Source organism: Streptomyces sp. NPDC003016 (assembly GCF_053591455.1).
On record NZ_JBSFTV010000007.1, the window covers coordinates 56,436 to 168,674 of the forward strand.

At 71.7% G+C, this 112,239-nt stretch carries 108 protein-coding genes (2 of these 108 running past the window's edge); 63 read left to right on the forward strand and 45 right to left on the reverse strand.

The annotated features are described in order from the left end of the window. Positions 1 to 216, forward strand: the 3' end of a protein-coding gene (locus tag ACWDZ4_RS07920) for a fibronectin type III domain-containing protein (RefSeq protein WP_451507546.1). It extends 768 nt beyond the left edge of the window; 216 of the gene's 984 nt are visible here — the last part of the coding sequence; the start codon falls outside the window, past its left edge; its stop codon occupies positions 214 to 216. 97 nt (positions 217 to 313) lie between these two features. Here the strand turns inward: ACWDZ4_RS07920 and aceB are convergent, their stop codons facing one another. Further along, positions 314 to 1,933, reverse strand: coding sequence for a malate synthase A (gene aceB, locus ACWDZ4_RS07925; protein ID WP_451507547.1), 1,620 nt, complete (start codon positions 1,931 to 1,933; stop codon positions 314 to 316). Between the two features lie 216 nt (positions 1,934 to 2,149). Beyond that, the gene (locus ACWDZ4_RS07930) at positions 2,150 to 2,761 is read right to left on the reverse strand and encodes a nucleotidyltransferase family protein (RefSeq protein ID WP_451507548.1); all 612 of its coding nucleotides are present in this window, start codon (positions 2,759 to 2,761) and stop codon (positions 2,150 to 2,152) included. A 474-nt stretch (positions 2,762 to 3,235) separates the two neighbouring features. Here ACWDZ4_RS07930 and ACWDZ4_RS07935 point away from each other — a divergent pair, with 474 nt between their 5' ends. After that, entirely contained in the window at positions 3,236 to 3,529 is a 294-nt protein-coding gene (locus tag ACWDZ4_RS07935) for a DUF5955 family protein (protein WP_451507549.1), read from the forward strand. 157 nt (positions 3,530 to 3,686) lie between these two features. Here ACWDZ4_RS07935 and ACWDZ4_RS07940 read toward each other — a convergent pair whose 3' ends face one another. Continuing rightward, positions 3,687 to 4,349: a response regulator gene (locus ACWDZ4_RS07940; protein ID WP_451507550.1), complete on the reverse strand. Its 663-nt coding sequence runs from the start codon at positions 4,347 to 4,349 to the stop codon at positions 3,687 to 3,689. Continuing rightward, positions 4,346 to 5,542 carry a sensor histidine kinase gene (locus ACWDZ4_RS07945; protein ID WP_451507551.1) on the reverse strand — a complete coding sequence of 399 codons (1,197 nt, stop codon included), beginning with the start codon at positions 5,540 to 5,542 and terminating at the stop codon, positions 4,346 to 4,348. The genes ACWDZ4_RS07940 and ACWDZ4_RS07945 overlap by 4 nt, the downstream gene beginning before the upstream one ends. A gap of 110 nt (positions 5,543 to 5,652) precedes the next feature. On the opposite strand from ACWDZ4_RS07945, the gene ACWDZ4_RS07950 reads away from it, so the two are divergent. Beyond that, positions 5,653 to 6,735, forward strand: a complete 1,083-nt coding sequence (locus tag ACWDZ4_RS07950) for an ABC transporter permease (RefSeq protein WP_451507552.1) — start codon at positions 5,653 to 5,655, stop codon at positions 6,733 to 6,735. Then, a complete protein-coding gene (locus ACWDZ4_RS07955) occupies positions 6,732 to 7,412 on the forward strand; it encodes an ABC transporter ATP-binding protein (RefSeq protein ID WP_451507553.1) in 681 nt (226 codons plus the stop codon). The genes ACWDZ4_RS07950 and ACWDZ4_RS07955 overlap by 4 nt, the downstream gene beginning before the upstream one ends. A 60-nt stretch (positions 7,413 to 7,472) precedes the next feature. On the opposite strand, the gene ACWDZ4_RS07960 is transcribed toward ACWDZ4_RS07955, so the two are convergent. Continuing rightward, complete coding sequence (locus tag ACWDZ4_RS07960) at positions 7,473 to 8,273, reverse strand: IclR family transcriptional regulator (RefSeq protein ID WP_093798333.1); 801 nt, start codon at positions 8,271 to 8,273, stop codon at positions 7,473 to 7,475. Positions 8,274 to 8,797: 524 nt separating this feature from the next. Here ACWDZ4_RS07960 and allB point away from each other — a divergent pair. Both allB and alc read left to right on the forward strand, forming a co-directional pair. Next, on the forward strand, positions 8,798 to 10,135 hold the full coding sequence (gene allB / locus ACWDZ4_RS07965) for an allantoinase AllB (RefSeq protein ID WP_451507554.1): 1,338 nt from the start codon (positions 8,798 to 8,800) through the stop codon (positions 10,133 to 10,135). Then, a complete protein-coding gene (gene alc, locus ACWDZ4_RS07970; RefSeq protein WP_451507694.1) occupies positions 10,135 to 11,250 on the forward strand; it encodes an allantoicase in 1,116 nt (371 codons plus the stop codon). Before allB ends, alc begins: the two co-directional genes overlap by 1 nt. 89 nt (positions 11,251 to 11,339) lie before the next feature. Here the strand turns inward: alc and ACWDZ4_RS07975 are convergent, their stop codons facing one another. Continuing rightward, a complete protein-coding gene (locus ACWDZ4_RS07975; RefSeq protein WP_451507555.1) occupies positions 11,340 to 12,080 on the reverse strand; it encodes an SDR family NAD(P)-dependent oxidoreductase in 741 nt (246 codons plus the stop codon). A gap of 184 nt (positions 12,081 to 12,264) precedes the next feature. Between ACWDZ4_RS07975 and ACWDZ4_RS07980 the strand changes: the two genes are divergently transcribed. The 4 genes from ACWDZ4_RS07980 to ACWDZ4_RS07995 all read left to right on the forward strand — a co-directional run bounded on the left by ACWDZ4_RS07980 (position 12,265) and on the right by ACWDZ4_RS07995 (position 15,964). Further along, complete coding sequence (locus ACWDZ4_RS07980; protein ID WP_451507556.1) at positions 12,265 to 12,882, forward strand: dihydrofolate reductase family protein; 618 nt, start codon at positions 12,265 to 12,267, stop codon at positions 12,880 to 12,882. Between the two features lie 80 nt (positions 12,883 to 12,962). Continuing rightward, positions 12,963 to 13,916, forward strand: a complete 954-nt coding sequence (locus tag ACWDZ4_RS07985) for a DMT family transporter (RefSeq protein WP_451507557.1) — start codon at positions 12,963 to 12,965, stop codon at positions 13,914 to 13,916. Positions 13,917 to 14,315: 399 nt separating this feature from the next. Continuing rightward, positions 14,316 to 15,533, forward strand: coding sequence for a cytochrome P450 family protein (locus ACWDZ4_RS07990; protein ID WP_451507558.1), 1,218 nt, complete (start codon positions 14,316 to 14,318; stop codon positions 15,531 to 15,533). After that, complete coding sequence (locus ACWDZ4_RS07995; protein WP_451507559.1) at positions 15,527 to 15,964, forward strand: PaaI family thioesterase; 438 nt, start codon at positions 15,527 to 15,529, stop codon at positions 15,962 to 15,964. The genes ACWDZ4_RS07990 and ACWDZ4_RS07995 overlap by 7 nt, the downstream gene beginning before the upstream one ends. 95 nt (positions 15,965 to 16,059) lie before the next feature. Here ACWDZ4_RS07995 and ACWDZ4_RS08000 read toward each other — a convergent pair whose 3' ends face one another. Next, a complete protein-coding gene (locus ACWDZ4_RS08000; protein ID WP_451507560.1) occupies positions 16,060 to 16,893 on the reverse strand; it encodes an alpha/beta fold hydrolase in 834 nt (277 codons plus the stop codon). After that, positions 16,890 to 17,894, reverse strand: coding sequence for a Gfo/Idh/MocA family protein (locus tag ACWDZ4_RS08005; protein ID WP_451507561.1), 1,005 nt, complete (start codon positions 17,892 to 17,894; stop codon positions 16,890 to 16,892). The genes ACWDZ4_RS08000 and ACWDZ4_RS08005 overlap by 4 nt, the downstream gene beginning before the upstream one ends. Positions 17,895 to 18,002: 108 nt before the next feature. On the opposite strand from ACWDZ4_RS08005, the gene ACWDZ4_RS08010 reads away from it, so the two are divergent. The 7 genes from ACWDZ4_RS08010 to ACWDZ4_RS08040 all read left to right on the forward strand — a co-directional run bounded on the left by ACWDZ4_RS08010 (position 18,003) and on the right by ACWDZ4_RS08040 (position 24,754). Beyond that, positions 18,003 to 18,767: a GntR family transcriptional regulator gene (locus tag ACWDZ4_RS08010; protein ID WP_451507562.1), complete on the forward strand. Its 765-nt coding sequence runs from the start codon at positions 18,003 to 18,005 to the stop codon at positions 18,765 to 18,767. A 147-nt stretch (positions 18,768 to 18,914) separates the two neighbouring features. Beyond that, positions 18,915 to 19,910: a sugar ABC transporter substrate-binding protein gene (locus tag ACWDZ4_RS08015; protein WP_451507563.1), complete on the forward strand. Its 996-nt coding sequence runs from the start codon at positions 18,915 to 18,917 to the stop codon at positions 19,908 to 19,910. Between the two features lie 95 nt (positions 19,911 to 20,005). Next, positions 20,006 to 21,019, forward strand: coding sequence for a sugar ABC transporter substrate-binding protein (locus ACWDZ4_RS08020; RefSeq protein WP_451507564.1), 1,014 nt, complete (start codon positions 20,006 to 20,008; stop codon positions 21,017 to 21,019). Next, positions 21,016 to 22,083, forward strand: coding sequence for an ABC transporter permease (locus ACWDZ4_RS08025; RefSeq protein ID WP_451507565.1), 1,068 nt, complete (start codon positions 21,016 to 21,018; stop codon positions 22,081 to 22,083). Before ACWDZ4_RS08020 ends, ACWDZ4_RS08025 begins: the two co-directional genes overlap by 4 nt. Continuing rightward, a complete protein-coding gene (locus ACWDZ4_RS08030) occupies positions 22,050 to 22,874 on the forward strand; it encodes an ATP-binding cassette domain-containing protein (RefSeq protein ID WP_451507566.1) in 825 nt (274 codons plus the stop codon). The genes ACWDZ4_RS08025 and ACWDZ4_RS08030 overlap by 34 nt, the downstream gene beginning before the upstream one ends. Before the next feature lie 150 nt (positions 22,875 to 23,024). Further along, on the forward strand, positions 23,025 to 24,173 hold the full coding sequence (locus tag ACWDZ4_RS08035) for an ROK family glucokinase (protein WP_344491219.1): 1,149 nt from the start codon (positions 23,025 to 23,027) through the stop codon (positions 24,171 to 24,173). Next, positions 24,173 to 24,754, forward strand: coding sequence for a hypothetical protein (locus ACWDZ4_RS08040; RefSeq protein WP_451507567.1), 582 nt, complete (start codon positions 24,173 to 24,175; stop codon positions 24,752 to 24,754). Before ACWDZ4_RS08035 ends, ACWDZ4_RS08040 begins: the two co-directional genes overlap by 1 nt. A 543-nt stretch (positions 24,755 to 25,297) precedes the next feature. Here the strand turns inward: ACWDZ4_RS08040 and ACWDZ4_RS08045 are convergent. Then, on the reverse strand, positions 25,298 to 26,566 hold the full coding sequence (locus tag ACWDZ4_RS08045; RefSeq protein ID WP_451507695.1) for a cation:proton antiporter: 1,269 nt from the start codon (positions 26,564 to 26,566) through the stop codon (positions 25,298 to 25,300). Between the two features lie 770 nt (positions 26,567 to 27,336). Here ACWDZ4_RS08045 and ACWDZ4_RS08050 point away from each other — a divergent pair. Both ACWDZ4_RS08050 and ACWDZ4_RS08055 read left to right on the forward strand, forming a co-directional pair. Next, entirely contained in the window at positions 27,337 to 27,768 is a 432-nt protein-coding gene (locus tag ACWDZ4_RS08050; RefSeq protein WP_451507568.1) for an NfeD family protein, read from the forward strand. A gap of 3 nt (positions 27,769 to 27,771) precedes the next feature. Next, a complete protein-coding gene (locus ACWDZ4_RS08055; RefSeq protein WP_451507569.1) occupies positions 27,772 to 28,809 on the forward strand; it encodes an SPFH domain-containing protein in 1,038 nt (345 codons plus the stop codon). Here the strand turns inward: ACWDZ4_RS08055 and ACWDZ4_RS08060 are convergent. From ACWDZ4_RS08060 to ACWDZ4_RS08070, 3 genes are all read right to left on the reverse strand, one after another. Then, positions 28,772 to 29,590, reverse strand: coding sequence for a hypothetical protein (locus ACWDZ4_RS08060; protein WP_451507570.1), 819 nt, complete (start codon positions 29,588 to 29,590; stop codon positions 28,772 to 28,774). The two genes, ACWDZ4_RS08055 and ACWDZ4_RS08060, sit on opposite strands and share 38 nt — an antisense overlap. A 756-nt stretch (positions 29,591 to 30,346) precedes the next feature. Next, positions 30,347 to 31,687 carry an endonuclease domain-containing protein gene (locus tag ACWDZ4_RS08065; RefSeq protein WP_451507571.1) on the reverse strand — a complete coding sequence of 447 codons (1,341 nt, stop codon included), beginning with the start codon at positions 31,685 to 31,687 and terminating at the stop codon, positions 30,347 to 30,349. 94 nt (positions 31,688 to 31,781) lie between these two features. Beyond that, positions 31,782 to 32,866 (reverse strand): IS630 family transposase gene (locus ACWDZ4_RS08070; RefSeq protein ID WP_451507572.1). Its coding sequence is split into 2 segments (ribosomal slippage): positions 31,782 to 32,420 and positions 32,423 to 32,866, totalling 1,083 coding nucleotides; the frame shifts between segments, so codons are not numbered across the junction. Between the two features lie 287 nt (positions 32,867 to 33,153). Between ACWDZ4_RS08070 and ACWDZ4_RS08075 the strand changes: the two genes are divergently transcribed. From ACWDZ4_RS08075 to ACWDZ4_RS08095, 5 genes are all read left to right on the forward strand, one after another. Further along, positions 33,154 to 33,384, forward strand: a complete 231-nt coding sequence (locus ACWDZ4_RS08075) for a hypothetical protein (protein ID WP_451507573.1) — start codon at positions 33,154 to 33,156, stop codon at positions 33,382 to 33,384. Between the two features lie 528 nt (positions 33,385 to 33,912). Next, positions 33,913 to 36,132 (forward strand): sensor histidine kinase, encoded by a 2,220-nt coding sequence (locus ACWDZ4_RS08080; RefSeq protein WP_451507574.1) that lies wholly within the window; start codon positions 33,913 to 33,915, stop codon positions 36,130 to 36,132. Further along, a complete protein-coding gene (locus ACWDZ4_RS08085) occupies positions 36,129 to 36,533 on the forward strand; it encodes a roadblock/LC7 domain-containing protein (RefSeq protein WP_451507575.1) in 405 nt (134 codons plus the stop codon). The genes ACWDZ4_RS08080 and ACWDZ4_RS08085 overlap by 4 nt, the downstream gene beginning before the upstream one ends. Before the next feature lie 53 nt (positions 36,534 to 36,586). Then, positions 36,587 to 36,904: a DUF742 domain-containing protein gene (locus ACWDZ4_RS08090; RefSeq protein ID WP_451507576.1), complete on the forward strand. Its 318-nt coding sequence runs from the start codon at positions 36,587 to 36,589 to the stop codon at positions 36,902 to 36,904. After that, positions 36,891 to 37,481, forward strand: a complete 591-nt coding sequence (locus ACWDZ4_RS08095; RefSeq protein ID WP_208881454.1) for a GTP-binding protein — start codon at positions 36,891 to 36,893, stop codon at positions 37,479 to 37,481. Before ACWDZ4_RS08090 ends, ACWDZ4_RS08095 begins: the two co-directional genes overlap by 14 nt. Before the next feature lie 83 nt (positions 37,482 to 37,564). Here the strand turns inward: ACWDZ4_RS08095 and ACWDZ4_RS08100 are convergent, their stop codons facing one another. Continuing rightward, a complete protein-coding gene (locus ACWDZ4_RS08100; protein ID WP_451507577.1) occupies positions 37,565 to 38,182 on the reverse strand; it encodes an NUDIX hydrolase in 618 nt (205 codons plus the stop codon). 211 nt (positions 38,183 to 38,393) lie between these two features. Between ACWDZ4_RS08100 and pcaDC the strand changes: the two genes are divergently transcribed. The 8 genes from pcaDC to ACWDZ4_RS08140 all read left to right on the forward strand — a co-directional run bounded on the left by pcaDC (position 38,394) and on the right by ACWDZ4_RS08140 (position 44,992). After that, positions 38,394 to 39,692: a bifunctional 3-oxoadipate enol-lactonase/4-carboxymuconolactone decarboxylase PcaDC gene (pcaDC, locus tag ACWDZ4_RS08105; RefSeq protein ID WP_451507578.1), complete on the forward strand. Its 1,299-nt coding sequence runs from the start codon at positions 38,394 to 38,396 to the stop codon at positions 39,690 to 39,692. A 44-nt stretch (positions 39,693 to 39,736) separates the two neighbouring features. After that, positions 39,737 to 40,369 carry an MBL fold metallo-hydrolase gene (locus ACWDZ4_RS08110; protein ID WP_451507579.1) on the forward strand — a complete coding sequence of 211 codons (633 nt, stop codon included), beginning with the start codon at positions 39,737 to 39,739 and terminating at the stop codon, positions 40,367 to 40,369. Between the two features lie 30 nt (positions 40,370 to 40,399). After that, the gene (locus tag ACWDZ4_RS08115; RefSeq protein WP_451507580.1) at positions 40,400 to 41,179 is read left to right on the forward strand and encodes an exodeoxyribonuclease III; all 780 of its coding nucleotides are present in this window, start codon (positions 40,400 to 40,402) and stop codon (positions 41,177 to 41,179) included. A gap of 61 nt (positions 41,180 to 41,240) precedes the next feature. Then, on the forward strand, positions 41,241 to 41,687 hold the full coding sequence (locus tag ACWDZ4_RS08120) for a DUF6278 family protein (protein ID WP_451507581.1): 447 nt from the start codon (positions 41,241 to 41,243) through the stop codon (positions 41,685 to 41,687). 117 nt (positions 41,688 to 41,804) lie between these two features. Continuing rightward, positions 41,805 to 42,548: an amino acid ABC transporter ATP-binding protein gene (locus ACWDZ4_RS08125; protein ID WP_451507696.1), complete on the forward strand. Its 744-nt coding sequence runs from the start codon at positions 41,805 to 41,807 to the stop codon at positions 42,546 to 42,548. 19 nt (positions 42,549 to 42,567) lie between these two features. Beyond that, positions 42,568 to 43,476, forward strand: coding sequence for a glutamate ABC transporter substrate-binding protein (locus tag ACWDZ4_RS08130; protein ID WP_451507582.1), 909 nt, complete (start codon positions 42,568 to 42,570; stop codon positions 43,474 to 43,476). A gap of 14 nt (positions 43,477 to 43,490) precedes the next feature. After that, positions 43,491 to 44,135 (forward strand): amino acid ABC transporter permease, encoded by a 645-nt coding sequence (locus ACWDZ4_RS08135; protein ID WP_344491182.1) that lies wholly within the window; start codon positions 43,491 to 43,493, stop codon positions 44,133 to 44,135. Then, positions 44,132 to 44,992, forward strand: a complete 861-nt coding sequence (locus tag ACWDZ4_RS08140; RefSeq protein ID WP_451507583.1) for an amino acid ABC transporter permease — start codon at positions 44,132 to 44,134, stop codon at positions 44,990 to 44,992. The genes ACWDZ4_RS08135 and ACWDZ4_RS08140 overlap by 4 nt, the downstream gene beginning before the upstream one ends. Positions 44,993 to 45,029: 37 nt before the next feature. On the opposite strand, the gene ACWDZ4_RS08145 is transcribed toward ACWDZ4_RS08140, so the two are convergent. The 3 genes from ACWDZ4_RS08145 to ACWDZ4_RS08155 all read right to left on the reverse strand — a co-directional run bounded on the left by ACWDZ4_RS08145 (position 45,030) and on the right by ACWDZ4_RS08155 (position 48,587). Further along, entirely contained in the window at positions 45,030 to 46,640 is a 1,611-nt protein-coding gene (locus tag ACWDZ4_RS08145) for a CocE/NonD family hydrolase (protein WP_451507584.1), read from the reverse strand. A 205-nt stretch (positions 46,641 to 46,845) separates the two neighbouring features. Further along, on the reverse strand, positions 46,846 to 48,033 hold the full coding sequence (locus ACWDZ4_RS08150) for an Ig-like domain-containing protein (RefSeq protein ID WP_451507585.1): 1,188 nt from the start codon (positions 48,031 to 48,033) through the stop codon (positions 46,846 to 46,848). A 392-nt stretch (positions 48,034 to 48,425) separates the two neighbouring features. Further along, complete coding sequence (locus ACWDZ4_RS08155; RefSeq protein WP_451507586.1) at positions 48,426 to 48,587, reverse strand: hypothetical protein; 162 nt, start codon at positions 48,585 to 48,587, stop codon at positions 48,426 to 48,428. 19 nt (positions 48,588 to 48,606) lie between these two features. On the opposite strand from ACWDZ4_RS08155, the gene ggt reads away from it, so the two are divergent. The 6 genes from ggt (at position 48,607) to hydA (ending at position 56,282) form a co-directional block, all read left to right on the forward strand. Next, positions 48,607 to 50,433, forward strand: coding sequence for a gamma-glutamyltransferase (gene ggt / locus ACWDZ4_RS08160; RefSeq protein WP_451507587.1), 1,827 nt, complete (start codon positions 48,607 to 48,609; stop codon positions 50,431 to 50,433). A 115-nt stretch (positions 50,434 to 50,548) separates the two neighbouring features. Beyond that, positions 50,549 to 50,947 carry a PPOX class F420-dependent oxidoreductase gene (locus ACWDZ4_RS08165; protein ID WP_451507588.1) on the forward strand — a complete coding sequence of 133 codons (399 nt, stop codon included), beginning with the start codon at positions 50,549 to 50,551 and terminating at the stop codon, positions 50,945 to 50,947. A 127-nt stretch (positions 50,948 to 51,074) separates the two neighbouring features. Next, a complete protein-coding gene (locus tag ACWDZ4_RS08170) occupies positions 51,075 to 52,487 on the forward strand; it encodes a hypothetical protein (RefSeq protein ID WP_451507589.1) in 1,413 nt (470 codons plus the stop codon). Positions 52,488 to 52,672: 185 nt separating this feature from the next. Then, positions 52,673 to 53,515 (forward strand): nitrilase-related carbon-nitrogen hydrolase, encoded by an 843-nt coding sequence (locus ACWDZ4_RS08175; protein ID WP_451507590.1) that lies wholly within the window; start codon positions 52,673 to 52,675, stop codon positions 53,513 to 53,515. Further along, a complete protein-coding gene (locus ACWDZ4_RS08180) occupies positions 53,512 to 54,807 on the forward strand; it encodes an aspartate aminotransferase family protein (protein ID WP_451507591.1) in 1,296 nt (431 codons plus the stop codon). Before ACWDZ4_RS08175 ends, ACWDZ4_RS08180 begins: the two co-directional genes overlap by 4 nt. 83 nt (positions 54,808 to 54,890) lie before the next feature. Beyond that, a complete protein-coding gene (gene hydA / locus ACWDZ4_RS08185; protein ID WP_451507592.1) occupies positions 54,891 to 56,282 on the forward strand; it encodes a dihydropyrimidinase in 1,392 nt (463 codons plus the stop codon). Between the two features lie 93 nt (positions 56,283 to 56,375). Here the strand turns inward: hydA and ACWDZ4_RS08190 are convergent, their stop codons facing one another. After that, the gene (locus ACWDZ4_RS08190; protein ID WP_451507593.1) at positions 56,376 to 57,557 is read right to left on the reverse strand and encodes a PP2C family protein-serine/threonine phosphatase; all 1,182 of its coding nucleotides are present in this window, start codon (positions 57,555 to 57,557) and stop codon (positions 56,376 to 56,378) included. Positions 57,558 to 58,362: 805 nt separating this feature from the next. Between ACWDZ4_RS08190 and ACWDZ4_RS08195 the strand changes: the two genes are divergently transcribed. The 7 genes from ACWDZ4_RS08195 (at position 58,363) to ACWDZ4_RS08225 (ending at position 64,314) form a co-directional block, all read left to right on the forward strand. Beyond that, on the forward strand, positions 58,363 to 59,244 hold the full coding sequence (locus ACWDZ4_RS08195; protein WP_451507594.1) for an STAS domain-containing protein: 882 nt from the start codon (positions 58,363 to 58,365) through the stop codon (positions 59,242 to 59,244). Next, positions 59,241 to 59,648: an STAS domain-containing protein gene (locus ACWDZ4_RS08200; RefSeq protein ID WP_451507595.1), complete on the forward strand. Its 408-nt coding sequence runs from the start codon at positions 59,241 to 59,243 to the stop codon at positions 59,646 to 59,648. Before ACWDZ4_RS08195 ends, ACWDZ4_RS08200 begins: the two co-directional genes overlap by 4 nt. After that, positions 59,632 to 60,102 (forward strand): ATP-binding protein, encoded by a 471-nt coding sequence (locus tag ACWDZ4_RS08205; protein ID WP_451507596.1) that lies wholly within the window; start codon positions 59,632 to 59,634, stop codon positions 60,100 to 60,102. Before ACWDZ4_RS08200 ends, ACWDZ4_RS08205 begins: the two co-directional genes overlap by 17 nt. Continuing rightward, on the forward strand, positions 60,099 to 61,112 hold the full coding sequence (locus ACWDZ4_RS08210) for a SpoIIE family protein phosphatase (RefSeq protein ID WP_451507597.1): 1,014 nt from the start codon (positions 60,099 to 60,101) through the stop codon (positions 61,110 to 61,112). The genes ACWDZ4_RS08205 and ACWDZ4_RS08210 overlap by 4 nt, the downstream gene beginning before the upstream one ends. Next, positions 61,109 to 62,395, forward strand: a complete 1,287-nt coding sequence (locus ACWDZ4_RS08215) for a PP2C family protein-serine/threonine phosphatase (protein ID WP_451507598.1) — start codon at positions 61,109 to 61,111, stop codon at positions 62,393 to 62,395. The genes ACWDZ4_RS08210 and ACWDZ4_RS08215 overlap by 4 nt, the downstream gene beginning before the upstream one ends. Positions 62,396 to 62,524: 129 nt before the next feature. Then, positions 62,525 to 63,028 (forward strand): MarR family winged helix-turn-helix transcriptional regulator, encoded by a 504-nt coding sequence (locus ACWDZ4_RS08220; protein ID WP_451507599.1) that lies wholly within the window; start codon positions 62,525 to 62,527, stop codon positions 63,026 to 63,028. A gap of 92 nt (positions 63,029 to 63,120) precedes the next feature. Continuing rightward, on the forward strand, positions 63,121 to 64,314 hold the full coding sequence (locus tag ACWDZ4_RS08225) for a PP2C family protein-serine/threonine phosphatase (RefSeq protein ID WP_451507600.1): 1,194 nt from the start codon (positions 63,121 to 63,123) through the stop codon (positions 64,312 to 64,314). 42 nt (positions 64,315 to 64,356) lie between these two features. On the opposite strand, the gene ACWDZ4_RS08230 is transcribed toward ACWDZ4_RS08225, so the two are convergent. The 3 genes from ACWDZ4_RS08230 to ACWDZ4_RS08240 form a co-directional block, all read right to left on the reverse strand. Next, positions 64,357 to 64,815, reverse strand: a complete 459-nt coding sequence (locus ACWDZ4_RS08230) for a MarR family winged helix-turn-helix transcriptional regulator (RefSeq protein WP_451507601.1) — start codon at positions 64,813 to 64,815, stop codon at positions 64,357 to 64,359. Positions 64,816 to 65,231: 416 nt separating this feature from the next. Then, positions 65,232 to 65,642, reverse strand: coding sequence for a DUF4190 domain-containing protein (locus ACWDZ4_RS08235; RefSeq protein WP_451507602.1), 411 nt, complete (start codon positions 65,640 to 65,642; stop codon positions 65,232 to 65,234). A gap of 128 nt (positions 65,643 to 65,770) precedes the next feature. Further along, positions 65,771 to 66,199, reverse strand: coding sequence for an ATP-binding protein (locus tag ACWDZ4_RS08240; RefSeq protein ID WP_451507603.1), 429 nt, complete (start codon positions 66,197 to 66,199; stop codon positions 65,771 to 65,773). Between the two features lie 1,087 nt (positions 66,200 to 67,286). Here ACWDZ4_RS08240 and ACWDZ4_RS08245 point away from each other — a divergent pair. Then, on the forward strand, positions 67,287 to 68,288 hold the full coding sequence (locus ACWDZ4_RS08245) for a TIGR03842 family LLM class F420-dependent oxidoreductase (RefSeq protein WP_451507604.1): 1,002 nt from the start codon (positions 67,287 to 67,289) through the stop codon (positions 68,286 to 68,288). Positions 68,289 to 68,366: 78 nt separating this feature from the next. Here ACWDZ4_RS08245 and ACWDZ4_RS08250 read toward each other — a convergent pair whose 3' ends face one another. The 3 genes from ACWDZ4_RS08250 to ACWDZ4_RS08260 all read right to left on the reverse strand — a co-directional run bounded on the left by ACWDZ4_RS08250 (position 68,367) and on the right by ACWDZ4_RS08260 (position 70,763). Beyond that, entirely contained in the window at positions 68,367 to 68,870 is a 504-nt protein-coding gene (locus ACWDZ4_RS08250) for an FBP domain-containing protein (RefSeq protein WP_451507605.1), read from the reverse strand. 100 nt (positions 68,871 to 68,970) lie between these two features. Then, the gene (locus ACWDZ4_RS08255) at positions 68,971 to 69,792 is read right to left on the reverse strand and encodes a class I SAM-dependent methyltransferase (RefSeq protein WP_451507606.1); all 822 of its coding nucleotides are present in this window, start codon (positions 69,790 to 69,792) and stop codon (positions 68,971 to 68,973) included. Next, positions 69,789 to 70,763 (reverse strand): carboxymuconolactone decarboxylase family protein, encoded by a 975-nt coding sequence (locus ACWDZ4_RS08260; protein ID WP_451507607.1) that lies wholly within the window; start codon positions 70,761 to 70,763, stop codon positions 69,789 to 69,791. Before ACWDZ4_RS08260 ends, ACWDZ4_RS08255 begins: the two co-directional genes overlap by 4 nt. Positions 70,764 to 70,930: 167 nt before the next feature. On the opposite strand from ACWDZ4_RS08260, the gene ACWDZ4_RS08265 reads away from it, so the two are divergent. Further along, positions 70,931 to 72,076, forward strand: coding sequence for a sensor histidine kinase (locus tag ACWDZ4_RS08265; protein ID WP_451507608.1), 1,146 nt, complete (start codon positions 70,931 to 70,933; stop codon positions 72,074 to 72,076). Then, entirely contained in the window at positions 72,073 to 72,768 is a 696-nt protein-coding gene (locus ACWDZ4_RS08270; RefSeq protein ID WP_451507609.1) for a response regulator, read from the forward strand. The genes ACWDZ4_RS08265 and ACWDZ4_RS08270 overlap by 4 nt, the downstream gene beginning before the upstream one ends. Before the next feature lie 74 nt (positions 72,769 to 72,842). Here ACWDZ4_RS08270 and ACWDZ4_RS08275 read toward each other — a convergent pair whose 3' ends face one another. The 11 genes from ACWDZ4_RS08275 to ACWDZ4_RS08325 all read right to left on the reverse strand — a co-directional run bounded on the left by ACWDZ4_RS08275 (position 72,843) and on the right by ACWDZ4_RS08325 (position 83,630). After that, the gene (locus tag ACWDZ4_RS08275; RefSeq protein ID WP_451507610.1) at positions 72,843 to 74,534 is read right to left on the reverse strand and encodes a lysyl oxidase family protein; all 1,692 of its coding nucleotides are present in this window, start codon (positions 74,532 to 74,534) and stop codon (positions 72,843 to 72,845) included. A 241-nt stretch (positions 74,535 to 74,775) separates the two neighbouring features. Further along, the gene (locus ACWDZ4_RS08280; RefSeq protein ID WP_451507611.1) at positions 74,776 to 75,426 is read right to left on the reverse strand and encodes a CoA transferase subunit B; all 651 of its coding nucleotides are present in this window, start codon (positions 75,424 to 75,426) and stop codon (positions 74,776 to 74,778) included. Next, positions 75,426 to 76,208: a CoA transferase subunit A gene (locus ACWDZ4_RS08285; RefSeq protein WP_451507612.1), complete on the reverse strand. Its 783-nt coding sequence runs from the start codon at positions 76,206 to 76,208 to the stop codon at positions 75,426 to 75,428. Before ACWDZ4_RS08285 ends, ACWDZ4_RS08280 begins: the two co-directional genes overlap by 1 nt. A 111-nt stretch (positions 76,209 to 76,319) precedes the next feature. Then, a complete protein-coding gene (locus ACWDZ4_RS08290; protein WP_451507613.1) occupies positions 76,320 to 77,102 on the reverse strand; it encodes an SDR family NAD(P)-dependent oxidoreductase in 783 nt (260 codons plus the stop codon). Further along, positions 77,099 to 78,070, reverse strand: a complete 972-nt coding sequence (locus tag ACWDZ4_RS08295) for a fumarylacetoacetate hydrolase family protein (protein ID WP_451507614.1) — start codon at positions 78,068 to 78,070, stop codon at positions 77,099 to 77,101. Before ACWDZ4_RS08295 ends, ACWDZ4_RS08290 begins: the two co-directional genes overlap by 4 nt. A gap of 36 nt (positions 78,071 to 78,106) precedes the next feature. Further along, positions 78,107 to 78,310 carry a hypothetical protein gene (locus ACWDZ4_RS08300; protein ID WP_451507615.1) on the reverse strand — a complete coding sequence of 68 codons (204 nt, stop codon included), beginning with the start codon at positions 78,308 to 78,310 and terminating at the stop codon, positions 78,107 to 78,109. Positions 78,311 to 78,526: 216 nt separating this feature from the next. Continuing rightward, entirely contained in the window at positions 78,527 to 79,465 is a 939-nt protein-coding gene (locus ACWDZ4_RS08305) for a VOC family protein (protein ID WP_451507616.1), read from the reverse strand. 13 nt (positions 79,466 to 79,478) lie between these two features. After that, positions 79,479 to 80,492, reverse strand: coding sequence for an amidohydrolase family protein (locus ACWDZ4_RS08310; protein WP_451507617.1), 1,014 nt, complete (start codon positions 80,490 to 80,492; stop codon positions 79,479 to 79,481). Next, positions 80,489 to 81,619, reverse strand: coding sequence for an FAD-dependent oxidoreductase (locus ACWDZ4_RS08315; RefSeq protein WP_451507618.1), 1,131 nt, complete (start codon positions 81,617 to 81,619; stop codon positions 80,489 to 80,491). The genes ACWDZ4_RS08310 and ACWDZ4_RS08315 overlap by 4 nt, the downstream gene beginning before the upstream one ends. Positions 81,620 to 81,642: 23 nt before the next feature. After that, on the reverse strand, positions 81,643 to 82,635 hold the full coding sequence (locus ACWDZ4_RS08320; protein WP_451507619.1) for a cyclase family protein: 993 nt from the start codon (positions 82,633 to 82,635) through the stop codon (positions 81,643 to 81,645). Beyond that, a complete protein-coding gene (locus ACWDZ4_RS08325) occupies positions 82,632 to 83,630 on the reverse strand; it encodes a fumarylacetoacetate hydrolase family protein (protein WP_451507620.1) in 999 nt (332 codons plus the stop codon). The genes ACWDZ4_RS08320 and ACWDZ4_RS08325 overlap by 4 nt, the downstream gene beginning before the upstream one ends. Before the next feature lie 129 nt (positions 83,631 to 83,759). Here ACWDZ4_RS08325 and ACWDZ4_RS08330 point away from each other — a divergent pair, with 129 nt between their 5' ends. Further along, entirely contained in the window at positions 83,760 to 84,677 is a 918-nt protein-coding gene (locus tag ACWDZ4_RS08330; RefSeq protein ID WP_451507621.1) for a LysR family transcriptional regulator, read from the forward strand. A 202-nt stretch (positions 84,678 to 84,879) separates the two neighbouring features. On the opposite strand, the gene ACWDZ4_RS08335 is transcribed toward ACWDZ4_RS08330, so the two are convergent. Both ACWDZ4_RS08335 and ACWDZ4_RS08340 read right to left on the reverse strand, forming a co-directional pair. Then, positions 84,880 to 85,347, reverse strand: coding sequence for a hypothetical protein (locus ACWDZ4_RS08335; RefSeq protein ID WP_451507622.1), 468 nt, complete (start codon positions 85,345 to 85,347; stop codon positions 84,880 to 84,882). A 27-nt stretch (positions 85,348 to 85,374) separates the two neighbouring features. After that, positions 85,375 to 86,784 carry a tetratricopeptide repeat protein gene (locus ACWDZ4_RS08340; RefSeq protein WP_451507623.1) on the reverse strand — a complete coding sequence of 470 codons (1,410 nt, stop codon included), beginning with the start codon at positions 86,782 to 86,784 and terminating at the stop codon, positions 85,375 to 85,377. Positions 86,785 to 87,038: 254 nt separating this feature from the next. Here ACWDZ4_RS08340 and ACWDZ4_RS08345 point away from each other — a divergent pair, with 254 nt between their 5' ends. From ACWDZ4_RS08345 to ACWDZ4_RS08375, 7 genes are all read left to right on the forward strand, one after another. Beyond that, positions 87,039 to 88,568 carry an MFS transporter gene (locus ACWDZ4_RS08345; RefSeq protein ID WP_451507624.1) on the forward strand — a complete coding sequence of 510 codons (1,530 nt, stop codon included), beginning with the start codon at positions 87,039 to 87,041 and terminating at the stop codon, positions 88,566 to 88,568. Positions 88,569 to 88,741: 173 nt separating this feature from the next. Then, positions 88,742 to 90,562: a gamma-glutamyltransferase family protein gene (locus tag ACWDZ4_RS08350; RefSeq protein WP_451507625.1), complete on the forward strand. Its 1,821-nt coding sequence runs from the start codon at positions 88,742 to 88,744 to the stop codon at positions 90,560 to 90,562. A gap of 63 nt (positions 90,563 to 90,625) precedes the next feature. Next, entirely contained in the window at positions 90,626 to 91,441 is an 816-nt protein-coding gene (locus ACWDZ4_RS08355; RefSeq protein WP_451507697.1) for an inositol monophosphatase family protein, read from the forward strand. A 159-nt stretch (positions 91,442 to 91,600) separates the two neighbouring features. Continuing rightward, complete coding sequence (locus tag ACWDZ4_RS08360; protein WP_451507626.1) at positions 91,601 to 93,028, forward strand: phytoene desaturase family protein; 1,428 nt, start codon at positions 91,601 to 91,603, stop codon at positions 93,026 to 93,028. Continuing rightward, positions 93,025 to 93,579 (forward strand): O-acetyl-ADP-ribose deacetylase, encoded by a 555-nt coding sequence (locus ACWDZ4_RS08365; RefSeq protein WP_451507627.1) that lies wholly within the window; start codon positions 93,025 to 93,027, stop codon positions 93,577 to 93,579. The genes ACWDZ4_RS08360 and ACWDZ4_RS08365 overlap by 4 nt, the downstream gene beginning before the upstream one ends. Positions 93,580 to 93,628: 49 nt before the next feature. Next, positions 93,629 to 95,092, forward strand: coding sequence for an AlkA N-terminal domain-containing protein (locus tag ACWDZ4_RS08370; protein WP_451507628.1), 1,464 nt, complete (start codon positions 93,629 to 93,631; stop codon positions 95,090 to 95,092). Positions 95,093 to 95,103: 11 nt separating this feature from the next. After that, positions 95,104 to 95,601 (forward strand): methylated-DNA--[protein]-cysteine S-methyltransferase, encoded by a 498-nt coding sequence (locus ACWDZ4_RS08375; RefSeq protein ID WP_451507629.1) that lies wholly within the window; start codon positions 95,104 to 95,106, stop codon positions 95,599 to 95,601. Between the two features lie 54 nt (positions 95,602 to 95,655). Here ACWDZ4_RS08375 and ACWDZ4_RS08380 read toward each other — a convergent pair whose 3' ends face one another. Then, positions 95,656 to 96,846 (reverse strand): hypothetical protein, encoded by a 1,191-nt coding sequence (locus ACWDZ4_RS08380; RefSeq protein ID WP_451507630.1) that lies wholly within the window; start codon positions 96,844 to 96,846, stop codon positions 95,656 to 95,658. Between the two features lie 173 nt (positions 96,847 to 97,019). Then, complete coding sequence (locus tag ACWDZ4_RS08385; RefSeq protein ID WP_451507631.1) at positions 97,020 to 98,081, reverse strand: ADP-ribosylglycohydrolase family protein; 1,062 nt, start codon at positions 98,079 to 98,081, stop codon at positions 97,020 to 97,022. 334 nt (positions 98,082 to 98,415) lie between these two features. Here ACWDZ4_RS08385 and ACWDZ4_RS08390 point away from each other — a divergent pair, with 334 nt between their 5' ends. Next, positions 98,416 to 99,549 (forward strand): glycerate kinase, encoded by a 1,134-nt coding sequence (locus ACWDZ4_RS08390; RefSeq protein ID WP_451507632.1) that lies wholly within the window; start codon positions 98,416 to 98,418, stop codon positions 99,547 to 99,549. 346 nt (positions 99,550 to 99,895) lie between these two features. Here ACWDZ4_RS08390 and ACWDZ4_RS08395 read toward each other — a convergent pair whose 3' ends face one another. Both ACWDZ4_RS08395 and ACWDZ4_RS08400 read right to left on the reverse strand, forming a co-directional pair. Next, positions 99,896 to 100,798, reverse strand: coding sequence for a serine hydrolase (locus ACWDZ4_RS08395; RefSeq protein ID WP_451507633.1), 903 nt, complete (start codon positions 100,796 to 100,798; stop codon positions 99,896 to 99,898). Beyond that, positions 100,795 to 101,697: a LysR family transcriptional regulator gene (locus ACWDZ4_RS08400; protein WP_451507634.1), complete on the reverse strand. Its 903-nt coding sequence runs from the start codon at positions 101,695 to 101,697 to the stop codon at positions 100,795 to 100,797. Before ACWDZ4_RS08400 ends, ACWDZ4_RS08395 begins: the two co-directional genes overlap by 4 nt. A 170-nt stretch (positions 101,698 to 101,867) precedes the next feature. Here ACWDZ4_RS08400 and bla point away from each other — a divergent pair, with 170 nt between their 5' ends. Further along, positions 101,868 to 102,824, forward strand: a complete 957-nt coding sequence (gene bla / locus ACWDZ4_RS08405) for a class A beta-lactamase (RefSeq protein WP_451507635.1) — start codon at positions 101,868 to 101,870, stop codon at positions 102,822 to 102,824. Positions 102,825 to 102,910: 86 nt separating this feature from the next. Here the strand turns inward: bla and ACWDZ4_RS08410 are convergent, their stop codons facing one another. Next, on the reverse strand, positions 102,911 to 104,110 hold the full coding sequence (locus ACWDZ4_RS08410; protein ID WP_451507636.1) for a PucR family transcriptional regulator: 1,200 nt from the start codon (positions 104,108 to 104,110) through the stop codon (positions 102,911 to 102,913). Between the two features lie 182 nt (positions 104,111 to 104,292). Between ACWDZ4_RS08410 and ACWDZ4_RS08415 the strand changes: the two genes are divergently transcribed. From ACWDZ4_RS08415 to ACWDZ4_RS08435, 5 genes are read left to right on the forward strand one after another with little or no spacing between them, the layout of a single operon-like run. Continuing rightward, on the forward strand, positions 104,293 to 105,102 hold the full coding sequence (locus tag ACWDZ4_RS08415; RefSeq protein ID WP_451507637.1) for an ABC transporter ATP-binding protein: 810 nt from the start codon (positions 104,293 to 104,295) through the stop codon (positions 105,100 to 105,102). Then, the gene (locus ACWDZ4_RS08420; protein ID WP_451507638.1) at positions 105,099 to 105,881 is read left to right on the forward strand and encodes an ABC transporter ATP-binding protein; all 783 of its coding nucleotides are present in this window, start codon (positions 105,099 to 105,101) and stop codon (positions 105,879 to 105,881) included. Before ACWDZ4_RS08415 ends, ACWDZ4_RS08420 begins: the two co-directional genes overlap by 4 nt. Next, entirely contained in the window at positions 105,878 to 106,768 is an 891-nt protein-coding gene (locus tag ACWDZ4_RS08425; protein ID WP_451507639.1) for a branched-chain amino acid ABC transporter permease, read from the forward strand. Before ACWDZ4_RS08420 ends, ACWDZ4_RS08425 begins: the two co-directional genes overlap by 4 nt. Continuing rightward, positions 106,761 to 107,819 (forward strand): branched-chain amino acid ABC transporter permease, encoded by a 1,059-nt coding sequence (locus ACWDZ4_RS08430; protein WP_451507640.1) that lies wholly within the window; start codon positions 106,761 to 106,763, stop codon positions 107,817 to 107,819. The genes ACWDZ4_RS08425 and ACWDZ4_RS08430 overlap by 8 nt, the downstream gene beginning before the upstream one ends. A gap of 2 nt (positions 107,820 to 107,821) precedes the next feature. Beyond that, complete coding sequence (locus ACWDZ4_RS08435) at positions 107,822 to 109,099, forward strand: ABC transporter substrate-binding protein (protein ID WP_451507641.1); 1,278 nt, start codon at positions 107,822 to 107,824, stop codon at positions 109,097 to 109,099. A 75-nt stretch (positions 109,100 to 109,174) separates the two neighbouring features. Here ACWDZ4_RS08435 and pssA read toward each other — a convergent pair whose 3' ends face one another. The 4 genes from pssA to ACWDZ4_RS08455 all read right to left on the reverse strand — a co-directional run. After that, on the reverse strand, positions 109,175 to 110,023 hold the full coding sequence (gene pssA, locus ACWDZ4_RS08440) for a CDP-diacylglycerol--serine O-phosphatidyltransferase (protein ID WP_451507642.1): 849 nt from the start codon (positions 110,021 to 110,023) through the stop codon (positions 109,175 to 109,177). Beyond that, entirely contained in the window at positions 110,010 to 110,666 is a 657-nt protein-coding gene (locus tag ACWDZ4_RS08445; protein ID WP_451507643.1) for a phosphatidylserine decarboxylase, read from the reverse strand. The genes pssA and ACWDZ4_RS08445 overlap by 14 nt, the downstream gene beginning before the upstream one ends. Positions 110,667 to 110,836: 170 nt before the next feature. Then, positions 110,837 to 112,042: an acyl-CoA dehydrogenase family protein gene (locus tag ACWDZ4_RS08450; protein WP_451507644.1), complete on the reverse strand. Its 1,206-nt coding sequence runs from the start codon at positions 112,040 to 112,042 to the stop codon at positions 110,837 to 110,839. A gap of 2 nt (positions 112,043 to 112,044) precedes the next feature. Next, on the reverse strand, positions 112,045 to 112,239 hold the 3' portion of the coding sequence (locus tag ACWDZ4_RS08455; RefSeq protein WP_451507645.1) for a MaoC family dehydratase. The gene runs 351 nt beyond the window's last position; the window shows 195 of its 546 coding nt (coding positions 352-546); its start codon lies beyond the right edge, outside the window; the stop codon is at positions 112,045 to 112,047.

Below are 112,239 nucleotides of genomic sequence, written 5' to 3' on the forward strand. Positions count from 1 at the left end.
GGGGGCGGCGGCGAGGTGCGCGAGCACCAGCTGTTCCTCAACGGCAGGCTCGCCACGACGATCGTCTGGGGCGCGGCCCCGCCGGCGGGCACGGCGACGTACCGCTTCACGGTCGGCGAGCCGCCCGGCACCCGCTACAGCATCAAGCTCCGCGCGAAGCTCCCGGACGGGAAGTGGGGCGACTTCTCGGCGCAGCGGACGGTGGTGACGCGCTGACCGGCGCCACCGGGGAGCGGCACGGCTCCGCCCCCGGTGCTGTGCGGTACCGGGGGCGGAGAACGGCGTGCGCGGAGAGCGGAAGGCGCGGGGAGGGTCAGCCGCGCAGCTGCTCGTACGCGGGCAGCGTGAGGAAGTCCGCGTAGTCCTCGTCGAGCGAGACCGTCAGCAGCAGGTCGTGCGCCTGCTGCCACCTGCCGGCCGCGAACGCCTCCTCGCCGATCTCGGCGCGGATCGCGGCGAGTTCCTCGGCGGCGATCGTGCGGGCCAGCTCCGAGGTGGCCTTCCGGCCGTTCTCGAAGACGACACCCGCGTTGATCCACTGCCAGATCTGCGAGCGGGAGATCTCGGCCGTCGCCGCGTCCTCCATCAGGTTGAAGATCGCGACGGCGCCCAGACCGCGCAGCCACGCCTCGATGTAACGGATGCCGACCTGAACGGCGTTGCGCAGGCCCTCGTACGTCGGGACCGCGTCCAGCGAGTCGATGGCGATCAGGTCGCCGGGCGCCACCGAGACGTCCTCGCGCAGCTTCTCCTTCTGGTGGGGCCTGTCACCCAGGACCGCGTCGAAGGACGCCATGGCGATCGGCACCAGGTCCGGGTGGGCGACCCACGAGCCGTCGAAGCCGTCGGCGGCCTCGCGGTCCTTGTCGGCCTTGACCTTCTCGAAGGCGACCTTGTTGACCTCGGGGTCCTTGCGGGACGGGATGAAGGCCGCCATGCCGCCGATCGCGTGCGCGCCGCGCTTGTGGCACGTGCGGACGAGCAGCTCGGTGTACGCCCGCATGAACGGGGCCGTCATCGTCACGGCGTTGCGGTCCGGGAGGACGAACTTCGCCCCGCCGTCACGGAAGTTCTTGACGATGGAGAAGAGGTAGTCCCAGCGGCCCGCGTTGAGCCCGGCCGCGTGGTCGCGCAGCTCGTAGAGGATCTCCTCCATCTCGTACGCCGCCGTGATCGTCTCGATCAGGACGGTTGCGCGGACGGTGCCCTGCGGGATCCCGACGTAGTCCTGCGCGAAGACGAAGATCTCGTTCCACAGGCGGGCCTCGAGGTGCGACTCGGTCTTCGGCAGGTAGAAGTACGGGCCCTTGCCGAGCTCGATGAGGGTCTTGGCGTTGTGGAAGAAGTACAGGCCGAAGTCGACGAGGGCGCCCGGCACCGGACGGCCGTCGAAGCGCAGGTGGCGCTCGTCGAGGTGCCAGCCGCGGGGCCGCATCACGACGGTCGCCAGCTCCTCGTCCGCCTTCAGGGCGTACGACTTGCCGGACCTGGGGTCGGTGAAGTCGATCCGGCGCGCGTACGCGTCGATCAGGTTGCGCTGGCCGAGGACGACGTTCTCCCACGTGGGGGCGGACGCGTCCTCGAAGTCGGCGAGCCAGACCTTCGCGCCCGAGTTCAGGGCGTTGATGGTCATCTTGCGGTCGGTCGGACCGGTGATCTCCACGCGGCGGTCGTTGAGCGCGGCCGGGGCCGGCGCGACCTTCCAGTCGCCCTCACGGACCTGTGCGGTGTCCGGGAGGAAGTCCAGCGTGGAGGTACGGGCGATCTCGGCACGGCGCTCGGCGCGGCGGGCGAGGAGCTCGTCACGGCGCGGCGTGAACAGCCGGTGCAGCTCGGCCACGAAGGCGAGGGCCGCGTCGGTCAGGACCTCGTCCTGCCGGGGCAGGGGCTCGGCATCGACGATGGCCAGCGGGGACGGCGCTGGTGCGGACATGAGCTGTCACTCCTTAGGCGGGCGACGCCTGACGGCCGCCGGGTCGCCTGCGAACGGCACAGAGTGCCATGGCTCCGGGATACGGTCGCGGGCGCCGTCGGTAGTACAGGGCGCTTCTGACGTGTGGATAGTAGTTTCCTCATGATGGAAGTTCAACGGTCTGTTGACGTCGAGATTCTCCGAGTCGACAGAAACTGTCTCTGAGTGCCACACCGGTCACTCCAAGTGGATCAAGTCCTCCACGGTGTCGATGTCGTACGCCGAGGCCACATCCCCGCACTCGACGAGCGTGACGGCGTCCTCGTACTGCTTCAGATAGGCGCGTGCCCCCCGGTCGCCCACCGCAGTCGTCCGGATGTCCGCCCACCGCTCGGCGCCGAAGAGCACCGGATGCCCGCGCCTGCCGCCGTACGCCGCCGCCACCAGGCTCGAAGGGGAGCGGTACGCCGCCGCCACCCGGCCCACCGCCGCCGCGCCGATCCCCGGCTGGTCGACCAGCGAGACGAGCGCGGCCGAAGCCCCCGTACCGGCCAGGGACGCCAGACCGGCCCGCAGCGACGAGCCCATCCCCTCGTCCCACCGGGGGTTGTCGACCAGTACGCACCCGCTCAGGTCGGCGCGGGCCCGCACCTCCTCGGCCGCCGCGCCCAGCACCACGTGCACCGGACCGCAGCCGCCCTCGCGCAGTACCCGTACCGCGTGCTCGACCAGCGGCCGCCCCCGGTGCTCCAGCAGCGCCTTCGGCCGCCCGCCGAGCCGCCGCCCGCCGCCCGCGGCCAGCAGCAGCCCCGCGATCTCCGGAGCCCCGTCGTCCCGTGTGTGTGCCATGGGCTCTGCATACCTCATCGGGGCGGACACCGGCGGCTCCTCCTGGGACAGGGTTCCGTTCCGTATCGGCGTTCGGCGTGGGAGACATGAGGTGATGAGTGGTCGGCAGCCGGACCGGGGCAGTGCCTCTCAGGTGTTCCAGCCTCTCGCGGGAGACGACCCGGCCCCGACCCGGCCGACTGCAAGGGCGTCGACCTCACCGCCGGCACGGGGCACGTGGGCCTGGTCACGGTCCAGGGGTTCTCGGCCGAGGATTCGCCCAGTGACTGCATGACCCTGGACCTGACCGTCTGGCGCGACGCCGCCGCCTCCTCACCGGAAAGCTGAGGCCGGCCGCCAAGTGGCGGACAGCCCTCCGATTGACGTTAACTGGCCCCCGGCTCTTGGGTACGCCGTCCGACCAGCGGCGTACGGGCTGAACCGCTGGCAAGACCTGCACATCACTGTGCGAGGGGGAGAACTGTGCTGAGAAGTGTGGAACACCGGCGTGCGACCGGAAACGGTGCGGATCCGCGTGTGACGGAGCTGCGTGCCGCCGTCTCGCGGCTCCGCCGCGAACTCGCCGCCCACCCCGCCGAACTGCCCGACCGGGGAGTCGCGGAGGACGAACTGGCGTCGCTGCACGCCATGGCGCTCGGCGGCGCACCCGAGGTCATGCGGCTGCGGCGTTCGCTGCTGCTGGTCGCGGCGTCGGTCGGCTCGGTCGGCGTACTGGCCGGGGCGACGGCGCGGGTGCGCGACGCGGTCGAGCTCTTCGGGCGCGACTGACGGTACGGAACGGTACGAAGACGCGGCGGTGGAGGGGCGGACCGGGACCCGGTCCGCCCCTCCACCGCTTCACGCCGGCATCCCCTCCACGACGTCGGCGGCGCGTACCGTGCCGCCCTCCGCCCGCCCGCCGTGCCGGTGCGCCGCCGGCCCCATGTCACCGCCGGATCAGCCGGCGGGCCGTCGCCGCCGCCACCGCGGAGGTCCGCGAGTCCACGCCCAACTTGGCGTAGATGTGCACCAGATGGGACTTGACGGTCGCCTGGCTCAGGAAGAGCTCCTTGCTGATCTGCAGGTTGGACAGGCCCTCCCCGACCAGCTGGAGCACCTCCAGTTCGCGCCGCGTCAGCGCCTGCGTGGGGGTCCGCATCCGGTCCATCAGCCGGTGCGCCACGGCCGGCGCCAGCGCCGACTGCCCGGCCGCCGCCGTACGGACCGCGCCCGACAGCTCCTGGGGCGGGGCGTCCTTGAGCAGATAGCCGCTCGCGCCCGCCTCCACCGCCGCCAGGATGTCGGCGTCCGTGTCGTACGTCGTCAGGACGAGGACCCGGGGCGCGCCGGGCCGCGCCGTGATCGCGGCGGTGGCCTCGCAGCCGTGCATCCTGCCCGGCCCGAACTGGAGGTCCATCAGTACGACGTCGATCTGCTCGGCCGCGGCGAGCTCCACCGCCCGCTCCGCGGTCGCCGCCTCCGCGACGACCACGAAGTCCTCCTCGGTGTCGAGTAGGGCCCGCAGGCCCGCCCGGACGACGGGATGGTCGTCGGCGAGCAGCAGCCGCACGGGGGCGCCGGTGACGCCGGGAACCTCGGAGGTGGTCATGCGGTGTCTCCGGCGGGCAGGGGAAGGGTGATCGCGACGGCCGTGCCCTGTCCCGGCGCCGACTCGACGCTCAGCGTGCCGCCGAGCGAGCGGGCCCGTGAGCGCATCGCGGGCAGGCCGAAGCCGCTGCCCGTCCGCGCACGGGGCGCCATGGGGTCGAAGCCGGAGCCGTCGTCCACGACGTCCAGCGCCACCGAGGTGTCCATGAAGCTGAGCGTGACCCCGGCGCGGGCCGCGTCCGCGTGCCGGACCGTGTTGGCGAGCGCGGACTGGGCGACGCGGAGCAGCGCCACCTCGTACGGAGTGGGCAGCTCCACGGGCGTACCGCTCACGCCGAACCGCACGGCGGGCCCCACAGTCGCCGCGCACAGCCGCTCCAGGGCGGCGGTCAGCGAGCCGTGCTCCAGGCCGGGCGGGGTCAGTGCCCGTACGAAACGGCGCGCCTCGGCGAGATTGTCCTGCGCCGCCTCCCGCGCCCGCCGGACATGGACGGCGGCCGGATCGCCGCCGGGCAGCGTGCGTTCGGCGGCGCGCAGCAGCAGCTGGATGCTGGACAGGCCCTGGGCGAGCGTGTCGTGGATCTCGCGGGCCAGCCGCTCGCGCTCGGCCAGCGTGCCGGCCGTCCGCTCGGCGGCGGCGAGCTCCTCGCGGGTCGCGATCAGCTCCTCGATGAGCTCGCGGCGCCGCTCGCTCTCCCGGTACAGCGCCTGGTGGCCGAGGACCGTCGCCACGGCCACGGCGGCGCCGAGCAGTGGCCCGATGAAGGTGCCCGGCGTCACCGCCTGCCCGTGCAGGACGAAACCGGCGATGGCGGCGGCGGCCGTCGCGGCGACGGCGGCCAGGCCCCAGCGCGCCGGCAGCAGGCGCAGCTGGAGGAAGTAGAGGGGGAACGCCGTCCACAGGCCGTCGGGGGACAGGGCCAGCAGTATCAGCCAGGCGACGCCCAGCGCGCCGAGCCATGCGGCGGCGGCCCGGGGCGAGCGGTCGACGGCGGGGCTCAGGGCCCCGAGGGCGTAGACGACGGCCGTCGTGACGGCCGCGACGACCACCGCGGTCGCGTGCGGGGCGTCGTCGACGACGGCCTTCACGGCGGCGAGCGCGAGGAGCCCCGCGAGCAGTGCGTGCAGGCACAGGCGCAGCGCGCGCAGCACGGGAGCGGGGGGAGGGGAGGAGGGGGAGAAGCGGGGATCCATGGCTTTCCAGCGTAGGGCTCGGGCGCCGCCGCCTGGTCAATCAAAAGATTGATGTCGTGGCGATCCGTGGCGCGATGTTTTCGTCCGCCCCCGGGACCAGGCTGGGAACCATGTTCGTTGCATGGAGAGACCTCCGGTTCGCCAAGGGCCGGTTCGCGCTCATGGGCACGGTCGTGGTGCTGATCACGCTGCTCGTGGGGCTGCTGTCCGGCCTCACCGCCGGGCTGGCCAGGGACAACACCTCGGCCCTCACCTCGCTGCCGGCCGACCGGCTGGCCTTCGGCCGGCCGCCCGAGGGGCAGGAGGTGTCGTTCACCAGTTCCTCGGTGACGCGGACGGCCTGGCAGAGGTGGGCCCGGCAGCCCGGCGTCACCGGTGCGCAGCCGCTGGGCATCCGTACGGTCAACGCGAGCGCGGGCGACAGGACGGCCGCGGTGTCGGCGTTCGGTGTCGAGCCGGACTCGGGGCTCGCCCCGGCGAAGGGCCTGGGGGCCGGCCGGGCCGTGCTGTCCGCCCCGGCGGCCGAGGACCTGGCCGCCGGACCCGGTGACACGGTGCGGATCGCCGGCGTGGAGGTGACCGTCGCCGCGGTCGGGGGCGAGGCCTCGTACAGCCACACGCCCGTGATGTGGATCGCGCTCGACGACTGGCAGCGGCTCGGCCGCAGCGGCACCACCGACCAGCGGCAGGCCACGGTCGTCGTCCTGACCACCGGAGGGGGCGCGGACCTAGCGGCGGGCGACAGGGCCGCGGGCACCGTGACCCGCACCCTCGACGGATCGCTGAGCGCCCTTGCCTCCTATCGGGCGGAGAACGGTTCGCTCCAGCTGATGCGCGGCTTCCTCTTCGTCATCTCGGCGCTCGTCGTCGGCGCGTTCTTCACGGTCTGGACGATCCAGCGCAGCGGCGACATCGCGGTCCTCAAGGCGCTCGGCGCCTCCACGCCCTACCTGCTGCGCGACGCGCTCGGCCAGGCCGTCCTGCTGCTCTGCGCCGGTACGGCCCTGGGCACCGCACTCGCCACCCTGATCGGCGGCGCCGTCGCCGGCGGCGAGGTCCCGTTCGTACTCGAACCGGCGACGCTGCTCGTCCCCGCCGCCGTCATAGCGGCCCTCGGCGTGGCCGGCGCCGCCCTCTCCGTCCGGCGCATCACCGCCGTCGATCCCCTCGTAGCCCTCGGGAGCGCCCGATGACCCTCTCCCTCACGGAAGTGACCCTCACCTACCCCGACGGCGACTCCCGCCTGACCGCGCTCGACGACGTCGGCCTCGACGTCGCCGCGGGTTCGCTCACGGCCGTCGTCGGCCCGTCGGGCTCCGGCAAGTCCAGCCTGCTCGCGGTCGCCGCGACGCTGGTCTCCCCGGACCGCGGAAGGGTGATCGTCGACGGTACGGACACGGGCCCCCTGAGCCGGGCCGAGAAGGCGGAGCTGCGGCGCACGCGCATCGGCATCGTCTTCCAGCAGCCGAACCTGCTGCCGTCCCTCACCTCGGCCGAACAGCTCCAGGTGATGGCCCACCTGTCAAGGCGCCCGCCGCGCCGGGCCCGTGACCGGGCCCGGGAGCTGCTGGACGCGGTGGGCCTCACGGACCGGGCCGACCGCCGCCCGCACCAGTTGTCCGGCGGTCAGCGCCAGCGGGTGAACATCGCCCGCGCCCTGATGAACGAACCGGCGGTCCTCCTGGTCGACGAGCCGACCAGCGCCCTCGACCACGAGCGGGGCGCGGCCGTACTCGACCTGCTGGTCGCGCTGACGCGCGAGCGCGGTACGGCGACGGTGCTGGTCACGCACGACCGCGCGCACCTGGAGCGGATGGACGCAGTGGTGACGATGGCGGACGGCCGCGTCTCGGCCCGGCCCGCGGGCTGACCTGCGGGGCCCGAGACCGCGGGCCCGGCCCGTGGCCCGGGCCCGCGGTCTCGGGCGGGGTCAGCCCTGGGCGCCGTTGCTGGCGAGCGCGGCCGAGAGGTCCTCGGCGACTTCCTGGAGCACCGGGACGATCTTCTCGGTCGCCGCCTCCGTCACCCGGCCCGCCGGACCCGAGATGGAAATGGCCGCGGCGGTGGGGGAGTTGGGGACCGGTACCGCCAGGCAGCGGACACCGATCTCCTGCTCGCCGTCGTCCACGGCGTAACCGGCCCGGCGGACCTGCTCCAGGGCCTCCAGGAAACCGTCCGGGGTGGTGATCGTCTTCTCGGTTGCGGTCGGCATGCCCGTACGGGCGAGCAGCGCGCGCACCTCCTCCGGCGGGGTGTGCGCGAGGAGCGCCTTGCCGACGCCCGTGGAGTGCGGGAGGACCCGGCGGCCCACCTCGGTGAACATCCGCATCGAGTGCTTGGAGGGCACCTGGGCGACGTACACGATCTCGTCGCCGTCGAGCAGCGCCATGTTCGCGGTCTCGCCGGTCTCCTCGACCAGGCGCGCGAGGTACGGGCGGGCCCAGGTGCCGAGCAGCCGGGACGCGCTCTCACCGAGACGGATCAGGCGCGGGCCCAGCGAGTAGCGGCGGTTCGTCTGCTGACGTACGTAACCGCAGGCGACGAGCGTGCGCATCAGGCGGTGGATGGTGGGCAGCGGAAGGCCGCTGCTGGCGGAGAGCTCGCTGAGCCCGACCTCGCCGCCCGCGTCGGCCATCCGCTCCAGCAGGTCGAAGGCGCGCTCAAGGGACTGGACACCACCGGTGGGCGCAGCGGGCTTGGAAGCGTCGGTGGTGGCGTTGGACGACGGCACGTCAACGGTCCTTTCGAGGCGGATGGGCAAGGCAGCAGCCTACCTGTCGCCTGCCCGGAGCACACGGTCCTCGTCAAGACGTCCTCGCCGGTCAGAGGGTGTTTGTCCCTGTGTCTGCCGTCGCTTCGAAGGATCTCTTGACGCTCTGCCTGTGGATAACTACGTTCTGCCACGCGAAATTCCGCTTCCGCTTTGTGGAAACCTCTAAGTGTGGGGTGCCGTGCGCGGAGCCGCCCCGGGCCCCGGCGTCACCGAACCGGTGCCCGCCTCCGTCCGGCCCGCCGCAGAGGAGGGCGCCGGCCCCGGGCCGCCGCCGCACGGCTCGGCGCGGGACGGCTCGGTGCGGGACGGCTCGGTGCGGGACGGCCCAGGGCGTGATCCCCGCGCAGGTCACAGGGGTCTCAGGGGGTGAGGGGGGTCTTGACGGACCCGACCCCGAAGTGAAGACTCCTTCAACAGTTCGTTGAAATGTCGCGGCGTTGAATGGCTCGGGACTGAATTTCTCTACGGAAGTGAGGGGCAGGGTGTCCGACGTGGACCTGGTACTGCGCTCGACGCGCGTCATCACCCCCGACGGGACGCGCGCCGCATCGGTGGCCGTCGCCGGCGGGAAGATCGCGGCTGTGCTGCCGCACGACGCCGAGGTGCCGGCCGGGGCCCGGCTGGAGGACTTCGGGGACGACGTCCTGCTCCCCGGCCTCGTCGACACCCACGTCCATGTCAACGACCCGGGCCGCACCGAGTGGGAGGGATTCTGGACCGCCACCCGCGCGGCGGCGGCCGGCGGCATCACCACGCTCCTCGACATGCCGCTCAACTCCCTCCCGCCCACCACCACGGTCGAGAACCTGCGCACCAAGCAGGACGTCGCCCGCAGCAAGGCGCACATCGACGTCGGCTTCTGGGGCGGAGCGATCCCCTCCAACGTGAAGGACCTGCGGCCGCTGTACGACGCCGGAGTCTTCGGCTTCAAGTGCTTCCTCTCGCCCTCGGGCGTGGAGGAGTTCCCGGAGCTCGACCAGGAGCAGCTCGCCCGGTCGATGGCCGAGATCACCGGCTTCGGCGGCCAGCTGATCGTCCACGCCGAGGACCCGCACCACCTGGAGACCGCCCCGCAGAAGAGCGGTCCGGCGTACGCCGACTTCCTCGCCTCCCGGCCGCGCGACGCCGAGAACACCGCGATCGAGGGTCTGATCGCGCACGCCAAGCGGCTCGGCGCCCGCGTCCACGTACTGCACCTGTCGTCCTCGGACGCGCTGCCGCTCATCGCCGCCGCCAAGCGTGACGGCGTACGCGTCACGGTCGAGTCCTGCCCGCACTTCCTCACCCTCACGGCCGAGGAAGTCCCGGACGGGGCCACCGAGTTCAAGTGCTGCCCGCCGATCCGCGAGGCCGAGAACCAGGACGCGCTGTGGGAGGGGCTCGCGGACGGCACGATCGACTGCATCGTCTCCGACCACTCGCCCTGCACCACCGACCTCAAGACCCCCGACTTCGCCTCCGCGTGGGGCGGGATCTCCTCGCTCCAGCTGGGCCTCCCGGCGATCTGGACCGAGGCCCGGCGCCGCGGCCGTTCGCTGGAGGACGTCGTCCGCTGGATGTCCGCCGCGCCGGCCGGGCTCGCGGGGCTGCCGCAGAAGGGCGCCATCGAGGCCGGCCGCGACGCCGACTTCGCGGTCCTCGCCCCCGACGAGACCTTCACCGTCGACCCGGCCGAACTCCACCACCGCAACCAGGTGACGGCGTACGCGGGCAAGACCCTGCGGGGCGTCGTCAGGTCGACCTGGCTGCGGGGCGTACGTATCGCCCACAACGGCACCCTGGCCGAGCCGACCGGCCGGCTGCTCGAAAGGAACAACTGATCGTGGCGACCCCCTCCTTCACCGGTGACGCGAACCCGTACGGCGGCGGCGACCCGTACGCCGACTACCGCACCGCCGACTTCCCCTTCACGCACTTCGCGGACCTCGCCGACCGGCGGCTCGGCGCGGGTGTGATCGCCGCCAACGACGAGTTCTTCGCCGAGCGCGAGAACATGCTGCGGCCCGGCGCGGCGGAGTTCGACCCGGAGCACTTCGGCCACAAGGGCAAGATCATGGACGGCTGGGAGACCCGCCGCCGCCGTGGCGTCAGCGCCCAGCAGCCCCACCCGACGGAAGAGGACCACGACTGGGCGCTCGTACGCCTGGGAGCGCCCGGCGTCGTACGCGGGATCGTCATCGACACCGCCCACTTCCGCGGCAACTACCCGCAGGCGGTCTCGGTCGAGGCGACGTCGGTACCCGGCTCGCCCTCGCCCGAGGAACTCCTCTCCGGCGACGTGAAGTGGGTAACCCTCGTACCCCGTACGGCAGTCGGCGGCCACGCGGCCAACGGCTTCGCCGTCGACGTCGAGCAGCGCTTCACCCACCTGCGCGTCAACCAGCACCCCGACGGCGGCATCGCCCGCCTGCGCGTCTACGGCGAGGTCGCGCCCGACCCGGCCTGGCTCGCCACCCTCGGTACGTTCGACCTCGTCGCCCTGGAGAACGGCGGCCGCGTCGAGGACGCCTCCGACCGCTTCTACTCCCCGGCCACCCACACCATCCAGCCGGGCCGCTCGCACAAGATGGACGACGGCTGGGAGACGCGCCGCCGCCGCGACAAGGGCAACGACTGGATCCACTACCACCTGGTGGAGCAGGCCGAGATCCGCGCCGTCGAGATCGACACGGCGTACCTCAAGGGCAACTCGGCCGGCTGGGCGGCGCTTTCGGCGCGCGACGGCGCCGACGGCGAGTGGACCGAGATCCTGCCCCGGACCCGGCTCCAGCCCGACACGAACCACCGCTTCGTGCTGGGCGCGGTCCCGGCGGCCACCGAGATCCGGATGGACATCTTCCCGGACGGCGGCATCTCGCGCCTGCGCCTCTTCGGCTCCCTGACGCAGGCGGGGGCGTCGCGCCTGGCGGCCCGCCACCAGGAACTGGGCGGCTGACGCCACCGCGGCGCCCCTGAACGCGGAGTGCACCGGGACGCGACGGCCCCGGTGCACTCCGTCCCTTTTCCGCCGGCCCGAGCGTGGCGTCACGCGGCGTGGCCGCCGTCGACCACCACCTCGGACCCCGTCATGTAGGCGGCCTCGCCGCTCGCCAGGAAGGCGACCACCGACGCGACCTCGTCCGCGGTGCCGAACCGGCCGAGGGCCGTCAGCTCGCTCTGCGACGCGGCGTACGGGCCGTCCGCCGGGTTCATGCCGGTGTCGATCGGTCCCGGGTGGACGAGGTTGACCGTGATGCCCCGGTCGCCCAGCTCCCGCGCGAGGGCCTTCGTCAGGCCGGTCAGCGCCGCCTTGCTCGTCGTGTAGAGCGTTCCGCCGGGACCCGGCACCCGCTGGGCCATGCAGCTGCCGATGGGGATGATCCGGCCGCCGCGCTCCATCCTGCCGGCGGCGGCCTGCGAGGCCAGGAAGACCGCCCGTACGTTCACGGCCAGCACCTGGTCGATGTCCGCGAGGGTGAGGGTCTCGACCGGGCCGAGTACGCCGATTCCGGCGTTGTTGACCAGGATGTCGAGGCGGCCGAGCTCGTCGGCGGCGCGGCCCACCACGGCGGTGACCGCCGCCGGGTCCGCCGCGTCGGCCCGCAGGGCGATGCCTCGGCGGCCCGCCGACTCGATCTTCTGGACGACCTCCCGGGCGCCCTGCTCGTCCCGTACGTACGTGAGGGCCACGTCCGCGCCCTCCTGCGCCAGCCGCAGGGCGATCGCCGCGCCGATGCCCCGGCTGCCGCCGGTGACGAGAGCCGTCCTGCCGTTCAGTGAAGCCATGTCGAATGCCTCTTCCTCGGGTCCGCGAAAGTCAGTAGTGGTTGCGGATTCAAGGAAACCGGCGGGAGGCCGCGGGTGCTGGCGGCAAACGGACGCGGTGTCCGGATCCGCCGATGAGTTCCGTGCGAGCGGGGAGTCGGAGCTGGTGACACGTAATGACACGTAACGAAGAAGGGCCGCGACCATGAAGATCACGCTCACCACGTTCCTCACGCTCGACGGCGTCATGCAGGCGCCGGGCGGCCCCGAGGAGGACACCAGCGGCGGGTTCGAGCAGGGCGGCTGGCTCGTACCCTTCGCCGACGAGGGCATGGGCCGTTTCGTCGACGCGGTCCTCGGCCGCGTCGACGCCTTCCTGCTCGGCCGGCGTACGTACGAGATCTTCGCGGGCTACTGGCCGAAGGTGACCGACGAGAACGACCCGGTCGCGAGCCGTCTCAACAACCTCCCCAAGTACGTCGTGTCCACGACGCTGGACAAGGCGGACTGGAACAACTCCACCGTCATCTCCGGCAACGTCGTGCAGGAGGTCTCGCGGCTCAAGGAGCAACCCGGCCGCGAGCTCCAGATCCACGGCAGCGGCAAGCTCGCCAAGACCCTGATGCGCCACGACCTCATCGACGAGTACAACCTGCTGGTCTACCCGGTCGTCCTCGGCGCGGGGCAGCGGCTGTTCGAGGAAGGCGGCCTGCCGACCTCGTTCGAGCTGACGGAGAGCAGCACCACCGAGTCCGGGACCGCCCTCCACACCTACCGGCCCGTGGGCCGCCCGGAGTACCGCGCATTCGGGCTCGACCAGTGACCCCCGCCCGGGTACGGTGATCGCTCCGCGTGCGAGCCGCCGACGTCTCCACACCACCCTTCCCGGGGGAGACCGCGCCCGTGGCCGCCGCACCATCGCCGACCGCCGTACCCGCGCCCGCTCCCACGCCCGCGTCCGGCCTCGCGCCGCCGGGCCGGGCGGCGTGGCTCACCGACGTTCCCCTGCTGCTGGTCGCGGTCGTCTGGGGCGCGAGCTACCTCGCGGCCAAGGAGATCACCACCGCGCAGACCGTGGTGGCCGTCCTGGTCCTGCGCTTCGCCGTCGTGCTGCCCGTCCTGGCCGCCGCCGGGTGGCGGAAACTGCGCGCGCTGAACGCCGCCCAGTGGCGCGGCGCGGGGCTGCTCGGGCTCGTACTCAGTGTGATCTTCCTGCTGGAGACCTACGGCGTCGTGCACACCTCGGCGACCAACGCCGGGCTCATCATCAGCCTCACCATGATCTTCACCCCGCTCGCCGAGGCCGTGGTGACGCGGAACAGGCCGTCCCGCGCCTTCCTGGGCGCGGCGGGCCTCTCGGTGGCCGGTGTGGTGCTGCTGACCCAGGGCGGCGGCTTCACCACCCCCTCCCTCGGCGATCTGCTGATGCTGCTGGCGGCCCTCGCCCGTACCGTGCACGTGCTCGCGATGGCCAGGATGAAGTCCGTGCGCGGCGCCGACGCGCTCTCGCTCACCACGGTCCAACTGGGCGGCGCCGTGGCCGTGTTCGCGGTTCTCGCCGCCGCGCCCGGCACCGGCCCCGCCCCCTGGACGGTCGCGGCGGGCTTCAGTCCGCGCGAGTGGCTGGGCCTGGTCTTCCTCTCGGTCTTCTGCACGCTCTTCGCCTTCTTCGTGCAGATGTGGGCGGTACGCCGCACCTCCCCCTCCCGTGTCAGCCTGCTGCTGGGCACGGAACCGCTGTGGGCGGCGGCCGTGGGCATCGCGATCGGCGGCGAACGCCTGGGCGCGCTGGGTCTCGCGGGCGGCGTACTGGTGCTGGCCGGGACGGCGTGGGGCCGCCGCGCCGCCAGGACCTAGACCCGGCGGAAGCGGTCGGCGGAGACCATCAGGGCCATGCCCACGACCGCCGTCGGGCTGCTCGCCGTCGACGACGAGCAGCGGGTACGGGCCGGCCGGTCCCACCTTCATGCCCGGCGGGGCCGACGACGACATCGAGACCGTGGGGGAGGCGGCCGAGGGCGCCGGGGCCGCGGTCGCCGCCGGGCGCGGACGGTCCCACGCGCAGATGGCCGCGTCGCTGTACATGAGCGTGCCCACCGCCAAGCCCCACGTGCCGCGCGTCCTGGCCGAGCCGGGCCTCAACAGCCGTGTCCGGCGCGCTGCCGGCGCACGACGCGGGCCTCCTCGACGAGGGCGGCGACGTAGGCTGACCGGGCAGACACCGAAGAGGCGCAAGAGCCGGAAGAGGGGGGGAGCATGACGGTCGTCGATCTCAGTGACCACGCCGAGCAGTTCGCGGCGGATCCGTATCCGTACTACGCGAAACTGCGCGCAGCCGGCCCCGTCCACCGGATCCGGACCGAGGCCGCGGGAGAGGTGTGGCTGATCGTCGGCCACGACGAGGCGCGGCGGGCGCTCGCCGACCCGCGGCTCAGCAAGGACTGGCGGGTCTCGGGCCTGTGGGACGGGACCTCGGCCGGCAACCCGCTCGGCACCAACATGCTGGAGTCCGACCCGCCCCACCACACGAGGCTGCGGGGGCTCGTCGCCCGGGAGTTCACCGCGCGCAGGATCGAGGCGCTGCGGCCCCAGGTCCAGCGCGTCACCGACGAACTCCTCGACGCGATGACGGCCGGCGAAAACCGCACGGCCGACCTCGTCGACTCCCTCGCCTTCCCGCTGCCCATGACCGTCATCTGCGAACTGCTCGGCGTGCCCGACCTGGACCGCGCCTCCTTCCGCGGCTGGTCCAACGAGATCGTCGCGCCGGCCGGCGTTGACGCGGAGGGCGCGGCCGTGCGGGCCATGGGGGAGTATCTTGCCGCACTCGTCGAGGACAAGCGCTCGTCGCCCGGCGACGATCTGATGAGCGCGCTGATCAGGGCGCGGGACGAGGACGGCGACCGGCTCACCCCCGACGAACTCATCGGTATGGCCTTCCTGCTGCTGATCGCGGGCCACGAGACCACCGTCAACCTGATCTCCAACGGAGTACGGGCGCTCCTCGCCCACCCGGACCAGATGGCCTCCCTGCGCGCCGACTTCGGCCTCATCGACAGCGCGGTCGAAGAGATGCTGCGCTACGACGGCCCCGTGGAGAACACCACGTACCGCTTCGCCCGCGAGCCCTTCGACGTGGGCGGCCTCGTCATACCGGCCGGCGAGTCGGTCCTGGTCTCCCTCGCCGCCGCCGACCGCGACGCCGCCCGCTTCCCCGACCCGGACCGTTTCGACATCACGCGCACAGCGGTCACGGGGAACACGGGGAAGGGCAGAGGTCCGGGCCATCTCGCCTTCGGGCACGGCCTGCACTTCTGCCTGGGCGCACCGCTGGCCCGCATGGAGGGCCGCATCGCCGTCCGCACGCTCCTGGAACGCTGCCCGGACCTGGCGCTCGCCCCCGGCGCCGGCCCGCTGGAGTGGCTGCCCGGACTGCTCATGCGGGGTGTACGACGTCTGGAGGTGCGGTGGTGAGCGCCGGTTTCGACCTGGCCTCGGCCCGCAAGGCCCTGGACAGCCAGCCGTTCAGCCGACTGCTCGGCGCGCGGATCACGGCGTTCGGGGACGGCGAAGCCGTACTCGAAGTGGACATCCGTGACGAACTGCGCCAGCAGAACGGCTTCCTGCACGGGGGAGTCCTGGCGTACGCCGCCGACAACGCCCTCACCTTCGCGGGCGGCGCGGCGCTCGGCCCCGCCGTCCTCACAGGAGGCTTCTCCATCCAGTACGTACGCCCCGCGACCGGTGCGACGCTGATCGCCCGCGCCGCCGTCGTGCACGGCGGCCGCCGGCAGGCGGTGTGCCGCTGCGACCTGTACGTGGCGGACGAGGCGGGCACCGAGACGCTGTGCGCGGTCGCGCAGGGCACGGTGCTCACGGCGGCCTCCGGCCCCTCCGGCGGTTGAGGACCGGGGTCAGGGACCGGGGCCAGGGGCCGGGGGCGGAGCCCCGGCCGCAAGCCCCGCGGGGCCGCTCCTCCCCGCCCCCTCCCGCCACCCCGCTAAGGCGCGACCGCCGCGGCGAACCCCGCCGGGTCCTCCGCCCACGGCATGTGCCCCGCCCCCGCGAGCGTCACCCGCCCGACATCCGGCAGGGCCTGCGCCAGCGAGTCCACCGCCCGCCGCGGCCGGAGGTCCTGTGCGCCGTCCACGATGACGACCGGCACCCTCAGCCCGCCGCACGCCACGTGGAGCTGATGTTCGCTCATCGTCCTCGTCTCGGCGACGATCTCCGCATGGCACTCGGAGTTGACGCCGAACCAGGGCGTGGCCATCCGCTCGGCCAGCACGCGCGCCCGTTCCCGGTCCGGTCCCGCGAAGTCCGCCGCCCACTGGAGCACGCACATCTCGCGCTCCTGCGCCTCCGTGAGCCGCTCCCCGGACCTCAGCTCCTCCCAGCGCGGCAGATCTTCGCCGATCGCGGAGCGCAGGTTCCGTACGAACTCCGGGTGCCAGGCGGACTCCGGTCCGATCCCGGTGCCCGAGACGTACACCAGCCGCGTCACCCGCTCCGGATGCGCGAGCGCGTAGTGCAGGGCGAGCCGCGCGCCCCAGGAATGGCCGAGCAGCGTCACGGACTCCAGCCCGAAGTGGCGGCGTACGGCGTCGAGATCGGCCACCGACCCGGCCACCGAGTAGGGGCCGCGCCGCTCGGAGCGCCCGCAGCCGCGCTGGTCCCAGCGGTACACCGCCGCCCGGCCCGCGAGCAGCGCGGCCACGTCCTCCAGGGTGTCCCACAGTCCGGGCCCGCCGTGGCACAGGACCACCGGATCGCCCGCGCCGGACCGCTCCGCCCACAGCGTCGCCCCGTCGTCCGCCTTCAGCGCCGTGGTCATGACGAGGGGATCTCTTCCATCCGCACCGGACGCCGCTCCCGGCGCGAGCGCTCGCACGCCTCCGCGATGCGCAGCGCGTGCAGCGCCTCCCCGCCGTCGCAGGGGTTGTCCCGCTCGCCCCGTACGAGCCGGACGAAGGCGTCCAGCTCCGCCTCGTACGCCGGGGCGAACCGCTCCAGGAAGCCGGGCCACGGCTGCTCGCAGGCCGGCGGGCCCTTCGGTTCGGTCGAGGTGATCGGCGTCCGGTCGTCGAGGCCGACCGACACCTGGTCGAGCTCGCCCGCCAGCTCCATCCGTACGTCGTACCCGGCGCCGTTGCACCGGGTGGCCGTCGCGGTGGCGAGCGTGCCGTCGTCGAGCGTGAGGACCGCCGCGGCCGTGTCGACGTCGCCCGCCGCGCGGAACATCGCGGGCCCCGCGTCGGACCCGGTGGCGTACACCTCGACGACCTCGCGTCCCGTGACCCAGCGCAGGATGTCGAAGTCGTGCACCAGGCAGTCGCGGTAGAGGCCGCCGGACAGCGGCAGGTACGCGGCGGGCGGCGGCGCCGGGTCGGAGGTCGTCGCCCGTACGGTGTGCAGCCGGCCGAGGCTCCCGGACCGCACGAGCGCGCGCGCCGTGGTGTATCCGGCGTCGAACCGGCGCATGAACCCGAGCTGGAGCACGCTCCCCGCCGCGTCGACCTCCCGCAGCGCGCCCAGCGTCCCCGCCAGGTCGAGCGCGATCGGCTTCTCGCAGAACGCCGGCAGCCCGGCTCGCGCCGCCCGGCCGATCAGCTCGGCGTGCGCCGAGGTGGCGGAGGCGATGACCACGGCGTCCACGCCCCACGCGAAGATCTCGTCGACCGAGGGCGCGGCGGTCGCGCCGAGCCGGTCGGCGACCGCGACGGCCCGCGCCGTATCGGTGTCCGTGACGAGAAGAGCACCCACTTCCCGGTGGCGGCTGAGCACGCCAGCGTGGAATGAACCGATACGTCCCGTGCCGATGAGTCCGATGCGCATGGCCCCAAAGTGGTGCCCTGCCGCCACCCTGTCAAGGGTTTGTCCGGACAACCGGACGACCGGACCTCAGGACTTCCTGTGGTCATTACCTGGGGCTACGCTCACTGCGTGTCGAAACCCGCGGCTGACTCCACCATCTCCCTGCAGCTCGGCGTGGACCGGAACAGCCCGGTCCCGCTGTACTTCCAGCTGTCGCAGCAGCTGGAGGCGGCGATCGAGAAGGGCCGGCTCGCCCCCGGGAGTCTCCTCGGCAACGAGATCGAACTGGCCGGACGCCTCGGCCTGTCCCGCCCCACCGTCCGCCAGGCCATCCAGTCGCTCGTCGACAAGGGCCTGCTGGTCCGCCGCCGCGGTGTCGGCACCCAGGTCGTGCACAGCCAGGTCAAGCGCCCCCTCGAACTCAGCAGCCTGTACGACGACCTCGAAGCCGCGGGCCAGCTGCCCGCCACCACGGTCCTGCGCAACACCCTCGAACCGGCCACCGCCGAGGTCGCGGCGGCGCTCGGCGTGGCGGAGGGCAGCGACGTACACCTCGTCGAGCGGCTGCGCCTCGCGCACGACGAGCCCATGGCCCTCCTGCGCAACCACCTGCCCACCGGGCTGCTGGCCCTCGACACCGGGCACCTCGAAGCGACCGGCCTCTACCGGATGATGCGCGCGGTCGGCATCACGCTGCACAGCGCGCGCCAGTCGGTGGGGGCGCGCGCGGCCGGGGCCGACGAGGCGCGGCAGCTGGGGGAGGCGGAGGGGGCGCCGCTGCTGACGATGCAGCGGACGACGTTCGACGACACGGGGCGGGCGGTCGAGTTCGGTTCGCACATCTACCGGGCCTCGCGCTACGCCTTCGAGTTCCAGCTGCTCGTGAGGCCGTAGAAGCACCGCTGCGGAAATACCGTCGGGGAAGCACCCGGAGCACTGCCGCGTCAGTATGTTCGGACAAAGTATTGACGAGGGATCGCGTACGCCGCTAGAACTCCCCCAGCCGCAACGGGGCGGCCGGGAGACAAGGCGGAACCCACGATGCGTACCTACCGCACGGCAGCAGCCCTCCTCGCCGCAGGCGTGCTCGCCCTCACAGCCGGGTGCAGCTCCGGGGGCGGCAAGGAGTCCGAAGAGAAGAACGGCGACAGCGGCGGCGGGAAGGCCGTGGCCACCGAGCGCCTGAAGATCGCCATGGTGACGCACTCCGGAGAGGGCGACACCTTCTGGGACATCGTCAAGAACGGCGCCGAGCAGGCCGCGGCCAAGGACAACGTCGAGTTCCTGTACGCAGCAGACAAGGAGGGCAAGGGACAGGCCCAGCTCATCGACTCCTACGTCGCCAAGAAGGTCGACGGGATCGTGGTGACCCTCGCGAAACCGGAAGCGGTCAGGGCCTCCGTGGAGAAGGCCGTCGCGGCCGGCATACCCGTCGTCACCATCAACGCGGGCGGCGAGCACTCCGGGGCGGCCGGCGCGCTCAGCCACATCGGCCAGGAGGAGTCCGTCGCCGGCGAGGCCGTCGGTGAGGAGCTCAACAAGCGCGGCAGGAAGAAGGCGCTCTGTGTCCTTCACGAACAGGGGAACGTCTCCCTCGAAGCGCGCTGCGCGGGCGTGAAGAAGACGTTCCGGGGAACGGTCGAGAACCTCAACGTCGAGGGCACCGACATGCCCGCCTCGACCTCCTCCATCGAGGCGAAGCTCCAGACCGGCCGGGACATCGACACCGTCGTCACCCTCGGCGCGCCCTTCGCGGCCGCCACCGTCAAGGCGAAGGCGGGCGCGGGAAGCGAGGCGGAGGTGAACACGTTCGATCTCAACGCCGAGGTGGTCAAGCAGCTCAGGGCCAAGGAGATCGGCTTCGCCGTCGACCAGCAGCCGTACCTCCAGGGCTACCTCGCCGTCGACGGGCTGTGGCTCCACCGGACCAACGGAAACGTCCTCGGCGGCGGAAAGCCCGTCCTCACCGGCCCGGCCCTCGTCACGGACAAGGACGTACCGGCGCTGCAGAAGTACACGGCCCGTGGTACCCGATGAAAACCGTACGAACACCCGTAACCCATACTTGGTCGGCCGGGGACGGTCTGAAGGATCCCCGGCCGCACCGAGGAGTACGGGAAGGGCACGGCGTCGTGGCAAGGGTTCGGACAGGGGTACGCGCGGTGGGCGCGGTGCTGGCGGCGGTACTCGGGGCTTCCCTGGTGGGATGCAGCAGTACGGGCGGCAAGCGCGCCGAGGAGCGGGCCGAGCAGGCCGCCGCCCGGGGGAAGGCCGCGGTGAGCACACCCGAATGGACCGTCGGCATGGTCACCCACTCGGGCGACGGCGACACCTTCTGGGACATCGTGCAGAGCGGCGCCGAGCAGGCCGCAGCCAAGGACAACATCAAGTTCCTGTACGCCCACAGCGACGAGGGCCAGCAGCAGGCCCAGCTGGTCGACTCGTACATCGACAAGAAGGTCGACGGGCTGATCGTCACCCTCGCCAAGCCCGACGCGATGAAGGCCGTCGTCGCCAAGGCCGCCAAGGCCGGCATCCCGGTGATCACCGTCAACTCCGGCTCCGCCGAGTCCAGGGACTTCGGCGCGCTCGCCCACATCGGGCAGGACGAGACGATCGCCGGTGAGGCCGTCGGCGAGGAGCTCGGCAAGCGCGGGAGGAAGAAGGCGCTGTGCGTCCTGCACGAGCAGGGCAACGTCGGCCACGAGCAGCGGTGCGCCGGAGCGAAGAAGACCTTCGACGGTGAGATGCAGAACCTCTACGTCGACGGCACGAACATGCCCGACGTACAGGCGTCCATCGAGGCGAAACTCCAGTCGAGCAGGGACATCGACGCCGTCGTGACCCTCGGCGCTCCCTTCGCGGACGCCGCCGTCAAGGCCAAGGAGCAGGCCGGCAGCGAGGCCGAGATCGACACCTTCGACCTCAACGCCCAGGTCGCGACCGCCCTCCAGAACGGCACGCTCGGCTTCGCCGTCGACCAGCAGCCCTACCTCCAGGGGTACGAGGCCGTCGACCTGCTGTGGCTCTACAAGTACAACGCCGACGTGCTCGGCGGCGGAAAGCCGGTCCTCACCGGGCCCCAGATCATCACCGAGAAGGACGCCGCCGAGCTGGAGGCCTACACGAAGCGGGGGACCCGATGACCGCGACCGCACCGGCCCAGGCGCCGGCCCCCGGCCGGAAGGCGCCCGCCGACGAACGGCTGCTGAGGACGTCGCTGCTGCGCAGACTGCTCGGCCGCCCCGAGCTCGGCTCGGTGGTCGGCGCCGTAGCCGTCTTCCTCTTCTTCGCGGTCGTCGCGGACAGCTTCCTGCGCCCGTCCAGCTTCGGCACCGTCCTGTACGCCGCGTCCGTGATCGGCATCATGGCCGTCCCGGTCGCGCTGCTGATGATCGGCGGCGAGTTCGACCTGTCGGCCGGCGTCCTGGTGACCAGCTCCGCGCTGGTCTCCTCGATGTTCAGCTACCAGATGACGGCCAACATCTGGGTCGGCGTCCTCGTCTCGCTCCTGGTGACGCTCGCCGTCGGCGTGTTCAACGGCGTCATGCTCACCCGCACGAAGCTGCCGAGCTTCATCATCACGCTCGGTACGTTCCTGATGCTCACCGGCCTGAACCTGGGCCTCACCAAGCTGATCAGCGGCACGGTGTCGACGAAGAGCATCGCCGACATGGAGGGCTTCACCTCCGCGAAGGCGCTCTTCGCGTCCCAGGTCACCCTCGGCGGTGTGAACCTCAAGGTCACCGTCGCGTGGTGGCTGGCCCTGGTGGCCGTCGCGACCTGGATCCTGCTGCGCACCCGCGCCGGCAACTGGATCTTCGCGGTCGGCGGCGGGACGGACGCGGCCCGCGCGGTCGGCGTCCCGGTCGACAAGACGCGCATCGGCCTCTACATGGGCGTGTCCCTCGGCGCCTGGATCTCCGGTCAGCACCTGCTCTTCTCCTTCGACGTCGTGCAGTCCGGCGAAGGCGTCGGCAACGAGCTCATCTACATCATCGCGGCCGTCATCGGCGGCTGCCTGATCACCGGCGGCTACGGCTCGGCGATCGGCTCCGCGGTCGGTGCCTTCATCTTCGGCATGACCAGCAAGGGCATCGTGTACGCCGAGTGGGACCCCGACTGGTTCAAGTTCTTCCTCGGAGCGATGCTCCTTCTGGCCACCCTGCTCAACGCATGGGTACGCAAGCGCGCGGAGGCGACCCGGTGACCGAACACGCGACGACCCCCCTGGTCGAGCTCCACGACGTCAGCAAGTTCTACGGCAACATCAAGGCCCTGGAAGGCGTCTCCCTCGAAGTCCACGCGGGCGAGATCAGCTGCGTACTGGGCGACAACGGCGCCGGCAAGTCCACCCTCATCAAGATCATCGCGGGTCTGCACCAGCACGACGCGGGCACCTTCTCGGTCGAGGGCGAACCGACCCGGCTGGCGAACCCCCGCGACGCCCTGGACCGGGGCATCGCGACCGTCTACCAGGACCTCGCCGTCGTACCGCTGATGCCGGTCTGGCGTAACTTCTTCCTCGGCTCCGAGCCGACGAAGGGCGCGGGCCCCTTCAAGCGGCTCGACGTCGGCCTCATGCGCGCGACCACCCGCTCCGAGCTGCTGCGCATGGGCATCGACCTGCGCGACGTCGACCAGCCCATCGGTACGCTCTCGGGCGGCGAGCGCCAGTGCGTGGCCATCGCGCGCGCCGTCCACTTCGGGGCGAAGGTCCTGGTCCTCGACGAGCCGACCGCCGCACTCGGCGTCAAGCAGTCGGGCGTCGTGCTGAAGTACGTCGCGGCGGCGCGCGACGCGGGCCTCGGTGTTGTCCTCATCACGCACAACCCGCACCACGCCCACCTCGTCGGCGACCGTTTCGTGCTCCTCAAGCGCGGCGCGATGTCCGGCAGCCACACCCGCGACGAGATCCCCCTCGACGAGCTGACGCGCCAGATGGCGGGCGGCAGCGAGCTCGACCAGCTCAGCCACGAGCTGGAGGCGGGCCGGGCCTGATGCCGCCGCGCGCGGTGGTCCCCGGCCCGCCCGACGCCCGCGGGCCGGGGGTCCGGGGCGGGGATCCCCGTCCCGCGCGTCCCGCACCCCGCCCCACCGGATGGCAGAATCGGCCTCTGACCGCCACCGGCCCGAGACCCCGCAGGGGACATGAGCACGTACCGAGACTTCGCGCACCGCGGTTCCGCCCGCGCCACCGTCCTGAAGACCGTCGGGACCCGTGAGCGGCGCTCGCATCTCAGCGCGCCCCGGGTGCCCACCGTCGGGATCGACATCGGCGGCACGAAGGTGATGGCCGGCGTCGTCGACGCCGACGGCGTCATCCTCGAGAAGATCCGCACCGAGACCCCGGACAAGTCCAAGAGCGCCAAGGTCGTCGAGGACACCATCGTCGAACTGGTCCTCGACCTCTCCGACCGCCACGACGTCCACGCGGTGGGCATCGGCGCGGCCGGCTGGGTCGACGCCGACCGCTCCACGGTCCTCTTCGCCCCGCACCTGGCCTGGCGCAACGAGCCCCTGCGCGACGCGATCTCGGCCCGTCTCGCGGTCCCCGTCCTGGTCGACAACGACGCCAACACCGCCGCCTGGGCGGAGTGGCGCTTCGGCGCCGGACGCGGCGAGGACCACCTCGTCATGATCACGCTCGGCACCGGCATCGGCGGCGCGATCCTGGAGGACGGCCAGGTCAAGCGCGGCAAGTACGGCGTCGCCGGCGAGTTCGGCCACATGCAGGTCGTCCCCGGCGGCCACCGCTGCCCGTGCGGCAACCGCGGCTGCTGGGAGCAGTACAGCTCCGGCAACGCCCTGGTGCGCGAGGCCCGGGAGCTCGCCGCCGCCGACTCCCCGGTCGCGTACGGCCTCATCGAGCGCGTCGGCGGCCACATCCCCGAGATCACCGGACCGCTCATCACCGAGCTCGCCCGCGAGGGCGACGCGATGTGCGTCGAGCTGCTCCAGGACATCGGCCAGTGGCTCGGCGTCGGCATCGCCAACCTCGCCGCCGCGCTCGACCCCTCCTGCTTCGTCATCGGCGGCGGCGTCAGCGCCGCCGACGACCTGCTCATCGGCCCGGCCCGCGACGCCTTCAAGCGCCAACTCACCGGCCGCGGCTACCGCCCCGAGGCGCGCATCGCCAAGGCCCAGCTCGGCCCCGAGGCCGGCATGGTCGGCGCCGCCGACCTCGCCCGCCTGGTCGCGCGCCGCTTCCGCCGCGCCAACCGCCGCCGCCTGGAGCGCCACGAACGCTACGAGCGCTACGCCCAGGCCATCCGCTCCACCACTCAGGGAACCCCGTAATGACCCCGCCCGTGACCCAGCAGCCCCCGTCCGCGGACGACGCGGGAAAGCCTCCCGAGAACCGTCGCCGCATGATCGCCCGCCGCTGCCTGACGGCGGTCGTCATCGTGCTGCTCATCGGCATTCCCGCGGGCTACCTGCTGACCTCCGCCGAGCAGAGCCGCGACAGCGGCCGCGACAAGGCGAAGGTGGCCTCCGCCACCGGTCTCACCGAGGGCTTTCCGTCGCGCATGACGCGCCGCATCTACGACGTACCGATCCCCGGCAAGGCCCGGGACGTCGCCTACTACGAGACGAACAACTGGAAGAGCAGCAGGCTGTACGTCCAGTTCAGCACCGTACCGCCGGGCCTCGACTGGTTCCTCGGCCGCATGGGCACCGACCGGGCCGCCCTGGCGGACGGCAGGATCACGATCAGCGAGCGTGACGCCAGGGTCGTCGGCTGGACCCTCGACCCCGGCCGCTCCTGGGCCGGCACCACGATCGACCAGAAGGATCCGCAGCCCACCGTCGACATCACCGTCGACGAGACCGACCCCGCGCGCCCCTTCGTCCGCGTCGTCTCCACCGCCACCCCCTGACCCCCGACGGCCCGGCGCTGGCCCCCGGGCCCCTCGCCGGGCACGACCTGGCACAGGTCGCAGGGACGGTTCAGGGGCGTCCGGCCTGTCCAGGGGCGGGGCGGAAACCAGCCGGCGGGCTGCAGGGACTGGGGCGGCCGGCCGGGGAGGCCGGCGTCCTCCTCGGGTCCCTGGCTTCGGCACTGACGGCGTGCGTGCCGCTGAAGCTGAGGAACAGCGAGTACCGGCGGCTGTACGAGGAGGAGACCCACGAGGAGAACGCCGACGGCGTCCCGGCGTCCACCAGCAGGACCACTCCATCCGGTCGCGGAACAGCACCTCCCCGGAGCCCCCGCACGTGGACCGGGCCCACCGGAATGACGGCCCCGGCGCCCCATCCGTACCCGGAAGACCACCCACCTGTGCGTCGCCGCTCTGCACCGGGGTACGAACAGCCGATGCCATGTCGACTCCCGTGGAAACCCCGCTGCCGCACTGCGTCACCTGCGCGCCCGGCGCCTTTCCGGAACCGCCTTTCCGGGCTGCCCGTGCTCTTGGCCGGCCTCAGATCCTGTTCCTGTCCGGTGTGCGGCTGCGCCTGCGGTCCAGACGGCCGATGACCGGCGTGGCCATCGCTCCGTGCAGCATCACCGAGGTGAGTACGGTGAACGCCACCACCGCCCACACCTCCCGTTCGAGGCCGCTGAAGGTGTTCTGGCCGAAGGCGTAGGCCACGTAGAACAGCGAGCCGATCCCACGGATCCCGAACAGTGAGATGACGGCCCGCTCACGGAGACCCGCTACCCCGTTGAGCTGTCCGAGCCATCCGGTGACCGGCCGGATCACCACCAGCAGCACGAGCCCGACGGCCGCGCCCTGCCAGGTCAGCGGGGACAGGGCGCCGGCGGCGATGTAGCCGCCGAGCAGAAACAGTACGGCGGCGGTGAGCAGCCGTTCGATCTGCTCGGTGAATTCGTGCAGCACCTTGTGGTAGCCGTGGCTCCGTTCAGCGGCGCGTATCGTGCACGCGGTGACGAAGACGGCCAGGAAGCCGTACCCGTGGGCGAGTTCCGTCACTCCGTAGACCAGGAACGTGGCGCCCAGCGCCACGAAGCCCTCCATGTGCTCGGACAGCCGCAAGGTCGATGTCCTCGCGCGGAAGAACATCCACCGCAGCAGCCGGCCGACAGCCACCCCGAGGACGAGCCCGACGGTGCACTTGCCCAGCACATCCGTCAGCAGCCAGGGACCGATCCAGTCCGCCGACCAGCCCGCTCCGGCGGTGGCGGCCAGCGCCACGGCCGCGTAGACGACCGGGAAGGCGAGACCGTCGTTGAGCCCCGCCTCGCTCGTCAGCGAGAACCGCACCTCGTCCTCGTCATGCTCGGAATCAGTCGGCTCACCGACCCTGACCTCCGCGGCCAGCACGGGATCGGTCGGTGCGAGCACGGCGCCCAGCAGCAGTGCCACCGCGAGGGGCCAATCGAGGACCAGCCATCCGAGGAGGGTGAGGGCGACGACGGTCAGCGGCATGGTGATGCCCAGCAGCCGCCAGGTGCCCGACCACGTCCGGCGCCCGAACGGCCGGTTGATGGCGAGTCCCGCGCCCATCAGGGAGACGATCACGCATGCCTCGGTGATGTGTTCCGCCCACAGCCGGTCCTCCACGGGATCCACCGCGGGCAGCGGCAGCGGCAGGAGGTACATCACCACACCCGCCGCGAGGAAGGCCATCGGCATGGACAGCGGCCGCTGGGAGACCACTCGGGGCAGGACGGCCGCGCCCAGGGCCCCGAGCCCCAGGCACAGGTACACCAGGTCCGAAAGCGTCACTCGCATCACCCATGCCTCGGTAGTCGGTTCCAGCACCCGCCTACCCAGGCACCGCACACCATGCGCGCATCCGGATCGGGTGTCGCGGCCAGTCACCGGTTTCTCCTCCCGCCACCAGTGGGCCGGCAGAGGCAGCGCACGCGGCGGGAGACGCGGAAGGCGGCGCGAACGGCCCCACGCTTTCTCCGTGGCGGCTCGTGCCCCGCCGGCTTCGTCCGAGGACCGGTTCGTCATGATCCACAGGCCGGGCCCCGTGCCGGACACGTGAACAGTCACCGCGTGCGGTGCTCTTCGCGGACACCGGCTCCTCACGTCGCCTTTCGCCTGTTCACCGCTGCCGCGTACCGCGTCGGCCCAGCCGTACGGGGCGGACCGCTCCCCCGCGCCCGGAGCGATCCGCGGGGCCCGCCCGCTGCCGGCCACTCGCGGCTCCGCTGTTCCCGGCCGCCCAGGTGTACGGCTGCGTACGCCGCAGGAGCTGTTCTCCCAGTCGCCGGCTCCGTGTCCCACCCGGGGGCGACGGACCACGCAGACCATGGCCCGTCGCGAAGAACCGGGGGCCGGCTCGCTTCGTCTGCACGGCAGGAGACCGTTTTCCAGTACCCGAAAAGGGTAAAATCGTCCCAAAAGCAAGTGGCTGTCCGGGTGCCTTGTCCAGCACAGCCGCTCATCGCGCAGAGGTTTTTCTCGGAGGCGCTCTGTCACGCACAGGCGGCCCGGGGCACTCGTCCAGCCATGCGCCCAGCCGCACCGGTCGGGAGGGGCAGGCAATGGATCTATGGCTGATCTGGCTGATCGTCGCCGCGGTACTGGCCGTGGCGGAGATCTTCACTCTCACTGCTGCGCTCGGAATGCTGGGCGGGGCCGCGCTGGTGACGTCGGGATTCGCGGCGGTCGGACTTCCGCCGCCTCTGCAGTTCCTGGTGTTCACTGTCGTCGCTGTGGTCAGCGTGGTGTTCGTGCGTCCCCTCGCGCTGCGGCATGTGCTTCAGCCCCAGGTGGAGCGATTCGGTATAGACGCTCTGGTCGGCAGGCCCGCCTCTGTGACCTCCGAGGTGACGGGTCTGGGGGGAAGGGTTCGTATCGGTGGTGAGGAATGGACGGCCCGCGCCTATGACGAGACGCTGGTGATTCCTCCCGGCACGACCGTCGACGTCATCGAAATCAGCGGCACCACCGCACTCGTCCACCCCCGGGAGTGAGCCATGGAAGCCTCGGCGTTCCTTGTCGCCGGACTGCTCGTCGCGCTCTTCGCGGTCTTCACCGTGTTGCGGGCGGTACGCATCGTGCCCCAAGCGCGCGCTCGCAATGTCGAAAGACTCGGCCGCTACCACCGAACCCTGAAACCCGGCCTCAATGTCGTCATCCCTTACATCGACCGTGTCCACCCGGTGATCGACCTTCGGGAACAGGTGGTCTCCTTCAGCCCGCAGCCGGTCATTACCGAGGACAATCTGGTCGTCGAGATCGACACTGTCCTCTACTTCCAGGTGACCGACCCGCGAGCGGCCTTCTACGAGATCGCGAATTTCCTCCAGGCGGTCGAGCAGCTCACCGTCACCACCTTGCGCAACGTCGTGGGCTCCATGGACCTGGAGAAAACCCTCACCTCGCGCGACACCATCAACAACCAGCTCCGCGGCGTCCTGGACGAGGCGACGGGCAAGTGGGGGCTGAGAGTCAACCGGGTGGAGATCAAGGCCATCGACCCCCCGCAGTCCATCAAGGACGCGATGCAGAAGCAGATGCGGGCCGAGCGGGACAAGCGGGCCGCGATCCTCGGGGCCGAAGGGCAACGCCAGTCGCAGATACTCACCGCCGAAGGCGACAAGCAGTCCGCTGTCCTTCGCGCGGAGGGCAACCGCACCGCGGAGATCCTCAAGGCCGAGGGCCAGTCCCGGGCCATCGACGAGGTGTTCCAGGCAGTTCACCGCAACGACCCCGACCCCAAGCTGCTCGCCTATCAGTACCTGCAGATGCTGCCCCAGCTCGCGCAGGGCCCGGGCAGCACGTTCTGGGTGATCCCCAGTGAGATGACCTCCGCGCTCCAGGGGGTGTCCCGCGCCTTCAGCGAGGTGCTGCCCCAGTCGTCGGCCACCCGCGAGAGCTCCTCGGACGACAGGGCTGCCCAGGCCGCCGACGACGCTGCGCAGGCGGCGGAAGCCGCTGCCGAGGCCCTCGCCGACGCAGCCGAGGCCGATGGCATCACCTCCAGCAGCCCTCCCGGCCCTGACGGTCGATGAGGGCGACCGGACAGGGGGAAGCCACCGGCCGCGGTGGGGCACGACGGCGAAGAACGCGGGTGTTGCGGTGTGCTCCGCGTTCCGCCGGAACCGCTGCCGCGGCACCGCGGTCCGACGACTGCGTCGACCAGCCCCCGAAACCGCCGGAGCACGGCACCTGCGACAGCGAGACCGGCTTGACCGTCGCGCTCATGGGCGAGGGCACACCGACCGGTCGTCGTGAGAGGGGCGGGGCCCGCTGGGTTCGCCCCGGCGATGTGGGATTTCGTGATGCGGCCATGACGGTGCCGTCGTCGTGGAAGGAGATCGGCCCGTTCCATCTGCCGGTTCCGTGGGTGTTGTGCGGGGACGAGCGGCTGAGGAAGGCGGCCTGACGGTATTCCTCCGCACGGCCCTTCTTGACGAGTTCGTACAGGTGCTCGGCCATGCCGGAGAATGCCTCGGTGCGTACGGACCCCATACGGAAGACATGGTCCGTGCCGACGAATTTCGTCCCGCCGACCTCTATGTCTGCGTCGTCCATGCTTGACGTGGCGGCGAAGGTGGGCACGTCATAGTGGTGTCGTCCCTGGCGTGTGGTGAGGTATTGAGCGGTTTGTGGTCCTCCGCCGGCCAGAGCGGTCAGGTTGGCAGCCCCGGTACGGGCCAGGAGCCGGCCGAACCAGCCGAGGCCGCTCTCGGCTGCTTGGAAGCCGTCGACGGTCCGTGCCTGTTTCCCGTCGCGGGCGGGAATGTGAATGGCGTTGGGGTGGGGGATTCCGGGCTTGTCTCTGATCTCCATGTCGGCGTTTCCCGGAGCGCCTGGTGTGCGGAGGGGAAGAAGGGCTTCGCCACGCGTCTGCAGGGCGCTGGCCACGATTTTGCCCTGTCGCATGAGTTCAGCGGACAGCACCAGGCAGGGCGTCGTGTTCCACGGGCCTATGTGCATGCCCTCGGTCGGCTCGGCGCCCTTTACCAGTTGCTGGAGGGTGGCGCTGCGTGTCGGCCCGCCCCGCTTGCTCGGTTCTTGGTGGTTCCCTCGGCACGCTACGAGCGTGACTTTCGACGGCTCGCCGGGCTTCCCGGCTTCGATGAGGTAGTCGGGGCGGGGCCGTGAGCTCTTGTTCCGTTGTGAGAGGTCCAGGGCCAGTCGGTTTTCCGCGAGCCCGCGCCCCATTCCCCGGCCGGCCAGTACGTAGCCACGCGCCACGGCGTGCAGCACCTGCCACGGTGTCAGGGCGATCGTCTGACTGCACTCGGCTCATGGAACGGGGAGCAGTTCAGGTTTCCTGCGTACTGGTGTCTGTCCCTTCTCCCGGCGTTTCTTTGCGACATCGGGGCGGAAGGTGAACGAGCGTGACCGGTACGTCCCTGCCTCGCCCGGAAACGCCGCCCGAGCCACCAGCACCGTCTGCTCCGGGACCCTCCGGCCATCCCACCGGCCGCATCGATATCCGTACCGCCTCCACGGCCGCACGACAGGAAAGCGGCCCCGCCGACGATCATCGCGAAGCCATCCACGCCCCGCAGCGAATTGAGCAGCAGAGTCGGTGCCCGCTCAAAACAGTTCCAGGTCCTCGCCGCTGGTGTCCGAGATGACTGGCCGGAACTGGGCAGGGAGGCCGTCCAGGCGGTCAGGACCGGCCGCGGCGGCCACGGCAGGGGCCGTCTCGGCCAACCAGGCACGAAACCGCTCGGTGGCTTCGCGGTAGGGGACTCGCGCCAGGACACGGTGCTCGCCGGAGGGGCAGAAGTCGACGGCGACAGTGAGCAGGCAGGAACGGGGCGCGTTCTGACTGCCCGACCAGGATACGCGCAGGACACCGCAGGGTGTGCGTCCGCGGGAGGCGCGGTGGGTCGGGCGCAGCGATCGGCAGGCTGTGTGGGCGGTCCATGCGGCGAGGTGCGGCAGGGGCAGGGTGGTGCGTGCGCGGCAGCCGGGGCAGCGGTGCCAGTGGCGGAGCCAGTCGCCGGTGTCGGTGTGGAAGAGGCGTGTGTAGCGGTTCGCCACGCGGATGTCGTTGCGGTACAGGTGGTCGGGGCGTTCCTGTGTGTTGCAGGACTGGCAGACGGGGGCGCGGACGTAGCCGTGTTCGTGGCAGTGGTCGAGCACGGTGGCGGGCGCAGTGCGGCAGACGGCGCACGCCCACCCAGCCACCCGGCGGGAGGTACCGGGCTTCCTGCTGAGCACCGAGTACAGCTGGCCTTCCAGCTCTTTGTGGTACGGGCGCAGTGAGGCGGTGGGGCCCTCGGGGCTCGTCGTCTGCCGACCGCCGGCGTCTCGGGCCCGCCGGGGGTGGGAGGGCGGCTCGGTGACGGCTGCGCTTGCCCGGCGGGTCCGCGCGGCTTGCACCCACTGCGTTTCGGCGTGCTCGGCCGCGTCCAGCAGCCTGACCACAGCACGCGGCAGCCACCACGTGCGCTGCGTCCCGTCGCGGTTCTGCTCCACGAGTATCTGTCGCCAGTCGATCCCCGCCAGATGGTACGGCCGGCCGACTTCACGTCGTGCTGCCCGCTCGGGGCCGTCCAGCTCCTGCAGTTCCCCCGTGATGCGCTGGCGCCAACGCAGCGGCGTTTCCTCGTTGCACTCCTGCCTCGGCGCCCCACGAAACGGACCGATGCGGACCAGGTCCTGCCGATCCATCCCAACCGCGTTCAGTTCCGCGGCCACCCGGCGCACCTCGACCTCCGGAACACTCCACCGACCACCGCCCGCCCTCACCGCCACCACATGGCCGCCGAGCAGGACGTACCCCGCCCGGGCACGGGCAGGAGAGCAGGTGAATGCCCCAGAAGCCGTCGGCACAGCGCTGTCGGCCGTCAAATCGACCCACAGGGCGTCCGCGGCAACCAGGGTGATCAGGCCGTCCGTGCGACCGGGCATGACACGCTCTGACATAGCGACAGGCTAACGGCCTGCAACGCGGCAACGGGTCCCGAGTGCCTCGGTCAGCCGGGCCGCCGCCCGCAACTCCTTGTTCCTGAGCATCTGGTTACTGAGGTTGTAGGCGTGGTGTCGTGAGTGTGAGTCTGGTCGCGGTGAGGCATCCGTCGATGATGTCGCTGCGGTACTGGAGCTGGCGGAGGCCGTGTCGTAGTCGGCGGATGAGGTGGTCGGGGTCGGTGAAGGCGGTGTTGGCCTGGCTGGTCCGGCGGAGGACCGACCAGATGCCCTCCACCGGGTTGAGGTCGGGTGTGTAGGGCGGCAGGTGGTAGGCGGTGATCCAGTCCTGCGCGTCGATGAAGGCCCGCATGCGGCGGTCCTTGCGGACGTTCAGGTTGTCCCAGATGAGGACGATCGGCCCGCCGAGCTGCCGGTGGGCGGCGATGAGGAGGTCGCGGTACTCGGTCCAGGCGAAGCTCTTGCGGCCGCCGCTTTTGTGATCGGTATGCCGTTTGGGCCGGTAGACCAGGCGGGAGCGTTCGCCGGGTTTGTAGCAGCGCAGGGCCGCGATGGAGAAGCGGCGCTGGGAACGGCCCCTCACCCGGATGAGCGGGGTGGATCCGCGCCTGCCCCAGGTGCGGGAGGTCGGCGGCGTCATCGAGAACCCGGCCTCGTCCTCGAAGGCGATCCAGGCCCCGAGCGCCGCCGCGGTGGTTCCAGGTGCGGCCACAGCGCCTTCGTCCAGCCGGCCACGGCTGCCTCATCACGCTCGACGGCACGACGGGCCGGAACCTGATGGCTCCAGCCGTGTCTCCGCAGCATCTGCGAGATGCCTGACAACGTCATGCTCTGGTGGAATCGCCGACCGATCAGTGTCTTGATCCTGGCCAGGGTCCATCGTTGATCCGGCCAGCCGTGCGCGACTGGTCCTTTGGCCGACTCCTCCTCGAGCACGGCGAACAGCGCATCACTCAGCTTCGGACGCGACGCCGGGCCGCGGGAACGGACCGCGTCCTGCCCGGCCTCCCGCCAGGCCTGACGCCACCGCTGGACCGACCGGACGCTGACCCGTAACTCTTTCGCGATCTCCGTACTGCCCCGCCCGTCGGCGAACATTCCGACCGCTTCCATCCGGACCCGCTCACGGAACGCTTGCCTCTCCGCGGTCAGACCCCCACCCTGCGGATACCTCATACCTCCGGCATACCGCGACAATCACCAACCGTCAGCCCCTACGACAAGACGACTTCAAGGTCAGTAGTCAGCACCTCCCGTGCCCGTAGCCTCGCCACCAGAACGGCAAGAACCGGGCAAGTCGCCCTCGCACACCAGCGGTCTCCGAGCCCAGACGAATTGAGCAACAGAGTCGAGGGTTCACCGGGCTGGTCTGCGTATCTCAGTTTGCCCGGCAGCATGGCAGTGGGAACCTCTGCATCCGATATCTGCCAGTATCGCCATTTCTGGAGAGTCAGGATGGTGTCATGACGACGACATCAGGAACAGAAGCTGTGGCTGTGCTGGAAGGCGTGTATGCGGCCGAGGTGCACTATCTGGCTGCTGGCGGACCTGGCGTCGCCACCTTTGAGTCACTCGCGCAGCTCTTCGCCGCCGATGTGGTGCTGCACCAGGCCGAGTCGCTGCCCCATGGCGGCATTTGGCGTGGCCCGGAACATCACGGTGAGCAGCACGCCGTACAGGAGCAGAGGTGGTAGCGGGCCACCGGCCGTGGGGGCATGAGGCCGGACAGGACGACGCCCGCAAGGATGGTGGCCGCGAAGGCGCAGGCGCGGACTGCAGGCCCGTGAAGAGCCGCAGCTGCCGGATGGCCGTGAGCACCGACGTCATGCCGGCCAAGACGTGCGACCGGGGGAGCGGGTTGCCCTGTCTGCACGAGCACGCCTGTGCCCAGGCGTCAGGTGAACGCCAATGTCCGGTGCGTAACGACTCCGTCGCCTCTACCACATGTGGCTAACGGAAGTCATCTCTCCGTTTATCCGGTGCGGCTGGTTATGATCGGTACCCCACGTCGTGTCAAAGCCGAACCGGACTTCCCCCAGTCCTGGACCCAGGACTGTGTCCGGTCTCGGCTGTTGGGCCGTCCCCACTGTTTCCCCGCTCTCCGAGGACTGATGTCTCCCATAGAACCCGAAGGCACACGAGGGCAGCCGGCGACGCGTCGGCGGCGTACTCTTCGCCTGCGTACGCTGCTCATTTGGCTGGCAATCGTCCCTATTCTGGCGATGAGTGCCCAAGTGGTCATGACCGTGCAGCGGCTGGTGCACCAGTCGGAGCAGCTGCGCGCTGATGTGGCAGTTGGTGAGCGGACCTACGTACCCCTGACCAGGCTGATGGTCGGAGTGCAGGCTGAGCGGACGATGACCGCCACACGGTGGGCGGGCGGCTCCGTGTCCGAGAAAGAGCTGCGCGAGCGGCGCGCGGCCACGGACCGGGCCGCGGACGAGTTCCGCCGGGTGGCGGACGGAGCCCTGGCGGCGACCGGGCGCGAGGACGAACATTACGTCGCGGAGCTGAAGCACGGCCTCGCGGATCTGGCCGCGTTCCGCGAGCGCGCGGACGCCCGCAGCGGGGGCGCGGATCGGACGATCGGCTACTACTCCGACCTCGTCGACCGCATCATCCGGGTGTACCAGAACCAGTTCAGCCATGCGGAAGACGCCGAGCTCATCCAGGAGAGCGGCGTGGTCGTCACGGTGTTCACGGTGTCCGAGATGGTGGCACGCGAGACCACCATCCTCGCCATGGCCGGGCCGTCCAGGCGCCTGAGCCCTTCCGGGTTCGCCGAGTTCGTCAACTCCGTCGGATCCCAGCGGTACCAGTACGACGAGTGGGTCGCGCCGTATCTGACGGCCGAGGACAGAGCGGCCTACGGCCAGGTCTTCGCCTCGGACGGCTGGAAGACGAAGGTCCGCATCGAGGACGCGGTCATCTCCGACCACCAGAACACCGCGTCCGGCATCAAGCTGCCCAAGGAGGCCGACGCCTGGCGGGCCGCGTATGACGAGTTCGAGGGGCGCCTTGCCGCGCTCGACGCGAAACAGGGGCGAGCACTGCTCGTGCACGCCGACGCCAAGGCCACGCAGCTGGAGAACGAGGTCATCTGGCTGATCGCCGGAAACGGCGCAGCCGTCTTTGCCGTCGCGGCCGTCATCGTGCTCACCACGCGCTCCGTGCTCCGCCGCCTGCGTGGTCTGCACCAACGTACGGTGGCCATTGCTGAGGACACGCTGCCGGATGTCGTTGCCCGGCTCCAGCGCGGGCAGCCCGTCGACGACGATGCGCTGCCCGCGGTGAGCGGAGACCAGGACGAGGTCGGACGTATCAGCGACGCGTTCGCCCGGGTCGTCTCCGTATCCGTCGACGGGCATGCGCGGCTCGCGGCCGAGCGTCAGGGCTTCGGTATGTTCGCCGCGGGCATCGCCTCGCGCACCGGAAACCTGGTCAGCCGCCAGTTGGCCCTCACCGACGAACTGCAGGACGCCTTCGGGCACGACGAGGAGCTTCTCGCCCGGTTGATGCGATCCGACCAGTTGACGGTGGGTATGCGGCGGCAGATCGAGAACCTGCTCATCCTGGCAGGTGGGGAGATCCCCGATCCGCACACCGAGCCCATGCGCGTCGCCGACCTGCTGCGCGAAGCCGCCGCGGAGGTCGAGGACTTCCGGCGGATCGAGCGCCAGGCCCTGGACGAGATCAGCGTGGTACCGCGGGTGATCAGCGAGATCAGCCACCTCCTGGCAGAACTCCTCGACAACGCCACCCGGTTCTCCCCGCCGCAGTCGAAGGTGGTCGTCCGTGCCGAACTGGTGACAGACGGGCTGTTGGTCGACATCGAGGACCGCGGGCCTCGGGTGACCGCCGCGACCTACGAGGAGATGAACGGGCGTCTGCACTCGGCCCCGCCGTATTCCGTCCTGGCGGAGAACGCGCACCGGCTCGGACTCTTCGTGGTCGGCCACATCGCCGAACAGCTCGGGGCCACAGTGACGCTGCGCCGCTCGGTATACGGGGGGACGTCGGCCGTGGTGATCCTTCCCGGGGAACTCCTTGTGCCGACCGAACCGGTCCGGGCGGGAAAGGAAGCGCCGCGCGCGGCGGCGACGCCCGCCCCGGCACCGGGCCCGCTCGACGAACGCAAGCCCGAGCTGGTCCTGCACGCGAAGACCGGGGCGGCCGGCCGTAGGACGCCGGAGCGCTCGCCCGAGCAGCCGGTGAAGAGGAAGCCGCCGGTCCCTTCCGTGACACGGGACGGTGGCGCGAAGCCGGCCCTCCCCGAGCGGGTCCCGCAGGCTCACATCGCCGAGCAGCTCCGCGCGCCACACGCACCGGAGACTGCCGTCGATCAGGACGCGGCGACACCCGAGGAAGTGGCCGACGCCTGGGCGGACTACGAACACGGCACTCAGACAGTGGAAGAAGAACTCCGACAGGAGCAGCCATGACGACGACAACGAACGACATGATCTACAGCGTCCTGGACAACAACCTGAGCAGGATCGCCGGCATCCAGGGAGCCGTACTCCTGTCCAACGACGGGATCAAGCTCAGCTCGTACGAGCTGGAACGGGACCAGGCGGAGCGCATAGCCGCCGCGTCCTCCGGCATCGCTTCCACGATGAAGGCGATATCCAGGGAGGTCGACGGCGGCCGGGTGATCCGCCAGCTGGTCGAGATGGACGACAGCTATCTCTGCATCGTCGGGTGCGGGGAGGGCAGCACGCTCATCGTGGTGACCTCCCGCAAGGCGCGGCTGGGGGAGCTGGGCGGTGAAGCCGTGCGCACCGCCCAGGCGCTCGGTGAGTGGCTGAGCACGCCTGAACGCGGCCAGGCGCAGCGGTCGTAATGGCGGACGAGCCCGGGCCGCGAGAGGGAGGCCGCCGCCGGACGCGGCTGTACGTGCTGACCGATGGACGTACGACGGCTGCACACACCGCCCTCACCATGGACACCACGATCACGGCGGTGGCCGTCGCGGACGGCCACGGCGGCCTGCCCAGCGAGTGGCAGGCCATCCTCGCGATGTGCTCGCCTCCGGGCGGCCTGGCGGTCGCCGAGATCGCGGCGCGCATGCACATCCGCCTCACTCCCATGACGCTTCTTCTCGGCGAACTCGCGGATCGGGGGCTGATCGAGCACCGGCCGCCCCTGGAAGGGGCCGAGACCACCAATGTCCACCTGCTCATGAGAATCAGGGACAACCTTGCCCGGATATGACACCCCTGCCCAGGAAGCGGACCCCGTCAAGATCCTCATCGCTGGGGGATTCGGTGTCGGCAAGACGACCCTGGTCGAGACGGTCTCCGAGATCGAGCCGTTGCGCACCGAGGAGCGGCTGACGAGCGCGGGCGTCGGCGTCGACGACCTCGACGGCATCGAGTCCAAGGCGGTTACCACCGTCGCGATGGACTTCGGCCGCATCACCCTCACCGACGCACAGGTCGTGCTCTACCTGTTCGGCACACCTGGCCAGGAGCGCTTCTGGTTCATGTGGGACGACCTGCTGAACGGGGCACTCGGGGCGATCGTCCTTGTCGACACACGACGCCTCGACCGCAGTTTCCCGGCCGTCGACTTCTTCGAGAACCGAGGGCTTCCGTTCGTGGTCGCCGCGAACTGCTTCCACGGCGAACAGCCCTACACCGCCGAGGAGATCAGGGCGGCGCTGCATCTGCGTGACCCGAACACACCCATCCACTTGCTCGATGCCCGCTCCCGTGACGACGCGCGCGGTGCGCTGCTCTCGCTTCTGGACATGCTCATCACCAAAGCCGGGGTCGCGGCGACCGGCTGACTACGGCCTGCCACATGGTGGCGTGGAGGCTCACGACCGCGATCAGGGGAATGGCGACCGAGCTGAGTGAGGGACCCAGGACGTCACCGGCCTGGCCTGTCCAGCAGAGGCGGAAGTCGCGGTGCCGCCACGGGCTCGCGTCCACGGGGGCATGTGCTGCCGTCCACCGGGGCCGCCGCCGCCCGGGTGCTGTACGCGTAGGGAGTGAAATGCGCGGAAGTGTGATCGATGGGCAGGTCGGGACGCCAGGCGGTGAGGATCTGGGCGCTGCACACGAACAAGCCGTCGGGAAGCTGGTCGAGCGGATACCGGGCCCGGTCGCCGGCGTTCTCGTCGGGGCCGGGTGGTCGGCCTCCCCTGCCATACGTGGACCGGGGCGCCGACGGTGAGGCGTACGACGTCCTCAACGTGGTCGAGAGCGTGCCCGGGAGCGTGACGTCCTCGATTCGGGCGTGCAGCCCGGTTTCCTCGGCGAGTTCGCGGACCACGGTCTGTTCGAGGCACTCGCCGGGTTCGACGGTGCCGCCCGGAAGTTCGAGGGTGCCGCGGCGGTGTCGGCCGAGCAGTCCGCCCTGTTCGCTCAGGATGATGGCGCCGACGCCGATGACGGCGTGCGGTGCGGGCGGGCGCGTCGTGCGGGGGCGGCTGGAGAGGGGTGCGGGTCGGCTCGGGAGGCGGCGGGCACGGATCAGCCGCTGCACGACCGGCGCGCTTTCTTCCGGGTGGTGCAGCACCACTGCTGTTCGAGCAGCCCGGAGCCCATGCCAGTGGCCTCCCGTACCTTGGTTGGGGCGGCGGAATCGCCCGATGCCTCAGACGCTACGCGGCCCGCGAGGTATTCCACCTGGTCAGGGTCATACAGTCGTAACCCAGTCATATAGGGGCTGTCGTGACAGATGAAGGTGTGAACCCGTGAGCGAGACCAAGATCAATACGCTGCAATACCGCTTTGACGGCCCAGAAGACGCCCCGGTCCTTGTGCTGGGCCCCTCCCTCGGTACCACATGGCACATGTGGGACCGGCAGATACCGGACCTGACCCGCCACTGGCGCGTGTTCCGCTTCGACCTGCCGGGCCACGGCGGTGCCCCCGCGCACCCCGCCGGCTCCGTCACCGAGCTCGCGGAACGCCTGCTGGTGACCCTCGACATCCTCGGCGTGCAGCACTTCGGTTACGCGGGCTGCTCCATCGGCGGCGCGATCGGCGCGGAGCTGGCGCTGCGCCACCCCGACCGGATCGCCTCCCTGGGGCTCGTCGCGGCGTCGCCCCGGTTCGGCACCGCCGACGAGTTCCGCCAGCGTGGTGTGATCGTACGGACGAACGGCCTGGAGCCCATGGCGGCCACCGCGCCCGCCCGCTGGTTCACGCACGGTTTCGCCGCCGCGCAGCCGGCGATCGTGGAGTGGGCCGTCCAGATGGTCCGCACCACCGACCCCGGCTGCTACATCGCCGCCTGCGAGGCGCTGGCCGCCTTCGACGTACGCGCCGAACTGGGCCGCATCGGCATCCCGACCCTCGTCCTGGTCGGCTCCGAGGACCAGGTCACCGGCCCCGCCGAGGCGCGCACCCTGGTCGCCGGCATCCCGGACGCCCGGCTGGCGCTGGTCCCCGGCGCGTCCCACCTGGCCCCCGTCGAGCAGCCCGCCGCCGTCACGGACCTGCTCGTACGCCACTTCTCCACCGCCTGGCAGGCCGCCCCCGCCTCCACCACGGGCATGCAGGCGATCCAGCCCCCGCCCGTGATGCCGGTGATCTCCGCGCCCGTCGGCCCCGTCGCCGAGATCGGCCCGAGCGCACAGCCCGTCGCCGTACCGCAGCAGGGCGGCCGCCCCGACCCGTACGAAGCCGGGCTCAAGGTCCGCAGGGAGGTCCTCGGCGACGCCCATGTGGATCGCGCCCTCGCCTCCGCCGACGCCTTCACCGACGACTTCCAGGAGCTGATCACCCGCTACGCCTGGGGCGAGGTGTGGACCAGGGAGGGCCTCGACCGGCGTACGCGCAGCTGCGTCACCCTGACCGCGCTGGTCGCGGGCGGCCACCTGGACGAGCTGGCCTTCCACACCCGCGCCGCCCTGCGCAACGGCCTGACGCCCGCCGAGATCAAGGAGGTCCTGATCCAGACGGCCGTCTACTGCGGTGTCCCGGCGGCGAACTCGGCCTTCAAGGTGGCCCAGGCGGTCATCCAGGAGGAGACGACACCGCAGGCGTAGCCCGATGCCCGGGAACCCCGGGGCCCGGGAGGAGGATGTCCCGTATGAAACTGACCAAGAAGTCCCATGCCTGCGTCCGCCTGGAGAAGGACGGGCGGACGCTCGTCATCGACCCGGGCGGCTTCAGCGAGGAGGACGCCGCGGTCGGCGCCGACGTCGTCCTGGTGACGCACGAGCACCCCGACCACTTCGACGAGCACCGGCTGCGGGCCGGCCTGGAGGACAACCCGGCCGCCGAGCTCTGGACCCTGCGCAGCGTCGCGGACCGGCTCTCGGCGGCCTTCCCGGGCCGTGTGCACACCGTCGGCCACGGCGACACCTTCTCCGCCGCCGGCTTCGACGTCCAGGTCCACGGCGAGCTGCACGCCGTCATCCACCCGGACATCCCGAGGATCACCAACGTCGGCTACCTGGTCGACGGTTCGGTGTTCCATCCCGGCGACGCGCTCACCGTCCCCGAGCACCCCGTCGAGACGCTGCTGCTCCCGGTGATGGCCCCGTGGTCGAAGATCTCCGAGGTGATCGACTACGTGCGCGAGGTGAAGCCCCGGCGCGCCATCGACATCCACGACGCGCTGCTCACCGACCTCGCCCGGCCGATCTACGACCGTCAGATCGGCGGTCTGGGCGGCACGGACCACGGCCGGATGGCGCCGGGGGACTCGACGGGACTGTGAGTGTCGGACCCCGCCGATAGGCTGTCGTACATGCGTATCGCCACCTGGAACGTCAACTCGATCACCGCCCGGCTGCCCCGCCTGCTGGCCTGGCTGGAGAGCACCGGCACCGACGTGCTGTGCATCCAGGAGACCAAGACCACCGCCGAGGGCTTCCCGGCCGCCGAGCTGCGCGAGCTCGGCTACGAGTCCGCGGTCAACGCCACGGGCCGGTGGAACGGCGTGGCCGTGATCTCCAGGGCCGGCCTGGAGGACGTCGTCACGGGCCTGCCCGGCGGGCCCGAGTACGAAGGCGTCCAGGAGCCCCGGGCGGTCTCCGCGACCTGCGGCCCGGTCCGCGTCTGGTCGGTGTACGTGCCGAACGGCCGCGAGGTCGGCCACGACCACTACGCGTACAAGCTGCGCTGGCTGGAGGCGCTCAACAAGGCGGTGGCCGAGGACGCCGCCGGACCACGGCCGTTCGCCGTCCTCGGCGACTACAACATCGCCCCGGCCGACGAGGACGTCTGGGACCCCGCGCTCTTCGCGGAGTCCACCCATGTCACCCCGGCCGAGCGGGCGGCGCTCGCCGCGCTGCGCGAGACGGGGCTCCAGGACGTGGTGCCGCGCCCGCTCAAGTACGACCGTCCTTATACCTACTGGGACTACCGTCAGCTGGGCTTCCCGAAGAACAAGGGCCTGCGCATCGACCTGGTCTACGGCAACGCCCCGTTCGCCGCCGCGGTCAAGGACAGTTACGTGGACCGCGAGGAGCGCAAGGGCAAGGGCGCGTCCGACCACGCCCCGGTCGTCGTCGACCTCGACGTCTGACGGATACGGATCTTGGCGCGCCTGTGGTGAACATGCCGGGACGAATGCGAGGCTGAGCGATATGAAGAGCATCCCTTTCCTGGACAACTGGCTCAAGCACCGAGGCGCGGCGCGAGGTACGGCGGTGTTCGCCTCCGGTGCGGACAGCGACCTGGAGGGCCTGGCGGAACTGCTCGCCGAGTGCGAGCTGTTGCGCGTCCGGGCGGGGGACACCGGCCTTGAACTCGACGACTCCCCGGCCTCGCTGGAGGCCCTCGACCAGCTGACGCCGCTCTGGCGGGACGACCCCGAGGAGCTGCCCTGGCTGGGCAACGACGCGGGCCTCTACCTCGGGTCCGTGATCGTGCGTACGGTCCCCGGGGCCGCCTGGCGCCTGTGGCCGAACGGTCAGCCGGTGGTGCGGCTGGCCTCCGGCCGCGAGATCAACGTGGTGGAGGCCGGTCTGGACTGGGCGGTGGGCGGCGCCCCCGAGCTCTCCCAGGTGTACGCGGAGGCCGCCGAGTTCTGACCGCCCCGACTCTTTAGTGCCCCTTACGTCCCATTTTGGCGTGTCGAGCGCGAAGTCCCTTATCGGGATGGATAGTTTGCGCTGACCTCGACACAGCTGAGAGTGGGTAGGGCACGTATGGCCGTCGATCCGTTGATCGAGCTGCGTGATGTCAACAAGCACTACGGAACGTTGCACGTCCTGCGGAACATCAGTCTCACCGTCGGCCGCGGGGAGGTGGTGGTGGTCATCGGCCCGTCCGGCTCCGGCAAGTCGACGCTCTGCCGTGTGGTGAACCGGCTGGAGACCGTCGAGTCGGGCACGATCCTCATCGACGGCCGGCCGCTCCCCGAGGAGGGGCGCGGGCTCGCCGAGCTGCGTGCCGAGGTGGGGATGGTCTTCCAGTCCTTCAACCTCTTCGCCCACAAGACCGTGCTGGCGAACGTCTCCCTCGCCCAGATCAAGGTCCGGGGGCGGAAGAAGGAGGACGCCGACAGGCGCTCCCGCGAGCTCCTGGACCGCGTGGGCCTCGCCAGTCAGGCCGACAAGTACCCCGCCCAGCTCTCCGGCGGCCAGCAGCAGCGCGTGGCCATCGCCCGCGCCCTCGCGATGGACCCCAAGGTCCTCCTCTTCGACGAGCCGACCTCCGCGCTCGACCCGGAGATGATCAACGAGGTCCTGGAAGTCATGCGGCAGCTCGCCCGCGAGGGCATGACGATGGTCGTCGTCACCCACGAGATGGGCTTCGCCCGCTCCGCGGCCAACCGCGTCGTCTTCATGTCCGACGGCTGCGTCATCGAGGACCGCACGCCCGAGGAGTTCTTCACCGCCCCGGAGAGCGACCGCGCCAAGGACTTCCTCTCCAAGATCCTCAAGCACTGACGGGGCGGTGTACGGACAGATGCAGCGCAATTCCCGCAAGCTCGCCGCACTCGTGCTCCTCCTCACCGTCGCCGTCGCCTGCGGCAAGGAGGGCAGCCCGCCGGTGAAGGGCCCGCAACCCGACGAACTGCCCACGTACCGGGTGGCGGAGGACTTCCGGCTGCCCGGCTCCAGCACCTGGCAGAAGGCGAAGCGGCGCGGCGCCCTCGTCGTCGGCGCCAAGGAGGACCAGCCGTACATGGGTGAGAAGGACCCGGCCACCGGCGTCTACTCGGGCTTCGACATCGAGATCGCCAAGATGGTCTCCGCGTCACTGGGCTTCGACCCGAAGACCGTCCGGTTCCGGACGATCGCCTCGGCCAACCGCGAAACCGCCCTGCAGAACGGCCAGATCGACTACTACGTCGGCACCTACACCATCAACGACAACCGCAAGAAGCTCGTCGGCTTCGCCGGCCCGTACTACATGGCGGGCCAGTCCCTGCTGGTGCGCGCCGGCGAGGACGACATCGACGGGCCGCAGGGCCTCGACGGCGAGCGGGTGTGCTCCGCCGCCGGCTCCACCCCGTTCCAGCGGATCGAGGCGGACTACCCGAAGGCCGTTCTCGTCGCGTACGACACCTACTCCGTCTGCGTCGACAACCTGCTGACCTTCCAGGTCGAGGCCGTCACCACCGACGACACGATCCTGATGGGATACGCGGCCAAGGCCCCCGACGAACTCAAGGTCGTCGGCAGGCCCTTCTCGAAGGAGCCCTACGGCATCGGCGTCCCGCGCGGCGACAACGCCCTGCGCTCCGCCATCAACGACGCCCTCGCCGCCCACCAGAGGAACGGCGACTGGCAGAAGGCGTACGACGCGACCCTCGGCCTCTCCGGCAGAAAGGCCACCCCGGCCCCGCCCATCGACCGCTACCCGGCGAGCTGAGGGAGCCGTAAGCCATGGACGTACTCACCGACAACTTCTCCCTCTACGGCAAGGGTTTCCTCGGCACCGTCGAACTCACGGTCTACGCCTCCCTCCTCGCCCTCGCCCTCGGCTTCCTCATGGCGTCCTTCCGCGTCGCGCCCGTCGGCTCACTGCGGGCGCTGGGCACCGTCTGGGTCACGGTGCTGCGCAACACCCCGCTGACCCTGCTGTTCTTCGCGGTCCTGCTCGGTCTGCCGCGCTTCGGGCTCGTCCTGCCGTTCCAGCTCTTCGCGGTGATCGCGCTCGGCTGCTACACCTCGGCGTTCATCTGCGAGGCGCTGCGCTCCGGCATCAACACCGTGCCGCTGGGGCAGGGCGAGGCGGCCCGCAGCCTCGGCATGACGTTCGGCCAGACCCTCGGCGCGGTCGTGCTGCCGCAGGCCTTCCGCACCGTCATCCCGCCGATCGGCTCCACCCTCATCGCGCTCGCGAAGAACTCGGCGATCGCCGGCGCGTTCAGCGTCACCGAACTGCTCGGCACGTACAAGACCCTCAACGAGCTGGGCTACAGCATCATCTGGACGTTCCTCTGGATCGCCGTCGGCTACCTGATCATCACCCTGACCATCAGCGCGCTCTTCAACGTGCTGGAGAAGCACTGGGGAGTCGCCCGATGACCGCCGCTTCCACCGCCCTCTACGACATCCCCGGTCCCGCCACCCGCAAGCGGCACTTCCTGTACGGCGTGGTGTCGTCCCTGGTCATCGCCGCGCTGGCCGGCTGGGTGGTGTACCTGCTGTTCGACACCGACCAGTTCACCGCCGCCAAGTGGAACCCCTTCGCGTACGAGGGGATCCAGGAACTGCTGCTGCGCGGACTCGGCAACACCCTCAAGGCCTTCGCGTACGCCGCGGTGCTCTCGCTCGCGCTCGGCGCGCTCCTCGCGGCCGGGCGGCTCTCCGAGCACCGTCCGCTGCGCCTGCTGGCGACGCTGCTGGTCGAGTTCTTCCGCGCCATGCCCGTACTGGTGATGATCTTCTTCATCTTCGTGGCGCTGAAGGTCCAGCCACTGCCCGCCCTGGTGGCCGGACTGACGTTGTACAACGGCTCGGTGCTCGCCGAGGTGTTCCGTACGGGGGTCAACTCCGTGGAAAGGGGGCAACGGGAGGCGGCGTACTCACTCGGCATGCGCAAGACGCAGGTCATGACGTACGTCCTGGTGCCGCAGGGGGTCCGGGCGATGATGCCGACCGTCATCAGCCAGCTGGTGGTCGCGCTCAAGGACACTTCGCTCGGCTTCCTGATCACCTATGAGGAGTTCCTCCACGCCGGCAAACTCATCGCATCGAATCTCGACTACGATTTGCCGTTCATCCCCGTGGTGATGGTGATCTCGCCGATCTACATCGGGATGTGCATGCTGCTCTCCTGGTTCGCCCAGTGGGTGGCCAAGCGGGAGAAGCGCAGTCCCAAGACCGAAGCCGTGGACGTCGGCCCGGCCGAACCGGGGGCGCTGCTGCCGGGCGTTCGTTAGTACAAGGGGCACATGCCCGCCCGGCAGCAGCCGGAGATCACTTGTCGCGCAGCGGGACCGACACGTACGACGGGTCGGACTCGGGCGACGAGAAGGTCAGCTGCGAGCCGGTCGGGTTGTGCTCGATGTAGAGCGGGTCGACCGTGTCGATCACCAGGGCCAGCCGGTGGCCCGCCGGGACGTCGTAGGCGGTGGAGAACAGCTCCAGGTCGACGGTGAACGGCTTGCCGGGTGTCCGGCCGTGGAAGGTGTACGGCGCATTGCTGACCAGCTTGCCGAGGCCGAGCGGGCCCACGTCGTAGAGGTAGGCGACGAGGGTGCCGCTCTCCTTGGTGCTGGAGAGCGTCGTGTGGACCTTGGCGGTGCCGCGGACGCGCTGCGTTTCGGCGTACCGCTCGGACTCCCAGACCGAGGCGTAGGCACGCGGCAGCAGGGGTACGGACGCGACCGGCGGCAGCTTCAGGAACTGGTCGAGGGCGTTGGACAGCAGTACGACCCCGCCGTTGGCGCCGGAGTCGACGTTCGCACGGATGGTCCTGCTGCCCCCCGTGGAGATCTTCCGCCGGTCGGCGCCGACCGACTTCCAGTCGGGGTAGCCCTCGTACGCGCCGGTGGACCGGGGCTTGAGCTGGACCGGCTGTTCGCGGTCGATGCCGTTGGCCGCGCCGTTCAGATGGTGGTCGAACCAGCGCTGGGCGTTGGTCCAGACGTCGTTCGGGAGCCCGAGCAGGCCGGTGGCCTCGGCGGTGGCGTGGTCGCCCGGGCGCAGCTCCAGGCGCTTGGGGCCGGTGAGCTTCTCGTAGAACTCGGCGTACTGGTTGGGCGGGAAGATGGTGTCGCCCCAGGCGTTGCCCAGCATGATCGCCGAGCCGTTCCTGTTGATCTGATCGAGGTAGGTGGCGGGGGAGCGCTTCTTCCCCCACGCGATCATGTCCTGCTCCTTGGCCAGGTTGGAGCCGAGGAAGTCCTTCATCGTCTGCTGGAGCTCGGGGCTCGGGCGGCCGGTGAGCCGGCCGGCGCCGGTGAGCATCGCGGCGGCCTGGAGGTGCTGTGTACGGCCGGAGTAGATCGAGTCGATGAGGTCGGCCCAGCCGCTCAGCGCGACGACCGCCTTGATCCGCTTGTCGTGTCCGGCGGCGAGGAGGCTGATCCCGGCGCCGTACGAGACACCCGCCATGCCGATCTTCCCGGGGTCGGCCGGGGTGTGGGCGAGCGCCCAGTCGATCACCTTGGAGGCGTCGGCGATGTCCGGCGGGCCCGCGACCTCGATGGTGCCGCCGGACTGCCAGAAGCCGCGCGAGTTGTAGCTGACGACCACGTAGCCGGAGTCGGCGAGCTTCTTCGCCTGGGCGATGTACTCGATCTGCGGCATGGCCCAGCTGGTCGGCAGCACGATCACGGGGTAGGTGCGGCTGCCGTCGGCGCCGGCCGGAGTGAAGACGTTGGCTTTGAGTACGGTGCCGCCGTCGCCGGAGATGTCGACGAACCGTACGCCCGGGAGAGCCGAGGACGCCGCCGCGGGCTGCTGCGCCTGGGCGGCGGCGGCCTGGGCGGCGGGCGTCAGGCCGGTAGCGGTCCCGGCGAGCAGTACGGCGGCGGTGGCGGCACCGGCCGTAGTGGCGCGCAGAGACGTGTGGGGGTGTCTCACGGGTCACTCCTCACTTGTGGCAGTGGAAAAGTGACCCGACGGTAACCTCTGGCGCTTACCGCTGGTAACTCCCCGGTAAGTTACGTCGCGGTAACGATTGCTGTACGGCGTGTCAGCGGCGCCGACGGCGCGGGTGGTGCGGGCGGGGCGGGTGGTGCGGGCGGTGGCCGTCCGGAGCGGCCGTCCGGAGCGGCCGCCCGGCACATCAGCGCAGGGCGCTCAGGCTCTGCCAGCTCGCCCAGGAGGCGTTCCAGTCGCCGTAGCCGTTGTCGAGCGCGACCGTGCCCTTGGCGTCGTTGCCGGTCATCTCGAACGGGTCGCCGACCTGGACCTGGCCGTAGAGCCACGACGCGTCGTCGTCGCTCATCCCGATGCAGCCCGAGCTCTTGTTGGCCTTGCCGAAGTGGGCGGTGTTCCAGGGCGCGGCGTGCGCGTACATCCCGGACCAGGTGAGACGCATCGAGGAGTCGACCATCTTGTCGTAGGCGTCGCCGAGGCCCACGGTCTCGGAGCGCATGTTGATCGTGCCCTCCTTGGCCATCAGCACGGCCGTCCCGCGCCAGGATGCCTTGTCGCCGCCGGGGGTGCCGGCCGACATCGGCACGTCCTTGACCAGCCGCCCCTCGCGCATCAGCCGGAGGCGGTGGTTGTCGAGGTCGACCTTGACGACCTGGTCCCTGCCGACGGTGAAGTGCGTGGCGTAGTCGCGTACGAACCAGCGGCCGGCTCCCGAGCCGACGCCGCCCAGGTTCGCCTTCAGGGAGACCTCCGTGCCCGGCTTCCAGTAGTCCTTGGGGCGCCAGTCGACGCGGTCCTTGCCGGAGTAGTCCCGCATCCAGCCCCAGGAGCCCTCGGTGTGGTTCGAGGTGCTGACCTCGAGGCGCCTCTCGACGGCGGCCTTGTTCTTGACCGGGTGGTCGAAGACGACCGACAGCGGCTGGGCGATGCCGACCGTGGTGTTGTGGCCGGGGGCCAGGTTGAGCGTGTTGACCTTGTCGGACGCGGCCGTGGCGAAACCGGTCTTCGCGCTGCCGCCGCTCTGTGTCTCGGTCTCGACGGTGTAGCTGGTGCCGGGGGCCGTCTTGCGGGCGGACGTCCAGGACTTTCCGTCCGAGGACACCTTTCCGTCGAGCTTTCCGCCCTTGGAACCGCTCACCGTGACGTCCTTCAGGCTGTCGCCGGCGCTCTTCACCCGCACCGGCTCGCCCGCCCCGGCGTGCTCGCCCGTGGGGGTCACCGCGATCTCGGCGGGCTTTTCCGGCGGATCGGCCGCGTCCGCCCGGGCGGCCCCGCCGCCGGAGCAGGCGGTGAGTGCGACGGTGAGCGCCGCGGTGCCGGCCAGCAGATTGCGGTTGCGGTGGGGGGTGCGGACGTGGGGGTGTGTGCGGCTCAAGCGGCTCAACGGAAAACCTTCCGGTGCGATGTCTGTCGTCCCGAAGGGCCGATTGAACAGGGAGCGGCCGTACGAATGTCGAGAAAATCGCCCTATTCGTCTGTGACAAATGCCGCAGAAGGAGCAGCGGCTCTCCGGCCGCCCCGTGAGAAGCGCGGGGAACCGGGGCCGGAGAAGGGTCCTGGCCCGGCACCGGGGTCCGGGCGGCGCGGGCCGCGTCGGCGATGACTTCCGCCACATCCGGACCGTACGCCCGGGGAGGGATCACCTTCGGCGGCAGGCAGAAGGGGCTGGTGCCGAGGGTGCGGGCGGGGTGGAGAGGGGCGCTGCCTGGTGGGTGGCCGCGCGCCGCCCGCAGAAGAGGAACACCGGCCTCGCCCCCTGGTCGCCTGTCAGGCGCGCCGGCCGGGCGAAGCACTGATCCCGGCCGCGATCACGCCCGGCACGATGTCGCGCACGTCGTCGGTCACGGGGCGGCGCGCCGACGGCCCGACGCACCGGTGTTCGAGGAGTCCTGACGGGGCGGGCACGGTGAAGTTACGCTGCGCGGACACGCGTTGACTGGAGGTACGCATGCGCCGTTCCACGGCACGAGTGCTGTCGTTCTGGACCGCCGCCGCGGCGGTGGTGTCGGTGAGCGCGACCGCGTCGCCCGCCGCCGCTCCCACGGCATCACCGCCACCCCCCGCCAAGACGCCGGTCGCCGTCGGACACGGGGGAGCGGTCGCCAGCGTCGACGCCGACGCCTCCGCCGCCGGGATCGAGGTCCTGAAGCGGGGCGGCAACGCGGTGGACGCGGCGGTCGCCACGGCGGCGGCGCTCGGCGTCACCGAGCCGTACTCGGCGGGCATCGGCGGCGGTGGCTACTTCGTCTACTACGACGCCAAGTCCCGCACCGTACGCACGGTCGACGGGCGCGAGACCGCGCCGCTGAGCGCCGACGAGTCCCTCTTCCTGGAGAACGGCAAGCCCATCCCGTTCGACCAGGTGATGACGAGCGGGCGCAGCGTCGGCACGCCCGGCACCCCGGCCACCTGGGACACCGTGCTCGACCAGTGGGGCAGCAGACCGCTGCGCACGCTGCTCGCCCCCGCCGAGAAGCTCGCGCGCGACGGCTTCACCGTCGACTCCACCTTCCGCTCCCAGACCCAGGCGAACGAGGCGCGGTTCCGGGACTTCCCGGACACGGCGGAGCTGTTCCTGCCGGGCGGGAAGCTGCCGGCGGTGGGCTCCCGGTTCAAGAACCCCGACCTCGCGCGCACGTACGAGAAGCTGGCCCGCTCCGGTGTGGGCGAGCTGTACCGCGGCGACATCGCCCGCGACATCGTGCGTACGGTCCGCAAGCCCCCGGTCGATCCGGAGGCGACCAGGGTGGTGCGAGCGGGCGACCTGACGGCGAAGGACCTGCGCACGTACGGCACGCTCCGCCAGAAGCCGACGAAGGTCTCCTACCGCGGGCTCGACGTGTACGGCATGGCGCCGTCCTCGTCGGGCGGTACGAGCGTCGGCGAGGCGCTCAACATCCTTGAGCGCACCGACCTGAGGCCCAAGGCCACCTCGCGGGCGCAGTACCTGCACCGCTTCATCGAGGCGAGCCGGATCGCGTTCGCGGACCGGGGCCGGTGGGTCGGCGACCCGGCTTTCGAGGACGTCCCCGTGAAGGGCCTGCTGTCCCAGCGGTTCGCCGACTCGCGGGAGTGCCTCATCAAGGACGACGCGGTGCTGAAGAGCCCGCTCGCGCCGGGTGATCCGCGGGGGTCCGGCGGTGGCGGGTGCGGTGCGGCGGGGACGGCGGCCCCGACGCCGTACGAGGGCGAGAACACGACGCACCTGACGACGGCCGACAAGTGGGGCAACGTCGTCGCGTACACCCTCACCATCGAGTCGACCGGCGGCAGCGGCATCACCGTTCCCGGCCGGGGCTTCATCCTCAACAACGAGCTGACGGACTTCTCCTTCGCGCCCGCCAACCCGGCGGTCCACGACCCGAACCTGCCGGGGCCCGGGAAGCGTCCGCGCTCGTCGATGGCCCCGACGATCGTGCTGGAGGACGGCCGCCCGCTGCTCGCGCTGGGCTCCCCGGGCGGCGCGACCATCATCACGACGGTGCTCCAGACCCTGACCGGCCACCTGGACCGCGGGCTGCCGCTGGTCGAGGCGATCGCGGCGCCGCGCGCGAGCCAGCGCAACGCCGCGACGACGGAGATCGAACCCGGCCTGTGGAACAGCCCGTTGCGGTCCGAACTCGAATCCATCGGTCACGCCTTCAAGCGGAACCCGGAGATCGGCGCGGCGACGGGCGTCCAGCGGCTCCCGGACGGGCGGTGGCTCGCGGCGGCGGAGAAGGAGCGGCGGGGCGGCGGCTCGGCGATGGTGGTGGCGCCGAGCGGTACGCCGTAACCCCTGAACCCCTGCGGGGCCTGCCCTCGGCCGGACGGACTCCCCGGAGCCCGTCCGGCCGAGCCGCCGCCGGAGCCGGCCGGGGCCGGGCGGCGTACGACGTAGTCTCACCGGCATGACTTCCGACCAGGACGCCCCGCTCGCCGTGCTCGGCCGCAGCCCGTACGTCAGCCTGACCACCTTCCGCAGGAACGGCACCGGGGTCGCCACACCGGTGTGGGCCGCCTCCGACGGCATCGAACTCTACGTATGGACCAGGGCCGACTCCTGGAAGGTCAAGCGCCTGTGCAACGACAAGCGGGTCGTGGTGACGGTGTGCGACGTGCGCGGACGCGTCAAGGACGGCGCGCCGTCCGCCGAGGGCACCGCGCGGCTGCTGGACACGGAGGGCCTGCGCACGGCGCGCAGGCTCCTCGCGCGCAAGTACACCTGGCAGTTCTGGCTCACCGACGTGCCCGCCACGATCGTCCGGCTCGGCAAGCGCCCGCACGTCGGTATCGCCATCAGCCTCTGACTCCGGCCGCCATGAGGAGTCTGCGCCTGGTAAGAAAACCGCCCGTAGCGGTGCCGTAACACGACTGCGGTCCAATACCTGCGGACCGGACCGGACGGTTTCGGGGTGGTGGCAGGGGCGGGCGGTTATGGCGACAGGCCGACACTCGTCGCGGGGCGAGGAGTTCGCGCGCTGTCTGGGCGAACTGACGGCGCTCGTCGACACGGGCGCCGGCTGGTACGGCGCCTTCCGGCAGCGCGACCCCGAAGGCGTGCGCGCCTGGCTCACCGGCGGCGAACTCCCGCCGCGGGACGTCCTGGAGGCCCTCCTCCAGGACCTGGCCGCGCGGCACGGCACGGCAGCCGCCGCGCGTGCGGCCGTACGCGCGCGGGAGCTGCACACGGCGGCGGCCGCCGCCCAGGACCGGCGTCCGGGCGGGCGCGAGGCGCTGGTGGAGCGGCTCGGGGCGATGCGGCGCGAGCAGGCGTACGCCGCCGAACACGAGCGGGAACTGGAGCTGGAGCTGGAGCTGCGTCCACGGGAGCCGTCCGGCGGTTCCGACGGGCAGGGGCTCGACGTCCGGCTGGCGTGGGCGCGCGACGACCACGGACGCGCGAGGGCCCGCTGCGCGGAGTTGAGTGCGCGCCTGGCGGCCCTGGACGCGCTGCCCTCGCCGCCTCGGGGGCGCCTCCCGGCCCGTCCTCCGGCTCCGGAATCGTGGTTCCGCAGGGAGGCGCCCGAGGCCGCCGACGCCTCGGAGGGCCCGAAAGCTGCCGCACCGGCGTGTCCGGCCCAGCCGAATCCAGCCCGCCCGGTGCGTGAGGACGCCCCCCGACGGAGCCCCCGTGGGGCCCGCTACGCCGGGCTCGACGACGACGGGAGCGCTGTGTCCGCCATGCCCGCGGCGCTTCCCGTTCGGGCTGCCGCTCCCCGGGGCGCCCGGTACGCGGGGGTGGACGGGCCGGAGACCGCCGCCGCGACGGACACCGCGGGCCTCGCCCAGGACACCCGCGCCGACGCCCGCGCCCGCGCCGACGCCCGCGCCGTCTCCGACACCGTCGCCGTGCTCGTGCGGCTGCGCGCTCAGGGGCGTACCGGCGAGGCCCACGTGCTCCTCTGCGAGGCCGCCGGCCGGCCCCCGGCCCTGCTGCCCGCGCTCGCCGCCGCCCTGCACCGCGCCGGGCTCGGCGCCGACTGGGCCACCCTCCTCTGGGAGGTGGCCTCGCTGCCGCCCGACCGGGTCGCCGCCGTCGCCGCCGCGCTCGGCGCCGCGGGGCTCGCCGACGACGGCCGGCAGCTGCTGCGGCAGGGCGTCGCGCGCCCCGCCGCCGAGATCGCGGCCACGCTGATCGCCCTGGACGACGCGGGCGGACACGAGCACGAAGTGCGGGCGCTGGCCGAGGCGTTCGTACACGTACGTACGCCCGAGGACGTCGCCCGGGCCGCGCGGACCGACCCGCGCCGCCTCTCCCCGCTGCTGCTCGACGCCGCGCGCCAGGTGTCACAGGGCCGGTACCGGGACGTCGTCCACGCCCTGCGGGTGGCCGGCGCCGCGCCGTAACCACTGCGAGGCGCGTGAACACCGCAACGCCCCGTGTCACTCCCTCGGGTGCGAAACGTGATCGACTCCGCGGGTTGACGGCGATGGTCTTGCCCCACTCCTCGCCGGGGCTTACGTTCATCCCTCTACGTCCCGAAATCTACGGGCGTAGAAGGTCTCTGACGTCCCGCTGAAGGAGACAAGTCATGGCCAACGTCGTACGCGCCGCACTCGTCCAGGCGACCTGGACCGGCGACACCGAATCCATGATCGCCAAACATGAGGAGCACGCCCGCGAGGCGGCCCGGCAGGGCGCGAAGATCATAGGGTTCCAGGAGGTCTTCAACGCCCCGTACTTCTGCCAGGTGCAGGAGCCCGAGCACTACCGGTGGGCGGAGGCCGTCCCGGACGGGCCGACCGTGCGCCGCATGCAGGACCTCGCCCGCGAGACCGGCATGGTGATCGTCGTCCCCGTCTTCGAGCGCGAGCAGTCCGGCTTCTACTTCAACACCGCCGCCGTGATCGACGCCGGCGGCGGTTACCTCGGCAAGTACCGCAAGCACCACATCCCCCAGGTCAAGGGGTTCTGGGAGAAGTTCTACTTCAAACCGGGGAACCTGGGCTGGCCCGTCTTCGACACGGCCGTCGGCAAGGTCGGCGTCTACATCTGCTACGACCGCCACTTCCCGGAGGGCTGGCGCCAACTCGGTCTGAACGGCGCTCAGATCGTCTACAATCCCTCCGCCACCCACCGCGGCCTCTCCGCCCACCTCTGGCAGCTGGAACAGCCCGCGGCCGCCGTCGCCAACGAGTACTTCGTCGCCGCCATCAACCGCGTCGGCCAGGAGGAGTACGGCGACAACGACTTCTACGGCACCAGCTACTTCGTCGACCCGCGCGGCCAGTTCGTCGGCGAGCGGGCCGGTGACAAGGAAGAGGAACTCCTCGTCCGGGACCTGGACTTCGACCTCATCGAGGAAGTACGCCGGCAATGGGCGTTCTACCGGGACCGCCGGCCCGACGCGTACGAGGGACTGGTGAACCCGTGACCCAGGCGATCAACCTGCACGACCGCCACAAGGCCGTCATCCCCGACTGGGTCTCGCTCTACTACCGGCAGCCGATCGAGATCACCCACGGCGAGGGCCGGTACGTGTACGACGCCGACGGCAAGCGCTACCTCGACTTCTTCGGCGGCATCCTCACCACCATGACCGCCCACGCGCTCCCCGAGGTCACCAAGGCCGTCAGCGAGCAGGCCGGCCGCCTCATCCACTCCTCGACGCTCTACCTCAACCGCCCCATGGTCGAGCTCGCCGAGCGCGTCGCCACCCTCTCCGGCATCCCCGACGCCCGGGTCTTCTTCACCACGTCGGGCACCGAGGCCAACGACACCGCCCTGCTCCTCGCCACGACGTACCGCCGCTCGAACCAGATCCTGGCGATGCGCAACAGCTACCACGGCCGGTCCTTCTCCACCGTGTCCGTCACCGGAAACCGCGCCTGGTCCCCGACCAGCCTCTCCCCGCTCCAGACGCTGTACGTCCACGGTGCCGTCCGCTGCCGGGGCCCGTACGCCCACCTCTCCGACGCGCAGTTCACCGAGGCGTGCGTCGCCGACCTCGAAGACCTCCTCGGCCAGACGGGCGGCCGGGTCGCCGCGCTCCTCGCCGAGCCCGTCCAGGGCGTCGGCGGGTTCACCTCACCGCCCGACGGCCTGTACGCCGCGTTCCGCGAAGTCCTCGACCGGCACGGCATCCTGTGGATCACCGACGAGGTGCAGACCGGGTGGGGACGTACGGGCGAACACTTCTGGGGCTGGCAGGCCCACGGCCAGAACGGCCCGCCGGACATCCTCACCTTCGCCAAGGGCATCGGCAACGGCATGTCCATCGGCGGCGTCGTCGCCCGCGCCGAGGTCATGAACTGCCTCGACGCCCACTCCATCTCCACCTTCGGCGGCAGCCCCGTCACGATGGCGGCGGGCCTCGCCAACCTCAACTACCTCCTGGAACACGACCTCCAGGGCAACGCCCGGCGCGTGGGCGGCCTGCTCATGGAGCGGCTGCGCGCGATCACCGCCGGTGTGCCGTGCGTACGCGAAGTGCGCGGCCGGGGCCTGATGGCGGGCATCGAGCTCGTCAAGCCCGGCACCGACGAGGCGGCGCCCGAGACGGCGGCGGCCGTACTGGAAGCGGCGCGCGAGGGCGGCCTGCTGATCGGCAAGGGCGGCGGCCACAACACCGCCGTACTGCGCATCGCCCCGCCCCTGACCCTGACCGTCACGGAGGCCGAGGAAGGCGCACGCATCCTCGAGAAGGCCCTGAGGAACGCACAGTGAGCCGCGGAGCCGCCTCGGGAGCCCCGCCACCTCCCGAGGCGGCTCCGCCCGTCGCTTTTCCCGGACCCGAAGGGAGCAGAACCGTGAACCGTACCGTTGTCCGCGGAGGGCTCGTCATCACGGCCTCCGACGAGATCCACGCCGACGTGCTCATCGAGGGAGGCCGCGTGGTGGCCCTGGCCACCCACGGCAGCCACGGGTGGACAGCCGACCACGTCGTCGACGCGGTGGGGAAGTACGTGATCCCGGGTGGGGTCGACGCCCATACGCACATGGAGATGCCCTTCGGCGGCACCCTGGCCTCGGACACCTTCGAGACGGGGACCCGGGCCGCGGCCTGGGGCGGCACGACGACCGTCATCGACTTCGCCATCCAGCCCAAGGGCGGTTCTCTCGGTGAGGGACTCGACACCTGGCACGAGAAAGCGGAGGGGAAGTGCGCGATCGACTACGCCTTCCACATGATCATGTCGGACGTGAACGAGTCCTCTCTGAAGGAGATGGACCACCTCGTCTCGCTCGGCGTCAGTTCGTTCAAGCTCTTCACGGCGTACCCGGGGGTCTTCCTCTCCGACGACGGCCAGATCCTCCGGGCCATGCAGCGTGCCAGCTCGAACGGCGCTCTGGTGATGACGCACGCGGAGAACGGCCTCGCCATCGACGTTCTGGTGGAGCAGGCGCTGGCGCGCGGTGAGCGGGATCCGCGCCATCACGGCGAAGTACGGAAGGCGCTCCTCGAAGCGGAGGCGACGCACCGGGTGATTCGGCTCAGCCAGGTGGCGGGCGCGCCGGTGTACGTGGTGCACGTGTCGGCGCGGGAGGCCGTGGCCGAATTGGCGCGGGCTCGTGACGAGGGCCTCCCGGTGTTCGGGGAGACGTGCCCGCAGTACCTCTTCCTGTCGACCGACAACCTGGCGGAGCCCGGTTTCGAAGGAGCGAAGTACGTGTGCTCCACTCCGCTGCGGCCGGCGGATCACCAGGAGGCGCTGTGGCGGGGGCTGCGTACGAACGACCTGCAGGTGGTCTCCACGGATCACTGTCCCTTCTGCTTCAAGGGGCAGAAGGAGATGGGCCGGGGCGACTTCTCGAAGATCCCGAACGGCCTGCCCGGGGTCGAGAACCGCATGGACCTGCTGCACCAGGCCGTCGTCGACGGTCGCATCAGCCGCCGCCGCTGGATCGAGATCGCCTGTGCGGCGCCGGCCCGGATGTTCGGCCTGTACCCCAGGAAGGGCACGATCGCGCCGGGCGCGGACGCCGACATCGTCGTCTACGACCCGCATGCCGAGCAGACCATTTCCGCCGGGACGCACCACATGAACGTCGACTACTCGGCGTATGAGGGCAAGCGGGTGACCGGGCGGGTGGACACGGTCCTGTCCCGCGGCGTCCCGGTGATCGACAACCGCGCGTACGTGGGGCACGCGGGGCACGGGGCGTACCTGCCGCGAGGACTGTGCCAGTACGCGAACTGAGACCCGCGGCGCTGTCGCGGTGAGGCCGCCGGCCGTCCCCCGGCGTCGCCCGAGGGCCGCCAGTGCCCCGGCCGGCGTCGGAAGGCTCCCTGCCTAACCCGTCGTGGTGCGACCGAACCAGTCCAGGCACAGAACCAGCGCGTCATCGGCATCGTCGTCACGGTACGACGCCAGTTCCTGCAGGACGGCCCGCGGCACCGCGGCGGCGGGCAGGGCGCCGGCGGCCTGGATGGCGCGTTCCAGCGCCCGCTCGCCGTACAGCTCACCGGCCTCGGACACGGCCGCGTAGACACCGTCGCTCACAAAGACCAGGCGGTCGCCGGGGAGGGCCTGAAACTCCTGGGCCGCGTAGGCGGTCTCGTCGAACATGCCCAGGGGAAGCTGCGCCTCGAATTCGATGTGCTCCACGGCCTTGCCCCGCTGACGCCACAGCTGTGGGGAGCCGGCATCCACTACGCGCCCGCGTCCGGTGGCCAGTTCGAAGGACAGCAGCAGGGTCGAGACGTGCGCCGCCCCGTGGTACTGCGCGTAGATGGCCTGGTCGGCGAGCGCGGCCTGGTCGGCGATGCCGATGCCGGCGCGGCGGGCGTTGCGCAGCGCGTTGACGGCGAGGTTGGTGAGGAGGGACGCCTCGATGCCCTCGCTCATCCCGTTGGTGACGGTGAGGGTGAGGGTCTCGGCGGTGGCGGCCCAGTCGAAGTTGTCGCCGTGGATGGCGTACGCCGGCTCCAGCTGGGCCCCGATGGCGTACTCCTGGCGGGAGCAGGCCCGGGCGGGCAGCAGCTGCCACTGCATCTCGGCGGCCAGGGTGAGTCTGCTGGCGCGGCGGGCCTGGAGGTAGAGGTCGGTGTCGCGCTCGGCGACGACGATCTCGTGCCCGAGGACTTCAGCCAGCTCGGTGAGTTCTTCGAAGGTGTCGAAGGTGCATCGGTGAGGGGGGAGGCGCACGGTCAGGATCCCGAGCCTGTCCCCGCGGACCGTCACCGGAAGGTGCAGATCCACGGCCCCGTCCTGGGCCGCGTACCGCCCGTACGGCTCCTGGCTGCCGAAAGCGTGGCCTTCCGGGGTGGAGTGGACGGGCAGCGGTTTCGCGGTGTGAGGCAGGGTGGTCACCGGCTGCAGGACGGTGAGGCTGTAGTCGGCCATGAGCAGATCGACCTCGATGGCTTCGTAGTGCTCGGTCAACGCGGAGCGCACGGCGCGGAGGAGGTCATGAGGTGCGGCAGTGCGTAGAGCGCGTCCCACAGCAAGAGGGTTTGTCACGGTTGGAGCCATTTCATCGATACGTAACCGTTTTGTTGGGCGGCGGAACGCGGTGCGCGCGCAGGCGTGCGGCGGCATCGCCCGTGCGTCGCCCCGCGGGAGCGCCGCACGAGGCTGCGAGGTGCCCCGGGCGCAGGGAACCACACACTGTTGCCGCGTCGGTAATGTTGCCATACGGCAAGGGTTTGCCCGCGTGGGGCCTCCCGAACCGTCGGCCGCCCGGTCGGCAGTCCGGGCCGGGGCGCCGCCCCCGGTGTCCCGCGCCGCGCTGAAGGCGTCTTCTTCCGCAGCGCTCGAGGTGCTGGAGGGGCATGCGCGGCGCGAGGCGGCGCCGGCTGATCTCGTATCAGGTCGTGTTCCCGGCGGGCTTCTCCGTGCCGCCGCCCTCGCCCCCGCGCGCCGTGAGGCCGGCCGCACCCGCACACATCGGCGTCACGACGGCGATCGCCTTGGTCGTACTCATCGGTATTGCCCCCTTGTCACGGGCGGTTCTCCCTCGTCCGTGTGGTGTGACGGCTGATCAGCAGCCTTGACTGACACCTCGGGTACCCCGGTTCCGCGGATCTGCACGTATTCGCCTTCTTGTGTGGGTGGCGAGGCGGGTCTGTGCAAGGGGGGCCGCTGGGCAGGGCCGTGCCGGTGTTCATCGGTGGAGCCGCTGGTGGCCGGGCCGGGTGTGCCGCTCCGGCCGGAGCGCTTCCCGCTTCCCTTCCTCACGCGCGACGTGCTTATATTTGCCGCACGGCAACAGTTCTGTTGGCGGCATGCTCGAAGGCAGTGAGACTGGCTGGGCTGACGAAGACGCGAAGGAGCTCTGGTGAGTAGCAGCGATGAGGTGGCGGCCCGAAAGCGCGTCGTCGGCGCGGTGCAGGGGTGCGCCGAGACGATAGCCGACCGGTGGGTGCAGCTGCAGGTGCAGCAGGCCGCCCCGGGTACGGGCATCCGGGAGAGTGAGCTGCGCGAGGAGGCGGACGCCCTGGTCGCTGCCCTGGTCGACGGTCTTGGCAGCGCTCTGCCGGTCGACCGGATCGTGAACGCGCATGCCGGGCTCAACCGTGCGGTCACCGAGCTGTCCTTGCGCAGGGCGAGGGGCGGCGAATCCCCGACCGCCACGTCACTGGCCGTACTCGCGCTCAAGGAGGCACTGCTGGAGGCGGTGCAGAAGAGCACACAGGACAGCGGAGACCTGTTCTCCGCGGCCCTGCTGATCAACCGGCTTCTGGACGCGGCGGGCGCCCTGTCCTTCGACACCTATGTCGAGGGGCGGGAGGAGATCATCCGCCGGCAGAGCAGGCAGTTGCTGGAGCTTTCCACTCCCGTGGTCCGGCTCTGGCGGCAGGTGCTGGGAGTGCCGCTGATCGGCACGCTCGACACCGCGCGCACGCAGGTGGTGATGGAGAACCTGCTGCAGGCCATCCAGGACCAGGAGGCCACGGTCGCGATCATCGACATCACCGGTGTGCCGACCGTGGACACCGCTGTGGCGCATCATCTGATGCAGACCGTCAACGCGGTACGGCTGATGGGGGCGGACTGCATCATCAGCGGTATCCGGCCGCCGATCGCGCAGACCATCGCCCAGCTGGGCATCGACCTGTCCACGATCATGACCCGGGCCACCCTCGCGGACGCTCTGTCCGAGGCGATCAAACTCACCGCCGGCTCTCTGGTCCCGTCCGACGCACCGGCTTCTCGGTGACCGGCCGTCCGAGCGGTGTTCCCCTTCTGCGCCTGGGGGACGTGCTGGTCACCGGGTTGCTCAACGAGCTGGACGACAAGGCCGCTCTGGTGTTCACCGACGAACTCACCGAGCGGATCTCGGCCGAGGGAGTGCGCGGAGTCCTCATCGACATCTCCCGCCTGGAGCTCATCGACTCGTTCGTGGCACGCACGTTGATGGAGCTGACCACGGTGGCCAGGCTGCTGGGGGCCCGCGTGATCGTGGCCGGTATGCGCCCCGCCGTGGCGATCACACTGGTCGAACTCGGCATCGAACTCATTGGTGTGCGAACCGCCCTGAACGCAGAGCAGGGCATGGCAGCCCTGGGCTGGCATCAAAGTCCGCAGCCCCCGGAAGGGGCCCCCCGTGACACAACTCGCTAGTACGGATACGGCTGCCGCACAGGAGAACCTCCCAGCGTCCGGAGGCGCCGAGGACGCCGCCGCGCGAGTGGTGCTGGCCACGGAGGAGGACCTGCTGAAGGTCCGCCACGCGGTGCGCGCGGCCACCCTGGCCGTCGGCTTCGGCATCGTCGATCAGACGCGGGTGGTGACCGCGGCCAGTGAGCTGGCACGCAACGCCTACATCCATGGCGGGGGAGGGTCCCTCACCATTGAGTACCCGCGCCGCCACGGTGAGAAGGGCCTGCGGCTGACGTTCCGGGACGACGGCCCGGGCATTCCCGACACCGACGCCGCGCTCGTCGACGGCTTCACCACCGGCACAGGGCTCGGCCACGGCCTGGGCGGTGCCCGTCGTCTCATGGACGACTTCGAGGTACGCACCGCGCCGGGCGCCGGAACGACTGTGATCGCCACCCGGTGGGTGAACCGGTGACCCCTCCCGCCGTGCCGCCCACCGCCTTCGTACGCATCGATCACTACAGCGCCGTCCACCTGGCCGCGGCGACCGCCCGCTCGATCGCCCAGCAGTGCCGGCTTCCCGGAGCGGCGCCCGACCGGGCCGCGGTCGTCGCCTCCGAGCTGGCCAGCAATCTCGACAAGCACGCCAAGGACGGCGCGCTCTACATCCAGCCGCTGCCGCTGGGCGCCGGCCTGGAGATCCTCGCGGCGGACCGCGGCCCCGGCATGCCGGAGCTGCACCGCTGCCTTGCCGACGGCTACACCACGACCGGCACCCTGGGCGCGGGTCTCGGAGCCGTCAGCCGGACAGCGACGGACTTCACCATCCGCACCCAGGTCGGCGTCGGCACCCTGGCGTGTGCCCGCCTCGCCCTCCCCGGCCAGCCCGAGCCGGTGTGGCAGGACGCCGGGTTCCTCTGCCTGCCCGCCGAGGGAGAGGAGGAGTGCGGAGACGCGGGTGCCATCGTCCAGCACGCCGGCATCCGGACGGCGATCGTCGTGGACGGGCTCGGGCACGGGCCCCGGGCCGCCGAGGCCGCGCAGACGGCCCTGCGTGCTTTCCACGCCGCCGGGGACCGGCCGCTGCCCCAGATCCTCGACTCGCTGCACCGAGCCCTGCGCCACACCCGTGGCGCCGCTGTCGGCCTCCTGCGCCTGCACGCCGAACACGCCCAGTACTGCGGGATCGGCAACGTGCGCGTCCTGGCCTTCTCCCCTCGCGGCGTCGACCACCGGCTGACCGGACAACCCGGCATCGTCGGCTGGAAGATGCCCGCCGCCAAGACGCACAGCATTCCCCTCGCTCACGGCACCACCGCCGTGCTCCACAGCGACGGCATCAACGCCCCGTGGGCGCATGCCCCCTCCCCTTTCATGCTGCGTCTGCCTCCGCCCCTGCTCGCCGCGGCAGTCGCTCATGGCCACCGGTCCAGCCGCGACGACGCCACCGTGCTGGCCGTCAGGCCCGAGCAGAGGCAGCGATGACCGACAGTGTTTTCCGCACCCTGCCGCCGCTGCGCCGGGCCGTGCGCCGCCTGGCACACGAGTACCGGCTGCCCGTCGAAGTCAGAGCCCGCCTCGTGCTGTCCGTGGCCGACCTGGCCGACAGCGAGTTCCGGGCCGGCCGGCCCGTCGTCCTGGACAGCGCCCAAGAAGGAGGTACGCAGACCGAGTCGCCCGTCCTGGCGGTCACCCTGCGGTCCCCGGGAGCCTCCGGCCTGCTTGCCGCCACGGACCTGCCGCTGCCCGCCACCGAACCCTCCCCCGGCGCCGTCACGTGGCGGATCCCCCTTCCCGTTCCCGCCACGCAGGCCCACCGCCCCGGCTCCGGCAGGCTCCCGGCCGACAGCGGCGGCCGATGCGCGTCGGGCCCGGACAGGGCGCCGTGGACCCAGATCCGGGCCGTCGAGGAAGAACTCCGCGCGGCCTTCGCCCAGACCGACGGTCTCATCGCCGAACACCGCCGCCTCAAGCACGAGCTCGCCGAGACCAACGCCGGCGTCCTCGCCCTCTACGTACAGCTCGAAGAACGCGACGAACAACTGCGCAGGACGCACGGCCGGATCCTTCAGGAACTCGAAGACGCCCTGCGCCCGCCGCCGCTGGCCGTCGACGGCCTGGAGCTCGCGGTCCATTACGCACCGGCCGACCCCAACGCCCCCGCCGGCGGAGACCTCTACGACTGGTTCGCCCTCCCCGACGGCACGCTCCACATCACCGTCGTCGACGCCCTGGGGCACGGGGTACGCAGCACGCGCAGCGCCCTCAACGTGACCCACGCCGTACGCACGCTGGCCCTCGAAGGCCATCCGCTGCAGTCGATCCTGGCCCGCACGCACGAAATCCTCGTGCCGCTGGACCCCGATCTGATGGCGACCGTGCTCCTGGCCCGGCTGGACCCGGCCACCGGAGAACTCCAGCTGGCCAACGGCAGTCACCCTCCCGCGCTCCTGGTCCGGGCCGACGGCACCGCGCAGTACCTCGAAGTCCGCGGCCGGGGCATCGGGTTTCCCTTTCCCGGAAGCGAAAGAGTCCTGCGTACCCGGGTCGGCCCGGACGATCTCCTCATCCTCTACACCGACGGACTCACCGAGAGCCGTCGGGACCCCTGCGAGGGCGAGATCCGTCTCGTCGAGGCGTCCCGCCATCACGCGTCCGGGCCGCTGGCAGACATCCCCGGCTCGATCGCCGCCGACATGCACACGGTCGTCCTCCACCCCGACGACACCCTGGTCCTGGCTGTCCGCAGCAGCAGGGGCGCGCCGTAGGCGGCGCGCGGGGCACCGCCGAAGCCGTCCCCTCCGACGGGGGCACGAGATGCTTTCCGCCAGCGCGGATTCCCGCCCCGCACAAAGGCGTCACGAACACATCACACACGAAGATGAGAATATGACCCCATGCTCCACACCCGGCACTTCACGCATCACGAGCAAGTGGCTCATGACACATGCGCGACATTGGAATTGCTGCAGCTCCTGTGGAGCCGGGGCCAGGAAGCCGCCCCCTCCGGCCCGATATCCCCCTCACAGCTTCGCGCGCTGACCGTCCTCGAAGGACAGGACGGGGTCAACCTCCGGGCCCTGGGGGAGGCGCTGGGATCGCGACCGTCGTCCGTCAGCCGGTTGTGCGACCGCCTGGAGGCCGCCGGCCTCGTCGAACGGCTTCCGAGCGCCACCAGCCGCCGCGAGGTCGAGGTGAGAATGAGCCGACGCGGACGCGATCTCCTCGCCGAATTCCGCGCGTTTCGAGTACGGGAAATTGAAGCGGTATTGCGGGAAATAGCTCCGGGCGAGCTTGCGGCCCTCGCAGGAGGGCTTGAAGCCTTCCGCGCGGCAGCCGCGGCCCGCGTCGGCCTCGCCGAAGCGGCTGACGGCCAGGAGCACTCGGCGGACACCGCCTGACGGGCTCCGCCGACCGGGTCTCCGCGGCTTCTGGGGGGGGCAGGATGGAAACAGCTACGGTGCGGCCCGATGCGGACGATGAGGAAGAGCCCATGAGCGACCAGCCCGGACACTGGCTCGGAGCCGCGGAGAGCGCGTTGAGGGCGGCGCCGCCCACCGGCCTGCTGTCCACGGCGCGCTCGCTGCTCGCCCACTACTTGCACGCTCGCTCCGTGACGCTGCTGCTGGCGGACTACGGCCTGACCGTGCTCCAGCCGGTCACCCGCCTCCCGCATACGGGCGAGGCGGTACCCGCCCGCGGCGAGCACCCGGTCGGCCGCGCCTTCTCGGCGCAGGTCCCCGTCCTGGAGGCCGTGGCAGAGCCCGGCACGGTGACGGTGCACCTTCCCGTCACCGTACGGGGAGACCGCCTGGGCGTGCTGTCGGTGCACCTTCCGGAGCTGACCGCGGGAGCGCCGCGCGTGCTGGAACTGAGCGCCTTCGCCACGGCGGTCGGCCACGAACTGCTGGCCGCGGAGAGGGACACCGACCTCTACCTCCAGGCCCGCCGCCGCCAGCGCCTCACCCTGGCGGCCGAAATGCAGTGGCAGCTCCTGCCCGGCCGCGGTTTCGCCCGCGAAGAGTGCACACTCGGAGCCCACCTGGAGCCGGCCTACGCCATCGGCGGCGACAACTTCGACTGGAGCACCACCGACGATCACTTGACCATCACCGTGTCCGACGGCAGCGGAGACGGCGTCCAAGCGGCCCTGCTGACGAACCTCACCGTCAGCGCACTGCGCAACGCCCGCCGCAGCGGCATCACCCTGTCCGACCAGGCACGCCTCGCCGACCAGGCCGTCTACGGAGAATACGCCGGGGCCCAGTACTCGGCGACGCTCCTGCTGCGCTTCGACCTGGCCACCGGCCGGATCCAGGCGGTCGACGCCGGCTCGCCACAGCTGTTCCGTCTGCGGCACGGCATCGTCGAGCGGTTCGAGCTCGACGCCCAGCTGCCGCTCGGCATGTTCGAGGAAACGGAGTACCGCGAGCAGGTGCTGCAGATCGAGCCCGGAGACCGTTTGATCATCGCCAGCAGCGGTGTGCACGGCGCTCTGTCGGCGGACGGCAGGATCTTCGGTGAGATCGCCCTGCGCGAGACCATTGCCGCTACCCGCACCTCATCGGCTCACGAAGCAGCGCGAGCTGTCGTCGACGGGCTGATCCAGTATCACGGCAGTCACGACTTGCCCCACGATGCCGCCGTGGTGTGCCTGGACTGGCGCGGAAGGCCCGCCGCCGCCTGACGGCCACCCCTGACGAGCGAGCGAACCGGCCTCCTCCCCCTCTCACCCGCCGCCGGCCTGCCATGCCTTCGAGAAGGCCGCCAAGGCGGTCAGCAGGGCCGGGCGGTCGGCGGCCGGCATACGCCTCAGGACGTCACCGAACAGCGCATGACGACGGGCGAACAGAGAGTCGACCAGTCCCTGCCCCTGCGGCGTGAGCGCCAGGACCACCTCGCGCCGGCTGAGCGCAGCGCGTTCGCGACGTGCCAGGCCGGCCGCTTCCAGCCGGTCGCACAACCTGCTGACAGCCGAAGGGGCCGCGCCGACGTCCTCGGCCAGACCGGTGAGGTTGATGCCCGGGGACCGACGAATGATCAACAGCGCTTCCAGCTGGAGGGCCGAAAGCCGTGGAGACATGGTGTGAGCGGCCTGCTCCCACGTCGACACCACTGCCTCGGCGGCCTGAGCCACCTGGACGGCGAGGTCGTGAAGGGGGTCGTCTGATGGTCCCGCGCGCTCCATGCAGCCGTCACTCCCATGAACACTCGTACACCTCGCCGTCCCGCTCAGGAGGCTGAAGCTCTCGCGGCACGCATCTGCGGCTCTGTCACGGGGCACCTGCCCGATCTGGCGAAAGTATCCCTACAAAATAGCCCCGCATTGTCGCCCCGGCCGTACGTGCGAGCTTCACGGCGCCGCCGGAACGGATCCGATGACACGCGGGTCCCCGGGCCGCCGGGAAGACCGGGACATGAGAAGTGGACCCGCCGCTTCATCATCCTGCCCGGCCGCCCTGTCCGCCAGCTCGGCCGGTCCGTGTCGGACCGCGGGTTTGCCGTGTCCCGTGATCACTGAGCGGTGGTGCTTGAGTCGGTTCGGGCCCGGCACTCCGGTTCCGTCCCGCCCGTCGCGGGACGGTCGCGCGGACGCCGGCGGGATCAGTTGTCCATGTCCCGGTCGAAGTCCTTCTCGCACGCCTCACGTTCGCTCTGCGTCGTGGCGTGCTGGACGCAGTCGTCGAAGTCCTCGAACTCGTCGGAATTGATGATCGACGCGCCGACCGCGATGATCACGACGGATGCGATCAGTCCCAGCGCACCGAGCACCGTGCCGATGACCGACATCCTGCCGTGCGAGGCGCGGCCTCCACGTGCCTTGCGTGCGCCGAGAATGCCGAAGACCACCGCCAGCAGGCCCAGTACGATGCCGCCGAAGACGGTCCAGAAGAGGAGGACCGCCGCGACGCCGAGAACGAGCGCGGTGATCGCCAGTCCGTTGCCCCGCTTCACGCCCGTGTCAGGGGTCTGCGCGTGGTCGTTCGGCGTCTGCGGGTGGTGGGAGAAGGACATGCCGTCACACTCATCTCTGCTTCCGTGCCATCGAGTTGTCGTACGCGCCCCTTGTGCCCCGGCGCCGGTGGCGAATGCATCCCGTTGTCATGCCGCAACAGAGCCCGTTGCCGCTCCGCGACGCCCCGCTACCGCGCCGAGTGGTCAGGGTTCCGGGTGAGGAGGGCGGTGATGGTCTTGCCGGAACCAGGGCCGGGCGTGACGGTCACGCCCTGGGCGAGGCGGCGGACCATGTGCCAGCCGAAGCCCCCGCTGCCGCCGTTCAGGTCGGGGGTGCGCTCGCGCGGGGGTGCGGGACGGGGGTCGCTGACCGCGACGCTCACCGTGTCGGGGCCGGCGGACAGTTCGAGGGTGTAGCGGCCGCCGCCGTGGCGCAGGGCGTTGGTGACGAGTTCGGACACCACGAGGACGAGGGTGTCCGCCACGTCCGGGCCCGGCGCCGGGCCGAGGCTGTCGGTGAAGGCGCGGGTGATCTCGCGAGCCCGGCGGATGTCGGCTGTGCTGTCGCCCGTCGCCCGATGTGAGGCAACCGTGTCGGTGGTCTTTGTGCCGTTCATGCACGTACACCTCACCCGGATCGGTTGTGCTGTTGTGCAGAAGGGAGAGCCTGCCCGCCCAAACAGGTTCCACACGGGTTTCCACACCGGCGCGACAGAATCCCGGATTCTCCGGCTGAAGGAAATCTGACGTGGCGGTAGTAGACATTGCCGTTTGGTGGGGTAGGGTTTTGCCCGTGGTCAAGACCGCGCCCGTGGTCAAGACCGCGAGCGAGGCGCGGCAGTGGAACCTCAGGGCCGGATGCGCCAGGGTCCTCGGGTTGGCTGCCGGGCCGGCGGCCCGGAGGGGCCGCGAGCAGTTCCGCGGTTCCAGCAGTACGACAAGCAGTACGACAGATCGACCGCGAGGAAGAAGGAGGCAGACGCCATCAGGATCGCCCGGGCGAGGAGGAGTCCGCCCGGGTACCGAAGGACCCGGAAGGGAAGGTGGTCCCCGGTCACGCATCAGCGATCCCCGCATCCCCGTCCGTCCCCCCGGCGGAGACGCGGAAACAAGAGCCCGGCACAGCAGTAGCCGGCAGATGGTGTTGATCCCCCGGGGCCCTGGTGCCGTACGGCACCAGGGCCCCTTCACGTGTGCGCTGGCGACGCGCCGCCTGGCACTCCTCGATGCCCAGGGGCTCTCCGCGGCGCCGGCTGTCCCTTCGAGGTCCGGCCCGGGAAACACGAGCGCATGGTGGCACCGCTGCTCACCGGTGAGCAGCGGTGGGCAGCGCTGGAGGACCTCTTCCCAGGACCCGGGAAGCAGTCCAGGACTGTCCCCCCGCGACTCGCCCCGACGCGTCGTCGCACAAGGTTCGGCACGGCTCGATGTGGAAAGATTTCCCGGAGCACGTCACGCAGAGGATGCGTTCGCACAAGTTCCCGGCCGTTCGCGGCGTACCCGGCGCCTTCCGCGGCGGCGACGGACGGATCCTGCGCGCCGTGCAACGCTCCGCCCCCGACGGCGGACTGGTCATGGCACCGCCGGGAACGGCGTCGTCACCGGCGGGCGCGCGTTCACCGGCCGGGCAGGACACGGCATCCGCACGCCCCGATCCACCTGTCAGAACCTGAACTGATCCGAGCGAACCGGGAGGTCCACGTCATGGACTTCGGACTCGTCCTGCAGACCGACCCGCCCGCGTCGGCGGTCGTCGGCCTGATGCGGCGCGCTGAGCGCAACGGCTTCCGCTACGGCTGGACCTTCGACTCCGCCGTGCTGTGGCAGGAACCCTTCGTCATCTACAGCCGCGTCCTCGAACACACCGAGCGCCTGATCGTCGGGCCGATGGTGACCAACCCCTCCACCCGCACCTGGGAGGTCACCGCTTCCACCTTCGCCACCCTCAACGAGATGTACGGCAACAGAACCGTGTGCGGCATCGGCCGCGGCGACTCCGCGATGCGGGTGGCGGGCCGCAAGCCCAACACCCTGGCCCGGCTCGGGGAGGCGATCGGCGTCATCCGCGACCTCGCGGAGGGGCGGGAGGCGGACATCGGCGGGCAGCGGATCAGGCTGCCGTGGGTGAAGGACGGCCGGCTGCCGGTGTGGATGGCGGCGTACGGGCCCAGGGCGCTGGAGCTGGCCGGGCAGAAGGCGGACGGGTTCATCCTCCAGCTGGCGGACCCGTTCCTGACCGAGTGGATGGTCGAGGCGGTGCGCACCGCCGCGTCGGACGCGGGACGCGACCCGGAGTCCGTCACCGTCTGCGTCGCCGCCCCCGCGTACGTCGGCGAGGACCTCGCCCACGCGCGGGAGCAGTGCCGGTGGTTCGGCGGCATGGTGGGCAACCACGTCGCGGATCTGGTGGCCCGGTACGGCGAGGACTCCGGCCTGGTGCCGGAGGCCCTCACGGCGTACATCACACAGCGCCAGGGGTACGACTACAGCCACCACGGACGGGCCGGGAACCCGGACACCGCCTTCGTGCCCGACGAGATCGTCGACCGCTTCTGCCTGCTGGGGCCGGCCGAGGCGCACATCGAGAAGCTCAGGGCGCTGCGCGCCCTCGGCGTCGACCAGTTCGCGGTCTACGCCATGCACGACGCGAAGGAAGCGACGATCGACGCGTACGGCGCCGAGATCATCCCCGCGCTCGACTCCTGAGTCACCGGCGGTGTCCTGGCCGTCGGCGGCACGCACTCCGCCCCGGGGAAGGGCCCCTTCCGCGGGGCGGAGCAGGTCTCAGCCCGCAGTGACCTTGGCCGCGAAGGCGTCCAGATTGCGCGTCATACGGGCGATGCGCTCGTCCAGGGTGAGGGACTCCTCGTAGCGTCCGGAACGCAGCTTCGGCTGCCGCTTGCCGCGCAGATACAACGAGCAGGCGAGGTCGGAGCAGACGTAGACGCCGGCCGTGTTGCCCTCGCGGCCCCGCGTGCCCGCCAAGGGGGCGGCGAGCAAGGAGACCCCGGAGGAGGCGTGTCCCGTCAGGCACATCTGGCAGAGACTGGACTTCACCGCACTGGTGCGGCCCACGGCGGGGACGCGCAGGGAGATTCCCAGCGGACCGTTCGCGCGGGGCAGTACGAGGTGGGCCCGCAGCGGAGCCCCTGGATCCACCCACCCCAGGAAGTCCAGGTCCTCCCAGGGCAGCTCGGCGAAGCCGAGCGGCAGCTTGAGGCGGGTCGCCTCGCCCTTGGTGCAGTTCACGAAGGACGAGCGGATCTGTTTCTCACTGAGCGGTTCCACGAGCGTCGACCCTACGGAGCGGCGGACCGCGTCGCACCTCAATATCCGCCGTGCGGCGCCACCGCCACAGGCCCGGCAGGAACCGGCCCCGCCGCCTCCGCTACGGGCGTACCGCGCCGACCACCCAGACCCCGGCCCGCATCACCACTCCCCGCCCCGTCTCGTACGGGCGCAGAGCGTCCTCCATCGCGGCGCGGGTGGACGCGGGCACCGAGCCCCCCGCACCCGTGCGGGACAGCAGGAAGCCCACGGCGTCGGCCGCGTCCCGGCCCCAGACCGTCGGCCCGTCGGCCGGGGCCACGGTCACCTCCTCGAAGCCCGCCCCGCCCAGGATTTCGTGCAGGCGGGCGGGGTCGGACAGTGAGCCCATCGCGCGCATCACCTGGGCGGTGCGCTGGTCCGGTTCGCCCGTGAGCGAGCCGATCAGGCCCAGCGTCCTGGCCTCCTCACCGTCCGGTCCGCCCGGCTGCGGGCAGACGAAGGCGAGCCGCCCGCCGGGGCGCAGGGCACGGCCGATGTGGCCGAAGGCCTCCGCATGGTCCGCGAAGAACATGACTCCGCCCCGGCTGATCGCCACGTCGTAGCCACCCGGCGTGAACGGATGCGTCTGCGCGTCCCCCTGTTCGTACACGATCCGCGCGTTCTGCGTCGAGACGCGCGCCCGCTCGATCAGCGGCCGTGAGAGGTCCACGCCCACGACGCTGCCGCGCGAGGCGATGCGCGCGGCGTGACGGGTGGTCCAGCCACTGCCGCAGCCGATGTCCAGGACGCGGTCGCGTTCGCCGATCGCGGCGGCGGCGAAGAGCGCGTCGTTGAAGCCGGACACCATGGCGTCGTAGCGGTCCTGGTGCTCGGCCCAGTGCGCGCCGACCGGCCCGTCCCACGCTTCGGCGACGGTGTTCACCGGGGCGGAGGGGTTCACAGGGTCTCCTCGACGCGCTCGACGGCGGTGATCGCGCCGTACGCGACCAGGTGCACCAGGCAGTGGTCGGTGTGGGCCGGGGTCCGCCACGCGGTGACGTCCTCCCCGGTGATGTGGTTCGGGGCGAGGGCGGCCAGCAGCGCGAGCCGGGCGCCGGGGCGGTCGTCCCGTTCGGGCAGCCAGTCACCGGACGGCGGCACGGGCGCGACGCCGTCCCACTCGGACACCGTCTTGCGTACGTACGCCCGGTCGTCCTCGGACAGCAGGCCCGCGCCCGTCAGCGCCGCCTCGCGCAGCGCACCGTACGCCACCGCGATCGGAGACCCGGGCGCCGCCCAGGCGGGTTCGGGGCCGGACGGCTCCAGCAGGGGCAGACTGTCGCCGGGGCGCAGCTCGCGCCGGATGGTGGCGACCAGGTGGCGGCCCGCCGCGGTGTCGAGGAAGCGGAGCTTGTGCTCGTCGTCCGCCAGGGAGGTGTCGGCGAGCAGCGCCGACGCGATCCGGTTGATGAAGTGGAAAGTGAGGGCCGTGCCGATGTACTCGGCGGCCTGCTCCGGCGGGAACGGCGGCGGCCCGGCGTCCGCGCCGGCCGCCTTTCCCCACTGGAGCAGCCGGGCGTGCGCGGGGTCGGCCGGTGTCTCGCCGCGCCCGACCGTCCGGGCGAGGGCGTGGTCGCCGCCCGCGTACAGCAGCATGGTGTGCGCGTTGACGCAGAAGTGGCAGCTGTTGGCGAGTGACACCCCGGCGGCCACCAGCTCCTTGTCCGTACGGGACGCCTGCCCCGTCACCAGCAGGGACTCGCGCATCAGCGCCCAGAATCCGGTCAGCAGCGGGGTGGAGGGCGACAGTACGGCGAAGGTGGACGCCCCCGGGACACCGAAGTCGGTGGTCAGCTGGGCGTAGACGTCGGCGGCGACTCCGGTCGCGGAGCCGGGCGTCGCGGGCGAGGTGAAGCGGAAAGGTCCGGTCATGGGGACGATGCTCGCCCGCGGGCAGGCTGCCCGTCGTCGTACGGCGGGAGGCACCGCCGACTGCGCCCGGCAGGTGGCGCCGAGGCCGCCCTACTTCCCCGGAAGTAGGGGGAAAGCCGTCTGCGGGGAGGAGGCGCCGGGCGGGAGCTGCGTCTAGGGTGCGGTTCATGCAGGGGGATCAGCGGGACGGGCACGCCTGGAGAACCGGGCTCATCGACACGGGACTTGCGGCCGTCATCGGCGGCGCGGTCCTCCTCGCGGGCTTCACCACGCCGGGGCCGGGACCCGGCATGGTCGACGTGGTCCTGATCACCGCCGGGTCGCTGGCACTCGCCGTGCACCGCAGGGCCCCGGTGCCGGTGCTGGTCTTCACCGCGGCCTGCATGCTCGGTTACGCCGTACACGCGAGCCCGGGGGCCTCGGCGGCCTTCCCGGTGATCGCCGGGGTGCACGCCGTGACCCGGGTCGGGCACCGGGCGGTGGCGATCGGGGTGAGCGTCGTCTTCCTCGTGGGCTTCTTCGTCGCGAGCCCGTCGGGGGACGCGGTCGAGCGGTCGCTGCTGCTGCACGGCTGGTTCCTCAGCGCCGGCGTGACGGGGCTCATCGACAAGAACTGGCAGGCGTACCTGCACCAGACCGAACAGCGCGCGGCCGAGGCGGAACGCACCAAGGAGGAGGCCGCGCTGCGCAGGGCGGGGGAGGAGCGGCTGCGGATCGCGCGCGAGCTGCACGACTCGCTCACCCACTCCATCTCGATCGTCAAGCTCCAGGCGGGAGTCGCCGTGCACCTGGCGCGCAAGCGCGGCGAGGACGTGCCGGAGGCGCTGCTCGCCATCCAGGAGGCGAGCGGTGAGGCGATGCGCGAGCTGCGGGCGACGCTGGAGGTGCTGCGTACGGACGACGCCGTACCGCCGGGCAGCGTCCTCGCCCACCTCGGCGAACTGGTGGAGCGGGCCCGTACGGCCGGAATCGCGGCGTCGGTAACCGTCACCGGACCCGAACGCGCGCTGCCGGACGCCGTCGACCGGGCGGCGTACCGCATCGTCCAGGAGGCGCTCACCAATGTCGCCCGGCACGCGGGCCGCGCGAAGACGACCGTGCTGCTCGGCTACGCCCGGGACCACCTCTCCGTCCACGTCGAGGACGAGGGCCCGGCCGCCCCGGCCGCGCCGGGCGGGCAGCCGCCGGTCCCCGGCACCGGTCTGACCGGGATGCGCGAGCGCGTCACCGCCCTCGGCGGCACCCTGCACGCGGCACCGCGCCCCGGCGGCGGCTTCCGCGTACGCGCCGAACTCCCCCTGGAGGCGCGGTGAGCGGCCCGCTGCGCGTACTGATCGTCGACGACCAGGCACTGATGCGGGCGGGGTTCTGCGCCCTGCTGGCCGCCGAGGACGACATCGAGGTCGTCGCCGAGGCCGCCGACGGCCGCCAGGGCCTCGAACTCGCCCGCCGCTACGTCCCGGACGTCGCGCTCGTCGACGTGCAGATGCCGGTGATGACCGGCATCGAGACCACCCGCCACATCGCCGCCGATCCGGCGCTGGCCGGGGTGCACGTCGTCATCCTCACCAACTACGGCCTGGACGAGTACGTCTTCGACGCGCTGCGCGCGGGGGCCGCGGGGTTCCTCCTCAAGGACACCGAACCGGCCGACCTGCTCCGGGCCGTCCGCATCGCGGCCCACGGTGACGCGCTGCTCTCGCCGTCCGTGACGCGCCGCCTCATCACCGAGTTCGTCGCCCGGCCGCCGGACCGCCGCACGGCCCCCGGCCTCGAGACGCTCACCCGGCGCGAGCGCGAGGTCGCGGCGCTGGTCGCGCACGGCCTGACGAACGAGGAGATCGCCGCCCACATGGTGATCAGCCCCTTCACGGCCAAGACCCATGTCAGCCGCGCCATGGTCAAACTGGGCGCCCGCGACCGTGCCCAACTGGTCGTCTTCGTCTACGAGTCGGGGCTGGTGACCCCGAGGGGCGTCGCGGGCGCCGACGGCCGCGCCGGCTGACCCGCCCACGACCCGGCCCCCGGGCACGGAACCCGGGAGCCGGCATCGCCAGCGTGTGTTCCGTCAGGACCGGGTCAGTTGGCGTCGACCAGGTCATGAGCGGGCACGGTCACCGTACGGGCGCCCGCCCGGCCGCCCAGGACGACCTTGCGCAGAGCGCTGTTGTTGCTGAGGCTGGTCTCCTTGAGCCGCTTCTCGGGGTTGGCCAGCACCTGGATGTAGTAGGTGCCGTTCGGCAGACCGGTGATGTCGAACGACTGGCCGGGAAGGTCCTGGGTGTACGTGTCGCCGGAGCCGACGTCGAGCACTTCCCGGACGGAGATGGAACTCTCCTGGCCGCACGCGGTGGACAGGTCGGTGTTGCCCGGGTGCCAGTTGGCGTTCTTCACCGTGTAGTCGACCGCGTCGGTGTTGGCCAGGCAGAAGGCCTCCTTGCCGCTGCGGACCGTCTCCCTCCGGTCGGCCTTGAGCAGCCGGTAGCTGGCGAAGTCGGTGAAGTGCCAGTGTTCGTGACCCTTGCGCGGGTCCCACTCCATGGTGCCGGTCGGCGTGTAGCCGACCTGCTTCCCGTCGGCGTCGTAGAAGTACTGGTAGGCGTCCATCACCTCCTTGCCCGGAGCGCGGAAACCGTCGACCACGAGCTGTGCGGGACCCGCGTTCCAGACGTTGGCGCTGAAGGCCAGGTAGTCCTTGCCCGCCGTGCTGCCCTCTCCCTTGTCGGTGGTGATGCCGTAGGCCGGCAGCGAACGGAGGTCGGGCTTGGGCACGTTCGGCACGTTCGGTGTGCCGGTCGGCCGCTTCGCGGCGGGCTTCACCGCCGGAGCCCTCCGGGAACCGTCCGTCTGCCCCGCCCTGTCACCCACCCGAGCCGCCCCGAGGGCTTCCTTCCTGACTGCCCAGGGGAGGGCCGGCGGCGCGGGGGTGTGGGGCCCGTGACCCACGTTGTACGACGGTCCCGCCCCGCTCGTCGCGGCGGCCGGCGCCGGCGCGCGCATCGCGCCGTGACCGGAGTGCCCGGCCGAGTGCGACCCGTGCGCCATGGCGGCCGACGCGCCCATGTCGTCCTCGTAACTGAGCTCACGTACGGTCAGCTTGACCGTCTGCGCCTTGTTCTCCATGCCGAACAGCTCGCGGTAGCGCTTCTTCACGGACACCTTGGCGGTGTACTTCCCGGCGGGCAGGACGACCGGGTCGGAGTAGTAGCCCGCGTACGTGTTGGACGCCCAGCCGTTCTCGACACCCCACACCGAGCCGAGCGTGAACGGGTTCTCGGGACAGCTCTCGGGGTACTTCGACCTGGCCGGGGCGTCGGGGCGTATCCGGCCGGAGGCGTTGTTCGGGCAGAAGGCCTCGGACTTGTTCATCACGGTCCTGCCGGCCGCGTCGACGATCTTGACCTGCGCGAAGTCCGGCAGTCCCGCGAAGTCCTTCACCAGGCCCTGGGGAAGGGTCCTGGTCCGGGTCTGCGTTCCCCCGCGGATGATCTGCTTGGCCACGACCGGGTCCTTGTAGGACTTGCGGGTCACCTTGAGTTCGAGGGGGCCGTTCTCGGCGGTGACGTACGTACCGAGGTCCAGATAGACGCCGGGGCTCTCCTTCCACGAGGTGAGCGTCACCGCCCCCGAGGCGGCGATCAGGCTGAGCTTCGGCGCGGGCTGCTCCGTTTCGGCGTCGGGCGCGGCGGCGACGAGGCCGGCGGTCACGGTGATCGCCGCGGCGCCGGCGATCGCCGAACGCCAGGGACGGGCTTGGGGGAATCTGGTCATAATTCCTCGTTTTCCGAGTGCCTGCTCTGATCGTGGAGCTGTCTCCGGCCTGGGAGAGTCGAGGGAGGGTGGCATGGGTTGTCTGTGACCCCGTGAGAGACGGCTCGTTGTCCGAAAACAGTCCCTGGGCGGCGGATCAAGCCGTCGTGGCGCTGTTTCCGCCCCTGTATTCCCCTGCTGTGGTACGCGGGCCGACGCGCCTCCCTGTCAATGGTTCCTCCGGGCGGCGAGCCCCTCCCGGTCAGCAGGCGGCGGTGGAACTGCCCAGGCACAGGGGAGCATCGGTGCGGGCGGTGATGTCCTCGGCGGTGACGCCGGGGGCGGTCTCGACGAGAGCGAGGCCGTCGTCGGTGATGTCGAGAACACCGAGGTCGGTGATGATCCGGTGGACGCACGCCTTGCCGGTGAGCGGCAGGGTGCACTCCTTCAGGATCTTCGGACTCCCGTCCTTGGCGGTGTGCTCCATCAGGACGACGACGCGGCGGGCCCCGTGCACGAGGTCCATCGCACCGCCCATGCCCTTGACCGTCTTCCCGGGGATCATCCAGTTGGCGAGGTCGCCGTGGGCGGAGACCTGCATGGCACCGAGGACGGCGGTGTCGATGTGGCCGCCGCGGATCATGCCGAAGGACAGGGCCGAGTCGAAGAAGGCGGCGCCCGGCAGGACGGTGACGGTCTCCTTGCCGGCGTTGATCAGGTCCGGGTCGACCTCGTCCTCGGCGGGGTAGGGGCCGGTGCCGAGGATGCCGTTCTCCGAGTGCAGGACGACGTGCACCCCGGGAGGGAGGTGGCCGGGGATCAGGGTGGGCAGGCCGATGCCGAGGTTGACGTAGGAGCCGTCGGTGAGTTCGGCGGCGGCTCGGGCGGCCATCTGCCCGCGGGTCCAGGCCATCAGCTGCGTACCGTCCCTCGTGTCGAAGACGCGGAAATCGAAAGGCGCTCGATCTGCTTGTCGGCGGCCTGCCCGGGGCTGAGCTCCACGACCCTCTGCACGTAGATCCCGGGCAGGTGGACCTCTTCCGGACTCAGCTCGCCCGGTTCGACCAGATCCTCCACCTCGGCGACGGTGACGCGCCCGGCCATGGCGGCGAGGGGGTTGAAGTTGGCGGCGGCGCGGCGGAAGCGGAGGTTGCCGTGGCGGTCGCCGCGCCAGGCCCTCACGAGGGCGTAGTCGGCGGTGATGCCGTGTTCCAGGACGTGCGGGCGGCCCGTGAAGTCGCGGGACTCCTTGGGCGGCGAGGCGACGGCGACCGTACCGTCGGCCGCGTAGCGCCAGGGCAGGCCGCCGGCGGCGACCTGGGTACCGACGCCCGCGGGTGTGTAGAAGGCGGGGATGCCCGCACCGCCGGCCCGCAGCCGTTCGGCGAGCGTGCCCTGCGGAACGAGTTCCACCTCCAGTTCGCCCGACAGGTACTGGCGGGCGAACTCCTTGTTCTCGCCGACGTACGAGCCGGTCACCCGGGCGATGCGGCCCGAGGCCAGCAGGACGCCCAGGCCCCGGCCGTCCACGCCGCAGTTGTTGGAGACGACCTCCAGGCCGCCCGCGCCCTGTTCGTACAGGGCGCGGATGAGGACTTCGGGTACGCCGCTGAGGCCGAAGCCGCCGACGGCCAGTGAGGCGCCGTCGGGGATGTCGGCGACCGCCTCGGCGGCGCTGCCGATCACTTTGTCCATGGTGGGCGTGTTCCTTTCACTGTGCCGCGCCGGGCAGGGCGGCGGCCCGGCCCCGGCCGCGGGCGGTGCCGGAGACCGGGGTGACCTTGCCGTCGAGCCGCTTCAGCCGCTTCATCCGCCCGCCTCCGGTCGCAGGGCGTCGGAGACGGACTTCACGCCGCCGTGCGCGGTCAGCCCGCCGTCCACGGGGATCTCGGCACCGCTGATGAACGACGCCTCGTCCGACAGCAGGAAGACGACCAGCGGGGCGACCTCGGCGACGGTTCCGGTGCGGCCCAGCGGGGTCTCGCGGACGTCGGCCTCGCGAAACGCCGGAGCGGCGGAGGCGGTCATCTCGGTCTCGATGTAACCGGGATGGACGGTGTTGACGCGGATGCCGCGCGGGCCGAGCTCCAGGGCGGCGGTCTTCGACAGGCCCCGCAGCGCCCACTTGCTGGTCGTGTAGGCGACCGGGTAGTGGGCGGTGAGGGCCGCCGAGGAGCCGATGTTCACGACGGATGAGCCGGGTGGCATGAGCGGGGCCAGGTGCTGGATGCCGAGGAGGGGGCCGGTGACGTTCACCGCGTGGACCCGGGCCATGTCCTCGGGGCGTACGTCACCCACGCGGGCGCGCCAGGTGATGCCCGCGTTGTTGACCAGGCCGTGCACCTGCCCGTACGCCTCCTTCAGTTCGGCGGCGAGTTCGGACCAGTCCTTCTCGTCGGTGACGTCCAGGCGCCGGCAGCCGCTCCCGGGGGCGACGTCGGTGGCGATGACGCGGGCGCCCTCCCGGGCGAGCGCCTCGGCCTCTGCGGCGCCCTGGCCGCGGGCCGCGCCGGTGACGACGACGACCTTGCCGAGCAGCCTCCCCCGGCCCTCGGCCGGGAGGTGCCCCCAGGACTGAGGGGCGGTCACGGCCGCTCCCGGCCGCGGCGCCGGCCGGCCGGCAGGGACACGGGCTCGGCACCCGGGACGACGGTGCTGGAGACGGTGCCGATGCCCTCGACGGTCAGGGTGACGGTGTCGCCCGGCTTCAGCGACGGCGGCGTCCGCTCGCCGCGCAGGCCCCACAGTTCGGCGAGGCAGCCGCCGTTGCCGCAGGTGCCGGAGCCGAGGACGTCGCCCGGCACGACGCGGGTGCCGCGGGAGGCGTAGGCGGTCATCTCCTCGAAGGTCCAGCTCATGTTGGACAGCAGGTCCTTGCCGACCGTCTCGCCGTTGACCTCGGCGGTCAGGGCGAGGCGCAGGAAGCCGTCGGCGTCCCGGTACGGCTCCAGTGCGTCGGCGGTGACGAGGTACGGGCCGAGCGTGGTGGCGGTGTCCTTGCCCTTGCAGGGGCCCAGGCCCACCTTCATCTCCGCCGACTGCAGGTCGCGCGCGGACCAGTCGTTGAAGACGGTGTAGCCGACGATGTGGTCGCGGGCCTGCCCGGGGGTGAGGTCGCGGCCCTCGCGGCCGATCACCGCACCGACCTCCAGCTCGAAGTCCAGGGCGGTGGAGCCGGGCGGCACGGGGATGTCGTCGTGCGGGCCGAAGACGGCGTGCGGGTTGGTGAAGTAGAAGGTCGGGGCCGCGTACCACTGCTCGGGGACGCCGCCGGCGCCCTCCACGGACCGCCGTACGCCCTCGACGTGCTCCTCGAAGGTGACGAAGTCCCGTACGGAGGAGGGCTGGAGGGGAGGAAGCAGCCGTACCTGCGAGACGTGGGGGCCGGGCGGCACGTCGAGCGCCGCCGCTCCGGCGGCGAGCAGTCCCGGCAGGCCGTCGGCTTCCGTGAGCAGGGCGGTGAGCGAGGTGACGCCGGGCAGGGGGAAGAGGGTGCCGTCCTCTTCCACGACGGCCACCCGGTGGCGGTGCCGGTGCTCGTAAGCGGCGAAACGCATGGTGCGGCTCCTGTTGGGGGGAGAGAGGAGGGGAGGTCAGTGGAGGGGGATGCGCATGAGGTCGTGGCCCACGGTGACGCGCCCGCGGTAGCCCGCTGTCCGGGCGGCCGCGCGGGCGGCCGCGGCCCACTCGCTCTCCGGGAACTGCGACGGGTCGGCCGGAGCCAGGTGGCTGACGACCACGCGCCGCGCACCCGCCGCGGCCGCTGCCCCGTCCACCTCGCTGATGCCGGTGTGCACCTCGCGCAGGTGTCCGACGAGGCGGGCGGGGCAGTCCCTCGACCGTCGTTGACGCGGAACCGGTACGGAGCCGGTACGGAGCCGTGAGGCGGGCGAGCGGGCTCATGGCCGGGGCCGGGGCCGGGGCCGGGACCGGGGCCGGGACCGGGGGCGCGGCGGGCAGTCAGGGCATTGACAGGAGTGCCGCGCCCCCGGGGTTCGGGAGGAGAGCGTCGGTCAGACCGGCGGGGCGACGAACACGCCGCGGTCGACGTCGTTGAAGGATTCCTTCGCGATCAGCTCGTTCATGGGGTTGGCGGTGCCCCACTGGTCGGTGACCTCGGGCTGGGAGAAGTCGTAGACGTGCGGGTGCCAGGTGTCCTCGTCGAGCTCCTCCAGCTCCGTCGTGTACTCGACGGTGTTGCCGTGCGGGTCGAGGAAGTAGGTGAAGGTGTTGTCGCCCGCCATGTGCCGGCCCGGCCCCCAGATCTTGCGGAAACCGGCGCGCAGCACGCGGCCGGAGCCGCGCATGTACTCGTCGATGCCGCGCATCTCGAAGGAGACGTGGTGCAGGGCGGTGTGCGGGCCCTGGGCGATGGCCATGGAGTGGTGCTGGTTGCTGATCCGCATGAAGTGCATGACCTCGCCCATGTGGGGCGAGGACAGCGTGTCGCTGAGCGCGAAGCCGAGGTGGCGCTCGTACCACTCACGGGTGCGGTTCAGGTCGGGCGAGTTGAGCACGACGTGGGAGAGCTTGACCGGGATGGCCTCCTTCTCCTCGATCTTGCGGTGCTGCCGAACCTCGACGTCGGCGGAGACCTCGATGGTGCGGCCGTCGACGTCGAAGAAGCGGAAGCCGTAGCCGCCGCCGGGGGTGCCGACGGTGCCCGGCCGCGAGATCAGCTGGACGCCGCCGACGAGCAGGCGTTCGGCGAGGGTGTCGACGTCCGCGGGGTTCGCGGCGCCGTAGGAGACGAGGTCGAGGCGCTTCTCCTCGGCCTTGCGCAGCCGTACGACGTACTGCTCCGGGGAGCCCTCGGCGGCCAGGAAGGCGATGCCGGAGTCCTCGGCGGCCTTGGTCAGGCCCCAGACGCCCGCGTAGAAGTCGAGCTGCTTGTCGTAGTCGGGCACGGCGAGGTCGACGTGCCGCAGATGGGTGAGCAGACGTGCGTTCAAGACGGGTTCCTCCTCAGGCGAGGGTGAGGTTGAGCAGGGCGCAGGCGTTGCCGCCGCGTACGGCGTCGAAGTCGGGCCCGGGAAGACGCGCGGCGCGCAGGGCGGCCACGGGGTCCTCGGTGCCCATGTCGAAGGGGAAGTCCGAGCCGAGCAGCACCCGGTCCGGGCCGGCGACGCGGATCAACTCGCGCAGCACGTGGGGGTCGTGGACGAGCGAGTCGAAGTACAGGCGCTTGAGGTAGCTGCTCGGCAGGTGCGCGCAGCCGGCGCCCGCGTCGGAGCGGGCCGACCACGCGTGGTCGGAGCGGCCGATGTGGGTGGGCAGGTAGCCGCCCCCGTGCGCCGCGATCAGCTTCAGGCCGGGGTGGCGGTCCAGCACGCCGGAGAAGATGAGGTGGGACAGGGCGACGGCGTTCTCGGTGGGCTGGCCGACGGTGTTGGACAGGTACCACCGGTCGAGGCGCTCGTCGAGCGTGCACCCGAACGGATGCAGGAAGACGACCGCGCCCGTCTCCTCGGCCCGCGCCCAGAAAGGCGCGTAGGCCGGGTCGGAGAGTTCCCGCCCCGGCGCGTGGCTGGAGATCTCCACTCCGGACAGCCCCTGCGCCAGGGCGTGGTCGAGTGCGCGCACCACGTGGTCCGGATGCTGGAGGGGTACGAGTCCCAGCCCGCGCAACCGGCCGGGAGCGGCCGAACAGTGTGCGGCCGTCGCCTCGTTGGCGGTCCGGTACACCTTCTCGGCCGTCTCCTCGTCGGCCCAGTAGTGGTAGTGCGAGGGGGAGGGGCTGACCAGCTGGACGTCCACGCCCCGGGCGTCCATCGCGGCCAGGCGTACGGCGGTGTCGGTCAGCCGCGGGATGCGTTCGCGCACCATGGGGCCGCTGACGGCGAGGGCGGCGGGGCCGTTGCGGCGGGCGTCCAGCGCCTTCGCCGCGGCGAGCCCCGGCAGGTCCGCCACCAGCGCCTCGACCTCGGGCAGCAGGACGTGCGCGTGGACGTCGACGGTCGGCGTCGGGCGGGCCGTCACGGCAGTTCCCGGAGCATCGTCATGGTGCGGGCCATCAGGCCGGGCACGTCGGCGTCGCGGACGCCGTCGAGCTGCCACTGCCCGATCCGCACGGACGCCTCCACGACCGGACGGACGCGTGCGATCCGCCGCTCGTAGTACGCCTGGAACAGCGCGTCGTCCCACTGCTCGGCGCCGGACAGCATCCGGGCCAGCACCCAGGCGTCCTCCAGCGACAGGGCGGCGCCCTGGGCGAGGGTGGGCGGGCAGCAGTGGGCGGCGTCGCCGGCGAGGACCACCCGGCCGCGGTGCCAGGAGCCCTCCACCAGCATCCGGTCGAACCAGGTGTAGTTGACCTTCGCCGGGTCGGTGATGTGTGCGGTGATCTCCGGCCAGAACCCGCCGTACGCGGAGGCCAGGCGCCGCATCTCGTCGGCGTAGGAGTCGGCGGGTACCGAGGCGCGGTCGCGGCTTGCCTCGACGACGTACGCGTACAGGGTGGTGTCGCTGGTGGGGCAGTACCCGGCGATGTAGGCCGGGCCGCCGTACGCGAGGTCGGTGCGCACCACGCCGGCCGGGCGCGGGGCGGCGACGCGCCAGATGGCCATGCCGGTCGGCTCGGGCCTGACCGTGATGCCGATCGCCGCGCGGGTGGCGGAGCCCAGGCCGTCGGCGGCGATCACCAGGTCGTAGCGGCCCTCGGTGCCGTCGCTGAGGCGGACGGACACGCCGTCGGCGTCCTGCTCCAGCGCCTGTGCGCGGGTGCCCAGGCGTACGCGGGCTCCGCTCGCCCGGACGGCGTCGGTCAGGATCTGCTGCAGCCGGGGACGCTGCATGCCGACCGTGGCGGGCAGGTCGTCGCCGCCGGTGCGCAGGTCGCGCTGGACGTGCAGGGCGGTGCCGTCGGAGGCGGTGATGCCGACCGAACCGAAACCGAAGCCGGACTCCTTCACCTGCTCCCAGACGCCCAGTTCGCGCAGGACGCGCAGGGCGTTGCCCTGGAGGGTGATGCCGGAGCCGGCGGTGACGTTCCAGTCGTCCTTGGCCTCGATCAGATCCACCGCGAGACCGGCGCGGCGCAGCAGGACCGCCACGGCGTTGCCGGCGGCGCCACCGCCGATGACGAGGACCGTACGGGGTGTGGTCATGGGGAACTCCCTTGTTCCTCGGGCTACTTGACGGCGATCGGGTTGACGGGGGAGCCGACGGCCCCGGTGATGGGCAGCGGGGCGGCGGTGAGCCAGAACGCGTACTCGCCGTCGGCCGCGCAGTCCTCGGCGAGCGCGTCCGGGTCCCACATCTCGCCGATGAGCAGCCCGAGGTGGGGGATGGCGACCTGGTGCAGCGGCTGGAAGGCGCGCTCGAACTCGTTGGGCCGCACCTCGAAGCCCCAGGTGTCGGTGGCGATCGCGGCGATCTCCGTGCCGTGCAGCCAGCCGGCGGTGGTGAAGGACAGGCCGGGCGCGGGACCGCCGGCGTAGTCGCCCCAGCCTTCCCCACCGCCTTCGGCGTGGGGGGACCCCCGGCGGCGGACCCGGGTGAGCTGTCCGGTGCGTACGACGACGAGGTCGCCGCGCCCGACGCTCACGCCCTGGGCCTCGGCGGTGGCGGTCAGGTGCTCCTCGGTGATCGCGAAACCGTCGGGCAGTTGGCCGTCGACGCCGATCGCGCGGCCGACGTCGAGCAGGACACCGCGTCCGGCGACGTGCGGGGCCATGTGCTCGATGCCGGTGACCAGGTCGCCGTCGGAGGTGACGACCTGCTCGGCCGGGCGGCCGTTCCACGCCTTGCCGTGGTCGAAGATGTGCCCGAGGCCGTCCCACTGGGTGGAGCACTGCAGCGGCATGGTGATCACGTCGTCGGCGCCGCCGATGCCGTGCGGGAGCCCCTGGTTGCCGAGGGCGGCGTCGGTGCCGGTGTCGAGCATGGTGTGGACGGGGTTGGTCCGCCGCCGCCAGCCCTTCTGGGGGCCGTTGATGTCGAAGCGCTGGGAGAGGGAGAAGCTGACGCCCCGCCGGACGAGCGCGGCGCCCTCGCGGCGCTTGGCCCCGTCGAGGAAGTTGAGGGTGCCGAGCACGTCGTCCTCGCCCCAGCGGCCCCAGTTGGAGTACGCCTCGGCGGCCCGCGCGATCGCGCCCTCGGGGTCGTGCCGGTCGGGTGTCACGACGCCTCCGCCACACAGCGGGTGCGCTGGGCACCGAGTCCGGTGATCGAGCCGTCCATGACGTCGCCGCCCCGCAGCAGCCGGCCCCAGTGCATGCCGTTGCCGGCCGGGGAGCCGGTCAGCACCAGGTCGCCGGGGAGCAGGCGGGCGGTCCGGGAGGCGTACGCCACCATGCGCGCCACGTCGAAGATCATGTCCTTGGTGGACTCGTCCTGCATGGTCTCGCCGTTCAGCTTCAGCGTCAGCCGCAGGTCGTCGGGGTCGGCCACCGACTCGGCGGGCACGATCCAGGGGCCGAGCGGGGTGAAGCCGGGCGCGTTCTTGGAACGCAGCCAGTCGGTGCCGATCTGGGGCATGTCCCGACGGAAGACGGTGGCGCGGTCGGTGAGGTCGTTGGCGATGGTGTACCCGGCGACGTACCGCAGAGCCTCCTCGACGGACACCCGGTACGCGGGCCGGCCGATCACGGCCGTCAACTCCAGCTCCCAGTCCGGCTTCCCGGCGTCGGCGGGCAGTACGACGTCGTCGTACGGGCCGGTGATCGCGCTCGGCAGGCCGATGAACACGTACGGCAGGTCCTCGGCCGCCCGCCGGTCCATGATCTCCGCCGCCTCGGCGCGCCGTTCCTCCTCGGAGCGGCCGTCGGCGGGGTCCCGGTGCGCGACGTGCAGGTCGATCACGTGCTGCCGGTAGTTCGCCCCCGACTGGAACACCTGCCGCGGCTCGACGGGCGCGTGCACCCGGAAGTCCGCCAGCGGCCTGCGTTCGAGGCCGCTCCCGCCGGCCAGCGTCCGCAGCCGCGGCAGGGCCGTCTCCCAGCGGTCCAGCAGGTCTCGGACCGTCAACCCCTCCTCGTCGAAGGCGGCCTCCAGGTCGAGCACCTGGGCGTCGGGGGTGACGAGGGCGGGGAAGGCCGGCCCGTCCGGGGCCGAGAGGGTGCCCAGAGCGAAGGGGCCGGCGAAGAGCGCGGACGCGGATTCGGGTTTCACGAACATGTCCTCCTGATTGCGGTGTGACTAATCTGGACCCACCACCTCCGATCAGGGAAATAGATTGTGTGGATGGCTGGCATCCACCGCGTTTATTCCTCCCTGTCCGGTGCCGTACCGCCAAGGGGAAGCCCCGTGAACCTGTCCCGCCTCGACCTCAACCTCGTCGTCGCCCTGCGCGCACTCCTGGAGGAACGCAACGTCACCCGCGCCGGGCAGCGCGTCGGGCTCAGCCAGCCCGCGATGAGCGCCGCCCTGGCCCGGCTGCGCCGCCACTTCGACGACGATCTGCTCGCCCGGGTCGGCGGTCACTACGAGCTCACCGCTCTGGGGCAGGTCCTCCTCGACCGCACCTCCACCGCCTACGACGTACTGGAACGCCTCTTCGCCAGCCAGGCCGACTTCGACCCGGCCCACGAGAGCCGTGAGTTCAAACTCGTGGCGTCCGACTACGCCGTCGCCGTCTTCGGCACCGAGCTGGCCCGCGTCGTGCACGAGGAGGCCCCCGGCATCCGGCTGCGCTTCACCCAGACACCGCCCACCGTGGTCGACGACACCGCCACCCTGCTGAGCGCCACCGACGGCCTGCTCATGCCGCACGGTGTCATCAGCGACTTCCCCGCCACCGACCTCTACGAGGACCGCTGGGTCTTCCTCGTCGCGGACGACCACCCGAGCATCGACGACCGGCTCACCCGGCAGGACCTGGCCCGGCTGCCGTGGGTCACCTACCAGCGGACCTACGACGCCCCGGCCGTACGCCAGCTCGGCATGCTCGGCATCGAACCGCGCGTGGAGGTCTCCGTCGACAGCTTCCAGCTGCTGCCGCTGCTGGTGGCGGGCACCCGGCGCATCGCCCTGGCCCAGGCGCGTCTCGCCCGGCTCCTCGCGCCGCTCGCCGCCGTCCGCGTACTGGAGCCGCCGTACGAAGCCGTTCCCCTGCGCGAGGCGCTGTGGTGGCATCCGGTGCACACGCACGACGCGGCCCACATCTGGCTGCGCGAGACGGCCGCGCGGGTCGGCAGGCGACTGGCGGACACCGACCGGATGTGAGGCGCGTACCGGGCGTGAGGCGCGTACCGGGGTGAGGAACGTACCGGGGTGAGGCGCGCACCCTGACGGGCCCGCCCCGCGTGCGACCGGTGTTCCGGCCCCGGATGCACGGAGGTATCCACGCCCTGGATCAACGGCATCGCAAACTTGGATCGCGTCAGGGGTGGGCAGCCCGGTGCCCGGAACGCATAGTCGTGGCACATCACGCGCCCGTACGCCGACGCCTCCTCGCCACCGGACCCGTCCGCCGTGCGGCGCCACCTTCCCGCCTCGCGCCCTGGAGTGCCGCCACGCCCGCTCCCGCTGCCCTGCCGCCCGTGACCACGGTGCCTCTCCGGCCGTGCGCGGCAGGCTGCCCGCCGTCCTGCTGATGGCCGGCAGCTGCCTGCCCGTCCTCGGCGCGGTGCTGCTCGCCCCGGTGCTGCCCCGCATGCAGGACCACTTCGAGGGGGTGGCGGGCAGTGCGGCCCTGGACCGCCCTGGCGGCCGCCCTCTTCGGCGGCAGCGACCCCTCCGGCCGCCTCCCGGCCACCTTCCCGCCGACGCGGCCCAGGGACCGGGAACCACCGCCGCGGCCTATCCCGGCACGAACGGCACGGTCTCCTACGACGAGGGTGTCGCCGTCCGCACCCGTGCGCGTGACGTTCTCCTGCCCCCAGGGGAACGTCACGCGCCGCGCGTACGCACCGAACCGGGATCAGGCCGACACCTGGGCCGACGCCTGGGCGGCGGCGCGCTCCCTGGAGGCCGCGGCGCGTACGGGATCGCCGAGGGTCTCCTCCAGGCGGGCCTGGGCCGACCAGTTGTACGGACAGACCGGGCGCAGCTGGATGCGCTCGCTCAGCAGCGTACGCGCGAGGCCCGTTCGCCGGGCGCGCAAGGACGCCTCGACGAGGGTGCGCTGGACGGCGTCCCGCTGGGCGTGGCTGCCGCCGAACGCGTTGAGCCGGTCGCGCACCGGGAGCAGGAGGTCCACGGCCTTGCCGTACTCGCCTTTCCCGTAGGCGATCAGCGCCCGGCAGACCGGGAGGCCGGTCTCCGCGGTCATGTCCCGGTTGGAGACACGGGGATCCGCCCCGGCCGCCCACCTCTGCCGGTCCCGCACCAGGCGCTCGGCTTCCGTGACGCGGCCGGCGCCCACGTAGGCCATGACGGCATGGGCGTCGTTGAACGCGTAGTGGGCCCCGACGCCGCGGCTCTCCCAGGCGTCGGCCAGCCGGTTCCACCGTGCGCTCTGGTCGTTTTGCGCGAGGTAGAGCCGCCACAGCAGGGCGGAGGCGTCCAGCAGTTCCATCGCCACGGCCGAGGAGCCCTCGTGGTGCAGGGAGGCGTCGTAGATGTCGAGCACGCGGGCGGTGTCGCCGGATTCCAGGGCGAACAGGGCGTAGTGCCACCAGTTGTGCACGGTGAGGAGCGTGCCGTGCGCCCAGTCCTCGCTGCGGGCGTCGAGGAAGCGGACCCCGTCCTTGAAGCGGCCGCGCATCTCGTACGTGTGCACCACGCCGTGGATGCCCCAGACATCGTGCGGGTGGCGGGCGAGGGCCGCCAGGCCGACCTGTTCCGCCCGCTCGTAGTGTCCGCTCTCCTCCAGGCCGAAGGCGTACATGCCGAGCAGCGGACCGCGGTGCGGGTCGTCCTCGTCCCAGGCGCCGAGCGCGCCGCCGACACGGTCCCGCAGGCGCGGGGCGTTGCCCGTGAGGAAGTCGGCCTGGTGGCCGGTGAACAGCGCCAGCGCGTCGTGGGGGTGATCGGTCGTGAGGCCGCCGAGCAGGGCGCCGGCGCCGTGGACGTCACCGTCGAGCCAGGCGGTCGCGGCGGCGAGGTGCATCCGTTCGCGGGGTGTCAGCTCGTCCTCGTCGAGGCCGGACCGGTACCGGGCGAGGGCCGACCGTGCCGCGGCCGCGTCCTTTTCCTCCGTGCCCAGCACCCCGAGATAGGCGAGGAAGACGTGCCCCATGACGGACCGGGGCGAGGCCGCGAGCACCGACGTGGCCGTGTCGAGAACGCGCGGCCGGAAGAAGAGCAGGTCGTCCACGGCTTGTTCGTACTTCAGGAGGGCGTCGGCGCCGGTGTGGCTCATGCGCTGCCCGTGACGGTCCGCTGTCATTGCTCGCTCCCGGGAGGCGGTGGTCGGTACGGATGAGGCGGCGCCGGTCCGCCGACCGGCCCGCCCCGGTGACTGCCCACGCCGTGCGCCCGCGGAACGCCCCACCGTCCACTCCTGTCGCCGTTCACTCCTCGGAGTCACGGCGGAGTCACGGCGGAGCCGCACCGAGCCGACGGGGAGGCGGGACCGGGCCTGGTGCACGGCGGCCCGACAGGATTGGTTAGGCTCACCTAAGTAATCTTCGAGGGAGATCCATGACAACCATGACCGAGCAGACGCCCCACACAGCCCAGGGACACCCCAGACGCTGGCTCATCCTGGGTGTGATCTGCCTGTCGCAGCTCGTGGTGATCCTCGACAACACCATCCTCAACGTCGCCGTCCCGACCCTCACCCGGGACCTGGGCGCCTCTGCCGCCGATGTCCAGTGGATCATCAACTCCTATGCGCTCGTCCAGTCCGGCCTGCTGCTCACCGCAGGGGGCGCGGCGGACCGCTACGGCCGCAAGAAGATGCTCCTGGCCGGACTGGTGCTGTTCGGTCTCGGCTCGCTGGCCGCCGGAATCGCCCAGTCCACCGGCCAGTTGATCGCCGCCCGGGCCGGGATGGGCGTGGGCGCGGCGCTGCTGCTGACCACCACGCTCGCGGTGGCGCTCCAGGTCTTTCCCGAGCCGGAACGCGTCAGGGCCATCGGCATCTGGGCAGCCGTCAACGCGCTGGGTTTCGCCGCCGGGCCACTGGTCGGCGGAGTGGTCCTCGCCCACTTCTGGTGGGGGGCGCTCTTCCTGGTCAACCTGCCGGTCGTCGTGCTCGGCGTGGTGGCGGCCGCCGTCCTGGTGCCGGAGAGCTCCGCCCCGCGCAGCGCCCGGCCCGACCTCCCGGGCGCGCTGCTGTCCACGATCGGCATGGCGTCCGTGGTCTACGTCGTCATCGCGGGGCCCGAACACGGCTGGACCTCGCGTCCGGTCCTCGTGGGCGCGGTCCTCGCCGCCGTCTCCGCGATCGCCTTCGTACGGTGGGAACACCGCACCCCGCACCCCATGCTCGACCTCGGGTTCTTCCGGAACCGTACCTTCACCGGGGCCGTCACCGGAGCGCTGCTGATCACCTTCGGCAGCGGCGGAGCCCTGTATCTGCTCACGCAGCAGCTGCAGTTCGTGCTGGGGTACGAGCCGTTGGAGGCGGGGCTGCGTACGGCCCCGTTCGCCCTGACCGTCGTCCTGCTGAACTTCACCGGCGTCGCCGCCCGCGTGAGCCGGGCCCTGGGCATCCCCGGTTCCGTGGCCCTCGGCATGGGGCTGCTCGCGGCCGGTCTGGCGGCCGTCGCGGTGCTGGGCGCACGGGGCTTCGGATACGGGGGGATGCTCGGCGGGCTGGTCCTGATGGGCATGGGCTGCGCGCTCGCCAACCCGGCCATGGCGGTGGCGGTCCTGAACGCGATACCGCGCGAGAAGGCGGGCATCGGCGCCGGTATCGAGGGCACCGTCACGGAGTTCGGCAACGGCCTCGGCGTCGCCGTCCTCGGCGCGGTGCTCAACTCCCGTTTCGCCGCGCTCATACCGATCTCGGCGGCCTCGCTCCCGGCCGCCCTGGGGGCCGCCGGCTCCGAGGACGAACGGCAACGGATCACCGACGCCTTCGCCTCCGGTGTGGAGACCGGCCAGCTGGCCGGTGCGGCGGCGGTGCTCCTCGGAGGGCTGTTCGCGGCAGCGCTCCTGCGCCGTGCGGAGAAGCACGCGGTCTCCGCCGCGAGCGGGCCGTCCACCGAGGCGGTGTCCGCCTGATCCCGGCAGCGGCCGGCGGCGCGGGCCGGCGGCCGTGAACCTGCGGCCCCGTGTGGAAAAGCTCACGCGACCGACTCCTTCCGGATTCCTTCCGGATCACCGGCACCCGGCGGATCATGAGGGCCGACGGGACCCGGCGGGACCGGCCGACGGCCCGAACAGCGAGGTGAGAGATGCGGTTCACCACCCGGCCCACCCTCCAGGGCACCTTCGGCATGGTGTCCTCCACCCACTGGCTCGCCTCGCAGTCCGCGATGGCCGTCCTGGAGGACGGCGGCAACGCCTACGACGCCGCCGTCGCCGCCGGCTTCGTCCTGCACGTCGTCGAGCCGCACCTCAACGGACCCGCGGGCGAAGTGCCGGTCGTCCTCGCGCCGGCGGGCGCACAGGTGCGGGTGCTCTGCGGGCAGGGGCCCGCGCCGGCGGGCGCGAGCGCCGCCCACTACCGCTCCCTGGGGCTCGGTCTCGTACCCGGGACCGGACCGCTGGCCGCCGCCGTGCCGGGGGCGTTCGACGCGTGGATGCTCCTGCTGCGCGACTACGGCACCAAGTCGCTCGGCGAGGTGCTGCGGTACGCCATCGGGTACGCCGAGGACGGGCACCCGCCCGTCGAACGGGTCGGCGAGACCGTGGAGACCGTGCGCGCGCTCTTCGAGGAGGAGTGGACCTCGTCCGCCGAGGTGTACCTGCCGGGCGGCAGGGCGCCCGCTCCGGGCAAGCTCTTCCGCAACCCCGCTCTCGCCGCCACCTGGCGCCGCGTGATCGCCGAGGCCGAGGCGGCGGGCGGCACCGGCCGTGTGGCGCAGATCGACGCCGCGCGCGCGGTGTGGCGCGAGGGGTTCATAGCCGAGGCGCTGGTACGGCAGGCCGCCCGCCCCGCGCTGGACACCAGCGGCGCCCGGCACACGGGGACGCTGACCGCGGCCGACCTGGCCGGCTGGTCCGCGACGTACGAGGCGCCCGTCACGTACGACTGGAACGGCTGGACGCTGTGCAAGCCCGGCGGCTGGAGCCAGGGGCCCGCCTTCCTCCAGCAACTCGCGCTGCTGCCGCCCGAACTGCCCGCCCACGGCTCCGCCGCGTACGTGCACCTGCTCATCGAGGGGTGCAAGCTGGCGATGGCCGACCGGGAGGCCTGGTACGGCGACGCCGCCGAGGTGCCGGTCGGCGCGCTGCTCTCGGCCTCGTACAACAGCGGGCGCCGCGCCCTCGTGGGGGAGAGGGCGTCGCTGGAGCTGCGGCCCGGCAGCCCGGACGGGCGTACACCCGTGCTCGGCGCGCACGCGCTCGCCGTCGCCGCCGGGGTGCCGGGCTCCGACGCCATGGGCGCGGCGGCCGGGGCCGCCGCGGGCGCCGGTGAGCCGACCGTCGCCAAGGACGGCGCCACCCGTGGTGACACCTGCCACCTGGACGTCGTCGACCGCTGGGGCAACATGGTCGCGGCCACCCCGAGCGGCGGCTGGCTCCAGTCCAACCCGGTCGTCCCCGAATTGGGCTTCCCGCTCGGCACGCGGCTCCAGATGGCCTGGCTGGACGAGGGACTGCCGAACACGCTCACGCCCGGACGGCGGCCGCGTACGACGCTGACGCCCTCCCTCGCGCTGCGGGACGGGGTGCCGGTGATGGCCTTCGGTACACCCGGCGGTGACCAGCAGGACCAGTGGCAGCTCCACTTCTTCCTCGCGGTCGCGCTCGGGGCGTCCCCGGTGCGGGGCGGTCTCGACCTGCAAGGGGCCGTCGACGCACCCAACTGGCACAACGACTCCTTTCCCGGCTCCTTCCACCCGCGCGGGATGCGGCCGGGCAGTGTGACCGTCGAGTCGCGCATGGACGCGGACGTCGTCGAGGAGCTGCGGCGTCGCGGCCATGACGTGACGGTCGGCGGGCCGTGGTCGGAGGGGCGGCTGTGCGCGGTCGCGCGGGACCCGGAGACGGGCGTGCTGTCCGCCGCGGCGAACCCCAGGGGAATGCAGGGTTACGCGGTCGGGCGGTGACGTCACCGCAGGTTGTCGGCGTGGTTCAGCGTTGTCGGCGGGGCGTGCTTTGCTGGAAGCATGATGATCGATGACAAGTTGCCCGATGTCGAAGAGGCCCTGCGCAAGGCGGCTGCCGCCGAGATCCTGCCGCGGTACCGGCAGCTCGCCGCGCACGAGATCGTCGAGAAGACCGGGCCGCACGACCTGGTCACCATTGCCGACCGGCAGGCCGAGGAGCACCTCACCGCGTCCCTGACCCGGCTCCTGCCCGGCTCCGTGGTCGTGGGGGAGGAGGCGGTCCACGAGGACCCGGCGGTGTACGACGCGCTGCGGGGCGACGCGCCGGTGTGGATCGTGGACCCGGTGGACGGGACCCGGCAGTTCGTGCGCGGGGAGGCGGGGTTCTGCACGCTGGTCGCCCTCGCCCACCGGGGCGAGGTGCTCGCCTCGTGGACGTACGCGCCCGTGCTCGACGAGATGGCCGTTGCGGTGCGGGGCGGCGGGGCGCGGCTGAACGGTGAGGCGCTGCGGGCGGGGGTGCCGGGAACGGGCGCGACGCTGCGGGTCGCCACCTCGCACCCCGACTTCACGACGGAGCAGCAGAAGACGGCGCTGCTCGGGCTGAACGTCAAGGGTGTCGACGCGCGGCCCTGCGGGTCGGCCGGGCTGGAGTACCTGGCAGTGGCGCGGGGGGACCTGGACGCGGTGGCGTTCTCCTGGGAGCTGGCCTGGGACCACGCGGCGGGGCTGCTGCTGGTCGAGGAGGCCGGCGGATCGCACATGACGGTGGCGGGGGAGCGGTTCCGGCTGCCGGGGGGCAACGCACTGCCGTTCACGGCCGCGCGGGACACGGCCACGGTCGCGCGGGTGGCCGGACTCCTGAGGGGCGGGGCGTAGCGGTGGGGCGGCTGCTCCCGCCGGGGGCGGCGGGAGCGGTGCCGGGGGCCGTCCCCCTCCCGCCGCCCCCGCCCCACGGCCGGGAATATCCTGAGGCCGAACATCCTGAGGCCGAACATCCCGAGGCTTCTGGCCATCGGCTGACGAAGGAGTCCGAAGGTGCCGTCGATGCTCGATGCCGTCGTCGTAGGGGCGGGGCCCAACGGACTGACCGCCGCTGTCGAACTCGCCCGCCGGGGCTTCTCGGTGCAGTTGTTCGAGGCGCTGGACACCGTGGGGGGAGGCGCCAGGACCGAGGAGCTCACGCTGCCCGGGTTCCGGCACGACCCCTGTTCCGCCGTACACCCGCTCGGCGCGGGATCGCCGGCCTTCAACGCCATGCCGCTGGACCGGTACGGGCTGGAGTGGCTGCACCCCGAACTGCCCATGGCCCACCCGTGGGACGACGGCACCGCAGCGGTGCTGTCGCGGTCGGTCGCCGAGACCGCCGCTTCCTTCGGCGCGCGCGACGCCGGGAGGTACCGGCGGCTGGTCGCGCCCTACCGGGGGAAGTGGGACACGCTGGCCCGGGACTTCATGTCGCTGCCGCTGAGCGCGCTGCCGCGCGATCCGGTCACCCTGGCCCGGTTCGGCGTCGACGGACTGCCGCCCAGCACCTGGCTGATGCGCCGGTTCCGGGACGACAAGGCGCGGGCGCTCTTCGCCGGGCTCGTCGCGCATGTCATCGCACCGCTCGGCGGCCTCGCGACGAGCGCGGTGGGACTGGTCTTCGCGCTGGCCGCGCACGCCGGCGGCTGGCCGATGCCGCGCGGCGGGTCGCAGTCGATCTCGGACGCGCTCGCGGCGTACCTGCGCGATCTCGGCGGCGTGGTGCACACCGGATACGAAGTGAAGCGGCTGGACGACCTGCCGCCCGCGCGCGCGTACGTCTTCGACACCTCGCCCACCGCGCTGGCGCGCATCGCCGGTCTGGGGCGGGCGTATGAGAAGTACCGGTACGGCGCGAGTGTGTTCAAGATCGACTACGCGCTGGACGGGCCGGTGCCCTGGACGGCCGAGGAGGCCCGGCGGGCCGGCACCGTCCAAGTCGGTCCGAGCAGCCGGGAGATCGGCACCGCGCTGCGGCAGGCCGCGAGCGGCACACCCCCTGAGACGCCGTTCCTGATCACCGCTCAGCCGAGCCTGGTCGACCCTTCCCGCGCCCCGGAGGGCAAGCACGTCTTCTGGGCGTACGGGCACGTCCCGCACGCCTGGGACGGCGACCTGACGGGGGCCGTCGAGCGCCAGATCGAGCGCTTCGCGCCCGGCTTCCGCGACCGGGTGCTCGCACGCGCCGTCGCCGGGCCGCCGCAGCTCGCGCAGCGCAACGCCAACTACGTGGGCGGGGACATCGCGTGCGGCGCGGCGACGGGACTTCAGCTGATGCTGCGGCCGAAGGTGTCCCTCTTCCCGTACGCGACACCGCATCCGGCGGTCTTCATCTGTTCGTCCGCGACACCGCCGGGACCGGGCGTGCACGGGATGTCGGGGCACAACGCGGCGAAGGCGGTCTGGCGGCGGCTGCGTTCCGAGGGGGCCGGCCCATGACAGCCCTCACGCTGGTGCGCGGCGACCTCACCGAGCAGCACGTCGACGCCGTCGTCAACGCCGCCAACTCCTCCCTGCTGGGCGGCGGTGGCGTCGACGGCGCCATCCACCGCAGGGGCGGGCCGGACATCCTGGCCGACTGCCGCCGGCTGCGCGCCTCCCACTACGGGAAGGGACTGCCGACCGGACGGGCCGTCGCCACGACGGCGGGGCGGTTGAGTGCGGTGGGGGCACCTCCCATGCCCTTAAGGCTATGGGGGAGGGTGATTCATACGGTCGGTCCCGTGTGGCGGCCCGACCGGGACCAGTCGCAGCTGCTCGCTTCCTGCTACCGCGAATCACTGCGCGCAGCACGGGAGTTGGGTGCGAGGAGCATCGCGTTCCCCGCCGTCTCCACCGGTGTCTTCCGGTGGCCGATGGACGACGCGGCGCGGATCGCCGTCCGCACGGTCCGGGAGGCGGCCGGCGAGCCGGTCGCCGGGGTGCGGTTCGTCCTCTTCGACGAGAGGGCGTACGCGGCCTTCGAGACGGCCCTGGCAGCCGCACCCTGATGTCGGATTCCCGCCAGCCGCCGCGTGCGGCGTGCCCGATGCTTGAGCCATGCACACCGACACCGAGCGTTGCGTACGCGCCGTGCGGTCCAAGGACTCGCGCTTCGACGGCTGGTTCTTCACCGCGGTCCTGACCACCCGGATCTACTGCCGCCCCAGCTGCCCGGTCGTCCCGCCCAAGGCCGAGAACATGGCCTTCTACCCGAGCGCGGCCGCCTGCCAGCAGGCCGGATTCCGGGCCTGCAAGCGCTGCCGGCCCGACACCAGCCCCGGCTCCCCGGAGTCGAACGCCCGCGCCGACGCCGTCGCCCGCGCGGTGCGCCTGATCGGCGACGGCGTCGTCGACCGCGAAGGCGTGCCCGGACTCGCCGCACGTCTCGGCTACAGCACCCGGCAGATCGAGCGGCAGCTGCTGGCCGAACTGGGCGCCGGACCGCTCGCCCTCGCCCGTGCCCAACGCGCCCAGACCGCCCGCCTGCTCATCGAGACGACCCCGCTGCCCATGGCGGACGCGGCCTTCGCCGCCGGATTCTCGTCGGTGCGCACGTTCAACGACACCGTCCGCGAGGTCTTCGCGCTGTCGCCGAGCGAGCTGCGGGCACGGGGCAGGAAGGCGCCGCAGACCCCCGGCGCGCTCTCCCTGCGGCTGCCGTTCCGCGCCCCCCTCAACCCCACCAACCTCTTCGGCCACCTCGCCGCGACCGCCGTGCCCGGTGTCGAGGAGTGGCGCGGCGGCGCCTACCGGCGCACGCTCGCCCTCCCGTACGGGCACGGCATCGTGACCCTCACCCCGCACCCCGACCACATCGGCTGCCTGCTCTCGCTCACCGACCTGCGTGACCTGACCATCGCCATCAGCCGCTGCCGCCGCCTGCTCGACCTCGACGCCGACCCGGTCGCCATCGACGACCAGTTGCGCACCGACCCCCTGCTCGCCCCGCTCGTCGACAAGGCCCCCGGGCGCCGGGTGCCGCGTACGACCGACGCGGCGGAGTTCGCGGTACGCGCGGTGCTCGGCCAGCAGGTCTCGACGGCCGCCGCCCGCACCCACGCGGCCCGCCTGGTCACCGCGCACGGCACCCCGGTCGACGATCCGGCCGGTGGGCTCACCCACCTCTTCCCGGACCCCGCCGCGCTCGCCGGACTCGACCCCGGGTCGCTGGCCCTGCCGCGCAGCCGCCGCACCACCCTGACGACGCTGGTCTCCTCGCTCGCCGACGGCACGCTGAAGCTCGGCATCGACAGCGACTGGGAGCAGGCCCGCGCCCAGCTCGTGGCACTGCCCGGTTTCGGGCCCTGGACGGTCGAGATGATCGCGATGCGCGCGCTCGGAGACCCCGACGCGTTCCTCCCCACCGACCTCGGGATCCGGCGGGCCGCGCGGAAGCTGGGCCTGCCGTCCACACCGGCGGCGTTCACGGCGCGGGCGGCCGCCTGGCGGCCGTGGCGGGCGTACGCCGTCCAGTACCTGTGGGCCACCGACGACCATCCCGTCAACCACCTCCCGGCATGAGGAGCACGACCATGAAGCAGCACCGCCTTGTCGACAGCCCGTACGGCCCGCTGACGCTGGTCGCCACCGACGGCAGGCTGTCGGGGCTCTACATGACCGAGCAGCGCCACCGGCCGCCGGAGGAGTCCTTCGGCGACCGGAATCCGGGAATCCTCGGGGAAGCCGTCCGGCAGCTCGACGCCTACTTCGCGGGTGGACTGAAGGAGTTCGACCTGGAGCTGACCCTGGACGGCACGCCGTTCCAGCGCGGCGTCTGGGCCCGGCTCCAGCAGATCCCGTACGGCGAGACCTGGACGTACGGCGAACTGGCCGAGCGCCTCGGCAACCCGGCCGCCTCCCGCGCGGTCGGCCTCGCCAACGGCAGGAACCCGGTCGGCATCGTCGTCCCGTGCCACCGCGTCGTCGGCGCCGCGGGCAGCCTCACCGGCTACGGCGGCGGCCTGGACCGCAAGCGGAGGCTGCTGGCGTTCGAGGCGGGCGGGGCGGGGACCGGGGGGCGACTGTTCTAGACTCCGCGCCCGACCCAGCCCAGCCCCGCCCCGCGCCCAGCCCCGCCCCGCAGCCTAATCGGCGATCGGCGTGAACGGGGTCGGGGGCAGACCCGTCCACCGGTGCAGGACCGCCCGGGCCGTCTGCTTCGTCACCCCGTCCTCCACCACCGTGCCCGCCTCGGTGAGGTAGAAGCGGCCGTCGTCGAGCGAGACCAGACCGTACTGGCCACTGGACTCCCAGCCGTAGACGCCGGAGGACTCGTGGTGCAGCCCCTGCCGGAGCAGCGGCAGGTGCCAGCCGTTCGTGGGCTCCGGCTGGCCGGTGATCCTCCCGTAGGCCGGCCGCTTCGAACCGTCGGCGACGAAGAGCGAGTAGTTCGGGAACTGCGGCTTCGCGCCCTTGTAGACGGCCATCAGCCAGTTGCCCGTGTGCTCGTCGTACTCCAGGTTCTGCACGCCGTACCGGGTGTTGCCGGTGCGCACGAAGTACTTGCCGCCGACGCGCGGAGGACCACTGGTGTGCGGGGCGCTCTCGGGCAGCGGGCGCTCGTACGTGCGCCACTTGTCCACGTCGTACTGGAGCAGGACCTGGTGGTCGTTGTCCTGCCGCTTGACGTTCGAGTAGATGCCGTACGCGACGGTCAGGACGTCCTTGCCGTCCTTGGCCCGGCCGCCCCGGTCCAGCTCGGGCCCGAAGGCCACTCCGTCGATCCCGCTGCACCCGTACCGGTGGTCGGGGGTGTTCGCGGTGTCGCCGTCGAACTTCCCGTCGCCGTCCATGTCGGCCGTGTAGTCGTCCACGACCTCCTGGAGGTGGACCGTCGACACGACGTCACTGGTGTGCGCGTCCATGCCCATGCGGTCGATCCGGTCCACGTCGAGGACCGCGATGTAGAAGGCCTTCGCCGCCTTGTACTCCAGTGAGCCGTAGACCCGGCCGTCCTTCTCGTTGAAGTCCAGGTCGCCCAGGTGCCCGGTGAACCCGGACACGGAGCCCACCGGATCGCCGCGCAGATCGGTCTTGACGAGGAGGTTGGTGAAGGAGAAGTACATGAACCCCTTGCGGCGGTCCACCGCCATGCCCTGCACGTGTCCGGCCTTCCAGGCACCGCTCTTTATCCCGGCGGGCAGGTGCCTCGCCTCGGCCGGCCGGTCCGCCGCCGCGGACGCGGAGGGCTCCGCCGCTCCGGCCGCGAGGGCGCCCTGGGCCACAAGGGCCCCAGCGGCGAGGGCAGTCAGGACTCCGCCAACGAATGGGCGCATGGGGCTCTCCGGATTTCGTCGAGGACTGAAGCGGAAGAAGCAGTGGGGGAGCGGGCGCTGCTGGGCATGCTGGGCCACGCCGTGGACCACTCGGTGCACTCCGGTGCAACACCGGGTGAAGGCGCCGAGGCAACAGACCGTAGAGGGCACCGGGGCCGGCGGACAGGCGTGATTCAGCCGAGCGCCAGCCGGGCCGTACGGTCCGCCAGTTCGCTGATCCGTACCCCGTCGAAGCCGAACACCGCGCTGCGCACCGTGTCCTCCAGCGGCCGGGTCCACTGCGGCCCGATCCCGGCCGCCCCGCACAGCACCCCGGCCACCGAGCCCGCTGTCGCGCCGTTGGAGTCGGTGTCCAGGCCGCCGCGCACGGTGAGCGTGACGGTCCGGGTGAAGTCGCCGTCGCCGTACAGCAGTCCGGCCGTGATGACGGCGGCGTTCGGGACGGTGTGGATCCAGCCGAGGCCGCCGGTCTCCTCCTCCATCTCGGCGAGCGTGTCCTCCCAGGCCACCCCGGCCGCGTGCAGGGCGGCGGTGTGACGGACCGTACGGGCGAGACGGCTGCTCGCGGGTACGCGTTCCAGCGCGGCCTCCAGCGCGGCGCGCGGCCCCGGCGCGGTGAACGCGGCGGCGATCAGCGCCGCCGCCCACATCGCGCCGTACACGCCATTGCCGGTGTGCGAGAGCACGGCGTCGCGGCGGGCGAGCGCGGCCGCCCGGTTCGGGTCGCCGGGGTTGGTCCAGCCGAAGATGTCGGCGCGGATGAGGGCGCCGATCCACTCCTGGTACGGATTCTCGTAGGTGGCCGTCAGCGGGGGCCTGAGGCCGTTCGCGAGATTGCGGTACGCCGCCCGCTCGGCGGTGAAGGTCTGCAGATACGGCAGCCGCAGCAGCCACAGCTCACCGACCTCCTCGGTGGTGAACGCGAACCCGTGGGTCTCCAGGAGATGCAGCCCGAGGATCGCGTAGTCGACGTCGTCGTCCCGGCAGCTGCCGCTGATCCGGCCGCGTACGCAGTGCGGCCACTCCGGGCGCAGTTCGAGACCGGCCGCGGCCGACGGGGGCTCGGGCAGGTAGTCGGTGAGGGGGAGCGCACCGGTGAGCCGCAGGTAGCGGTCGATCCGTGCTCGCGTCCAGTAGTCGCCGCGCTCCACGGGCTTGCCGAGCATGTTGCCGGCGATTCGGCCCAGCCAGCCGCCGAGAATCCGGTCGGCGGTGTGCGTGCGGTGTGGCGTCATGCGTCGGCTCTACCCGCTTCCCGTGGTCGAGCATGGGTCGTTTGTGGGTATTTCACCGGTATGCGAGGAGAGCGGAACGCGGAGTGCGGCGCTGCGCGCGCGCACTGAGGGCACCCGCGACGGCGCCCCTGGCGGCGGGAGCCGCCGTCCGGGTGAAGGCCGTTCGATCATTTCGCTGTGCATGACGAACCACTATGAGCGTGAAAAGATGACAAATCGGGTTGGCGCGCCGTACGGGAGGCCGAGCCATGACGGGCGCCCGTGGGCGCGGAGCCCTTCCTGCGGATAGGGTCGGGGCGGCGCGACTGCCTGTTCGAAAGCAAGGGATAGCAAGGTGACGGACGGAGCAGTAACTGAGACCGACCGCGTGCTCGTCGCGGCGGACAAGTTCAAGGGCTCGCTCACGGCCGTGCAGGTCGCGGAGCGGGTGACGGCCGGGCTGCGGCGGGTTGTCCCCGACGTTGTCGTCGAGGCCCTGCCCGTCGCCGACGGCGGCGACGGCACGGTGGCCGCGGCGGTGGCGGCCGGATTCGAGCGCCGGGAGGTACGGGTCACCGGACCGCTCGGCGAGCAGCTCACGGCGGCGTTCGCGCTGCGCGACGGCACCGCCGTGGTCGAAATGGCGGAGGCCTCGGGCCTCCAGCACCTCCCCGAGGGCGTATTCGCGCCGCTCACCGCGACGACGTACGGCTCCGGCGAACTGCTGCGCGCCGCGCTCGACGCGGGCGCGCGCACGATCGTCTTCGGTGTCGGCGGCAGCGCCACCACCGACGGCGGCGCGGGCATGCTGGCCGCGCTCGGCGCGCGCTTCCTGGACGCGGCGGGCGAGCCCGTCGGCCCCGGCGGCGGCGGCCTGCGCGACCTCGCGACAGCCGACCTGTCCGGCCTGGACCCGCGTCTGGCCGACGTGGACCTCGTCCTCGCCAGCGACGTCGACAACCCGCTGACCGGCCCGAAGGGCGCGGCGGCGGTGTACGGACCGCAGAAGGGCGCCACCGAGGAGGACGTGGCCACCCTCGACGCGGCCCTCGCGCACTACGCGTCCGTACTCGGCCCGGAGCACGAGCACTCGCCCGGCGCGGGCGCGGCCGGCGGCATCGGCTACGGCGCGCTGATCGCCCTCGGCGCGAGCTTCCGGCCCGGCATCGAGGTCATGCTCGACGTCCTGGGCTTCGCCCCCGCCCTGGAACGGGCGACCCTGGTCATCACCGGCGAGGGCTCCCTCGACGCGCAGACCCTGCACGGCAAGGCGCCGGCGGGCGTGGCGGCGGCGGCCCGCGCCAAGAACGTCGAGGTCATCGCGGTCTGCGGCCGCCTGGCCCTCCCTCCGGAGGTCCTCGGCGCGGCGGGCATCCGCCGCGCGTACGCCCTGGCCGACCTGGAGCCGGACCCGGCCCGCTCCATGGCGGAAGCGGGCCCGCTGCTGGAACGCGTGGCGGAGAACATCGCCCGCGACTTCCTGACCTGACGGCCCCCGGGCCCCCGGTCCTGGGGCCCGGGGCCACTCGGCTCTCGGTCCCCGGGCCCGGGGCGCCGGGCGCTTCCCCGGCTCCGGATCCGGGCCCGCGGGGCTGTTCCCCCTCCCGCCCCTTCCCGAACCGGGCTCTGCCCCGCGCCCCGGCCCTCGGGCGCCGGACGGGCTGAGGTTGGCCGTCGGCCCAGCGGGTTCGGCCACATCGAGCCCGTCCGGGGGCTGAAGGCCCGGCCCCGGCTTCGGGAACGGGCGGTCCGGGTGACGCGCAGCGCCTGCCGTGCGGCACGCGGGCCCCGGCGGCGGCGTACAGCTCGCCGGCGGAGAAGCCCCGGCCCGGGTGTCAGAGCTGCCGGAGGTGGTCGCGCAGCCTGCGGGCGACCTGCGCCATGAGGGCGTCGGCGCCGGGCTGGGTGCTCGCCGGAACGAGCGACTCGGTAAGGACGGCGACGGCGAACGCCTGGCCGTCGGAGTGCTCGACGACACCCACCTCGTGGCGGAGGTTGAGGAGGGTGCCGGTCTTGGAGGACCACGTGGTGGCGTCGGAGCTGAAGTCCGGGGCGAGCCGGTGCCGGAGCAGGTTGTGGGCCATGAGGCCGCGCACGCGCCCGGCCGCTTCCGGGTGGACCGCCGACGGTGTCCACAGGGCGTGGAGCAGTTCGACCCAGGCGCGTGCGCTGCCGGTGTTGGCGCGGGTGGTGTCGAGCTGCGGCACCCGGTGTCCGCGGCCGCTGGTGCCGGCCTCGATGGCGAGGGCGTGGGCGAGATGGACCTGGTCGGCGTCGAAGCGTTCCACGGGGGTGTCGGACAGCTCGCGCATGCTGTGCCGGACGGTGATGCCGCGCAGGCCGAACTCGTGGAGGAGGCCGGCGACCCGGTCGGGCGGGGTGAGGCCGAACAGCGCGTCGGCGGCCGTTCCGTCGCTCACGCAGGTGCTCAGGTAGAGCAGGTCGTCGATCGCGATCCGGGTGGGGTGGCGGAACCGGCTCAGCCCGGTGGGGCCGGGCGTGGTGATCCGCCCGGGCCGTACGTCGAGCATCGTCGCCCCGTCGAGCTCGCCCCGCCGGATGCGCTCCGCCGTCGCCAGCGCGAGCGGGACCTTGACCAGGGAAGCGGAGGGCAGCTGGGTGTCCGGCTCGATCCCCAGCTCTTCCCCCGTGTGCAGGTCCCGTACGAGCAGGCAGCCGTGCAGGCCGCCCTCGCGCAGCTGCCGGCGCATGTCGCGGAGCAGTGCCTCGGTGCTCACGCCGCCGTCCCTCCCGCGGCGCCCGCCCGGGCGCCCGCGCCGAGGCAGCGGGCGATGGCGTCGCCCAGGCGCGCTTCGACGTACTGGGGATTGCCGTCCGCGGCGACGGCCAGGGCGAATCCCCGGCCGAGCGTGATCTCACCGATGGGCCGCCAGGCCAGGGCGAGTTCCCCGGCCTGCGCGGGGGAGCACAGCAACAGGTCGCGTGTGCAGAGGACTTCTGCCGCGGCGCTCGTCAGGTCGGCCGCCGCGACGAGCTGTGCGGGCCGCAGACCCACCGCGTCGCGCAGGCGCGTCAGCGGGTCGCGGATGTGCGGCACGTCGTCTTCCGGCTGGATCCAGACACGGCGGGCCGGGCCGGGGGAGGCCCGCCCGACCCGCAGCGTTTCGAGGTAGACGCGCTTCACGCCGGGGTCCTGGGCGCCGGCGAGCCCGAGCGGTACGGACCATGTCGCCTCGTCCGCGGGCACCGCGAGCAGGGCGGCACGCACCTGCTGCGCGTGGACGAGCTCCAGGCGCTGCGCGGGTGCCGCCACACGGAGGTCCAGCCTGACACCGTGCCCCCGTGCCTCGGCGACGAGGCGGGCCAGACCGGCCGTGGGGCAGACGCCGGGCACCGCGAGCCGCCACGGTTTGCGCTTGACCGCTTCCGCCTCGTGCAGCAGCACATCGGCCGCCTGTACGAGCTGCCTGGCCGCCGGCAGCATGTCCCGGCCGAAGGGGGTGAGGACGGCCCGCCGCGACGTGCGCTCGAACAACTGCTCACCGAAGCGCTCCTCCAGGGCGGCGACGCGGCGGCTGGCCACCGACTGGGACATCCGGGCAGCGGCCGCTCCGACGGTGAAACCGCCGTGCTCGCTGACACTGACAAACGCGCGACACGCTCCCACCAGATCCACGGTCCGCCACTCTATGCGGGATCGGCATGGAACAGTGCGTGAGCGTATTGGACCGCATGGCCTCCCGGGGACGAGGGTGGTCCCGGCACTCATGACCCGCACCGGGATGGGGCCGTGCCGCTCCATCCCCTACGCGCCCCGTGTGCGGGGCGCCCCGGAGGTTCTGGACCATGCAGCACACCCGTGCCCGGCGCGCCGTTCTCGGCGCGCTCGCCACGCTCGCCCTCGTCCCGCTCGTGGCCTGCGGCCAGGGCGACTCCCCGGCCTCGTCGTCTCCGCCCGTGAAGACGACGGAGCCGGGTGCGGCCGCGAGCCCGAACACGACCCCGAGTGCGGACGCGAAGCCGTTCGCCCGCGATTTCAAGGAACTCGAGCGCAAGTTCGATGCGCGGCTGGGCGTCTACGCCGTCGACACCGGCACCGGGCGCGAGGTGGCCTACAACGACGGCGAACGGTTCGCCTACGCCTCCACGTTCAAGGCGCTGGCCGCCGGTGCCGTGCTGCGCGAGCACTCCCTGAGCGGCCTGGACCAGGTGATCACGTACTCCAAGGACGATCTGGCCGCCCACTCTCCCGTGACCGGGAAGCATGTGGGGACCGGGATGACCCTGAGCGCGCTGTGCGACGCCGCCGTCCGCTTCAGCGACAACACCGCGGCCAACCTGCTCCTGGAGCGACTGGGCGGGCCCCACGGCCTGGACGCCGTACTCGAGGAGATCGGCGACGACGTCACCCGGATGGAGCGCCGCGAGCCGGAGCTGAACCAGTGGACTCCGGGCGCCACGCGTGACACGAGCACGCCGCGTGCGCTCGCCGGCGACCTGCGCGCGTTCGTTCTCGGAGACGTCCTCGGCAAGGGCGAACGCGCGCAGCTCACGAAGTGGCTGCGGGCCAACACCACCGGAGCCGAGCTCATCAGGGCCGGGATGCCCGAGAGCTGGGTGGTGGGCGACAAGACCGGAGCCGGCAGCACCTACGGCACCCGCAACGACATCGCCGTGGTGTGGCCCCCCGACGCCGCCCCCGTCGTCGTGGCGATCATGTCGAACCGCACCGAGGAAGACGCCGGCTACGACAACGAACTGATCGCGGAAGCGGCGTCCGTGGTCGCGGACACCCTGTCGTAGCAGGAGGCACGCGCCGCGGGGCGTGACGCGGGCGGCGCGGACGGACCGCCCGCGTCACGCATCACGGCCCGCCCCCGCCGTCCGCGTCACGCCCCGGACAGCCGGAACGCGTCCAGCGCCAGTGTCATCTCGATCAGGTCCCGCGGCCGGGACAGCGAACGGGACGTCAGCTGCTCAAGCCTGCGCAGCCGGTTGAACACCGTATTGCGGTGGCAGTACAGCCGGCCCGCCGTCCGCCCCGCCGACCCCTCGCACGACAGCCACGCGTCCAGCGTCTCCAGCAGCACCGCCCGGTCCGCCGCGTCCAGCTCCAGCAGCGTGCCGAACACGTCCGCCACCAGCCGCTCCGCCAGCTCCGGCTGGCTGACCACCAGGGCCGTCGGCATCCGCTCGTCCAGCCGTACGATCCCGGTCGCGTCCGGCGCGCAGGTCCGCAGCGCCAGATCCGCCAGCCGCCGGGCCTCGCCCAGCCCGGCGAGACCGTCCACCACCGGGCTGATGCCGCCCGGCCCGGGACAGCGCGCGGCGAGCAGCTCCGACAGCGCGGCCAGCGTCGTCTCCTCGCCCAGCGAGACGACCCCCACCTCGCAGTCCGTACGCATCCGCCAGATGAACCGCATCCCGGTCCCCTGGATGCGCCGGTGAAACGGCTCGCGCCCGTCCCGCCGCTCCAGCCGCAGCACCACCACCGCGTACCGCCCCTGCTCCGGCAGGTCGAGACCGGCCGCCGCGCGGGCCGCCAGCCCCGGTGATTCCTTGCCCTCCAACAGCGCGTCGAGAAGCGCCTGCAGCCGTTCGTCCGTACGGTGGCGCAGCTCGGCCTCGGTCGCCCGGTACGCCTCCGACGCGGTCGCGGTCTCCGCGTCCACCGCCGTGAACACCGTCGACGCGGCCCGCATCAGCACCGTGAGCTTCTCCGGGCCGCTCCCTTCCGCGCTCTCCAGCAGCGCGTCCCAGATCAGATAGCCCGCCTGCCGGTAGGAGTGCACCAGCAGCTCCAGCGGAAAGCCCTGCTGGGCCCGGCGCCGGCCCGTCCACTCCGCGTACTCCAGATCGCGGCGCGGCTGCGACTTCGGCGCGGAGATCGCCTCGATGCCGATCCGCATCGCCTGCTCGGTCTCCTGCCAGTGCTGGTCCTGGGACAGGACCTGCGCGTACAGCGCCGAGTGCGCGTGCAGCTCGCGCAGGTGCTGATCCACCAGCTCCGGCAGCCGGTCGAGCAGCGCCGTGCACGCCTCGGTCAGCACCGCCCAGTCGTGCCCCGTCCGTACTCTGCGGCCTCCCATGGGGCGAGAGCGTGCCATGAGCGGGGCTCTCTGCGACACCCCCTGACACGCGGTGTTGTGCGCGTGCACAACCGGTCGTACGTGTGGCTGGTCACCGGCAGCGGTTCGGTCGCCATCCGTGGACGGCGGGCGGCGACCGGTGCTGAGGTGAGCGCCACCGAACGGCCCGAGGAAGGGGTGCCATGACCGGCGCCGCATTGGAAATACGGGATCTGTCGGCGGGATACGGACCCGTGAGGGCGCTGCGACACGTGTCGCTCACGCTGCCCGAAGGGGCCGTGGTCGCCGTACTGGGCAGCAACGGAGCGGGCAAGTCCACGCTCCTGCGCGCCATCTCGCGCACGCTGTCGTTCCACGGCGGGGCGGTCACCGCGGGCACGGTCGCCTTCGCCGGCCGGCCGCTGACCGGTCTGTCCCCCGACCGGGTGGTGGCCGCGGGGCTCTGCCAAGTACCGGAAGGGCGCCAGGTGTTCGCGCGGATGACGGTCGCCGACAATCTGCGCGCGGGCGCTCTCGGCTCCACCGGCAACCGCGCCGCCCAGGCCGCCGCGCTGCGGCGCGTCCACGAGCTCTTCCCGGTCCTGGCCGAACGCGCCGGGCAGCGCGCCGGGCTGCTCTCCGGCGGCGAGCAGCAGATGCTCGCGGTCGCCAGGGCGCTGATGGCCGGACCGAGACTGCTGCTGCTCGACGAGCCCTCGCTCGGCCTCGCCCCGCTGATGGCACAGCGGATCGCCGAGACGATCACCGAGATCAACGCGCAGGGCACGGCCGTACTGCTCGTCGAGCAGAACGCCGCCATCGCGCTGCGCCTCGCCTCGCACGCGTACGTCCTCGACGTGGGCGAGGTCGTCCTGTCCGGGTCCGCCGACGAGCTCGCCGCCTCCGACGAGGTACGCCGCCGCTACCTGGGCGTGGTCGACGAGGACGCCGCCGCCGACGCCTCCGAGGCGGTGGCGGCCCACCGCACCCTCAGCGTCTGGGAGGGCAGATGAACACCGCGGCCCCGACGCTGGAAGTACGGGACCTGACCGTGCGGTTCGCCGGCCTGACCGCACTGGACGCCATCGGCTTCACCGTACGGCCGGGAACCGTGCACGCCGTCATCGGACCCAACGGCGCCGGCAAGTCCACCTGCTTCAACGTCCTCTCCGGCGTGTACCGGGCCACCTCCGGCAGCGTCCGCCTCGGCGGCCGGGAGCTGACCGGACTGCCGCCCCACCGCATCGCGGACCTCGGGATCGCCCGCACCTTCCAGAACCTCGCCCTGCCGCCCGGCGTCACCGTCGAGGACAGCCTGATGCTCGGCCGCCACCGGCTCACCCGCACCGGATTCGTCGCCGCCGGGCTGCGGCTCCCCTCCGCCGTACGGGAGGAGGCGGGGCACCGCGAACGCGTCCGGGAAATCGCCGCGTTCGTCGGCCTCGAAGACCAGCTCGCCCGGCCGGCGGGCACCTTGCCGTACGGGCAGCAGAAGCTCGCCGAGCTCGCCCGCGCCCTGTGCATGGAGCCCAAGGTCCTGCTCCTCGACGAGCCGGTCGCCGGAATGACCGCCGACGAACGCCGGGCCACCGCCGCCGTCGTCGCGGGCGTACGGGACAGCCTCGGTATCTCCATCGTGCTGGTGGAGCACGACATGGGGGTGGTGATGCGGCTCGCCGACACCGTGACCGTCCTCGACTTCGGTCGGCTGATCGCCGACGGAACGCCCGCCTCCGTCCAGTCCGACCCCGCCGTCGTCCGCGCCTACCTGGGAGAGGAGGCCGCTTCATGACCACCTTCGCCGAACTCCTCCTCAACGGGATCTCGATCGGTTCCGTCTACGCCCTGATCGCCCTCGGCTTCGTCGTGATCTTCCGTGCCACCGAGGTCGTCAACTTCGCCCACGCCTCGCTGCTGCTCGCCGGCGGCTACGTCACCGCCGTCCTGCACGACGACATCGGTTTCTGGCTCGCCCTGCTCGCCGGGATCGGCGGCGCGGCAGCGGTCGGCGCGGCGGTCGAGTTCCTGGTGATGCGCCGCTACCGGGGCTCCAACCACAGTGTCCTGGCCATCGTCACCATCGGCGTCGACATCCTCCTCACCACCGAGCTGACCCGCCGCATCGGCACCGACGTCCTCGCCCTGGGCGACCCCTGGGGCGACTCCGTCCTCACCGTCGGCGGGGTGACCGTCGCGCACACCCGCATCGCCGCGTTCGTCGCCGCGGGCCTGCTCATCACGGTCTTCCTGCTCGCCTTCCGCTTCACCTCCTGGGGCGTGGCGATGCGCGCCGCCGCCGAGAACTCCGAGACCGCCGCGCTGATGGGCGTACGCCTCGGCCGGGTCTCCCTCGGCGCCTGGGCCGTGGCGGGCGGACTCGCCGCCGTCGCCGCGCTCTTCCTGACGGTCTTCCCGACCCCGGGACTCGAACGCTCCACCTCGCTCGCCGCGATGAAGGCGTTCCCCGCCGCCATCCTCGGCGGCCTCGACTCCACCACCGGCGCCCTCGTCGGCGGCCTCCTCGTCGGCATCACCGAGTCGCTCGCCACCGGCTACCAGAGCGACCTCGCCTTCCTCGGGCGCGGCATCGGCGACCTGGCTCCGTACCTCGTCATGGTCGCGGTCCTGCTGGTCCGCCCGGCCGGTCTCTTCGGTACGAAGGAGCTGGCCCGTGTCTGACCCGGCCAAGCGGTTCCGCCGCCCGGCGCTGTGGACCGCCGGAGCGGTCCTGCTCCTCGCGCTGCCCTTCTACCTCGACCGGTTCTGGCTCCAGGCCGGGCTCTTCGCGATGGCCGCCGCCATCGGCGCCATCGGCCTCAACCTCCTCACCGGCGCCACCGGCCAGCTCTCCATGGGCCACGCCTTCTTCCTCGCCGTCGGCGCGTACGGCTACTGCGTCCTCGCCGGGGACTCCGCCGGCGGTCTCACCGGCCTGAACCTCCCCAGCTGGCTCGCCGCCGTCCTCGCGGTGGCGCTGGCCGGGGTCGCGGGCGGCCTCTTCAGCCCCATCTCCGGACGCCTCCAGGGCGCGTACCTCGGCATCGCCACCCTCGCGCTCATCTTCATCGGCCAGCACGTCCTCTTCAACGCGCACGACCTGACCGGCGGCTTCAACGGCCGCGACGTCCCCCCGCTCAGCCTCTTCGGCGTCACCTTCGACGAGTCCGAGCTGCTGGTGGCCGCCGTGCCCTTCGGTTCCGCCGAGAAGCTCTGGTACGTCGCCCTGCTCGCCCTGGCCGGCTGCGCCCTCTTCGCCCGCGGCGTGCTGCGCGGGCGCCCCGGCCGGGCCATGAACGCCATCCGCGACCACCGCATCGCCGCCGGGGTCATGGGGGTGCCCGTCGCCCGCTACCGGGCCGGGGTGTTCGTCCTCTCCTCCATGTACGCGGGTCTGGCGGGCGTCCTGCTCGCGCTGGTCTTCCAGCGGACCGTGCCGGAGTACTTCGGCATGATCCTGTCCCTCGAATATCTCGCCATGATCGTCATCGGCGGTCTCGGCTCGGTCGCGGGAGCGGTGGTGGGAGCCGTCTTCGTCTCCCTGCTGCCCCAGCTCCTCACCCGGTACAGCGACGCCCTGCCCCTGGTCTCCGCCCCCGGTACGGGCGGGGTCGCACCGGGCGAGGCGTCCCGGTACCTCTACGGCGCCGCCGTTGTCGCGGTGGTGCTCTTCCTGCCGGGCGGCCTGGTGCGGCCGGCCCTCCGGCGCAAGACAACAACCCCAGGGGAGTAACGATGACCACGCGCAAGCAGGTCACCAGGACCACTGCCGCCACGCTCGCCGCGCTGCTCGCTCTGACGGCGGCCGGGTGCAGCTCGAAGACGAAGGAAGGCGGCGAGAACGGCGACACGGCGGACGCCGGCGGGGTCAAGGCCGGCCAGGGCGTCACGGACAAGACGATCAAGCTCGGTGCGCTGACCGACATGACGGGCGTCTACGCCTCGCTCGGCAAGAGCGTCACCCAGGCCCAGCAGCTGTACGTGAAGAAGACCAACGCCGAGGGCGGCATCTGCGGCCGGAAGATCGAACTCACGGTCCGCGACCACGGCTACGACCCGCAGAAGGCCGTCTCCGGCTACACCGAGCTGTCACCGCGGGTCCTGGGCTTCACCCAGTTCATCGGCTCGCCCTTCGTCGCCGCGGTCAAGCAGCGCATCGACGGCCAGGACAAGGGCCTCGTCATCCCGCAGGCCTGGTCCACCTCGCTGCTCGGCAGTCCGTACGTCCGCGTCATCGGCAGTACGTACGACGTCGAGACGATCAACGCGATCGACTTCCTGATGAAGGACAAGGGCGTCGGGAAGGGCGACAGGATCGGCCACGTCTACTTCGAGGGCGACTACGGCGAGAACGCGCTCGCCGGGTCGCGGTACGCGGCGGAGCAGGCCGGGCTCACGATCGTCGAGCAGAAGATCAAGCCGACCGACAACGACATGACGGCCCAGGTCTCCGCGCTCAAGAAGGCCGGGGTCAAGGGCGTCGTCATCAGTGCGGGACCGCGCCAGGCCGCCTCGTTCGTCGGGGTCGCGGCGGCGGTCGGACTCCGGGCGCCGATCATCGGCAACAACTCGGCGTTCTCCCCGCAGCTGCTCGCGACCCAGGCGGGACCGGCACTGATGAAGAACTACTACGTCGCCAACCCCACCGAGCCGATCGGCACGGACACGCAGGACGCCAAGAAGCTCGTCGCCGACTACAAGGCGGCGTACCCCTCGGACGCGCTCGACAACGGCGTGGTGGCCGGCTGGACGGCGGCGTCGGTCTTCGGTGAGGCGCTGAAGAAGGCGTGCACGTCGAAGGACCTGACCCGGGAGGGCGTCGGCGAGGCCCTGCTGACGATCAACGCGTACGACTCGGGCTTCGGCACCACGCACGACTTCACCGACCCGAAGGCACCGTCCTCGCGCCAGACGGTCATCCTCCAGCCGGACAAGAACGTGACCGGCGGCACGAAGGTGGTGCGGGAAGCGGAGGTCTCGGAGGCCGCGAAGAGCTACACGCTCGGCGGCTGACAGCCCCGCGGAAGACACACGACTGCGGGCCCCGGGGACATCCCCGGGGCCCGCAGTCGTACGTACGCCGGACGCTTACGGCAGCTGCGCCGCACGCGCCACGCGGCGGTTGTCGCGGAACGTGTTCACCCGCCGCGCCGTCGCGAAGAGCGGGATCACCGCGCCCAGGACCACCTGGAGCGCGCAACCGGTCGCCAGCAGGACCTGGCCGCCCGGGGCGTCGAACGCCCAGGCCGCCAGCAGGCCCATCGCGCCCACGATCCAGGCGAGCATCGCCACAGCGAGGACGCCCCGCGGCTTCGGGTACTCGACCCGGCTCACCATCAGCCACGCGACGCCGATGATGGCGAGCAGCGTGGGGATGAAGGGGAGCTCCAGCAGCACGATCGAGACGACCGTCAGCGCGCCGAAGGGGCTCGGCATGCCCTGGAACATGCCGTCCTTCAGCGTCACGCAGGAGAATCTGGCGAGCCGCAGGACCACCGCCAGCAGCACCACGATCGCCGCCAGTGCCGAAACCCGCTGGTGGGCGTCGTCCGCGACCATTCCGTACACCAGCACGAAATAGGCCGGGGCGAGCCCGAAGCTGATCAGGTCGGAGAGGTTGTCCAGCTCCGCGCCCATCGGCGAGCTGCGCAGCTTGCGCGCCACGAGCCCGTCGCAGAGGTCGAAGATCGCCGCGAGGAGCATCAGGATCACGGCGGTCGCGGCGCTGTGCCGCGCCATGCCGGTCTCCTGGCTGCCCTGGAGGTGCGGGATGAGGATTCCGGTGGTGGTGAAGTACACCGCCATGAACCCGCACGTCGCGTTGCCGAGGGTGAGCGTGTCCGCTATCGACAGCCGCAGAGAGAGCGGCATGTCCTCGGCGTCGGTCTCGTCCTCCGGCACCCAGCCGGCCTGTGTCTCGGGATCAGTCACGGTCAATGCGAGTCACCCCCGCGGTGGTGACCTGACCGACCTCGACATCGACCTCTACACCCTCGGGGAGGTAGAGGTCGACGCGCGAGCCGAAGCGGATCAGGCCGATGCGCTCGCCCTGCTCGACCTTCGTGCCCTGCGGCACGTACGGAACGATGCGACGCGCGACCGCGCCGGCGATCTGCACCATCTCGATGTCACCGAGCTCGGTGTCGAAGTGCCAGACGACGCGCTCGTTGTGCTCGCTCTCCTTGTTGAACGCCGGAACGAACCCGCCGGGGATGTGCTCGACCGACGTCACCGTGCCCGCGAGGGGCGCGCGGTTCACGTGGACGTTCAGCGGGCTCATGAAGATCGCGACGCGGGTACGCCCGTCCTTCCACGGCATGATGCTCTGCACCACTCCGTCGGCCGGGGAGATGACCCGGCCCTGGGTGATTTCGCGCTCGGGATCGCGGAAGAACCACAGCATGCCCGCCGCGAGCGCGGTGGTGGGCACGGCGACGGCGGCCCAGCGGCCGGACTTGCGGGCCCGGGCCAGGCTGAGCGCCGCGGTGGCGACGGTCGGCAGAAGCCACGGCGATGCTCCGCGAGCAAGGCGTCCCTGGAGGAGGCCGTCGCGTGATGCAGAGGTTTGGCTGTGGGGCATGGATGACCTTCGTAGCGGATGATGCCGCGCTGGCAACAGGGGGACGGCGGCTTACCGGCGATGGTAGCGGTTGCGGGGCGCAACTGGGCAAGCCAGAAGACGAGTCGGAGGCCTGAAGACGATGACAGGGTGTGATCTTTTTCGCGGCCATTTCCCCCCGAAAGGGGCAATCAGCCCTGGAACCGGTACTCTTCGAGCAGTCGCCGACCGATGATCATTTTCTGGATCTCGGCGGTACCTTCACCGATGAGCAGCATCGGCGCCTCGCGGTAGAGACGCTCGATCTCGTACTCCTTCGAGAACCCGTAGCCGCCGTGGATACGGAAGGCGTCCTCGACGACTTCCTTGCAGTATTCGGAGGCGAGGTACTTCGCCATCCCTGCCTCTAGGTCGTTTCGTTCCCCGGAGTCCTTTTTGCGTGCTGCATTCACCATCATGGCATGGGCGGCCTCGACCTTGGTAGCCATCTCGGCCAGCTTGAACTGAATGGCCTGGTGCTGGGCGATCGGCTTGCCGAAAGTGTGACGTTGCTGGGCGTACGAGACACCCAGCTCGAATGCGCGCTGCGCGACACCGCAACCACGTGCCGCCACGTTGACGCGGCCGACCTCCACGCCGTCCATCATTTGGTAAAACCCTCGGCCGGTTGCCCCGCCGAGTACACGATTGGCCGGAATGCGCAGTCCGTCCATGATCAGCTCGGTGGTGTCGACACCCTTGTAGCCCATCTTGTCGATCTTCCCGGGGATGGTCAGGCCGGGACGGACCTCGCCGAAGCCCGGTTCCTTCTCCACCAGGAAGGTCGTCATCTGCTTGTGCGGGGCCGTGCCCTCGGGGAGACCCTCGTCACTGCGGCACAGCACCGCGACGAGCGTGGACGAGCCGCCGTTCGTCAGCCACATCTTCTGGCCGTTCAGGACGTACTCGTCACCGTCCTTCACGCCCTTGGACGTGATGGCCGACACGTCGGAGCCGAGCGCCGGCTCCGACATCGAGAACGCGCCGCGCACCTCGCCCAGCGCCATGCGCGGCAGGAACGTGTCCTTCTGCTCCTGGGTGCCGTGCTGCTTGAGCATGTACGCCACGATGAAGTGGGTGTTGATGATCCCGGAGACGCTCATCCAGCCACGGGCTATCTCCTCGACGCACAGCGCGTAGGTGAGGAGGGACTCGCCCAGGCCGCCGTACTCCTCGGGGATCATCAGTCCGAAGAGCCCCAGCTCCTTGAGACCCTCGACGATCTCCGTCGGGTACTCGTCGCGGTGCTCAAGCTCGGTCGCGACAGGGATGATCTCCTTGTCGACGAAGTTCCTGACGGTGGCCAGGATCTCCTGCTGGATGTCGGTCAGACCGGCGGTCTGGGCGAGACGGGCCATGATTACTTCTCCTGGGACTTCGGCTCCGGGCGGCCGGGCTGCTCTCCCCCGAGGTCTGAACGACCGGGGAGGGACCCCCTTCCGCGCTCCTTGATGTACGTCTCGGTCGGGACCATCACCTTGCGCCGGAAGACGCAGACGACGGTGCCGTCCTGCTTGTAGCCCTTCGTCTCGACGTAGACGATGCCGCGGTCGCT

Coding starts and splice junctions, on each gene's coding strand:
- ACWDZ4_RS07955 (WP_451507553.1), top strand. CDS start 6,732: ATGACCCTCTCCCTCACGGAAGTGACCCTCACCTACCCCGACGGCGAC.
- ACWDZ4_RS08085 (WP_451507575.1), top strand. CDS start 36,129: ATGACGACGACAACGAACGACATGATCTACAGCGTCCTGGACAACAAC.
- ACWDZ4_RS08175 (WP_451507590.1), top strand. CDS start 52,673: ATGGCCAACGTCGTACGCGCCGCACTCGTCCAGGCGACCTGGACCGGC.
- ACWDZ4_RS08115 (WP_451507580.1), top strand. CDS start 40,400: ATGCGTATCGCCACCTGGAACGTCAACTCGATCACCGCCCGGCTGCCC.
- ACWDZ4_RS08340 (WP_451507623.1), bottom strand. CDS start 86,784: ATGACAGCGGACCGTCACGGGCAGCGCATGAGCCACACCGGCGCCGAC.
- ACWDZ4_RS08365 (WP_451507627.1), top strand. CDS start 93,025: ATGACAGCCCTCACGCTGGTGCGCGGCGACCTCACCGAGCAGCACGTC.
- ACWDZ4_RS08240 (WP_451507603.1), bottom strand. CDS start 66,199: ATGAACGGCACAAAGACCACCGACACGGTTGCCTCACATCGGGCGACG.
- ACWDZ4_RS08295 (WP_451507614.1), bottom strand. CDS start 78,070: ATGCGTTTCGCCGCTTACGAGCACCGGCACCGCCACCGGGTGGCCGTC.
- ACWDZ4_RS08125 (WP_451507696.1), top strand. CDS start 41,805: ATGGCCGTCGATCCGTTGATCGAGCTGCGTGATGTCAACAAGCACTAC.
- ACWDZ4_RS07990 (WP_451507558.1), top strand. CDS start 14,316: ATGACGGTCGTCGATCTCAGTGACCACGCCGAGCAGTTCGCGGCGGAT.
- ACWDZ4_RS08410 (WP_451507636.1), bottom strand. CDS start 104,110: ATGGGAGGCCGCAGAGTACGGACGGGGCACGACTGGGCGGTGCTGACC.
- ACWDZ4_RS08015 (WP_451507563.1), top strand. CDS start 18,915: ATGCGTACCTACCGCACGGCAGCAGCCCTCCTCGCCGCAGGCGTGCTC.
- ACWDZ4_RS08055 (WP_451507569.1), top strand. CDS start 27,772: ATGGAAGCCTCGGCGTTCCTTGTCGCCGGACTGCTCGTCGCGCTCTTC.
- ACWDZ4_RS07945 (WP_451507551.1), bottom strand. CDS start 5,542: ATGGATCCCCGCTTCTCCCCCTCCTCCCCTCCCCCCGCTCCCGTGCTG.
- aceB (WP_451507547.1), bottom strand. CDS start 1,933: ATGTCCGCACCAGCGCCGTCCCCGCTGGCCATCGTCGATGCCGAGCCC.
- ACWDZ4_RS08325 (WP_451507620.1), bottom strand. CDS start 83,630: ATGTTCGTGAAACCCGAATCCGCGTCCGCGCTCTTCGCCGGCCCCTTC.
- ACWDZ4_RS08235 (WP_451507602.1), bottom strand. CDS start 65,642: ATGTCCTTCTCCCACCACCCGCAGACGCCGAACGACCACGCGCAGACC.
- ACWDZ4_RS08280 (WP_451507611.1), bottom strand. CDS start 75,426: ATGGCCTGGACCCGCGGGCAGATGGCCGCCCGAGCCGCCGCCGAACTC.
- ACWDZ4_RS08350 (WP_451507625.1), top strand. CDS start 88,742: ATGCGGTTCACCACCCGGCCCACCCTCCAGGGCACCTTCGGCATGGTG.
- ACWDZ4_RS08025 (WP_451507565.1), top strand. CDS start 21,016: ATGACCGCGACCGCACCGGCCCAGGCGCCGGCCCCCGGCCGGAAGGCG.
- ACWDZ4_RS08170 (WP_451507589.1), top strand. CDS start 51,075: ATGGCGACAGGCCGACACTCGTCGCGGGGCGAGGAGTTCGCGCGCTGT.
- ACWDZ4_RS07940 (WP_451507550.1), bottom strand. CDS start 4,349: ATGACCACCTCCGAGGTTCCCGGCGTCACCGGCGCCCCCGTGCGGCTG.
- ACWDZ4_RS08435 (WP_451507641.1), top strand. CDS start 107,822: ATGACCACGCGCAAGCAGGTCACCAGGACCACTGCCGCCACGCTCGCC.
- ggt (WP_451507587.1), top strand. CDS start 48,607: ATGCGCCGTTCCACGGCACGAGTGCTGTCGTTCTGGACCGCCGCCGCG.
- ACWDZ4_RS08275 (WP_451507610.1), bottom strand. CDS start 74,534: ATGACCAGATTCCCCCAAGCCCGTCCCTGGCGTTCGGCGATCGCCGGC.
- ACWDZ4_RS08230 (WP_451507601.1), bottom strand. CDS start 64,815: ATGGAGCGCGCGGGACCATCAGACGACCCCCTTCACGACCTCGCCGTC.
- ACWDZ4_RS08110 (WP_451507579.1), top strand. CDS start 39,737: ATGAAACTGACCAAGAAGTCCCATGCCTGCGTCCGCCTGGAGAAGGAC.
- ACWDZ4_RS08415 (WP_451507637.1), top strand. CDS start 104,293: ATGACCGGCGCCGCATTGGAAATACGGGATCTGTCGGCGGGATACGGA.
- ACWDZ4_RS08080 (WP_451507574.1), top strand. CDS start 33,913: ATGAGTGCCCAAGTGGTCATGACCGTGCAGCGGCTGGTGCACCAGTCG.
- ACWDZ4_RS08035 (WP_344491219.1), top strand. CDS start 23,025: ATGAGCACGTACCGAGACTTCGCGCACCGCGGTTCCGCCCGCGCCACC.
- ACWDZ4_RS08450 (WP_451507644.1), bottom strand. CDS start 112,042: ATGGCCCGTCTCGCCCAGACCGCCGGTCTGACCGACATCCAGCAGGAG.
- ACWDZ4_RS08130 (WP_451507582.1), top strand. CDS start 42,568: ATGCAGCGCAATTCCCGCAAGCTCGCCGCACTCGTGCTCCTCCTCACC.
- ACWDZ4_RS08380 (WP_451507630.1), bottom strand. CDS start 96,846: ATGCGCCCATTCGTTGGCGGAGTCCTGACTGCCCTCGCCGCTGGGGCC.
- ACWDZ4_RS08030 (WP_451507566.1), top strand. CDS start 22,050: ATGGGTACGCAAGCGCGCGGAGGCGACCCGGTGACCGAACACGCGACG.
- ACWDZ4_RS07980 (WP_451507556.1), top strand. CDS start 12,265: ATGAAGATCACGCTCACCACGTTCCTCACGCTCGACGGCGTCATGCAG.
- ACWDZ4_RS07975 (WP_451507555.1), bottom strand. CDS start 12,080: ATGGCTTCACTGAACGGCAGGACGGCTCTCGTCACCGGCGGCAGCCGG.
- ACWDZ4_RS08445 (WP_451507643.1), bottom strand. CDS start 110,666: ATGCCCCACAGCCAAACCTCTGCATCACGCGACGGCCTCCTCCAGGGA.
- ACWDZ4_RS08370 (WP_451507628.1), top strand. CDS start 93,629: ATGCACACCGACACCGAGCGTTGCGTACGCGCCGTGCGGTCCAAGGAC.
- ACWDZ4_RS08425 (WP_451507639.1), top strand. CDS start 105,878: ATGACCACCTTCGCCGAACTCCTCCTCAACGGGATCTCGATCGGTTCC.
- ACWDZ4_RS08050 (WP_451507568.1), top strand. CDS start 27,337: ATGGATCTATGGCTGATCTGGCTGATCGTCGCCGCGGTACTGGCCGTG.
- ACWDZ4_RS08005 (WP_451507561.1), bottom strand. CDS start 17,894: ATGCGCATCGGACTCATCGGCACGGGACGTATCGGTTCATTCCACGCT.
- ACWDZ4_RS08165 (WP_451507588.1), top strand. CDS start 50,549: ATGACTTCCGACCAGGACGCCCCGCTCGCCGTGCTCGGCCGCAGCCCG.
- ACWDZ4_RS08135 (WP_344491182.1), top strand. CDS start 43,491: ATGGACGTACTCACCGACAACTTCTCCCTCTACGGCAAGGGTTTCCTC.
- ACWDZ4_RS07950 (WP_451507552.1), top strand. CDS start 5,653: ATGTTCGTTGCATGGAGAGACCTCCGGTTCGCCAAGGGCCGGTTCGCG.
- ACWDZ4_RS08315 (WP_451507618.1), bottom strand. CDS start 81,619: ATGACCACACCCCGTACGGTCCTCGTCATCGGCGGTGGCGCCGCCGGC.
- ACWDZ4_RS08345 (WP_451507624.1), top strand. CDS start 87,039: ATGACAACCATGACCGAGCAGACGCCCCACACAGCCCAGGGACACCCC.
- ACWDZ4_RS08190 (WP_451507593.1), bottom strand. CDS start 57,557: ATGGCTCCAACCGTGACAAACCCTCTTGCTGTGGGACGCGCTCTACGC.
- ACWDZ4_RS08140 (WP_451507583.1), top strand. CDS start 44,132: ATGACCGCCGCTTCCACCGCCCTCTACGACATCCCCGGTCCCGCCACC.
- ACWDZ4_RS08075 (WP_451507573.1), top strand. CDS start 33,154: ATGACGACGACATCAGGAACAGAAGCTGTGGCTGTGCTGGAAGGCGTG.
- ACWDZ4_RS07930 (WP_451507548.1), bottom strand. CDS start 2,761: ATGGCACACACACGGGACGACGGGGCTCCGGAGATCGCGGGGCTGCTG.
- ACWDZ4_RS08375 (WP_451507629.1), top strand. CDS start 95,104: ATGAAGCAGCACCGCCTTGTCGACAGCCCGTACGGCCCGCTGACGCTG.
- ACWDZ4_RS08355 (WP_451507697.1), top strand. CDS start 90,626: ATGATCGATGACAAGTTGCCCGATGTCGAAGAGGCCCTGCGCAAGGCG.
- ACWDZ4_RS08220 (WP_451507599.1), top strand. CDS start 62,525: ATGCTCCACACCCGGCACTTCACGCATCACGAGCAAGTGGCTCATGAC.
- ACWDZ4_RS08265 (WP_451507608.1), top strand. CDS start 70,931: ATGCAGGGGGATCAGCGGGACGGGCACGCCTGGAGAACCGGGCTCATC.
- ACWDZ4_RS08040 (WP_451507567.1), top strand. CDS start 24,173: ATGACCCCGCCCGTGACCCAGCAGCCCCCGTCCGCGGACGACGCGGGA.
- ACWDZ4_RS08215 (WP_451507598.1), top strand. CDS start 61,109: ATGACCGACAGTGTTTTCCGCACCCTGCCGCCGCTGCGCCGGGCCGTG.
- ACWDZ4_RS08000 (WP_451507560.1), bottom strand. CDS start 16,893: ATGACCACGGCGCTGAAGGCGGACGACGGGGCGACGCTGTGGGCGGAG.
- bla (WP_451507635.1), top strand. CDS start 101,868: ATGCAGCACACCCGTGCCCGGCGCGCCGTTCTCGGCGCGCTCGCCACG.
- ACWDZ4_RS08260 (WP_451507607.1), bottom strand. CDS start 70,763: ATGACCGGACCTTTCCGCTTCACCTCGCCCGCGACGCCCGGCTCCGCG.
- ACWDZ4_RS08420 (WP_451507638.1), top strand. CDS start 105,099: ATGAACACCGCGGCCCCGACGCTGGAAGTACGGGACCTGACCGTGCGG.
- ACWDZ4_RS08120 (WP_451507581.1), top strand. CDS start 41,241: ATGAAGAGCATCCCTTTCCTGGACAACTGGCTCAAGCACCGAGGCGCG.
- ACWDZ4_RS08285 (WP_451507612.1), bottom strand. CDS start 76,208: ATGGACAAAGTGATCGGCAGCGCCGCCGAGGCGGTCGCCGACATCCCC.
- ACWDZ4_RS08060 (WP_451507570.1), bottom strand. CDS start 29,590: ATGGAGATCAGAGACAAGCCCGGAATCCCCCACCCCAACGCCATTCAC.
- ACWDZ4_RS08225 (WP_451507600.1), top strand. CDS start 63,121: ATGAGCGACCAGCCCGGACACTGGCTCGGAGCCGCGGAGAGCGCGTTG.
- ACWDZ4_RS08245 (WP_451507604.1), top strand. CDS start 67,287: ATGGACTTCGGACTCGTCCTGCAGACCGACCCGCCCGCGTCGGCGGTC.
- ACWDZ4_RS08065 (WP_451507571.1), bottom strand. CDS start 31,687: ATGTCAGAGCGTGTCATGCCCGGTCGCACGGACGGCCTGATCACCCTG.
- ACWDZ4_RS08385 (WP_451507631.1), bottom strand. CDS start 98,081: ATGACGCCACACCGCACGCACACCGCCGACCGGATTCTCGGCGGCTGG.